The sequence below is a fragment of the Marmoricola sp. RAF53 genome, from assembly GCF_052114005.1.
Classification (GTDB): Bacteria; Actinomycetota; Actinomycetes; order Propionibacteriales; family Nocardioidaceae; genus Marmoricola.
The window spans coordinates 1-111,714 of the sequence record NZ_JBFRDX010000011.1; the positions used below are offsets into that span (position 1 = coordinate 1).

The window sequence follows — 111,714 nt, forward strand, 5'->3', positions numbered from 1 at the left end:
TTCAACGTCACGCCATGCTCACGGCGTCGGGCGACGTTCACGACGTCGTCACGGAACTCCTTGGGGAACGGCTTCGGCACGGGGCACATCCTTCCAGCGGCACCGCTCGGCACCACAGATCAGATGTCACCTATCCGTGCAGCAGACCCAACGGCTCGAGATCTCCGACCTACGCCGGAAGCTCGCCCCGGCAATGCGGCGCACCGAGGCGGCCCTCGCCGTGCGGACGACCGCAGAGCTGACGCATCGGGCGCTGGCAGACCTGGTCGCCTGCTCGACCACGACGGACCCGCTGCCGTTGTTCGACCAGGTCGTCGGACAAGCGACGGCTCAGTTCTTCTTCGGACCCAACAGCCAACACTTCGCCCAGGCAACAGACGGGCTCTTCACAGCCCTGGCCCACACGATCGGCAATCCGTGGGCTGGACCATCCTGGGTGCCGACTCGGGCACGTCGCGAGATCAATGCGCGCCACCGAGACCTGCAAAACCAGATCACCGCGCACTTGCGGACCACCGCCACTTCCCAGCCACCACGCGGAGCGGCTGATTCCTTCTGGACCAAGTGCCGTGCCGACTTGGGACCGAAGGCGCGGCGAGACGTGGTGGCCGACGCCCTGATCGGGTCCATGCTCGCGAGCTACCGGATTCCCGCTGCGCAAGCTTCCTCGGTCCTGTTGGTGCTGGCAGACAACCCGGGGCTGCAGGCCGAACTACGCGGGGAAGCGACTGCCTTCGGATCCTCCCTCGCGACCTCCACGCGTCCCATGGACGCGCGCCAATATCCGCTCACGATGCAGGTCGTTCTCGAGGCATTGCGCCTCTACCCGAGCACATGGCTGATCCGGCGAACCTGCGCACGCACGACGACCATCGGCACCTATACCGTGCCGGCTGGCCACCAGCTCTGGATCAGCCCCTACGTGATCGGCCGCGACCCCACCCTCTACGACGAGCCCGAGGCATTCCGGCCCGAACGCTGGAATTCGAACCGCCGCACGCCTGCACTTCTGTCCTTCGGCCACGGAACCCGGCGTTGCCCGGGCAACCACCTCGCGCTCGGGTTACTGGTCGCGACGACATTGAGCGCTCTCGGTCTAGGAACCGTCTACCGCGACAGCACGCCGATCACCGTGGATGCGCGCATCAACCTGGTCCCTCGCGGGCTCGCCATCGGGCTCGAGACATCAACCCAGGTCGCCAAGAGCGGCCCTTCACCTACGCCGTGACGTTCGACTTCCGAGCCGGCGATGCCTCGCTGAAACGCTCCCAAGCAGCCTGGCGCGAAACCCCGAGAGCCTTGCCGATCTCGGCCCACGAGATACCGCGCGCACGGATGAGCGCGACCCAGTCGCGAAGGAACTTGCCCACTTGGTCCGAGGTCATCGAGATGAGAGGGAGCCGGCTCAGCATCTCCGTGTCGCTCATGGTCTCCCACACCGGAACGCGGATCTCCTCGACTGACTCCTCCGAACTGAAAACCTGGTGGTAGTAGTCCAGGCAATCGCGACACATCATCGCGCCGAGCCCGCCGGCGAAGCGCGTGTCCTTGTCGCCGATGAGACCGCAGAAGGAACAGACCTTGCCCACCGACGTGAACTCCATGGCTACCCCTCGGTTTCGCAGATGCGCGCGTGCTCGACAAACCCAGTCTGCACCATCGACCTACGTTGACTTGGGGGACTCCGCCGGGCTATCTGCCTCGTCCGGCTCCGTGCCGTGGAACCGTTCCCAGGCCGCCTGGCGGGTCACGCCGAGCGCCTCACCGATCTCAGACCATGGCACTCTGCGTCGGCGCAGGCCCGCGACCCAGGCAGTCAACAGCGCATCGGTCTGATCGGAGGCGCGCGCGATCGCGGGCACCATCGCAAGCAGATCCCGATCAGTTGCATCCGGTCCCAGCTGCTGGACAGATGGTCGCTCGACTCCCGACGCGAACTGGTCCAACGACTGTTCGGCGCAACGCCGACATACAACGGCGGCGATCCCCCGCACGAAGTCGCGCCGAACGGGAAGCGGTGACCCGCAGAGGCAGCAGACCAGATCCCCCTCCCTCCGATCCACTCTGGCTCACCCTTCCCTGACTTCCTCGTCGTCTGTCATGGTTACCTTGACACATCGACGAGAGCCCGACGTTCGAACCTGTGCAGGCCGACGTCAAGGAAGAGAGACCGCATGGTTGCCCCCAACACCTCCTCGACTGCCCAGACCTACGTTGCAGTCCTCAAGGCAAAGCAAGGCGAGCTGCTGGCGATCCATTCGACTCCTCCGCACGAGTTCATTCCTCTGCTCGAGGTGGCGCAGCCAGGCAAGGTCGAGGCCATCGCGCGTAGCTGGCCGCACCCGAAGGACGTCGCGTGGGTCCAGCCGATCGACCTTGATGGCGCCGACGCCGATGCTTGGGCACTGGCGGTCGCCGACCTGTTTTCGGGTCTCCGCGACAGGGGGGCTGCGGCTGTGCCGACTGTGACCCTCGACGAGACACCTCAGACGTACGACGCCGTGCGCTCGGTCGTCGCGGCCGACGGCAGGGGGCTGGTGCTGCGGATCGATTGCGAAGACGCACTTGAGGACACGCCGGCGGCGCTCGAGTCCGCTATCCGGGCGGTACTGGTCCACGTCGGTGTCGATCCGCACCAGGTCGACCTGGTGCTGGACGCCGGCCTGGTTTCTGGATCCGCGGTTGTGCAGTCCAGCGCAGCGAGTGCAGCGCTTGCAGCCCTTCCGTTCCTCAACTCCTGGCGCAACCTGACCGTGGCGTTCTCGGGCTTCCCCGAGCTGGTCAGCAGCCATGTCCCGGTCTCAAGCGTGGGCGCACTTCCCCGCACGGACGCTGCTGCATTCGCCCAGCTGTCGAGCAGGTTCGCGGCGCGCGACCTCACGTACGCCGACTACGGCGTCGGTGTTCCCACGTATGCCGACGTGAGCTGGAGCCCGATCCCCAACATCCGGTACGCAGTCGATGGGGAATGGATCATTCACAGAGCAGCGACCAGAACCAATCCAAGCCCGCAGTACATCGAGCTTGCTCGCAACATTGCCGCTGCTCCCTACTTCGCCGGTCCCGCGTTCAGCGCCGGCGACGAGTACATCGACTCTGTGGCTAGCGGACTCGCCGGGCCAGGAAACGCGATGTCGTACCTGAAAGCTGCGATGTCGCGGCACTTTCGGGTCGTCCTGAGCTCGCTCGCCACCCGCGGCGTGCCCTGAGCCGATCCCGGACCTCGGCCCGCAGCTGATCGACCTCGAGGTGGGTGGCGAGGCGGTCCCACAGTGCGTGGCGCGGCAGGCTCCTGACTCCGCGATCCAGGCCGAACTTGGTCAGGGCAGCGAGTGCTTCTTCTCGCCAGAGCAGTTGGGCGAGCGAAGCGGGTTGGATCGCGGGGTTCAGCCGCGCCTTCCGCTGATGACCTACTTGGACGCCGTCGGGACCTTGAGTCGCGACCAGGATGCCCCACCAGGAGGGGAGCATCTGCCGCGCCTTGACCAGGTGCGAGTCCGCTACGACGAGCACTGCGTAGTCAAGAACCTGGCCGTACGCCTCCACCTGGTTCGGCAATCGATCGAGTCGGTCGCGCGCACTCTTCACCTCGTAGCCCGTAAAGGATCCGTTGACGACCGCCAAGTCGACGCGGCCCTGCCCACACACACCCAACTCGTCGACGAGGAGCGTCTCGCCTTCGGGGGCGGATGCGTGCTCCTCCAGGAGCCGCGCACGCAAGGCCTCGCGCACGTCGTGGTCACGCATGCTCGAACGTTACCGCGCGCAGGCGCCAACCGCTTTGCTACGCCTCGGGGAGCGGCGGCAGCCAGTCCGGGCGCGGGGGTTGGCGGCTGCGCCTCCGAGCGCACACGCGCAACGCAGCTGCCGGCGCGGTTCTTCTCGAAGACGTCGTCGGAATGGACCGCGGTCAAGTTCACTCCTCGGCAGGCCTCCGTGTTCAGCAACCGGGGACGCAGCGACCTCTACCGATCAGCCGAGTCCGGGTCAATGCTCATCGCCGATCGACGGCCCAGATCTCCAGCGACAACCTCTTCGACCGCCTCGATCAGGTCCCCTTGCTGCTTCACAATGCCGACCGGCTCTACGGAGGCGCGAGCGACGCCTACCGCGAAACTCTCAACAGCGCAGTCTTCAAATTCTTTGAGATCGACTGCGTCATGCGCGACGGGCTCCACGCCCCGATGGTCGTCCAGGCACCGCTCACAGGCCCAGTCGCCGCAGTAACTCGGCAAAAGGAAAGGACCCTCGGGGAGCGTTCGCTCCCCGAGGGTTCCAACCTGTCTCATCTGGCGGTGACGGAGGGATTTGAACCCTCGGTGGACTTGCGCCCACAAACGCTTTCGAGGCGTTCTCCTTAGGCCGCTCGGACACGTCACCGCCGACGAGGTTACCGGAGGGGAGCCGCGGTCCCGAAATCGGGTCGAGCCGGGCGCGTGCAACGTGCATGCAACGTCGTACGGCGCACGCTCGCGGGACCCGACCTTCGACCCTGGCGTGCTCACCCATGACCCTGTCTACTGGATCCATGACACCCGGTGCTCCCGGAGCACAGATGCGGGCCGAGGTCGCCGACTCCTGGCACCTCTCGGCCGCTGCCGGCGTGTCCACGGAGGACGTCGAGGCGCCGATCACCCTGGCCGAGGACGATCTCCAGGACCACCGTGCCGCCCATCCGCTGGCGCAGGTGTTCCCCCTCCTGGACGACGTCCTCGGTCAGGCGGCGCGCGACTGCGACGCGATCATGGCGGTCTCCGACCACGAGGGCCAGCTGCTCTGGGTCTGCGGCACCCCGGCCACGCTGCGGCGGGCCGAGTCGATCGGGTTCGTCGAGGGCAGCAACTGGGACGAGCGCCTGGCCGGAACCAACGCTCCCGGCCTCGCGCTGCGGCTCGACCGGCCGACCCAGGTACGCCGCGCCGAGCACTTCCGCCGCTCGGTGCAGCAGTGGTCCTGCGCGGCCACCCCGATCCACGACCCGGCGTCGACCAGCCTGCTGGGCGTCCTCGACATCACCGGGAACGACGACATCGCGGTGCCGCAGACCCTGGCGATGGTGCGCGCGGCCGCCAGGATGGCCGAGTCCGAGCTGGCCCGGGAGAAGCTGGTCCGGGCGACCCCGGCCGAGACCGCGCCGAACGGGATGCACCTGGTGATCGAGTCACTGGGCCGCACCGATTCGCTGCTCACGATCAACGACGGCCGCGGGCACCGGCACCAGCTCCGGCTCTCGCCGCGGCACAGCGAGATCCTGCTGCTCCTCGCCTCCGCCCCGCGCGGGCTGTCCGGCGACGAGCTCGCGGTGCTGGTCTACGAGGACGACGGCGCCTCCTCGACGTTGCGCGCCGAGCTCAACCGGCTCCGCGGCCTGCTCGGCGACGACGTGCTCGCCTCCCGGCCGTACCGGCTCGCCGGCTCGGTCACCGCGGACTGGCTCGCCCTGGAGGCCCAGCTCGCCGCCGGCGACCTGCGCTCGGCGATGCGCGGCTACCGCGGCCCGATCCTGCCGCGCTCCTCGGCCCCCGGGGTCGTCCGGCTGCGGGAGCAGCTGCACATGAGCCTGCGCGAAGCCGTCCGGCGCAGCCGTCAGCCCGACCTGATGTCCACCTGGACCCGGTCGAGCTGGGGCAGCGACGACTACGACATGTGGCAGGCCCAGCGGGCCGCCGTCGGCCCCGGCTCGCCGATGCTGCCGCTGATCGACGGCCAGCTCAGCCGGCTGGACCGGGAGCTCGGCTGAAGAGGCAGCCAGCGACTACCAGGTCTTGTACTCGTCGAAACGTGCCTCGGACTCCCGCAGAACCGCATCCCAGTCCTCGCGCACAGGCTCGACCTCCGGGAGGTTCTCGATCGCCCACCGCACCATCGATTCGAAGCTGACGCGAGGCGATGGGATCGGCGACCGCTCGAGAAAGACCCCCGATGGCGCGAGAGCAAGACTCCCCACGTGCCAGTGCGGCTCGATGTGATGGCTCCTGCCGCTCGGGTGCCAGTGCGCGGCGATCCACTCACGGCGCGAGTCGTCCAACACGGCGTACATGTATCCGCTGGTCGAGACTCGGAACCGCTCTCGACCTGCCGACTGCCCGAGATCCTGGATCTCGAAGTGCATCTGAGCGCTCAACCGGAACTTCGCACCGATGGGAACCGGCGTCCCCTCGTTCAGGGACCACATGTGGGTACTGCCGACCTCTGTCGACCTCGGACTCAGCGTGAAATGCGCTGTGCCGAGGCAGGCCATCGCCCCTCGGAGGGGGTCGAGGAAAGCCTGCACCGCCTCGTACGGACTGCCTCCCGGCACAGGTCAGCGGACGTACGGAAGCAAGAATTCGATGGCCTGAACGTCTTGGTCCGGCCAGTCCGGGGGAAGATCTTCCGAGTCGAAGGCCTCCAGGAAGCGCGCGGCACTCACGTCAAGGCGCTGACGGCAGGCGCGCTCGAAGAGCTCCCGGCCCTCTACCTCGGACAGTTCGTGGACTGTCACCTCAGGAACGGCGCCGTTGAGTGTCGTCATGTCGATCTCCTCGCGTCCGATCTCAAATGTACCCGGCGCCATCGTCGCCGTGCACCGCAAACCTAGACGTCTCCTCCGACAGGAGGTCGGGTCCGGACCTCGGCAACGTCCCTGCAACGTCGCCGTTCCTAGCGTGTGAGCCACACCACAACCTCACTGCTAGGAGCCCGACGATGACTGTCTACGCACCCCCCGGAACCGCCGACTCACTGGTCGCCGTCAAGCCGCGCTACGACCACTTCATCGGGGGCGAGTGGGTCGCCCCGGCCACCGGCGAGTACTTCGAGAACATCAGCCCGGTCAACGGCAAGCCCTTCACCGAGATCGCCCGCGGCACCGAGGCGGACATCGAGAAGGCGCTCGACGCCGCGCACGCCGCCGCACCCGCCTGGGGGAAGACCTCGCCGGCCGAGCGGGCGATCATCCTCAACAAGATCGCCGACCGGATCGAGGAGAACCTCGAGCTCCTCGCGGTCGCCGAGACCTGGGACAACGGCAAGCCGGTCCGCGAGACGAAGGCCGCGGACCTGCCGCTCGCCGTCGACCACTTCCGCTACTTCGCCGGCGCGGTCCGGGCCCAGGAGGGCGGGATCAGCGAGATCGACTCCGACACCTACGCGTACCACTTCCACGAGCCGCTCGGCGTGGTCGCCCAGATCATCCCGTGGAACTTCCCGATCCTGATGGCCACCTGGAAGCTCGCCCCCGCGCTCGCCGCCGGCAACGCCGTGGTGATCAAGCCGGCCGAGCAGACGCCGTGGTCGATCCTGGTGCTCCTCGAGCTGATCGGCGACCTGCTCCCCGCCGGCGTCCTCAACGTCGTCAACGGGTTCGGCGTCGAGGCCGGCAAGCCGCTCGCCTCCAGCAACCGGATCGCGAAGGTCGCCTTCACCGGCGAGACCACCACCGGGCGGCTGATCATGCAGTACGCCAGCCAGAACCTGATCCCGGTGACCCTCGAGCTCGGCGGCAAGAGTCCCAACATCTTCTTCGACGACGTCGCCCGCGAGAACGACGCCTTCTACGACAAGGCGCTCGAGGGCTTCGCGATGTTCGCCCTCAACCAGGGCGAGGTCTGCACCTGCCCGTCCCGGGCGCTGGTCCAGGACGGGATCTACGCCGACTTCGTCCACGACGCCGTCACCCGGGTCGAGAAGATCGTCCAGGGCAACCCGCTCGACGACAACACGATGATCGGCGCGCAGGCCTCCAACGACCAGCTGGAGAAGATCCTGTCCTACCTCGACATCGGCAAGCAGGAGGGTGCCCGCGTCCTCACCGGCGGCGAGCGCAACGTCCTCGAGGGCGACCTCGCCGAGGGCTACTACGTCCGCCCGACCATCTTCGAGGGCAACAACGCGATGCGGATCTTCCAGGAGGAGATCTTCGGCCCGGTGGTCGCGCTGACCTCGTTCGGCTCCGAGGCGGACGCCCTGAAGATCGCCAACGACACCCTGTACGGCCTCGGCGCCGGGGTCTGGTCCCGCGACGCCGCGCTCTCCTTCCGGATGGGCCGGGGCATCCAGGCCGGCCGGGTCTGGACGAACTGCTACCACGCCTACCCCGCGCACGCCGCGTTCGGCGGCTACAAGCAGTCCGGCATCGGCCGGGAGAACCACAAGATGATGCTCGACCACTACCAGCAGACGAAGAACCTGCTGGTGTCGTACAGCCCGGACGCGCTCGGGTTCTTCTGATGCCCGACCGGGTCGGACTGACCGGTGAGGCGGCGGAGCTCCTCCGCCGCCTCACCACCCGGCACGGTCCGCTGATGTTCCACCAGTCCGGCGGCTGCTGCGACGGGTCCTCGCCGATGTGCTTCCCCGACGGCGACTTCCTCACCAGCGACGCCGACGTGCACCTCGGCGACCTCGACATCGGCCTGGCCCGGCCGGTGCCGTTCTGGATGTCGGCGTCCCAGTTCGCCTACTGGTCGCACACCCACCTGACCGTCGACGTGGTCCCCGGCCGCGGCTCCGGCTTCTCCGTCGAGGCGCCCGAGGGCGTGCGGTTCCTGATCCGCTCGCGCCTCTTCACCGACGCGGAGGCCGAAGCGCTTCAGCCGCGCTGACCGGCGAAGAACTCCTCGAGGAGCGCGGTCGAATACGCGGCGAGGACACCGGAGACGACCTCGGGCCGGTGGTTCAGCCGGCGGTCCCGTACGACGTCCCACAGCGAACCGACCGCGCCGGCCTTCTCGTCGTACGCGCCGAAGACGAGGCGTTCGACGCGCGCGAGCACGATCGCGCCGGCGCACATCGTGCACGGCTCCAGGGTCACCACCAGGGTGCAGCCGGCGAGCCGCCACTCACCGACCCGGGCGGCGGCCGCGCGCAGGGCGACCACCTCCGCGTGGCCGGTCGGGTCGTGGTCGCGCTCGCGGACGTTGGCGCCGGCCCCGATCACGGTGCCCTCGGGATCGATCACCACCGCACCGATCGGGACGTCGCCGCTGGCGCGCGCGGTCTCGGCGACGTCGAGGGCGAGCCGCATCGCCGCGGACCAGTCGGTCATCGCGCTCTCAGTCGGCCAGGCCGACGAGGGCGTCGAACTCGGCGCCGAAGCCGAGCTGGTCGGCGATCTCGCTGAGCACGTCCTCGGGGAGCAGGTCCCAGTCATCGAGCAGCTCGCCCATCTCGGCGGCCGCGAACCCCATGTCGGCGACTATGCCGAGGTCCCCGGCGGGCACCTGGTCCTCGTCGTCGAGGTCGACGTGCACTCCCAGGTGGTCGACCGCGGAGCGGGCGATCGGCCAGTCGGTCGCGGCGGAGGCGTCGGAGATCAGCACCCGGACCGTGGAGCCCTGGGCCCGGATCAGCAGCACGAAGTCCTCGTCGACGGCGACCAGGGCCAGCGCCCCGGTCTCGCCCGGGTAGCGGCGCAGCTCACGGCAGATCGTGTCGACGTCGTCCAGCGACCGCTCGGGCAGGTCGGCGACGTGCCAGTCGCCCTCGTCGAGGTACGCCACGACGGCCAGGTCGATCGCCTCGACCTCGGCATCGGTCACGTCGGTCATGGTGCGCACCTTCCCCGACTCCTGGCCCCGACTCATCGGCTGCTCCTTGAGATGGTGGCAGAACACGGAGGCCGCGCCAACTGCGTAACCTGACCTTCATGCGCCTGCACGTCGTCGATCACCCGCTGGTCTCCCACAAGCTGACCACGCTCCGCGACCAGAACACCGCGTCGCCCGAGTTCCGCCGCCTCACCGAGGAGCTGGTCACGCTGCTCGCCTACGAGGCCACCCGCGAGGTCCGGGTCGAGGAAGTGACCGTGCAGACGCCGGTCGCTCCCGCCCACGGGCTCGCGCTGAGCCGGCCGCGGCCGCTCGTCGTACCGATCCTGCGCGCCGGCCTGGGCATGCTCGAGGGCATGATGCGGCTCGTTCCCACCGCGGAGGTGGGGTTCCTGGGCATGATCCGCAACGAGGAGACCCTGCAGGCGGAGACGTACGCCGAGCGCCTGCCGGTCGACCTGTCCGGCCGGCAGTGCTACGTCCTCGACCCGATGCTCGCCACCGGCGGCACCCTCGCCGCGGCGCTGAAGTTCCTCACCGACCGGGGAGCGGACCACATCACCGCGATCTGCCTGCTTGCCGCGCCGGAGGGTGTCGCCAACCTGGAGGCGGGCGTCGCTGGTCTGGACATCCCGATCACCGTCGTCACGGCGGCACTGGACCAGAAGCTCAACGAGAAGGGCTACATCGTGCCCGGGCTCGGCGACGCCGGTGACCGGCTCTACGGCCTGGCCCAGTAGCTCAGTAGGTCGAGAAGATCATGATCCGGCCGGTCGCCACCGCGACCATCACCAGGACCACGACCGCACCGAGGATCAGGTAGCCGTACTCGCGGTCGTGCCGGTCCCGGTCCCTCTCGGGCGCGGCGTAGCGGTAGCCGTCGGTCGGGCTGATCTTGAAGTCATCGGTGCGCATGACGATCGCCTCCACGGCTCAGGCTACGCCGCCACCGGACCGGATTGAAGGGAGCAGGAGGCCGGATTCAACGGCTTCAGTCGAGCTGCTGCCCGACCAGGTCCCCGATCAGGTAGGTGACGAGCATGGCGAGCAGGCCGCCGGTCACGTTGCGGAGCATCGCACGGCGTACGTCGGCCTCGGCGAACCGGGCGGAGGCGAAGCCGGTGAGCATCAACGCGAGCACCACCGCGATCACGGTGCCCACCACGCGGGCGTTCTCGGGGAGCAGGGTGATGGTGAGCAGCGGCAGCGCCGCACCGAGGGTGAACGCGATCATCGAGGCCAGCGCCGCCTGCGCCGGGCTGGTCAGCTGGTCGGGGTCGATGTTGAGCTCGGCGTCGGCGTGCGCGGCCAGGGCGTCGTGCGCGGTCAGCTCCTCGGCCACCTGCCTGGCCAGCTGCTCGGAGAGTCCCTTGTCGCGGTAGATGCCGGCGAGCTCGGCGAGCTCCTCCTCCGGCTCCTCGGCCAGCTCGCGACGCTCCTTGGCGATCAGCGCCGCCTCGGTGTCGCGCTGGGTGCTCACCGAGACGTACTCCCCGGCGGCCATGCTCAGCGCCCCGGAGATCAGGCCGGCGAACCCGGCGAGGAAGATCGTCTGCCGGTCGCTGGTCCCACCGGCGACACCCATCACCAGGCCGGCGACCGAGACGATGCCGTCGTTCGCGCCGAGGACCGCCGCGCGCAGCCAGTTGAGCAGCCCGGAGACGCTCCGGTGGTGCGGTTCGTCGTCGTGCGGGCCGAGCTCGGCGTCCGCAGGCAGCTCTGCTTCGGCGGTCATGCGCCCAATCCACCATGCGACCGGGACCGGTCGCAACGAAGGCAAGCCTGGGTTGGCAGAGGGGCTAGGCGCGCGCCGCGTGCAGCGCGATGACCTCGTCGACCCAGGCCGGCACCAGCGCGGTCGCCGCGCCCTGGCGGGACTCGTGGAAGTCGCTGTTCGCGGCCCGCTCCAGGTTGAGCTCGAGGGTCCGGCTGCCGCCGGCGTGCGCGTAGTCGACGAAGCCTGCCGCCGGGTAGACGACGCCGGAGGTGCCGATCGAGACGAAGAGGTCGCAGCTGAACAGCGCGCGGTGGATGTCGTCCATCCCGTAGGGCATCTCACCGAACCAGACGACGTCGGGCCGGAGCGCCGCGGTGCCGCAGGACGGGCAGTCCGGCTCGTCGATGAGCGTCCCGCCCCACGTCGTACGCCGGTCGCAGGCCACGCACCAGGCGACGCCGAGCTCGCCGTGCATGTGGTGGACCCGGCGCGAGCCGCCGCGCTCGTGCAGGTCGTCGATGTTCTGGGTGACCAGGAACAGGTCGTCGCCGAGCGTCTCCTCGAGCCGGGCGAGGGCGACGTGGGCGGCGTTCGGTGCGACCCGGCCCAGGCCGGCGCGGCGCTCGTCGTAGAAGCGCTGCACCAGGCTCCGGTCGGCGGCGAACGCCTCCGGCGTGGCGACGTCCTCGGGGTGGTGTCCCTCCCAGAGCCCGTCGGCGTCGCGGAAGGTGGCCAGCCCGGACTCGGCGGAGATACCGGCACCGGTGAGCACGACGACCTTCACGCGGTGCAGGGTATCCCCGCCGACCTGGCCCGGGGCGGGCGGCTCAGCCGGCGACGGTGAACCGGGTCCGGACGTGGGCCGGGTTCTCGATCTCGTCGACGAGGGCCAGGGCGTAGTCCGCGATGCTGATCCGGTCGCCGACCGGCGACTCGGTGCCGAGCGTGTAGCTGCCGGTGCGCTCGCCGGGCGCGATCACCGGGGCCGGCGACAGGTAGGTCCAGTCGACGTCGGCCGGGGCGTCGCGCAGGATCTCGAGCGAGGCCGCACCCTTGAGCGCCTCGGCCTTGTAGAGCTCCGGGAACTCCGGGGTGTCGACGAGGCGGACACCGTCGACGGTGAGGCTGCCCGCGCCGCCGACCACCACGAGCCGGCGGTCGCCGAGGGTGGCGGCCAGGTTCGCGATCGTGTCGGGGAAGCGGGTGCCGTCGTCCTCGGTCCGGCTGGGACCGACGGCGGAGACGACCACGTCGTGCTTCTCGGCGACGGCGGTCGCGAACTCCGGGTCGTGGGCGTCCCCGGTGACGTCGGACCCGCCGCGACGGCTGATCCCGGTGACGTCGTGGCCGCGGCTGGCGGCCTCGCTGACGATGGCGCTGCCGATCGCGCCGGTGGCGCCGTACACGGCGATCTTCATGACTGCTCCTCAGTGGTTGGGGGTTCAACTTCCCTTCCACGGTATGCATTGGATACTGAGTACTTCAACGTGCTATAGATACCTTATGGAAACCATGAACCTGCCCCCGGACGCGTTCGCACGGGACTGCGCCTCGCGCGTGGTCCTGGACCGGATCGGCGACCGCTGGACGGTCCTCGTCGTCGTCGCGCTCGCCGACGGCAGGTTGCGCTTCTCCGAGCTTCGCCACCGGATCGAGGGCATCACCCCGAAAGTCCTGACCCAGACGCTCCGCGCACTCGAGCGCGACGGGATCCTGCTCCGGGAGGTGTTCGCCGAGGTCCCTCCCCGGGTCGAGTACGAGCTCACCGACCTCGGCCGCGACCTGCTCGCCCCGATCGACGCGGTCCGGATCTGGGCCGAGGAGCATGCCGCCCGGATCGTCCGGAACCGCGAGGCGCACGACGCCGACTGACCCAATTGTCCGATTCGGGACCCGTGCGGCCGTCTCCGCGGTTAGCGTCTGCGCATGACTGATCTCGGGCCGCTGACCCCTGCCCCGGCATCGGCGGGGCGCGCGCACGAGCACGACATCCCGATGTGGGTCATCTGGACGGCCGTCGTGCTGCTCGTCTGCGGCGCCGGCATGGTCGCCTTCGCGTTCCTCGCCCAGCAGCGGGCCAAGGCCGACGGACCCGACTACCCGGCCAGCTGGGACCCGCGGGTGCTGCCGTACGTGCAGGCCGCGCAGGACCAGCGCGACCTGACCTTCCTGCACCCGGTCACCGTCCGCTTCCTCTCCGACGCCGAGTTCGACAAGACCGTCAGCGCCGACGAGTCGAAGCTGACGAAGGAGGACCGCGCCGAGATCGAGCGGTCCACCGGACTCATGCGCGCGCTCGGCCTGATCCACGGCGACGTCGACCTGTTCAGCGCGTTCAACGACGTGCACACCTCGGGCACGCTCGCCTACTACTCCTTCGAGGACCAGCGGATCACCGTCCGCGGCCAGCAGCTGGCGCTCGCGTCGCACGCCACCCTGGTCCACGAGCTCACCCACGCCCTGCAGGACCAGCACTTCGGCATCGGCAAGCGGTTCCGTGCCCTGGCGAAGGAAGCGAAGGACGAGAAGGCCGGCACCACGCAGAGCGACGTGCTGCGCGCCCTCGTCGAGGGCGACGCGGACCGCACCGAGGACCTCTACCGGAAGGCGCTCCCGGTGAAGCAGCGCAAGCGTCTGGTGGCAGCCGAGAAGGCGAACGAGAAGAAGGCGATGGCGAAGGTCCCGGACGTGCCGAAGGTCGTGCTCGCCTACATCGGCGCGCCGTACGCGCTCGGCCGCGGGATGGTCGACGTCGTCGCCCAGGAGAACGGCGGCAGCCGCGGGATCAACGCGCTGTACGGCGACACCCCCGCCCACGACGCCGCCCTGCTCGACCCGTTCACCCTCGTCACCGGCCGCAGCCGTCCCGCGATGCCCGACCGGCCGGACCTGGCGAAGGGCGAGAAGAAGTTCGACGCCGGCGAGTTCGGCGCCCTCACCTGGTACCTGATGCTCGGCGAGAGACTCCCCCTCCGCGACGCGCTGGCCGCGGTGGACGGCTGGCACGGCGACGCCTACGTCGCGTTCGAACGGGACGGCAAGAGCTGCGCCCGGGCGACCTACGCCGGCGCGAGCACGGCCGGCGCGCAGGCGATGTACACCGCCCTCGTCCGCTGGACCCAGGCCGTGCCCGGGCACCGGGCGACCTCCGCGATCGACGGCAAGCGGGTCTCGTTCGAGACCTGCGACCCCGGAACCAAGGTCGGCAGCGGCAAGGGCCACGCCACCGACGCGCTCGGCTTCGCCCTCAGCCGGACCGCGCTCAGTCTCGAGTTCGCGAAGCTGGGGATGCCCGCCAAGGCCGCCCGCTGCTCCGGCGGTCGGCTGCTCCAGGAGTTCAGCGTCGCCCAGCTCAACGACCGCGGCTTCCTCACCAGCGCGGCGAACCAGGCGAGGCTGCGGCAGGTCGTCACCGGCTGCCGCTGAGGCGGTCGGCCTCGGAAAGTCCGCCGTGCGCGGACAGGCGGGATCAGCATGGGCGACCAGCGAGGAGTCTGGACCCTTCCCAGTAGCAACGCCGACCGATTGTGCTGTTCACCGTCGGCGACAGCCCGATGTACGACAACGACAGCACCTGGCGTTGGCGCGTGACCTGAGCTGCGGCCGGGTGCGACGTCGTGACTGTCCAGCAAGCTCTCGGACACTCGTCGCGACAACCACCCTGAACACCTACAGCCACCCTCGGCCGACGGCGGAGGATCGGACGCGCGCTGCGGCCAGCAGCCTGATGCGAGACGCGATGACCGGTCCAGCCCGGTGTCGATCCCTGCTAGTCGCGCGACAGGATGGAGATGACTTCTTCGCAGGCAAACATCCGGCCGTAACTGCTCCCGGTCACCTCGCGGAGAATCCCGTGCTCGACCAGCTTGGCGATGGCCGAGTTCGCTGGGGGGTAGGTCACGCCGTACTGCTTTGCCGCTTCCGTCGGCGTGATGATCGGAAACGCCCACAGATCTTCAGCAATCTTGAGCGCCACCCCTCGGACCTTGGCGTCATGCAACTCGTTCGCGATACGCGTGCGGAACTCCAGGAGCTCCTCGATCCGGCGGCTCCCGTCTGCGGCCTGGGCTTGAATCGCCTCACTGAAGAACACGAGCCACTCGTCGAAGTCCCCCGTCTTGCTGACTCGGAGCAGCTGGTCCTTGTACTCGTCCTTCCGAGCCTCGAGCCACGGAGACAGGTTCAGCACTGGATAGGTCAGCGCTCCCTCCGCTACCAGTTGGAGAGTCGCTACGAGGCGGCCGAGGCGCCCGTTGCCGTCGCTGAACGGGTGGAGCGTCTCGAACTGATAGTGCGCGAGCGCGAGGTTGATGATCAGCGGCACATCATCAGCCGTGTTGACCCACTTCTCCCACTCGGCCATGCCATCACCGACGACGTTGTCCGGCGGCGGAACAAAGCGGGATGCCTCGATTCCTCGGTGCCGCTCGACGATGTACACCGGGCCAGCTCGAAGGCGCCCACGATCGGCGTTGTCGCCGCGGGTTCCCTTCACCAAGATGGCCTGGAGCTCGCAGAGCATCGTGATGCAGATGGGCTTGACCTTGATCAGTTCCAGAGCACGCTCAACTGCCCGGATGTAGTTGCGAACCTCCCGCACCTCCGCGCTCAAGGAAGCTTCGTCGGCGAAGTCGGACTCGAGGATCTCACCGAACGTCGCCTAGGTGCCCTCCAGCGCTGAGGTGCTCTGCGCCTCTCGACGCAGAGCGGGCCTGACCATCAGGGCCGGGTTCGGTAGGCGGCGAACCGCGAAGTCCAATCGCCCGATCGCGAGCGCAGCATCCGCGGCTGCCTTGTGGGTGCTCAGCTTGAGGATGGGCTCGTAGGGCAACGGGTGTGGCACGTACGCGAAGTGGGAGTAGTCGCGCTTGAGGTAGTGATCGTGCCCGGAGATGGGGACAAGGTTCCCCTTCGCCTCAGGCAAGAACTCGTCTACCTGCACTTTTATACCTCTCTGCGACTCGCCATGATTCAACAGCCAACTTTGTTAGCGGACCTGAGGTCCCAGGCATGGATTCATAGGATCCGCCAAGATCCCTTAATTTCATCACTGAGATTCATAGGTCCAGCAACCAGCGGCACCCAAGCCCAAGCGAGGGGGGTCGCTGGGTCTCGGCAGTCGGCGGACTTTCTGCGGACCAGACGCGGACTCGAGGGTCGAACCGCCGCCTGACCTGCGCAAACGCCGCAGATCAGTAGTACCAGGGGTACGGCGACCAGTCCGGGTCGCGCTTCTCCAGGAACTGGTCGCGGCCCTCCTGGGCCTCGTCGGTCATGTACGCCAGGCGGGTGGTCTCGCCGGCGAAGAGCTGCTGGCCGACCAGGCCGTCGTCGATCAGGTTGAACGAGTACTTGAGCATCCGCTGCGCCGTCGGGCTCTTGCCGTTGATGAGCCGGCCCCACTCCAGGCCGGTCGCCTCCAGCTCGGCGTGCGGGACGGCCTTGTTGACGGTGCCCATCCGGACGCCGTCCTCGGCGGAGTACTCCTGGCCGAGGAAGAAGATCTCGCGGGCGAACTTCTGGCCGACCTGCCGGGCCAGGTACGCCGAGCCGAAGCCGCCGTCGAAGGACCCGACGTCGGCGTCGGTCTGCTTGAACCGGCCGTGCTCGATGCTCGCCAGGGTGAGGTCGCTGACCACGTGCAGCGAGTGCCCGCCGCCCGCGGCCCAGCCGTTGACCAGGGAGATCACGACCTTCGGCATGAACCGGATCAGCCGCTGGCACTCCAGGATGTGCAGCCGGGCCAGCCTGGCCTTGTCGATCGCGCTCGGCTCCTCGGCACCGGTGTCGTCGGCGCCGATCGTCTTGTCCTCGTACTGGTAGCCGGCCCGCCCGCGGATCCGCTGGTCGCCGCCGGTGCAGAACGCCCACTTGCCGTTCTTCTCGCTCGGGCCGTTGCCGGTCAGCAGGACGCAACCGACGTCGCCGGAGCTGCGGGCGTGCTCCAGGGTGCGCAGCAGCTCGTCGACGGTGTGCGGGCGGAAGGCGTTGAGCACGTCGGGCCGGTCGAACGCGATCCGGACGGTGCCGTGCGCCTTGGCGCGGTGGTAGGTGATGTCGGTCAGGTCCTCGAAGCCGGGGACGACGTCCCACGCGGAGGGGTCGAAGATCTGGCTGACTCCGTCGATCGCACTCATGGAGGGGAGGCTATCGGCCGGGAATGCGCAGCCGGTCCACGGGCATTCACCCGGTATGACATTGCAAGGTGAGTACGTCCCCAGCAAGGCGGGGTGGGTCCGGGACCAGGTGGCCGCGTTCGAGGCGTCCGACGGCGCCGAGGCGAACACGCTGCGCGACACCGGTGACCCGATCGTGGTGATCACCTCGGTCGGCGCGAAGTCGGGCAACCTCCGCAAGAACCCGGTGATGCGGGTCGAGCGCGACGGCAAGTACGTCGCGGTCGCGTCCAAGGGCGGTTCCCCCGACCAGCCGGAGTGGTACTTCAACTTCCTGGCCCACCCCGAGGTCGAGCTGCAGGACGGCGCGGTCCGGAAGACCTACACCGCCCGCCTGCTCAGCGGCGACGAGCGCGCCGACTGGTGGGCGCACGCGGCCAGCACCTGGCCGACGTACGCGTCGTACCAGAAGAAGACGGAGCGCGAGATCCCGGTCTTCCTGCTGGAGCCCACGGCCTGATTCAGGCGTTGCGCCGCAAGGAGGCGGCCATCGCGACCAGGTGGGCGAGCCGGGCGATCTCGGAGTCGAGGAACTGGGGGCCGCCGCGGCGGCCCACCACGACGAGCTCGTCGGCGTTGAGCGGGGAGCCGGCCACGACGAGGTCCTCCCACTCGGCCGGTACGTCGATCCGCTGCGCCTTCTCGACGTTCGCCGGCCAGGCGACACCGTCCGGGACCTTCTCCGGCGCGGCGCCGGTCCCGTGCACGATGAGTGCGTGGTCGCCGTCGCGGCGCAGGTGCACACCCCAGTCGACGCGGAAGACCTGCGTGACGACGTCGACCAGCCGCTCGACCGCGCCCGCCGGGTTCTGGGTCATCGACTCGACCGCCTCCAGGTCGAGGAAGAGGTTGCCTCCGGCGGCGTACCGGGAGATCCACAGCACCCGGACGCCCTCGAGCGACGTGCACGCCGAGACGATGCTGTCCGGCATCACCCCCGGGTCCGGCGCGATGAACACGTCGTCGATGGCGACGTTCGCGGCGTTGTCGCGCCCCACGATCTCGATCGCGTCGATGTTCGCGCCGGCATCACCGATCGCGCTCGCGAGCCGCCCCAGCGAACCCGGGACGTCGGGGAGCTGGACGCGCAGCAGGTAGGACATGTCTGCGACCCTAACGAACCCTGGTTACCTGGCGATTTCGCAGCCGCGCGCCGGGACGGCGCGCCCACCGGCCGGCCTCAGCGGATCAGCTTGAGGTTGAAGTCCGCGGTTCCCAGCGTCCCCATCAGCCGCACCCACAGCGGCAGCCACATCTCCAGCCCGCGGGCCGCGTCCAGCGAGGTGAACTCGACGACGTCGCTCCAGCCGAGCTCGCCGAGCAGCGTGCGGACGACCCCGCGGGCGCCCTCGTCGTCCCCGGCCACGAAGATCGTCGTCTCCGCGCCGAGCCGCGCCGGGTCGACCATCACCGCGCCGTTCACGGTGTTGAGCGCCTTGACCACGCGGGCCTCCGGGTGGGCGCGCTGGATCTGCTCGGCGAGGCTGTCGGTGTCCTTCACGCTGAGCGTGGGCGGGAAGCCCGCCGAGAAGTCCAGCGGGTTCGCGACGTCGAGCAGCACCTTGCCGACCAGGTCGACCTCGGCGAGCGCGTCCAGGCTGACCATCCCGCCGGTCGCGTTGACCACCAGGTCGGCTCCGGTCCCGGCGTCGGCGAGCGCCACCAGGCTGTCGCCGTGCTCGGCCCACTCCGGGCGGCCCCGGGTCTCCTCCGGGTCTCGGGTCCCGGTCACCACGTCGTGCCCGATCCGGCGGAACCCGTCGGCCAGGGCGCGTCCCGCGGAACCCGTCCCGATCACTGCGACTCTCATCGGATCAGCCTCATGGGGCGAGCCTAGGGCCGCGTGCCAGGGTGGGGCCATGACCTCGGTGCTCTGGTTCCGACGCGACCTCCGCCTGGCCGACCACCCGGCGCTGACCGCGGCTGCCGCCGAGGGCGAGGTGGTCGGGCTCTTCGTCGTCGACCCGGCTCTGTGGGACCGAGCCGGCGCCGCCCGCCGGGCCTGGGTCGCCGCCTCGGTGCGGAGTCTCGCCGAGAGCACCGGCGGCGCACTCACCCTCCGGGTCGGCGCGCCGGAGGAGGTCGTGCCCGACGTCGTCCGCCAGGTCGGCGCCCGGACCGTGCACGTCACCGCCGAGCCGACGCCGTACGGGCGGGCGCGGGACGCCCGGGTGGCCGCCGCCCTGGTCGAGGTGGGGGCGCTCGGCCGGCCGGCCGGGTCGCCGTACGCCGTGGACCCGGGGACCGTGCGCACCGGCAAGGGCGAGCCGTACCAGGTGTTCACCCCGTTCGCCCGGTCCTGGCGCGAGCAGGGCCGGCCGGCACCGCTGCCCGCACCGGCGGTCTCCTGGCGGCACCTGCGCAACGAGGCCGACGCCACCGGCCGGATCGAGGCGGCGCTGCGGGACGCCCCCGCCGGGATGCCCGAGGCCGGTGAGGCCGCCGCGCACGCCCGCTGGCGCGCGTTCGTCGCCGGCCCCCTGGCGGCGTACGACACCGCGCGCGACCTGCCCGGCACCGACGGCACCTCGCGGATGTCGCCCTACCTCAAGGTCGGCGCGGTGCACCCGCGCCAGCTGCTCGCCGGCCTGCCCGAAGGCTCCGCGGCCGAGCGGTACGCCACCGAGCTCGCCTGGCGCGACTTCTACGCCGACGTGCTCTGGCACCGGCCGGACTCGGCCTGGTCCGACCTCCGCCCGCTCGGCATCGGGTACGACGACCCCGGGGACGCCCTCGAGGCGTGGCGGAACGGCCGCACCGGCTTCCCGGTCGTCGACGCCGGGATGCGCCAGCTGCGGCACGAGGGCTGGATGCACAACCGGGTCCGGATGATCACCGCGAGCTTCCTCACCAAGGACCTGCACGCCTGGTGGCCGGTCGGCGCTCGGCACTTCCTCGACCTGCTGGTCGACGGCGACGTGGCGTCGAACAACCACGGCTGGCAGTGGGTCGCCGGCACCGGCACCGACGCCGCGCCGTACTTCCGGGTGTTCAACCCGGTCACCCAGGGACGGAAGTTCGACCCCGACGGCGACTACGTGCGGCGCTGGGTGCCGGAGCTCGCACACCTCCCCGGGCCGGCGGCGCACGAGCCGTGGAAGCACCCGGACGGCCACGCGCACGGGTACCCGCTGCCGGTGGTCGACCACGCGGTCGAGCGCCAGGAGGCGCTGGCGCGCTACCAGGACAGGGTCAGGCAGGACCGGGTCAGGCAGGACCGGGTCAGGCAGGACCGGGTCAGGACGTGAGGTCGAACGGGACCACGAACTCGGCCGCGGCGTTGCCGCCGACCGCCTCGACGTCGACCTGGCGGTAGCGGACCAGGAGGCGCAGGCCGGCCGGGTTCCCGCCGATCCCGGCGGCGACCCCGGCAACGACCCCGTGCCAGGTGCGGGCGGTGTCGGCGGGCAGGTTCTTGTTCCCCTCGGCGCCGAGCGTGTTCGCGGTCGAGCAGCCGGCGCCGTCGGCCCGCGGAGCGAGCTCGACCGTGCGGCTCGCGTCGTCGTAGTCCAGGACCGCGGCCCGCACGCTGCCGTTCGGTCCGAGGTTCGCGGCGAAACCGACGTCGGGAACCGGCGAGGAGTGGTGCGACAGGTTCTCGACCCGGACGTCGAAGCGGGCGTTCACCCGGCCGGCCCCCGGCGCCGGGAAGCACCCGCCGGCGGACGGGGCGTCCGAGGTCCGGTCCGCCGGGGTCACGGTGATCCGGTAGCTGTGCCCGGCGGCGGTCCGCCAGTCGGTGCCGTACGTCGGCAGCGGCGGGCCGGTCGGGGCCGCCGTCGCCGCCTCGCTGCCCGGGTCCGAGGACCACGGTGACCAGACCAGCACCCCGAGCAGCACCCCGAGGACGACGAGGGCGACGGCCAGCCGGATCCCGGTCCGGCCGTGGTGCACCGCGACCTCGCGGTGCGCGTGCTTGCCGGTGTCGGTTCCGCCGGGTGAGCTCATGACCTGCCTCTGGTGAGATGGGCGTGGAGACGGGCGTGGAGATGGCCGATCGGGGCCGCCCCGAAGGACGGCCCCGATCGTCGTGCTTCCGTGCGTTTCCCGATCAGCCGCCGTAGTACGCCGCGCCGGGCGACGTACCGGTGAAGACCGTCAGGAAGGGACCGCCCAGGACCAGCGTGCCACCGGTGGTCCGGCTGATCGAGCGCACCGGGCCGTTCGGCTGCGGGTCGAACGCGGTGGCCGCGTCGTCGTCGCCCTTCAGAGCGGCCGCGTTGCGCCGCGGCTGGCCGCCGGCGTTGGCGAAGTCGCCGCCGACGAACACCGAGTTGCCGAACAGGAGCAGGGCGTTGACGTCGCCGTCGACCCCCGGGTTCCAGCCGGTGTCCAGCGCTCCGGTGCCGGCGTCGACCCGGGCGAGGTGCGCCCGGCCCTGGCCACCGACCTGGGTGAAGGAACCACCCAGGTAGGCACCGGCGATGTTGACCGCGATCGCCTTGACCGGACCGTTCGTGCCCGGGTCGAAGGCGGTCACCGAGCCGGAGCCGTCCACTGCCGCCGTGTTGGCGCGGGGCTGCCCGCCGACGGTGGTGAAGGCACCACCGACGTAGACGTTGCCGCCGTCCAGCGCGAGCGCGTTGACGGTCCCGTTCGCGCCGGGGTTCCAGCCGGTCACCGCGCCGGAGGCGTCGACCGCGGCGAGGTTCGCCCGGGCCTGACCGCCGACGTTGGTGAACGCGCCACCGAGGTAGACGGTGCCGTTGGCGGCGATCGCCTTGACCGAGCCGGTGACCCCCGGGTTCCAGGAGGTCGCCGCCCCGGAGCCGTCGACCGCGGCCAGGCCGGCGCGGGTCGAGCCGCCGGTCCCGATCTTGGTGAACGCACCCGCGGCGTAGACCGTGGTCCCGTCGACCGCCAGGGCCGAGACGGCGCCGTCGGGGTTCGGGGCCCAGCCGGTGACCGCCTTGGTCGCCGGGTTCACCTCGGCGAGGTTGGCCCGGTTCTCGCCACCGACGACGGTGAAGGCACCGCCGACGAGCAGCTTGCTGCCGTCGTAGAACACCGAGCGGACCTCACGGCCGGCGTTGGCGTCCCAGGCGGCGTCGACCACGGGAAGGGTCGTGCTCGACGCACCCGACATGTTCACGCGGGCCAGGCGGTGCCGGACCAGCGTGGTCGGGCTGGCGGCCGCACCGGTGTTGATCGTGGTGAAGTCACCGCCGACGAACAGCGGACCCGCCGCCGAGCCGTTGAACGACAGCGAGTTGACCACGCCGTTCGGGCTCGGCACCCAGGTCGTCATCGGGGCACCGGCGTTGGTGTTGGTGTTGGTGTTGGTCAGGAACGACTTCGTCACGTCCGTCGGGCTGTAGGCGTTGTACGCGACGCCGGTCTCGGCCAGCCGCGGGATCGCGACGTTGTTGACCTTGTCGAAGTCACCGCCGATGTAGACCGCCACGACGCCGGCACCGGTGAGGATGTTCGACAGCGTGAACGGTCCCGGGACCACCGTGTTGATCGTGCCGCCGGTCGGGCCCGCCGAGGTCTTCGGGTCCCAGCCGTACAGCGTGGGGGTGGCGCCGGCGTCCGCGACGACCAGGCCGTTCCCGCGGAGAGCCGCGGACAGGGCACCGGTGGTCCGGAAGGTGACGTCGAAGCGACCGACCACGAAGAGCGTCGAGCTGGCGCTGTTCCAGAACAGGCCCTTGACCTTCGCGGCTGCGTCACCGCAGGTCGCCGAGGCTCCGGCGACCGTGCCGGTGCAGACGCCCTGGGCCCACGCGTCACGGGCGATGCCGCTGATCGTGGTGCCGCTGGCCGTGACGGTCACCGCCGCGAGGCGGGCCGCGTTGGCGCCGTCGACGTTCCCGAACTCACCACCGAGGAAGATCCGGTTGGAGCTGTTGCTGGCCAGGGCCAGCACCGCACCGTTCGGGTCGCCGTTCGGCAGGTAGCGCGGGGTCACCGCACCGGTCGCCGGGGTGTCGAGCACCAGGAAGTTCTGGTGCCCGTCGTAGGAGAAGTCGCCACCCACACCGAGGGCGTTGGAGCCTCCGCTGTTCCGGGTGAGCGCCTTCACCGTGCCGGTCGAGCCGGGGAGGCAGTAGCGGCTGTCCAGCGTGCCGTCGGACCTGACGTGCGCCAGGCGCGGGCAGTCGGCGTTGAGCACCTGGGTGAAGGAACCACCGAGGTAGTAGCCGTTGCTGCCGTCGGCGATGACCACGTTGACGGCGCCGTTGGCCGACCCGATCGCCCCCGAGGGGAGCGTCATGGTCTTGCCGTTGGCACCGGCGACGACGGCCGCACCACCGGTCGGCGCACCGACGGTGTCGAAGACACCGCCGAGGAACGTCGTACCGGAGGAGCCGGCGGCGGTGGCGTTGACCTGGCCGTCGGCGACCGGGACACCCGTCTTGGCGATCAGGTCGTTGAGCGTGACCACACCGGTGGTGCCGGTGGTGACCGTGGTGCTGCCGTTGGTGCCGACACCGGTCACCTGGACCCGCAGGGTCGAGCCCACGTCACCGTCGCGGACGACGTACTCGAACTGCTTGTTCGCCGCCGACGGGTTGGTGAAGTCGGCGCAGTTCGCGCCGGCGCCGTCGCACAGCTGCCACTGGTAGGTGAAGCTGTTCGCGTCCTTCCAGTCACCGGTGCTGGTGCTGGCAACGAGCTTGTCACCGGTCTGCACGGCCTGGCCGACGGCCGAGACGGGGCCGTTCTTCAGCTTCGGCGCGACATTGTTCACCGGGTCGTTCGGGATGTACGCCGCGGCGCTGTACGCCGGGGCGCTGGGGCCGCCGAGGTTCGTCGCGATGACCCGCGACCGCAGGTAGGTGCCCTTGTCGGTCGTGGTCAGCGTGTACGAGCTGGTGGTCGCACCCGGGATCAGCTGGCAGGCCGGGATCGACACGAGGGTGTCGGCCGAGCAGCGCAGCCACTGGTAGGCGTACGAGCTGACGCCGTTGTTCCAGGTTCCGTTGGTGGTGGTCGTCGCCGTGCCGACCGCGCGGTTCGCGCTGAGCGTCGGCACAGTGGCGTTGACCGGCGCCGGCGGCAGCTCGATGAGCGAGCTGACGTCGGAGGTGGCGCTGGCCGTGCCGTCCAGGTTGGTGCCGACCACGGCGACCTTGAACCGCTTGTGCCAGTCGGTCGGCTCGGCCGGGTAGCTGCCGTACTGCGGCGTGAACGTGCTCGCCGTCGCACCTGGGATCGTCTGGCAGTTGGCGCCCGCGGCGTCGCAGCGGGACCACTGGTAGGTGAAGGTCGGCTTGTTCGGCGCCGGCGGGAGCCAGGCGTCGGTGTTCGCCGTCAGCGGGGCCTGCACGTAGAACTGCCCGGTGATGGTCGGCTTCGCCGCGATCGGCGGCAGGAAGCAGATCACCGGCTGCAGGTTCGCCTGGTAGATCAGCGCCGAGACCTGGGCGACCAGGCCCGTGGGGCAGGTGATGGTGCCGGACTTGGAGTCCGGGACCGGCTGCTGGAGGGTCGGGATGTGGTACGTCGCGACCCGGTTGTCCGACTTGAAGCCGGACGGCAGGGTCAGGACCGGTGCGCCGGTCAGGTTCAGCGTCGAGCCGCCGGTGAGGCAGCCGTCGACCGTGTCGTCGCCGGTGTCCACCGCGAGCCGGCCGGAGCCGACGCCCGTGCCGCCCTTGACGGCGCTGGCGAAGAACTTCGTGGTGTCGCTGACCCGGACCACCGAGTTGATCGAGCCGACCGCCGAGCAGTCCGCGGAGTTCGTGCCGCTCAGGATCACGTCCTGGTCGTACGACGTCGGCGTGGAGGCGGTGAAGCCGGTCGAGTACTTGTCACCGGCGATCGAGTTCGGCGAGCAGGTGCCGTCGCTGATCGAGAGGCACGAGGTCGCGGCGGTCGGAGCGGAGAACGTCCGGGCCGGAGTCGTGCCGACGGCCGGGCGGTCCTTGCCGACGACGGTGCCGAGGCTCAGCGTGCTCACGCCGAACGTGTGGCTGTAGGAGTCGGACGTCGACGGCGCCGAGTAGTTGACCTTCACACCGGCCGAGGCGAGCGGGCCGTCCACGTGGGTGCTGGCCGGGACGTTCTCGAAGCGGTCGCGGATGGCGAGCGTCGCGCAGGAGCTGATGCAGATCTCCTGGGTGACGATCGGCTTGGGGGCCGGCTTCAGCAGCGGCGGCACGGTGATGTCGATCCCGTCGCCGTCGTTGGTGACGAGGTCGAGCGAGGACAGCGCGAGCGGCGGGATGGTCAGGTTGGTCCCGCGGTGCACGGCGTAGTTGTTGTCGACGTTGAGGTTCGAGCCGTCCAGCGTCGCCGAGGTCGTGTAGACGACCGGGACGGTCGACTCACGGGTGTCGTAGCCGAAGTTCAGGACGTTCAGCAGGCCGCCGCCGATCTGGACCGGCAGGACCGCCTTGGCCAGCGGCATCTTGGTCAGCGACTGGGTGAACTTGATGCCCGAGATCGACGTACCGGAACCGGTCAGCGCGAAGCTGGTGGTGCCGCACAGGTCGAAGAGACCGTCGTGGTCGACGTCGATCGGCGTCGGGACGTTCATCAGCGCCTTCGTCGTGGTGACGATCGGCGTCGACGAGCCCGGCGGGGTGTAGCTGGAGGTCCAGTTGTACTTCAGCAGGGTGAGCAGCGCGCCGGCGATCGGGCCGACGTTCGGGATGTTGTTCACCGACGCCAGCGTGTTGTCGTAGAGCTGGGAGTAGGTGTCGCGGAGGAGCTGGTTCGTGGCGACGTCGGTCTGCTGGATGATCGGCGCCGCGGCGGTGTACAGGTTCGTGGTGTCCACGCCGACGCCCGGGATGAGGCTGGTCGGGATCGCGGTCAGGGAGCAGACCGGGGTGACGATGTCCTGGGCGACCTGGAGGCCGGTGGTCAGCGCGAGCGGGAGCAGGCCGGCGACCTCGGACAGGGCCTGGCCCTGGAGGTCGGTGAGGATGCCTGCGGTCTCCTCCTGCGCACCCGCCGGGTCGAGCGCGGCAGCGTCCGCGGCCGTCGCCTGGAGGCGCGCCTGGAGGTTCTCGATCGCCGTCTGCGCGGCCTCGGTGGCGTGCGCCTGCACGACCGGGGCGGCGACGGCGGCGCCGTCCTTCAGCCCCGAGAGGAGCTGGGTCAGCGTCGTGGTGGTCTGGGTCAGACCGCCGGTGAGGTTGGTGAGCCCGAGGATCCCCTCGAGCGTCGGGTTCACGCCGCTCAGGTCGAGGTTCACGTCCGGCGTGGTGTCGGTGTCGCTGGTCGGGTCGCCCGCGATGGTGATCGGGGTCGGCGCCGGGTTCAGCAGCGGGATCGCCGGGAGGGTGATGCCCAGAAGGGCCTGGGCCGGGGCGGCGAGCCCCAGCGTGCCGGCGACCACGCCGGCGACGAGTACGGTGCGGAACCGCTTGCGGTTCGGCCCTGATGAGCGCTTGGACATTGTTGAACTCCCGGGGGTGCAAGGGACACAGCCGTCCCCACGACGGCATCGCGGAGCCTCTCGCCGCCGGAGACCCACCGTCAACGGAATCCGTTAGATCCGATTTGCTCCCGCGGGCCTTTTCAGATGGCCGGGGCCGCCGGGGCGGCTTTGCACGCGTGTGACCGCAGTCACGACCTGGGAGCCCTGTGGTTATGGGGTTTCCGGAGTGGTCCAGACAGGCCTATTTCTTGCTCAACGGCACCGCTCGGAGCCGAAATTCCTCGATCACCTCGTAGTGCGGCCGCTTCCGCGGACCCTCGCCGAGGTGCGAGGCGACCAGGCTGACGGTGTCGAGACCCCAGGCCGGGCCGGCGTACGTCTCGCCGACGCGCAGCCACCGGGTCGCCTCCTGCGGGTGCCGCGAGCGCGCCAGGGTCAGGTGCGGGCGGAAACGGTCGCCGCCGACGTCGATCCCGGCGCGGGAGGCCGCCGCCCGGCAGCCCGTCGCCAGCCGGCGCAGCTCCTCGGCGTCCTCGACCGCGCACCCGGCCCAGAGCACCTTCGCCCGGCCGGCATCAGGGAACGCCCCGGCACCGGTGAGGTGCGCGGTCATCGGGCGCCGCTTGGCCGCGGCCCGGGCCAGCCGCTCGACCAGGTCGTCGTACGCACGGTCGGGGACCTCGGCCAGGAACGCCAGGGTCAGGTGCCACTGCTCCGGCAGCGTCCACCGCCAGGCCGCGGCCTCCGCCGCGCTCTCCCGGCGTACCGACCAGAACTCGTCGAGGTGCTCGACCACCCCGGCCGGCGGGACCACCGCCACGAACATGCGCATCGCCCCCGACGATACGGGCGCGAACGCAGCCCCCCACCTAATATCCGGGCGTGACCTCGACTGAATCTCCCGACGACCGGATCGCGGCCGCTGTGGCCGACCGCCTGGAAGCGGCCTCCGTGGAGCGCCGGATCGCCACCGCCCAGGCCCATCTGACCAGCGCCGAGCAGACCCTCGCGGAACGCCGGCAGGCGCTGGCCGAGGACGAGAAGGACCTGCACCGGCTCGAGCACCTGTCCTGGTCCAGGATCCTCGTCGCGCTGCGCGGACAGCACGCCACCGCCGTGGAGCGCGAGCGCGCCGAGCGCGACGCCGCCGCCTACGCGGCCCGCGAGGCCGAGTCCCGCGCGGCCGTCGCCCTGGCCGAGCTCACCGCCGCCCGGAACCGTCTCCTCGCGCTCGGCGACACCGAGGCGGCGTACGCCGCGGCGATCGACGCGAAGGAGACCTGGGCAGCCGAGCACGACCCGCGGACCACGGCCCTGCTCACGGCTCTCGCCGAACGCCGGGGCGCCCTGGCCGAGGAGGAACGCGAGCTCCGGGAGGCGCACGACGCCGGCGTGACCGCGCACCAGGCGCTCGCCGACGCGGCCTCGATGCTGAGCAGCGCGCACTCGTGGTCGGCCTGGGACACGTTCATGGGCGGCGGTCTCGTCACCGACCTGATCAAGCACGACCGGCTCGACACCGTCGGGCAGGACCTGGCCCGCGCCAACGTCGCGCTCCGCCGGTTCAGCGACGAGCTCGACGACCTGGGCACCTCAGGGGTCCAGGGCGTCGACCTGAGCCCGCTGCTGACCGCGTTCGACGTCTGGTTCGACAACATCTTCAGCGACTGGGCGGTGCTCAACCGGATCGAGGACGCCCGCGGCCGGGTGGGCGATGCGGCGACGAAGGTGCGCGAGCTGGTGCGCGGCCTGCGCGGACGCCGTCAGGCGGTCGCCGACGAGCTCACCCGGCTGGTCGCCGAACGCGAACGGCTGCTCACCGGCTGATCGCAGCCGGGGAGCAGCCGTGCGGGTGTGCTCGCGGAAGGTGCTCAGAAGCCGAGGTCGCGGCCGATGAGCTCCTTCATGATCTCGTTGGAACCGGCCCAGATCTTGGTGACCCGGGCGTCGCGCCAGGCCCGGGCGACCCGGTACTCGTTCATGTAGCCGTAGCCGCCGTGCAGCTGGACGCAGTGGTCGATGACCTCGTTCTGCACCTGCGAGGTCCAGTACTTCGCCTTGGCGGCGTCGGTCGCGGTCAGCTTGCCCTTCGTGTGCGCGAGCACGCACTGGTCGAGCCAGGCCTCGGTGACCTCGATCTTGGTGACCTGCTCGGCGATGAGGAACTTGTTCCACTGGAAGTTGCCGATGGACTGGCCGAACGCCTTGCGGTCGTGGGCGTACTGGACCGTCTCGGCGAGGATCTGCTTGGCGTGCGCGACGTTCGCGATCGCGCAGTTCAACCGCTCCTGCGGCAGGAACTGCATCATCGAGATGAAGCCCGTGTCCAGCGGCCCGATCAGGTCGTCGTTGCTGACCCGGACGTCGGTGAAGGAGAGCTCGGCGGTGTCCGACTCGGGCTGGCCGACCTTGTCCAGCTTGCGGCCGAGCGAGAAGCCCTCCTTGCTGGTGTCGACGCCGAACAGCGAGATGCCCTTGGCCTTCTTCTCCGGCGCCGTGCGGGCCGCGACCACGACCAGGTCGGCGCTGAAGCCGTTGGTGATGAAGGTCTTGGACCCGTTGATGACCCAGTCGTCGCCGTCGCGGACGGCGGTGGTCTTCAGGTTGGCGAGGTCGGAGCCGACGCTCGGCTCGGTCATGCCGATGGCGCCGAGGATCTCGCCACTGGCGTAGCCGGGGAGCCAGCGCTTGCGCTGCTCGTCGTTGGTCAGGTGCACCAGGTACGGCGCCACGATGTCGGCGTGGATGCCGACGCACGAGGCGAGCGCCATGTTGACCTTGGCCATCTCCTCGGTGAGGACGGCGTTGAACCGGTAGTCACCGGCCTCCGAACCGCCGAACTCCTCGGGGATCTCCAGGCCGAGGAAACCCTGCTTGCCGGCGGCGAGCCAGAAGTCCCGCGGGATCCGGTGGGCTTCGGCGTACTCCTCGACCTGCGGGATCACCTCGCGGTCCAGGAATTCCTTCACCGAGGCGCGGAAGGCCTCGTGGTCGTCTTCGTAGATGGTGCGCTCCATGCGCCCGATCGTATGACGACTTCCTACTCGCGAGTAGGACCAGTGTCACAAGGGCTAATCTCGGAATTGTGCGCACCTGTCTGGCGGCCCTGCTGGCGACGCTCCTCCTGACCGGGTGCGGGGCGGCGACGACGCCGCCCGAGACGCTGCCCTCCCTCGGCGCGCCCAGCACGGCGCCGAGCACGCCGACACCCAGCGTCGAGCCGTCCCCGGGGACGTCCCCACCCGGGTGGCTCGGCACCCGGCCGCTGCCCACCACCAGCGCCGGCCTCGGCGTCCGCAGCCCGACCCCGCCCGCGCTGCGCGACCGGCGGTTCACTCTCCCCGACACCGTGCCACCGCTCCCGGGCACCGGCTTCGAGTCGGTCGTCGTCGACCCCGCGCCGGAGGACGTGATCGCCCGCTCGACCTGGGCGCCCGGCTGCCCGGTGCCGGCGACCGACCTCGCCTGGGTCCGGCTGACGTTCTGGGGCTTCGACGACCAGCGGCACACCGGCGAGCTGCTGGTGAACCGGAGCGTCGCCCAGGACGTGGTCACGGCCTTCCGGCACCTGTACGACTCCCGCTTCCCGATCGAGGAGATGCGGATCACGACCAAGGCCGAGCAGACCGCCGCGCCGACCGGCGACGGCGACGACACCGGCTCGTTCAACTGCCGTCCGGTCCGCGGCGCCACGACGTTCAGCCAGCACGCCTACGGCCTCGCCGTCGACGTGAACCCGTTCCAGAACCCTTACGTCAAGGGCGATGTGGTCCTCCCCGAGCTCGCCGGCGCCTACACCGACCGGAGCTGGCGGCGGCCCGGGATGATCTTCGCGCTCGGCCCGGTGGTGCAGGCGTTCGCCGACATCGGCTGGACCTGGGGCGGGACCTGGAGGTCGCTGAAGGACCTCCAGCACTTCAGCCAGAACGGTCGCTAGGCCGAGGCGATCCGCCGCGCCAGCCCGCTGGCCCGCTGCACCCGCAGCCCGATCGCGGCCCGCACGGACTCCGGGGTGCCGACGACGGTCACCTGCTGCCGGGCCCGGGTGACCGCGGTGTAGAAGAGCTCCCGGGTCAGCAGCGCGGACGCGCCGTCGGGCAGCACGACCGTCACCGCGCGGGCCTCGGAACCCTGGCTCTTGTGCACGGTCATCGCGTAGACGGTCTCGATCCCGCTGAGCCGGGTCGGCGCGAGCAGGCGGGTCTCCGTGCCGGTGCGGATCACCACCCGCAGCCGGTGGTCGGGCATCCGGACGACGACGCCGATGTCGCCGTTGGACAGGCCGAGCCCGCGGTCGTTCGCGGTCACCAGGACCTGGCGCCCGGGGTACCAGTCGTCGTACGCGTTCACGCCGGTGCGGTCGGCGACGAGCTGCTCGACCTGGCGGTTCCAGCTCCCGACCCCGAAGGGGCCTTCGCGGTGCGCGCAGAGCAGCCGGTGCTCGTCGAGCAGCGCGGTGACCGGGTCCCGGTCCTCGGGATCGGTGAAGGCCAGCGCCCGGCCGGTCACCGCGACGGCCGCATCGGCGACCTCGGACCGGACCGCGGCGAGCGCGTCGGGGTCCGTCGGGTCGACTAGCCGGAGCCCCGGCGCCCCGCCCTGCAGCAGGTCCAGCACCTCGTCGGCGTCGCCGCGGCGCAACGCGTCCGCGAGCGCGTCCAGCGCGACGCCGGCGGTGCCGTCGGCGTTCTTGGTGCGGTGGGTCTCGGTGAGCCGCTCGACCGGGGAGTCGGCGCGGCCCTCGAAGCCGGCCACCAGGTCGGCGAGCACGGCGCCCGCCTCGACCGAGGCGAGCTGGTCCGGGTCGCCGACGAGGACGAGCCGGGTGGTCGGCCGCAGCGCCTCGAGCAGCCGGGCCATCTGGGACAGCGAGACCATCGAGACCTCGTCGACCACGACGACGTCGTACGGGAGCGGGTTGCCGCGGTGGTGGCGGAACCGGGTGCCGCTGTCCGGGCGCCACCCGAGCAGCCGGTGCACGGTCACCGCCCGCAGGCCGTCCAGCCGGGCGCGGTCGACCGGGTCGAGCCCGACCGCCTCGCGGGCGACCGACTCCTGCAGCCGGGCGGACGCCTTGCCGGTCGGCGCGGCCAACGCGATCCGGGGCACCCTGCCGCCGTCCTGCTCGATCTGCTCGGCCATCAGAGCCACCATGCGCGCCACCGACGCCGTCTTGCCGGTGCCGGGACCGCCGGTGAGCACCGTGGTCCACTGCCGGGCGGCGGCGACCGCGGCGGCCCGCTGCTGCTCCCAGCCCTCGCCGAAGAGCCGCTCCACCGCCGCGGCCAGGACGCCCTCGTCCACCTCGGGCACGCGGCGGGCGAGCCGGGCGAACAGGTCGTCGCAGACCTGGCGCTCCTCGCGCCAGTGCCGGTCGAGGTAGAGCAGCGAGCCCTCCAGCCGGAGCACCCCGGCCGCGGTGAGCGGGCTCGCCGCGACGGCCTCGCGCCAGCGGCCGGGGTCGGGCCACGCGAGCTCCACCTCGAGGGCGTCCGGCCCGGCGACCGGTTCGGTCACCGGCAGGTCGGCGATGGTGTCGAGGTCGACGCAGACCGCGCCGGAGCGGGCCGCCCGGACCGCGAGCGCGACGGCCAGGGCGACGACGTCGTCGGTGTCCTCGCCGAGGACGCCGAGGCGCGTCGCCACGTGCACGTCGGCCGCCTCGAGCACCCCGGCCAGGTTGAACTCGGCGAGCAGGCCGGTGGCGCGGTGCGCGACCCGGCGGTCGGTCATGACTCCTCCTCGGCGCCGTCGAGGATCGCCGAGAGCCGCTCGATCAGCGCCACCGGCGGCCGCCAGGAGAACACCCCGCACGGGATCCCGTCGACGACCGGGGTCGCCGGCCCGACCATGCCGCGCAGGTAGAGGTAGAGGACCCCGCCGAGGTGGCGCTCCGGGTCGTAGTCCGCGAGCCGCCAGCGCAGGAACCGGTGCAGCACCACCGAGTACAGCAGCGCCTGCAGCGGGTAGTGCGAGTGCAGCATCGCCTCGGTCACCTTGGCCGGCGTGTAGTCCAGCGCGGTGAGCGGGCGACCGGGCTCGCCGAGGCTGTTGGTCTTGTAGTCGACGACCACGTACCGGTCCGCCGCGGAGTCACCGGCCGCACCGCGGACCCGGAGGACCACGTCGATCGACCCGCTGAGGTAGCCGCGGAGCGCCTGCTCGCCGAGCGACGGGTTGTCCAGCCTGTCGGCGTACGGGCGCACGGGGTCGTCGGCCGGCAGGCACTCCCGCAGCGCGGTGGCGAAGGCGGCCAGCGTCCGGGCCGCCCCTGATCCGGCCCCGTCGCCGCCGCCCATCGGGAACTCGAAGTCGAGCTCGCAGAGCCGGTCCTCGCGTCCGATCTCGGCGAGCGTGAGCCCGTCGGCGAGCGGTCCGAGCGGGCTGTGCTGCATCGGCAGCAGCGCGTCGGCCAGCTCCTCGCTGGTTGCCGGGACCGACCACCACCGGCGCTCCTCCTCGACCCGGGCGAGCAGCTCGGCGCGCAGGTCGGGCGCCTTCGGGTCGGCGTGCTCGAGGACGCCGTGGACCAGCGAGCCGAAGGTCGCACCCGCGGTCAGGCCGTCCATCGGCGAGACCAGGTCGGGGTCCACCTCACCGGCGGTCACGGCGGTGGCGACGGACTCCTCCTCCACCTCGGCCTCGTCGTCGGTGCCGCGGGTCTCCGGCTCGCTCTGGGCGGCCGGGCCGACGGCCTCCTCGGCCCGGATCAGCCCGCTGTACGACGTCCGCCGCCAGGTCGTGTCGACCTCGCGGCCGAAGACCCGCGCGACCAGGTCGGGCACCGGCTCGGCCAGCTCGGCCCGGCCCGCGACCGGAGTGCTCGGCTCGAGCCGGAAGGCGCCCAGCCCGGCCCACCTGCCGAGCACCTCGTCGACCTCGTCGTCGGTTGCCCCGAAGGCGGCCCGGTCGGCGACCACCGGGTCCCCGGCTCCGCGGCCGAAGAGCAGCCGGGTCAGGGCGCCGTTCGGGGCGTTGTAGGTCGGCGCCCACCACGCGGTGACCTGCGCGCGCGCCCGGGTGAGGGCGACGTATGCGAGCCGCAGCTCCTCCTGGGCCTCTTCCTGGCGCGACGCGGTCCGCGCTGCCGGGGTGTCGGCGACGTCGAGGCAGCGGACGATCCCGTCGGGCCCCTCCTCGTGGTACGCGTGCACGGTCGGCCAGTCCTTGACCTGGCGGTCGAAGAGCTGCGGCAGGTAGACGACCGGGTACTCCAGGCCCTTGGCGCCGTGGATGGTGACGAACTGGACCGCCTTGGCGTCCACGTCCAGGCGCCGGCGACGGGCGTCGTTGCGGTTGCCCTCGGCGATCGCCTCGCGCAGCCAGACCGCCAGCCCTGCGACGCCGAGGCGGTGCTCGACGCCCGCGCGGTGCAGCAGCTGGCCGACGTGGTTGAGGTCGGTGAGCAGCCGCTCACCGCCGTCGGTGGCGAGCGCCCGGGCGGCCATCCCGCCGGCCAGCGCAGCGCTGTGCACCGCCGCGACGCCCCGCGAGCGGAGCAGGTCCAGCCAGCTGCGGACGCGCTCGGCGAGCTCGTCGGTCAGGTCGTCGCCGCCGGTGAGCAGGTCGTCCGCGGTCGCGGCGAAGAACGGCGTGAGCGCCGCCGCGCGGACCCGCCCCGGCAGCTGCGGCTTCTCCATCGCGGCGAGCAGGCGCTGCCAGTGCCCGGCGGCCCGGCTGGTCATCACCGACTCCGCCGCGTTCACCACCGACGGGATCCCGCGCCGGCTCAGCTCGGCCCGGATCCGGGGCGCGTCGTCCTTCACCGAGTGCAGCAGGATCGCGATGTCGCCCGGGTCGAGCGGGCGGCCGTCGAGGAGCACGCCCTCCTCCAGCTGCCGGGCGACGTCCGCGGCGAGGTCGCGGGCGATGTGGTCGCGGACCGCGCCGATGTTGATCGTGCCCGACTTGGTGAGCCGGAACCCGTCGCGGCGCACCTGCCGGAGCCGGACCCCGCCGCCGACCGAGAGCGAGGAGGCGGCGTGCCCGGGAGCCGCGCCGACCGCGTGGACCTGGATCCGCTCGTGCCCGAGCTCGGCGTTGCGGGTCAGCACCTGGAGCGCGTCGACGACGGGGGCGTCACTGCGCCAGTTGGTGTCCAGCGTCCAGGTCGGCCGGTCCCGGACCGCCTCCAGGTACGTCGGGGTGTCGCCGCCGCGGAAGGCGTAGATCGCCTGCTTCGGGTCGCCGATCAGGATCAGCCGCCGGGTCGCGGCGAACGCCCGGTCGAGCACCTCCCACTGCACCGGGTCGGTGTCCTGGAACTCGTCGACCAGGACCACTTCCCAGCGCGCCCGCATCCGCTGGGCCGCCGCCGATCCGTCCGGACGCACCTGGTCGCGCAGCCGCGACAGCATGTCGTCGAAGGTGAAGACGCGGGCCCGCTTCTTGCGCAGGTCGATCTCCGCGCGCACGGCCTCGACGAAGTCGACCATCGCCGCGGCGGCGGGCTCGGCGCTGCCGGCCGGGCGCAGGTGCGCGTGCCGGTTCTCGACCGCCTGCCGGGAGGCGTTGCGGGCGGCCCGGTACTCGATCGGCGGGTCGGTGGCGAGGTCGGCGAACCGGGCCAGGTACTGGTCGTCGACGACCTCGTCGCGCAGGTCCGCGATGTCCTCGCGGAGCGCCTCGCCGGAGTCGGAGTCACCGGCGACGCCGAGCGAGCGGAGCACCGCGTTGCAGAACTCGTGGGTGGTGGCGATCGTCGCGGCGTCGAAGTCCGCGATCGCGTCCAGCAGCCGGCGGCGGCGGACCTCGATCGCCGCGTCGTCCAGCGGCTCCCCGTCGGCGTCCCGGGTCAGCACCGCGAGGTGCGCCGCCGCCGCGCGGGCGTGGTCGGGGTCCGCCAGCGCCTCGGCCGCGTCCACGAACGCTTTGCGGACGCGGTCGCGCAGCTCCTGGGTGGCGGCCCGGCTGAAGGTGATGACGAGCAGCTGGTCGAGGTCGGCGACGCCTTCGGCGACGTACCGGGTGGCGAGCGCGGCGACGGTGTGGGTCTTGCCGGTGCCGGCGCTGGCCTCCAGGACCGTGGTCCCGGTGCCCGGCAGCGGGCCGGCGATGTCGAAGGGCTGCATCACTCGACCTCCGCCTGCAGCGCGGGCGCCCAGAGCCGGACGGCGAGCTCGCCGAGGAGGTGCTCGGACCCGGACCCGGTCGGCGGCTCGGCGGTGACCTCGGCCCAGGTCGGCTTGCTCCCCCAGGCGGTGACCATCTCGATGCCGCCGCTGTCCTTGCGCCACTGGTCCTGCAGGTCCCGGTCGAGCATCCACCGCGGCCGCGACGAGCCCGCGGTGCGGGCGTGCAGCCGGGCGGTCTCGGCACCGAACGGGAGCACCCGGGAGAGCGCCTCGTCGTGCAGCGCCACCAGGTCCTGGAGGACCGGGAGGGGTTCGGCGACCGTGCCGTAGGTGCCGCGCGCGACCTCGTCGCCCTGCGCTCCACGACCGATCACCCGTGCGACCCAGCTGCCCGGCGCCTGCGCGCTCAGCGCGACCAGGCTGATCCAGGCCTCCAGCCGCTGCCGGGCGCCGAGCCGCGAGAAGCCGACCCGGACGAGCCGGTTGCCGTGCAGCCCGGTGACGGTGCCGACCAGCCGCCGGCCGTCGCCGAGCGGGACGTCGAGGTCGCGGGCCTTCGCCTCGATGCCCTGCGTGGAGGCGGCGTACAGGTCGCTGAGCGGGCCGGCGGCCGCGACCACCTCCCCGGTACGACGCCAGCCGAACCGGCCCGGCGGCATCGTGCCGCGCCGCCACTCCAGCTGCATCGCGTCGGCGGGGCTCCGGCCGTCGTTCAGCTCGCGCAGCATCCGCTCGCCGACCTGCCAGCGGGCCAGCCCGCCCAGCTCGACCGGCATCGTGTCCAGGATCTCGTCCTCCTCCCGCGGCAGCTCGATCTCGAGCCGGTGGCGGAGGAACCCGGCGACGGGGTTGGAGAGGACGGCGACCAGGTCGGCCAGGTCGACGTCGCCGGCCGGGGCCGGACCGGGCCGGAGGTCGGCGAGCCGGGTCTCGGCGGGCCGCTGCCCGGAAGCCGGGCGGGCGGCCCGTGCCGCGGCGACCGCGTCCGGGTCGAAGGAGAACGGCGGCTTCTCCCCGGCGACGAGGTAGTCGGCGTGGAACGCCTGCGACCGGTGCTCGCGGACGACGGTGTCGGCGCTGGTGCCGTCGGCCACGTCGAGGAACTCGCGCAGCGGCACCGAGGGCGGGCGGACCTGCCCGCTGGCCTCGCTGAAGCCGGTGTAGGTGATCACCAGGTGGTCGGTCGCGGCCATCACCGCGTCCAGGAAGAGCTGACGGTCCTCGCTGCGCACGTCCCGCTCCCCGACCCGGGGCCGGCGGGCGAGCACGTCGTCGCCGTCGAGGGCACCGCCGCGCGGGAACACCCCGTCGTCCAGGCCGAGCAGGCAGACCACCCGGTGCGGCACGGACCGCATCGGGGTCATGGTGCATACGGTCAGGGTGCCGGTCCGGAAGCTGGCCCGGCTCGGGCGCCCGGCGAGCTGCTTGTGGAGCAGCGCCCGGACGTCGGGCAGGCGGAGCGCCAGGTCGTCGCCGGCGCTGCGGCCGAGGACGACGAGCTCGCGGCGGACCTGGGCGAGCTGCCACTCCTCGCCGCGCGGCACGTCGGCGACCTGCTCGATCCCGTCGGCGAGGAGGTCCAGCCAGTGGCCGACGTCGTGGGTCCCGCGCAACTGGTCGGTGAGCGCCTGCAGCCGGTCGATCGCCTCGGCGAACCGGCCGGCGAGTCCGATGTCGGTGCTGGACACGTCGTCGAGCGGCAGCGTCGGCCCCAGGTAGAGCCCGGAGTCGTCGGACAGCGCGACCCCGGCGAGGATCCGGTCCAGGCCGAAGCGCCAGGTGTTCTGCGGGAACGCCTCCAGGCCGTAGCGGGCGCGCCCGGAGGCGTCCCAGGCCCAGCGGATCCCCGCGGACGCGACCCACGCGGTCATCGTCTCCAGGTCGGACTCGGTGAAGCCGAACCGGCGGCGGACGTGCTCGGTGGCGAGCAGGTCGAGCACCCGGCTCGCCTCCGCCCGGCCGTCGGCGAGGTCGAGCAGCGCGGACAGGACACCGAGGAGCGGGTTCGTCTGCGTCGGCGACCGGTCCGCGAGCATCACCTTGAGCTGGTGGCCCGGGTGGCTTCCGGCGACGGCGTCGCCGAGGCCGAAGGCGCCGCTGATCAGCGGGGCGTACTCCTCGATGTCCGGGCACATCACCAGCACGTCGCGCGGCTGCAGGGTCGGGTCGTCGGCGAGCAGGCCGAGCAGCACCTCGCGGAGGACCTCGACCTGACGCGCCGGGCCGTGACAGGCGTGCACCTGGACGGAGTCGTCGACGAGCCCGCTCTGCTGCGGGACCCGGTCGGCGGCGATGTCGGCCTGGACCCGGCCGAGCACGGTGTCCGGGCGCGCCGGCGCGGGGAGCACGTGCGCGTCCGCGGCCCCTGCCGCGAGCAGGATCGCCTCGCCCTCACGGACGTCACGGCCCATCGAGGCGAGCAGCGGGTGCGTGACCTCGGCGTGGCTGCGGTCGTCGCTGCGCCACCCGCCTGCGGTCGGGCCTTCCCCGGTCGGGTCGGTCCGGTCGCGCAGATCGCGCCAGAGCGCGTCGGAGGGGTGCGGGAGCCACAGGTGGACGTCGCGGTGCTCGCCGAGCGCGGCGAGCAGCTCGGCCTCGGTGCTGCTGATCCGGGTGTGGCCGAACAGCGAGATCCGCGGCGGCAGGTCGACCTCGAGCGAACCGGCGCGCAGGCCGGCGACGACCGCGGCGTGCCGGCTGCCCGGCGTCGGTACGCCGACCGCGACGACGGTCCGGCGCCAGAGCTCCGGCTGCCAGGCGAGGTCGTCGGGAAGGACCTCGTCGCCGGCTCCCAGACCGGATCCACCGGCCTCCCAGTCGGCGAGGAGCGCAGGCCGCTGGACCGCGTACGACGCGAACAGGCCGGCCAGCCGGCGGGCGACGGCGAGCCGGCGACCACGCCGCAGCTCGCCCTCCTCGCCCTCGAGGCCGTGCCCGAGGTGTGCCGCGAGCACGGCCGCCCACGGCTCTCCGACGGCCTCGTCGATGCTGCGCAGCAGCGGCCACATCAGCGTCTCCGGTGCCCACGGGTCGTCCTCGCGGGTGCCGAGGACCTGGGCCAGCAGCGAGGCGGGAGAGGCGAAGTCGACCCCCGCGCACACCCCGTCCTCGCGGCCCGGCCCGTTGCCGAGCCGGTGCGAGAGCCGCTGGGAGAGCCAGCGCTCGACCCCCCGCGCCGGAACGATCACCAGCTCCCGCGCGAACGGGTCGGGCAGCGGAGTCCGCAGCAGGTCGGCGAGCCCCTCGACCAACAGGTCGGCCCGCTCGGCCCGGTGCACCTCGAACGCCACGTGCGGAGCCTAAGGGGTCGGTCCGACAGGGCGGCTCCTGGTCGTCAGCCGACGCGCGTAAGCATCCGTCCCTTTTCGAGGTCTTGAAGTTGAGACGACCAAAGGAGACCAGATGAGGATCGGCACCTTGACCGTCGCGTCACTTGCGATGAGCGCCGCGGCAGCAATCACACTCCCGGCGCCCGCTGGCGCCGCCACCGACACAGTTCACTTCACCTTCGAGGTGAGGAACACGAACGGCCGGGTCATCGGGAATGCCGACTGGGTCTCGGCGACCGCAGTCCGCTTCAACGATGTCTACGTGTACGACTACTGCCCGGCCGACTCCCACGGCGAAGGTGCGTACGCCGAGCTGACGTCGTCCAACGGCCAGTCCTTCGGTCGCAACTGGATCAACTCAGCGGGATGCGACACCTCGAAGCACTGGGAGAACGTGACCCTGTCGCGGACGTCCGCGATCACCTCTCTCCGCGTAGCGCTGTGCGCGTCGGACGGGACCGAGCTGACCAGCGACTGCAACATCTCGTTCGTGCACAACAATCCGTACGCTTAGGGTGCCTGCGTGTCAATCCAAGCCCGGCACCGACTGCTCTTCACCCTCTGCGCCCTCACCCTGCTCACCTCCGGCTGCGGCAGCCCGACCACCGACCCCCGGACTCGCTTCGTCCCGGGCGACGGATCGGTGACCGTGCTTCCGCCGGCCGAGCGCCAGGTCGCCGGGCCGGTCAGCGGCACCACGCTCCAGGGCGATCACGTCGACCTCGCCGACTACCGGGGCACGATCGTGGTGGTCAACGCGTGGGCGCACTGGTGCGGTCCGTGCCGGGGGGAGGCACCCGACCTGGCCGAGGCGGCGCGCCGGCTCCGGCCCGAGGGCGTGGTCTTCCTCGGCATCAACACCCGGGACGAGAGCGCGGACGCCGCGCGGGCCTTCGAGAAGAAGCACCGTCCCGGGTACCCGTCGATCGCGGATCCGGGCGGACGCACGCTACTCGCGTTCCGGGGTGCGCTGCTCCCGAGCGCGTTGCCGAGCACGCTGGTGGTCGATGCGGAGGGCCGGGTGGCTGCCGTCGTCCTCGGCGAGATCGGGAGCGCCAGCACCCTGGTCGGGCTGGTCCACGACGTCGCCGAGGACGAGGGCTGAAATCAGCCGTTCAGCAGCCAACGCGCGGTCAGCCGTTGAGCAGGTCCTCGAAGTCGCCCATCGCGGCGAGGTCGCGGTCGAACTGGTCCTGCTTCTCGGTGTGCGGGCGTGCGGCGACCAGCGCGGCGAGCTCGCCGGCGGCGCGGTCGACGCGGCGGCGCAGGGCCCCGTCGGCACCTCCGTCGGCACCGGCTGCGCCCCAGTCCTCGCTGGCGGCGAAGACGCCGGTCGGAACCACGACCGCGTGCAGGTAGGAGAACAGCGGTCGCAGGGCGTGCTCCAGGACCAGGCTGTGCCGGGCGGTCCCGGCGGTCGCGGCGACGAGCACCGGGGTCCCGTCGAGGGCGCCCTGCTCGAGGACGTCGAAGAACGTCTTGAACAGGCCGCTGTAGGACCCGCTGAACACCGGGGTCACCGCGATCACGGCGTCCGCGGTGGCGACCGTGGTGAGGGCGGCCTCCAGGTCGCCGGTCGCGAACCCGGTGAGCAGGTGGTCGGTGAGTGCGTGCGCCAGCGGCCGGAGCTCGACGACCTCGACGCGGACCTGCTCGCCGCGCTGGGTCAGCGCGGTGCCGGTCGCGGCGGCGAGCAGATCGGCGAGCAGCCGGGTCGACGACGGGTCGGAGAGGCCGGCGGTGACGACGGCGATGGTGCGGTTCATGTCAGTGCCTTTCTCAGGCCGTCTCGACAGGCTCGACGACCGGGGTCGCGGGCTTGTCGTGCTTGCGGAGCTCGGCGACGACCTCGCCGAGCAGGTCGAGCTGGTGCAGGACCTTGTCGAGCGGGAGCCCGGCGTGGTCGACGAGGAACAGCTGGCGCTGGTAGTCGCCGGCGTACTCCTTGAAGGAGAGCGTCCGCTCGACCACCTGCTGCGGGGATCCGACGGTCAGCGGGGTCTGCTCCATGAAGTCCTCCAGCGACGGCCCGTGGCCGTAGACCGGGGCGGAGTCGAAGTACGGGCGGAACTCCTTGACGGCGTCCTGGCTGTTCCTGGCCATGTAGACCTGGCCGCCGAGGCCGACGATGGCGTCCTCCGCCTTGCCGTGGCCGTAGTGCTCGAACCGCTGACGGTAGAGCGCGACCATCCGGGCGGTGTGCGAGGCGGGCCAGAAGATGTGGTTGGAGAAGAACCCGTCGCCGTAGTACGCCGCCTGCTCGGCGATCTCGGGGCTCCGGATCGATCCGTGCCAGACGAACGGCGGCTTGTCGTCGAGCGGGCGCGGCGTCGAGGTGAAGCCCTGCAGCGGCGTGCGGAACTTGCCCTGCCAGTCGACGTTCTCCTCGCGCCACAGCCGGTGCAGCAGCGCGTAGTTCTCGACGGCGAGCGGGATGCCCTCGCGGATGTCCTTGCCGAACCACGGGTAGACCGGGCCGGTGTTGCCGCGGCCGAGCATGAGGTCCATCCGGCCGTCGGCGAGGTGCTGCAGGTAGGCGTAGTCCTGCGCGATCCGGACCGGGTCGTTGGTGGTGATCAGGGTCGTGGAGGTGGAGAGCTTGATCCGCTCGGTCTTCGCGGCGATGTGCGCGAGCAGGACCGGCGGGTTGGCGGGCGCGGCGAACGGCGGGTTGTGGTGCTCGCCGGTGGCGAAGACGTCGAGGCCGACCTCCTCGGCCTTGACCGCGATCGCGACGGTGGCCTTGATCCGCTCGTTCTCGGTCGGCGTGATCCCCGTGGTCGGGTCCGTGGTGACGTCGCCGACGGTGAAGATGCCGTACTCCATGAGGTGCCTCCGTTGCTAGGTAGTTGATCTCTCAACAACCTGGGCCGGAGGTCCATTCCCGGGCGTCAGCCCCGCGCGAGCTCGGTCCGGAGAGCGTTCGTGAGCGCGGGAACCAGGGTCATCGCGCCCCGGTAGCTCAGGTGCGAGCCGTTCTCGTACACCCAGAAACTACCCCGGTTGGTGGCGCAGACCCCGTCGGGGCACAGCTGCGGGCGGACGTCGATCTGCGGGATGCCGAGGTTCGACGCGGCCCGGTCCATCGCGGTCATGGCCCCGGCCTCGTCCTTGTCGGCGGTCGCGAGCGACATGGTCTCGCCGCACGCCGTCGGGTCGCGGACGATGTCGACCAGCCGGCACCCGGCGGGCGTCCAGTCGAAGTGCGGCACCATCCGGATCTGCACCACCCGGTGCCCCATCGCCTCGACCTTGCCGTAGACCCGGGTCATCGCGGCGGCCGACAGCGCCGACTTCTCCGCCCGGGTGTCGGCCTGGGTGCCCGCAGGGTCCTTCAGCGCGACGTCGGCGTTGTCCACCTGGCCACCACCCGAGGCGACCACGACGTACGACGGCTTCTGCTTCGCCAGCCACCTCAGCGTCGAGTCGGTGTACGGGCTGCACTTCTGCACGAACCCGGTCTGCTTGGTGACCGGGTCGAGGTCGGTCAGCGGGCAGCCGGGGACCGTGGCGATGGTCACCGGCCGGTTCAGCCGGCGCGCGACCTCGACCATGGCGTCGGCGTACACGCCCGCGTTCGAGTCGCCGACCAGGATGATCCCCTCGCCCTTCGACGTCGGCGACGACACCGTGCAGCCCGTCATGTCCCGGTCCCCGACCTTGGTGAGCGACTGGCAGTCGGCCTGGTACTTCCACGGCGTGTGGCTGACCCCGTCGGCCAGCAGCTTCACGTCCTGGCTCCACCAGCTCGCCCGGGCGCCGGTGATCGTGACCGCGGCGAGCAGGAGCGGGAAGACCATCAGCCCCGCGGCCAGCCGCCAGGTCGGCACGGTGCTGAACCAGGTCCGGTGCCGGATCGGCTGCTCCAGGTAGGTGTAGCTGACGACGGCCAGCCCCAGGCCGACGAGCGCGGCGAGCACGCGGACCACGACCGGGGTGTGACCGGGATCGAAGAACGTCCCGGCGAAGACGATCACCGGCCAGTGGTAGAGGTACCAGCCGTAGGACCGGTCACCGAGGTAGGTCATCGGGCCCTTCGCGAGGACGTCGGCGACCCGGCCGCCGGCGACGGCACTCCAGATGAGCAGGCCGGCGGCGGTGACCGGGAGGGCCGCGACCGCTCCCGGGAACAGCGCCGGGTTGGTCAGGAGCACCAGGCTCGCCACGAGCAGCACCACCCCGGCCACGCCGAGGGCGTCCGCCGTACGACGGCCGTGCACCTTCCCGGCGTACGCCGCGAGCGCGATCAGGGCCCCCACCCCGAACTCCCAGGCCCGCGTGAACGGCGCGTAGAACGCGAAGGTCGGACCGATCGGCACCGGGAGCGAGGCGTAGGTGAGGAACGCGCTCATCGCGAACGAGCCCAGCGAGACGAGCACCACCAGCCACACGGTGGTGCGCACCCGCGAGACGCCGCGGCGACGGGCGAACCAGAACGCGCCCGCGAGCAGCACGGGGAAGACGAGGTAAAACTGCTCCTCGACCGCCAGCGACCAGGTGTGCAGCAGCGGGTTGGCCTCGGCCGCCGGGTTGAAGTACCCGAAGGTGGTGACCATCAGGGTGGCGTTGGAGAACCAGAAGGTCGCCGACACCGCGGTTCCGGCGACGATCGGCTGGGAGAGCACCGGCGACATCAGCGGGATGCTCAGGAAGAGGACGAGGACCAGCATCGCCGCCGACGCCGGCAGCAGCCGCCGGATCCGGCCGGCCCAGAAGGTGCGGAAGCTGATCTTTCGCCGCTTCTCGGTGGCGTTGAAGAGCATCCGGGTGATCACGAAGCCGGAGATCACGAAGAAGACGTCGACGCCGACGTAGCCCGAACCGATCGGCAGCCCGGCGTGGTACGCGACCACGAGGAGCACGGCGATCGCGCGCAGGCCCTGGATCCCGGGGATGATCCGGGAACGGGTGGCGGTCGGAGCGGCGACGCCCGCTTCACGGGGACCGCCGTCCCGCTGGCTCGAGCGGTGCTTCGGCGGCGCTGCAGTCTGGGTCATCGGTTTCCTACATCTAGCCCGGTTTCGCACCTCCCCAGGGCGTTGGCCGGATCATGCGGGATAACGCCCGAGCCGGTCGAAGGATACGGTCGGACCCCGCCCCGGCCCGTCAGCCGATGCCGACGGGCTCCCGCGCGGGCGCCTCGGCCGCCGCCGGGGCATCGGTCTCCCGGATTCCGTACCGCTCCCAGAACCGCTGCAGCGGCGCGGGCGCGTACCAGTTCCACCGGCCGAGCAGCTTCATCGTCGCCGGGACCAGCAGTGCCCGGACCACGGTCGCGTCGATGAGCAGCGCCACCAGCATGCCGACGCCGATCATCTTCATGAAGACGATGCCGCTGGTGGAGAAGCCGCCGATCACGACGGCGAGCAGGAGCGCCGCCGAGGTGATGATCCGGCCGGTCTTCTGCACGCCGACCGCGACCGCGTGGGTGTTCCGCTCGGTGGGGTCGGCGATCAGGTCGGTGGTCCGGTCCCACTCCTCGCGGACGCGGCTGAGCAGGAAGACCTCGTAGTCCATCGAGAGCCCGACCAGGATCGCGAGCATGAAGATCGGCTGGGTCGCGTCCAGGAAGCCGGTGGAGGTGTAGCCGAGCAGGCCCTCCAGGCGGCCGTCGGCGAAGATCCAGGTGATCACGCCGAAGGAGGCGGTGATCGACAGGACGTTCATCAGGACGGCCTTCACCGGCAGCACCACCGACCCGAAGGCCAGGAAGAGCAGCATCAGCATCACCGCGACGATGATCGCGGCCATCCAGGGCAGGTGCGCCTTGATGGAGGCGAGCAGGTCCACGGTGTCGGCGCTCAGCCCGCCGACCAGCACGTGCTCGCCGTCCGGGCCGGGCACGGCACGGATCTCCTTCACGACCTCCCGGGACGCGTCGGCCTGGCTGTTGCCGCCCCAGGTGGCGCGCAGCAGCGTGGTGCCGTCCTTCGCGTCGACCGGGCGGACGTCCAGGACGCCGTCGACCCGCTGCACCCGGGCGACGTACGCCGCCACCTCGGTCCGGTCCCCGGTCTCCAGCAGGATGTTCGCGGTCGACTTCTCCTCGCCGAACTGCTGGTTGAGCTTGACCGCGGCGACGTGCGCCGGGTGGTCCGGCGGCAGCACCCGGTAGTCGACCGAGCCCCACTTCACGCCGAGGAACGGCGAGGCCAGGAAGAGCAGCGCCCCGACGATCACGACCATCACCACCACGGGACGGCGCATCACCGCGTGCGCGAGCCGGGCCCAGGCGCCGTGCTCGGTGTCGACCGCGACCGGCTTGCCGCGCCGCCAGGGCAGCCGGCCGGCGTCGATCCGGCGGCCGAGCAGGAGCAGCACGGCGGGGAGGACGGTGAGCGCCGTGGCGGCCGCGATCACGACGGCCGCGATGCCGCCGTACCCGAGGCTGCGCAGGAAGTTCTGCGGGAAGACCAGCAGGGCCGACATCGCGGCGGCGACGGTGAGGCCGGAGATCAGGACCGTGCGCCCCGCCGTGCCGAGGGTGACGCGCATCGCCTCGCGCGGCGCCGTCGGGTCGTCCTCGGGGCGCAGCGCGAGCTCCTCGCGGTACCGGCTGATCACGAACAGGGCGTAGTCGATCGCCAACCCCATCCCGAGCAGGGAGATCACGTTGATGGAGAAGATCGAGACCTCGGTGAAGTTGGTGATCAGCCGGACGATCGCGAGCGCACCCACGACGGAGATCGCGCCGACCATCACGGGCATCGCGGCGGCCACCAGGCTGCCGAAGATCAGCAGCGACAGGATCAGCACGATCGGCAGCGTGATCAGCTCGGCGCGGGCGAGGTCCTCGCTGACCGTCTCGTTGACGCCCTTGTAGACCGCCCACGGCCCGGCGATGTCGGTCTCGAGGTCGCCGGACTCCAGCGCCGGGGCGAGCAGGTCGTTGTTGTCGGCCTGCTCGGCCTGGGTGTCGCCGGCCACGGAGATGAGCACCTGGACCGCGTGGCCGTCGGTGGACCTCATCCCGGGGTCCTGGGTGTCCCAGTAGGTCAGCACCGAGGTGGTGGTGCCGCGCGGGATGCCGTCCAGGGTGTGCTCGACCTCGGCCTTGAACGCGGGGTCGTCGGCGCTCAGGTCCTTGCTCCGGTAGAGCACGATCACGTCGACGTTCTTGTTGCCGTAGACCGCCTGCTCCCGGGCGAGCTCTTTGGCCGCGTCGCTCTTCGGGTCGTCGAACCCGCCCTTGCCGAGCGAGTCGAAGACCCCGAACCCGTACGCCGCCGCGGCGACGGTCGCGACGATCCCCAGGGCGAGGACGAGCCTGGTGCGGCGGAGCAGGAACTGGGTCCAACGGTTCAGCATGACGACTCCCGGCTGCGGTTCGAAGACAGTGTTTACACCGTTTACGGTGAACGGTGTAAACTAAACGGTGTAAACCCCGTGCTTGTCAAGCAGTTAGAGTGCAGCCAGCCATGACCACCGTGCAGAGCTCGACACCCGCCCCCGGTCCGACCACCCGGGAGCAGACCCACGCCGCCACCAAGGCGCGGATCGTCGCCGCTGCCCGCACGCTGCTGGTCAACCGCGGCGAGGTCACCCTGCGGGCGATCGCGCGCGAGCTCGGCATGACCGCGCCCGCGCTCTACCGGTACGCCCCCAGCCACGAAGAGCTCGTCCGGACGGTCGCGATCGCGATCGACGCCGACGTGGCCGAGCGGATCACCCGGGCCTCCGACGCTCAGCCCGCCGAGGACCCCGCGGCGCGGCTGATCGCGGCGACGGTCGAGTTCCGGCAGTGGGCACTGACCAACCGCGAGGAGTTCGCGCTGGTCTTCACCAACGTCGACGTCGACTGCATCGACGAACTCACCGCCTCCGCCTCGACCGGGATGAAGTTCTCCGAGCTGCTGTTCACGCTCTGGGCCGCGAAGCCGTTCCCGGTCCCCGCGCTCGACGAGCTCGACCCCGGGCTCGCCGAGATCCTCCGCGACCCCGCCGTGCCGGCCGACCTGACCGCCGTACCGGACGAGCTCCGCGGCCTGGTCTGGGTCCTCGAGCGCGCCTGGTCGCGGCTCTACGGCACCGTGACCCTGGAGGTCTTCCGGCACATCGACCCGCGCATCGTCGAGCAGGCGCACCTGTTCCGCGCGATGGTCGAGGACCAGGCCGAGCCGCTCGGGCTGGTCGACGACCTGCCGCGGCTGCGGGTCCTGATCAGCGAGCTCCTCGCCACCGGTGGTTGAGGAAGGCGCGCAGCGCCTGTCTCGAAACCCTCGGCTCAGCGGGTCTGCCAGAGCCCCATCAGGTTGCCCTCGACGTCCTTGAAGTACGCCGCCCAGCCCATGTCGCCGACGTCCTGGCGACCGAGCACGGTCATGCCGCCGAGGGACTCGATCTTCGCCAGCGCCTCGTCGATGTCGTCGACGTCGATCGTGATCACCGGGCGGTCGGTGGGCGACTCGCGCTTCAGCATCCCGCCACCGATGTAGCCGGGCTCGGCCGGGAACCCGCCGTCGCCGGCCGGGCCGGTCTGGACGATCGAGTAGTGCATCTCGGGGATCTCGGCGATCCGCCAGCCGAAGGCGTCGGCGTAGAACTTGCGGGCCCGGTCCCCGTCGTCGAAGGGGATCTCGAAGTGCACGACACGTCCGCTCATGGGAGGCAGCCTAGCGGGGCCGCCCTCAGCCGATCGCGGCCGCGGCCGCCCGGCCGGCGACCCGCCCGGAGAAGATGCAGCCGCCGAGGAAGGTGCCCTCCAGGGCGTTGTACCCGTGCACGCCGCCGCCGCCGAAGCCGGCCACCTCGCCCGCGGCGTACACGCCCGGGAGCGGGGTGCCGTCCGGCTGCAGCACCCGGGCGTCGAGGTCGGTGTGCAGGCCGCCGAGGGTCTTGCGGGTGAGGATGTTGAGCCGCACCGCGATCAGCGGGCCGTTCTTCGCGTCGAGGAACTTGTGCGGCGAGGCGGTCCGGATCAGCTTGTCGCCGCGGTAGCTGCGGTGGCCGCGGACGTAGGTCAGCTGGATGTCCTTCGTGAACGGGTTGTCGAGCTCGCGGTCGCGCTCGGTGATGGTCCTGGTGAGCGAGTCGACGGTGATCAGGTCGCTGCCCGCGACCCGGTTCATCCCGGCGACCAGGTCGGCCACGTCGTCGGCGACGACGAAGTCCTCGCCGTGCTGCTTGAACGCCTCCACCGGACCCGGCGCGCCCGGGCGCACCCGGGAGAGCAGCAGCTTGACGTCCTTGCCGGTGAGGTCGGGGTTCTGCTCGGAGCCGGAGAGCGCGAACTCCTTCTCGATCACCTTCTGGGTGAGGACGAACCAGGAGTAGTCGTAGCCGGTGCGCATGATCGCGCCGAGGGTGCCGAGGGTGTCGAAGCCCGGCAGGTACGGGGCACCGAAGCGCTCGCCGGTGGCCGAGAGCCACAGCGACGACGGGCCGGGCAGGATCCGGATGCCGTGGTTCTCCCAGATCGGGTCCCAGTTCCGCAGGCCCTCGGTGTAGTGCCACATCCGGTCCGGGTTGATGATCTCGGCGCCCGCGGACTCGGTGATCGCCTGCATCCGGCCGTCGACGTGCGCCGGGACGCCCGCCACCATGAACTTCGGCGGCTCGCCGAGGCGGTCGACCGGCCACTGCTTGCGGACCTGGTCGTGGTTGCCGCCGATGCCGCCGGAGGTCACGACCACCGCCTGGCAGGAGTACTCGAAGTCGCCGATCTCGTCGCGGTTCGACGCCTTGCCGCGGTCCATGCCGTCGTCGGCGAGCAGCGCGCCGCGGACGCCTGTGACGACCCCCTCGGTCTTCACCAGGTCGTCGACCCGGTGCCGGAAGCAGAGCTCGACGCGGCCCTGCGCGACGGCCTCGCGGACCCGGCGCTCGAACGGCGCCACCACGCCGGGACCGGTGCCCCAGGTGAGGTGGAACCGCGGCACCGAGTTGCCGTGCCCGCCGGCGAGGCCGCCGCCGCGCTCGGCCCAGCCGACGACCGGGAAGAACCGCAGGCCCTGGTCGTGGAGCCACTGCCGCTTCTCGCCGGCCGCGAAGTCGACGTACGCCTCGGCCCACTTCCGCGGCCAGTGGTCGGACTCGCGGTCGAACTGCGCGCTGCCCAGCCAGTCCTGGAGGGCGAGCTCGCGGGAGTCCTTGATGCCCATCCGGCGCTGCTCCGGGGAGTCGACCAGGAAGAGGCCGCCGAGCGACCAGAACGCCTGGCCGCCGAGGCTCTGGGCCGGCTCCTGGTCCAGCAGCAGCACCTTCTTGCCCGCGTCCGCGAGCTCTGCGGTGGCGACCAGGCCGGCCAGGCCGGCACCCACGACGACGACGTCAGCATCCATGACCCGAGGGTGACACATCGTCCAGATGTCCCACAAGGTGACACATCGCACCTGTGTACCGAGGGTGGCTACAGTGCCTCCATGGCCAGTCCCGAGGACGCGTACGCCGCGGCCACCCGCAGCTACCTGGCCGGCCGCCGCGTCGACATGCGCGAGCTGGCCGGCGAGATCGGCGTCTCCCGCAACACCCTCTACCGCTGGACCGGTGGCCGCGACCGGCTGCTGCAGGACGTGATCTGGGCGCTCAGCGAACGCGCCCTCGACGACATCTGGGCCGCCACCGCCCGGCGCCGCGGCGCGAGCCGGCTCCGCGAGGCGCTCCGCCGCTACCTCGAGATCGTGATCGCCTCGGAGCCGCTGCACGCCTTCCTGCGCAACGAGACCTCGGTCGCCCTGCGCCTGCTGACCGCCCGCGGGCCGTTCCAGGACCGGCTGGTCGCCCGGACCGTCGCGCAGCTCGACGAGGAGGCCGCCCGCGGCACCTGGACCCCGCGCGCCGACACCGCCCTGCTCGGCTACGCGGTGGTCCGGCTGATCGAGGGCTTCGTCTACAACGACGCGATCATCCAGAGCCGGCCGGCCGTCGACGACGCGGTCGCGGTGATCGACCTGCTCCTGGGGTGAGGCGGCGCCACCTAGGCTGGAGCCATGGCTGACTCGGCACCGGTCCTGCGCGATCCGGCGAACCTCGTCTCCCCCAGGGCCAGGCTGCGCTGGCGGATCGGCGCGGGCATCCTCGTGCTGGTCGGCGTCGGCGTCCTCGTCGGCGTGACCGTCGCGACCGACGCGGCCGGCTGGTGGCTCTGGTGGCCGGCGTACCTGGTGCTCGCCGGCGCCTACCTGGTCCTGATGCCGCGGCTGCGCTACGCGACCCACCGCTGGGAGACCACGCCGACGGCGATCTACACCCAGACCGGCTGGATCGGCCGCACCCGGGAGATCGCCCCGATGTCGCGGGTGCAGACCGTCGAGTTCCACCAGGGCGTCATCGACCGGATGCTCGGGCTCGCCACGGTCAGTGTCAGCACCGCCTCCGACGAGGACCTCACCATCGAGCTGCTCGACCGCGCGGTCGCCGAGGAGCTCACCGCCCGGCTGACCGCCGCCGCCGAGGCCGAGGTCGGGGACGCCACGTGACCGCGTCGGACGCCGGCCCGCTCGCCGTCCCCGAGGTGGACTGGCGCCGGCTCGACCCCAAGATGCTGCTCGTCTACCCGGTCGGCGAGGTCGCCCGGCTCGCGGTCCCGCTGCTCGCCCTGCTCTTCCTCGGGTCCGGCGGACCCGACGTCTGGCACCTGCTCGTCGTGGCCATCCCGGTCGCGCTCGGGATCTGGCGCTACGCCACCACCGCGTTCCGGATCACCCACGAGCACGTCGAGCTGCGGCACGGGCTGATCAGCAACCACGTCACCCGGGCCCGGCTCGACAAGGTCCGCACGGTCGCGCTGGACGCGAGCCCGATCCACCGCGTGCTCGCGCTGGCCAAGGTCCGGATCGGCACCGGCGACGACGCCGGCCTCGAGCTCAACGCGCTGCCGACCGCGCAGGCCCGCGCGCTGCGGGCCGCGCTGCTGCACGCGGGCACGGCGGCGCAGGTTCCGGCCTCGGGCGTCGCTCCGGTGGTCCCGGACCTGGCCGGCCCGCAGCCCGACGACGACGTCCTGCTCCGCTTCGACCCGAGCTGGTTGCTGCTCGCCCCCTTCACCGGCACCGGGCTGTTCATCGCGGCCGGTGCGCTCGCGGCCGCGTCCGGGCCGTTCCAGGAACCGGCGAGCCGGGTCCTGGAGAAGCTCGACCGGAGCACGAACGGCATCCCGGTCGTCGCCCTGGTCGCGGGCGGGGCGCTGCTGGTCGGGATCACCCTGGTGGTGCTCTCCGTCGCCGGGTACGCGCTGACCAACTGGGGCTTCACCTTCTCCCGCGACCGGGCCGGCCGGTCCTGGCACATCCGCAAGGGCCTGCTCTCCACCAAGGAGACCAGCATCGACGTCTCCCGGGTGCGCGGCGTCACCGTCTGCCGCCCGGCCGGGCTGCGGCTGGTCGGCGGCGGTTCGGCCCGGGCGCTGGTGACCGGCCTGAAGGAGGACGACTCGAAGAGCTCGGCGCAGGTCGTGCCGGCGGCGCCGTACCGGGTGGTCGACGCGTTCTGCCGGGAGGCCTTCGGCGACGTCGAAGCACTGGAGGTGCCGCTGCTCCCGCACGGCCCCCGCGCCCGACGACGCCAGCTGCTCCGTCCGCTGCGCGGGGTGCTCGGCCTCTGCCTCGTCGCCGCCGTCGTCGCGATCTCGGCCGACCTGCCGTGGTGGGTCGTGCTGCTCCCGCTGGTGCTGGTGCCGTTCGCCGTGCTGATCGGGCTGGACCGCTACCGGGCCCTCGGCCACGCGCTCACCGCGCACCACCTCGTCGCCGGGGCTCCGAAGGTCAACCGGCACCGGCACCTGCTGCTCCGCCACGGCATCATCGGCTGGCAGGTCCACCAGAACTGGTTCCAGCGGCGCGCCGGCGTGGTCACCCTCGTCGCCACCACCGCGGCCGGCGACAAGAAGTACGCCGTCGTGGACGTGCCCGAGGAGGTCGGGACCGCGCTGGCCCACCAGGCCCTCCCGGGGCTGGTGGCGCAGTTCTGCGCGTGACCCGCTAGATCAGCTTCTTGAACACCGGCATCGGCGCGTGCTTCATGACCATCCCGAGGGGAGCCCAGGGCAGCGCCGGGACCGCCGCGGAGGCCTTCTCCTTCTCGATGGCGTCGACCATCGCCCGGACGCCCTTCTCGGTGCTCGCCATCAGCGGGGTGGACTGCGCGACCTTGTCGTTCATCTCCGAGGCGATGTAGCCCGGGTAGAGCACGGTCACCTTGATCGGCTTGCCGTACAGCTCGGCGCGCAGGCCCTCGGCGAGGTGGGCGACCCCGGCCTTGGTGGCGGCGTACGTGGTCAGGTTCTTCGGCATCCCGCGGACCGCCGACATCGAGCTGATCATCACGAAGTGGCCGGCGTTCTGGGCCCGGAAGATCTCCATCGCCGCCTCGGACTGGGCCAGGGCGGCGACGAAGTTGGTCATCGCGGTCTGCTTGTTGGCGTCGTACCGGCCGGTGCCGAGCGGGGCGCCCTTGCCGAGCCCGGCGTTGATGACGATCCGCTCGACCGTGCCGAAGTCGGCCTGGAACGCGCGGAAGACCTCGAAGACCTGGTCGTCGTCGGTGACGTCGAGCGCACGGACCTCGACCCGGCGCGCCGGGTCGGCGGCGAGGATCTCCGCCCTGAGCTCGTCCAGCTTGTCGGTACGACGCGCGCACAGCGCCAGGTCGTAGCCCTTCGCGGCGAACTGCCGCGCCATCTCAGCTCCGAGCCCGCTGCTCGCTCCGGTGATCAAGATCGTCTTCGGCATGAGCCGATCCTGTCAGACGGCGTCCGGCCCAGGCGTAGTAGACGGCCGCGGTGACGGCCAGCCCGACCAGCCAGGAGATGTCCGCGCCGCCGAGCAGCTCGGTGACCGGCCCGGTGTAGAGCTTCTGCGCCAGGAACGGGACCTGCACCACCACCCCGATCCCGTACGACGCCAGCGCGACGCCGTTCCAGCGCCCGTACCGCCCGTCGGGGTCGTAGAGGGCGGGCACGTCGATCCGCTCCTTCGAGATCAGGTAGTAGTCGACCAGGTTGATCGCGCTCCACGGCGTGAACACCATCAGCAGCACGAGCACGAAGTTCTTGAAGTTGGCCAGGAAGTCCGCGGACGAGAACAGCCCGATCCCCACGGAGACCGCGAGGAAGCCGCCGATGACCAGGGCTCGCGCGGCCGGCGAGACGCTGGTGCGCCGGGTGAACCCCGACACCGCGGTGAGCACGGTCATGAAGCCGCCGTAGGCGTTGAGGCAGTTGACCGCGAGCTTGCCGCAGACGATCACCAGGAACACCGCCGTGGCCGCCGCGCCGCCGCCGGCGAGCTCGCCGAGGTACCCGACCTGGTCGCCGAGGAAGCCCGCCTCCCCGGCGGTGACCGGGAGCGAGGCGACCAGCACGCCGAGGGTCATCGACGCCTGCGAGCCGAGCACAGTGCCGGCGTAGGTGGCGCCGAAGGTCGCCCGGGTCGAGGTGTCCCGCGGCAGGTAGCGGCTGTAGTCCGCGACGTACGGACCGAAGGTGAGCTGCCAGCCGGCGCCGAGCGCGACGGCGAGGAGGAAGGTCGGGAACGCGAACCGCGCGCCGCCCAGGATCGAGCCGAGGGGATGCTCGGCGAGGATCCGGACGGTCAGGTAGCCGAAGGCGAGGATGCCGGCGACGGTCGAGACCCGGCCGATCCAGTGGATCGCCCGGTAGCCGAGGAAGGCGAGCACGGCGGTGGCCAGGCCGAACAGGACGATGCCGGTCCGCGGGCTGTCGAGCCCGAGTCCGTTGCTGAGCGCCTGGCCGGCGAGGACGCTGCCGGTGGCCCCGAAGCCGAGGTACATGAGGACCACGAGGACGAGCGGGACGGCTGCGCCGTACACGCCGAACTGCGCCCGGCTGGAGATCATCTGCGGCAGCCCCAGCCGCGGGCCCTGGGCGGCGTGCAGCGCCATCACCGCGCCGCCGAGGAGGTTGCCGATCAGCAGCCCGACGATCGCCCAGAGCGCGTCGGCGCCGAAGACGACCGCCAGGGCACCGTCCACGATCGCGGTGATCTGCAGGTTCGCGCCCACCCACAGGGTGAACTGGCTCGACGGGCTCCCGTGCCGCTCGTCGTCGGGGACCACGTCGATGGTCCGCCGCTCCACTCGTCCGGTCGTCGCTCCCACGACTCGCCCCTTCCGACGGGGGCCGGTGGTCAGCCCGTCATCAGGGAGGACTCCCGGAAGGTGCCGTCGAGTACGCGGGTCGGGAAACTTTGTGGAAGCTCAGCGGTAGGTGACGGCGCCGGGGACGCCCTCGAGGTGCGACTGGTCGTTGTAGCTGAGCAGGTTCAGCCCGCGGCGGCCGGTGACCAACCGGGTGAGTGCGGCGTTGACCGCCATCCGGTTGAGCCGGGTCCAGAGGTCGGCGTCACCGCCCGGGGAGAGGACCTCGGCGACCGCCCAGCCGACGGGTCCGCCGGAGGTGAAGACGGCGACGGTGCGGCCGCCCGCGGCCAGCTCCGTCGTGCGCGCGAGCGCGTCGGAGACGCGGGCGGTGAAGCCGGCGAAGGACTCCGCACCTCCGCCGGTAGCGCCGCCGATCCACGCCGCCGTCGCCTCCTCGAACCAGCGCTGGAACTCCGCCTTGGTCGGCTCGCCCTCGTGGGTCGGCGGGTGCGCGGCCAGCACGGAGAGGAAGTCGAACTCGTCCCAGCCGGGGTCGACCGTGGGCGGGAGGTCCCAGCCCGCCGCCGCGGCGCAGGCCTCGGCCGTCTCCCGGTGCCGGCGCATGGTGCCGTGCACGACGGCGTCGACCGCGATGCCCCGGGCCGCGAGCGCGGTGCCGAGGAGCTTGCCCTGCTCGAAGCCGAGCGAGGAGAGGGCGTCGTAGTCCTCGGCGCCGAAGGAGGCCTGGCCGTGCCGGACCAGCAGGATCTGGCCCATCAGCGTTCGGCGCGGGTCGGGTCAGGGCTTGTTGAAGACGTCACCCGCAAAGGATGCCTGCTGGCGGTCGCCGGCGTAACCGAGGTACGGCAAACCGAACAGGTCCTCGACCGTGCGCAGCCACGAGTAGTGGTTGTACGGCTTCGTCGAGGTCGTGCCCGGAGCGACCCAGCGCGGTGCCACCACCAGCGCCCCGATCCGGCCGCCACCGAGGCCGAGCAGCCCCGGGAGCAGGGCGTTCGGGGTCGAACCCTGGCCGCAGCAGGCGCCGGCGGATCCCGGGCTGATCTCGCCCTCGTCGGCGGTGATGACGAGCATGCCGTCGGCCTGGAAGGCCGGCGAGGCCAGGATCCGCGGCACCCAGGTGCGCAGGAACTCGTCGAAGCTGGTCAGGCCGCCGGGCCGGCCGTCGGCGCACGGCGCGTCGTGACCGTCCTCGCACAGTCCCGGCGTGATGAAGGTGAGGTTCCGCGTCGTGCTGACGCTCGCGAGGTCGGCGGGCAGCTGGCCGAGGTCGACGACGTGCTCGCGGCAGGAAGCGGCGTCGTCGATGATCGAGTGGAAGTACATGAACGGGTTGTGCCGGGTCGCGTAGTTGTCGCCGACCTTCGCCTTCTGGGTGTCGTCGACACCGTTCAGCTGCGGGTGCCGGCACGGCGTGCCCATCTCCTGCATGTAGCCGCGCCAGGTGCGACCGGCGGCGGTCAGCTGGTCCGCCACGGTCTTGACGTCGGCCGGGTAGACGCAGCCGGTCCCGACGGCCTGACCCGGCGCGACGGTGAACAGCCGCAGGAACTCGGTGTAGACCTGGCAGTCGGCCTGGGTCTGCAGGTTCGGACCCTGGCCGGAGATCATCGACACGTAGTTGTCCAGCGACGCGTGACCGGTGCCGTAGTACTGCTCGAGCAGCACGCCCTGGTCGCGCAGCGTGTTGGCCAGGTACGGCGCCGCGCCCTGGCGGTCCCAGGTGCTGGTGGCGTCCTCGTTCTCGTACACGATCATGAAGACGTGCCCCACCGGCGGCCCCACCGGCGGCCCCACCGGGGTCGCGCCGGACGCGGTCGAGGTGGAGACGCCGGGGAGGACGGCGAGTCCGAGGACGGTGGCGAGCGCGAGGGCGCCACGGAGGAGCAGCTTCATGCGGGAGGACCTCCAGGTCGGGTGCGCGCGCAGACTATTGGCGCGGGCCGCGCTGCGCCAGACCCCCCGGGAGATCGGCCGGTGATCAGCCGATGACGCGCAGGCACCGGTCCTCGTAGTAGTGCACCGCCTGGCCGAACGCGGCGTACACCTCGTTGGTGGTCTGGCCGTGGAAGTAGCGGTAGTAGATCTGCTGGGCGATCACGGCGAACCGGAAGAGCCCGTAGACCTCGTAGAACTTCCACTCCTCCGGGGTCACCGAACTGCGCCCGATGATGTCGGCCATCCGCTCGCAGTAGTACTCCACGAACTCGGCGCGGGTGAACATCCCCGGCACGTTGCTCGGCTGCCGCCGGACGAGCTGGAACCCCTCGTCGTCGTCGGCCTGCACCCAGTAGGAGAGCGTGCTGCCGAGGTCCATCAGCGGGTCGCCGAGGGTGGCCATCTCCCAGTCCAGGACACCGATGATCCGGCTGGGGTCGCTCCTGTCGAGCACGACGTTGTCGAACCGGTAGTCGTTGTGGATGACGCAGTTGGCGACGTCGGCGGGCATCCGCTCGACGAGCCAGGCCGTCACCCGCTCGAAGGCGGGGGCGTCGTCGGTCATCGCGTTGCGGTAGCGGCCGGTCCAGCCGGTGATCTGGCGCTCGACGTACCCGGAGCCCTTGCCCATCGCGGCGATGTCCGGGCGGCTGGTGTCGACCCGGTGGAGCTGGATCAGGGTGTCGACGAAGGTCCGGCACAGGTCGCGGGCGCCGGCCTCGTCGAGGTCGAGGCCCGCGGGCAGGTCGCGCCGCGGGATCAGGCCGTCGAGGCGCTGCATCACGTAGAAGTCCGAGCCGATCACCGACTCGTCGTCGCAGAACGCGACCATCTCCGGCACCAGGCCGAACGGCTCCTGGAGCGCCGACTGCACCCGGAACTCGCGGCCCATGTCGTGGGCGCCGGCCGCCTTCTTGCCGGCCGGCGGCCGGCGCAGGATCAGGTCCGCCTCGGCAGTCCGGAGCGAGTAGGTGAGGTTCGAGGCGCCGCCGCCGAACTGCTGCACCTCGACGTCACCGACGAGCTCGGTCCCCTGCGCGGCCAGCCAGGAGCGCACCGCCTCCAGGTCGAACGCGTCCTCCTCGCGGACCTTGCTCGCACCTTCAATGGTGTCGGTCACTGCTGCTCCCCTTCCCTCGTGTTCAGCCCATCGCGTTGAGCCGGGCGGCCTGCTTGCGCATCACCTGGTCGTACGTCGCCCGGTCGCCGACCTTCAATCCGTACGCCGCCCGCGCGGCCTCGTCCGGCAGGATCAGCTCCTCGCCGCGGTCGAGCGCCTCCAGGATCTCGGCGGCGATCTCGTCGGGACCGAGCGGCGCCTCGGCGACCAGGACGCCGATGACCGCGCCGACGGCCGTGTCGGTGCCCTGCATGTTCTCGACCAGCGGCGTGCGGAAGTAGGACGGGCAGACGACCGCGGTCCGGATGCCGTGCTCGGCGAGCTCGTGGCCCATCGTCTCGGTGAAGGCGACGACGGCGGCCTTGACCGCGTTGTAGGAGCCCATCCCGGCCGGGTGCACCAGGCCGGCGAGCGAGGCGGTGTTGACGATCAGCCCGCTGCCGGCCGCCTTCATCATCGGCACGAACGCCTTGGTGCCGCGGACGACGCCGAAGAGGTTGATCTCGGTGATCCACTGCCACTCGTCGAGGCCGGCCACGTCGATCCGGCCGCCCCCGGCGACGCCGGCGTTGTTGTGGAGCACGTCGAGCCCGCCCCAGTGCTGCTCGACCCAGGCGACCGCGGCTGCCCAGTCGTCGTCGGAGCGGACGTCGAGGTGGAGGTGCTCGACGCCCTCGACCGGCTCGGCCGGCGGGTTCAGGTCGGCGCTGACCACCTGGTCGCCGCGCGCGACCAGCGCCCGGCAGAGCGCGGCGCCGAGGCCGGAGGAGCCTCCGGTGACGAGGATGCGAGACGGGTTTCGAGACGGGCGCTGCGCGCCCTCCTCAACCACCGGGGAGGTCATAGGTGCTTGCCGATCTCGAGCCGCGCCACGACGCCGCGGTGCACCTCGTCGGGGCCGTCGGCGAGCCGGAGCGCGCGGGCGTTGGTCCACATCGCCGCGAGCGGGAAGTCCTGCGACATCCCGCCGCCGCCGTGCATCTGCATCGCCATGTCGATGACCTGCTGCGCCATGTTCGGGACGATGACCTTGATCTGACTGACCTCGGAGAGCGCGTTCAGCGGGCCGCCGACGTCGAGCTTCCAGGCGGCGTTGAGGACGAGCAGCCGGGCCTGGTCGATCGCGATCCGGGCGTCGGCGATCCGCTCGGGGTTGCCGCCGAGCTTGACCAGCGGCTTGCCGAACGCGGTCCGCGACAGCCCACGCTTGATCGCGAGCTCCAGCGCCACCTCGGCCTGGCCGATCAGCCGCATGCAGTGGTGGACGCGGCCGGGACCGAGCCGGCCCTGGGCGATCTCGAAGGCACGGCCCTCGCCGAGCAGGATGTTGCCCTTCGGCACCCGGACCTCGTCGAAGACGACCTCGCCGTGACCGACGGGCTCGTCGAGCACGTTCATCGTCGACAGCATCCGCTCGACCTTCACCCCGGGCGCGTCCATCGGGACGAGCACCATCGTGTGCATGCGGTGCCGGTCGGCCTCGGGGTCGGCCCCCGCCGGATGGCGCAGCCCCATGAAGATGGCGACCTGGCAGTCCGGGTGGCCGACCCCGGAGCTGAACCACTTCCTGCCGTTGATCACGACCTCGTCACCGTCGACGATCGCCGTCGCCGCCATGTTGGTGGCGTCCGACGACGCCACCCCCGGCTCGGTCATGCAGAACGCGGACCGGATCCGGCCGTCCAGCAGCGGGTCGAGCCACTCCGCCTGCTGCTCGGGGGTGCCGTACTTGAGCAGCACCTCCATGTTGCCGGTGTCCGGAGCGTTGCAGTTGAACACGTACGGCGCCAGGAAGGTCGCCCGGCCCATCAGCTCGGCGAGCGGCGCGTAGTCGGCGTTGCTCAGGCCGGCGCCGCCGCGGGTGCCGTACTTCTCCGCCCAGGGCTGGTCGTGCCCGGCCGGGAGGAAGAGGTTCCAGAGCCCCTGGGCCCGGGCCTTCGCCCGCAGCTCACCGAGGATCGGCGACTCCGCCCACGTCCCCGAGGCGGCCGCCGCGGCGACGTCGCGGTGGTAGGCGTCCTGGACCGGTTCGATCTCGTCGGCCACGAAGGCCCCGACGAGGGCGGCGAGCTCCGCCGCCCGGGGAGAGGGGGAGAAATCCATGACCGTGACAGTAGCCCTGTCACGGTCCCGGGCGCATCGCTGGGTCCACAGGGTCCGCCGATCAGCAGGCGGAGGAGATCTTCACGCCGTTCGGCGCCGGCACCATCCCCGGCGTGGTCGAGAACCGGCCGTCGCCGTCCTGCCCGCGGGCGGTGCGGATGTCGGCGGTGATGTTGACCTGCTGGCCCGGCTTCAACGACACCGGCAGCAGCGCCACCTGGCGGCCGTGGTGCTCGTCGGCGGTGACCGAGTGCGGCTGGCCGTCGACGCGCAGGGCCGTGATCTCGCCGCCGTACGGGCCGTAGACACGCAGGTTCAGCGCGATCGTGCCGCGCGGTACGTACCGCCCGTCGCCGAGGATCCAGGACGAGATGCCGGCGATGTCCGTCGGCACCGTCGAGGTCAGCGCGACGGTGGCCCGCAGGTCCTGCGAGCCGTCCTGGCGGCAGTCCACCGCGGCCGCCGAGCTGCGCATCTGCAGGTAGTAGTCGACCTTCCCGGCGACGCTGTCGTTGAGGTAGACGCCGATCTCCGGCGAGGTCCCGCTGTTCCGGCCGAGCTCGCCGGCGATCGCGGTGCCGGAGAGCCTGGCCTGCTCGTCGTCGCGGGCCGACCAGAGCAGCACCCGGTGCTGGGACGCCCCCGTCGCCAGGCCCTTGACCGCCTGCTCCTGGCTGCCCTGCCCGGCCATCACGGCGTCGAAGACCTTCCGGGCGACGGTCTCGAAGAAGTCGTCCTGGGAGAGCTGGTCCGGGAGCAGCTGGTAGCTCTTGTTGAGCAGCGTCGGGACGACGTTGCCCGCGGTCAGGGTGATGCCGTGGCCGGCCTGGACCGGACCGGTGCCGGCCATCAGGCCGCTCAGCGCCACCGGGTCGATCGAGACCACGCCGTCGACGCGGATCTTCTGGGCGCGCTCGAGCATGGCCCGGGCGATCTGGGCGGCCTCCGGGAAGTCCGGGGTGAAGTTGGTGTCCCGGAAGTCGGTGGCGACGGTCCGGCCGTACTGCTGCTCGGTGTCCGCCGGGAGCTTGACCACCGGAGCGGTGAACCCGTTGACCTTCCCCGCCGAGCCCTGCCAGGTCATCGTGACCTTGCCCTGGTCGGCGTGCAGCACGGCGAGCGAGCCGGGCAGGCCGCCGGTCGACCGCAGCTCCGCGGGGTTCTGGATCATCAGCAGGTAGTCGCGCGGGCCGTCCTTGCCGAGCATCGCCGGCAGCAGCGTGAACGCCGCCGACGTGGCCGAGGCCGCGGACCGGGCCTCCTCGACCTGGGTCTGCAGGTCGCCGACGAGGTCGTTGAACGGGAAGACCAGGTCGCCCGTGCGGACCTCGTCGAGGTCGTCGGCCGCCTTCTCGATCGAGTCGGCCGCCTTGCCGACCGCCGGCGCGAGCTTCTCCACCGCGGCGATGTCGATCCGGCCGTCGACCGGACGGAACCGGCCCTCCTGGAGCGCCTCGCTCAGCTGGAGCGCGACCGGCGCGTTGCCCCGGGTGGCCGTGTCGAGGACTTCCGCGGCGGTCTGCACCGCGCCGATGTTCGCGCCGACGAACGGCACGTGCCGGCCGACGTCCCAGAGCAGGCCGTCGGTGGCGTCGTGCGCCCGGGCCGTCTGCTTCCCGAGCCGGTCCAGGGACCGGGTGGCGTCGTCGAAGTCGCCCGCCCGGACCTGGGTCCGGACCTGCTCCGCCTGCTCGCGGGCGTCCAGCAGCGAGCGCGACGCGGAGACCGCCTGCCAGACGAAGACCCCGAAGGCCACGCCGGCGAGCACGATCAGCGCGTACGCGATCCTGCGCTTGTTCGACCCGAGCGTCGTTCCTTCACCACCCACGTAGGGCAGTCTCAGGCCTGACCGAGCAGAAGTTCACCGTTTTCGGCACGACGACGCGCGACGACGACGGCGCCCGCGCCGGTGATGAGCAGCGCCACACCCGCGGCGAGGAACCAGAAGCTCGGGCCGCCGGTGTTCGGCAGGTCCGCACCACCCGGGGTGGCGACGGCGCTGGCCGGCGGGAGGACGGTGATGACGATGGTCCGGCTCCAGGTGGCTCCGGCGGCCGCGGCCCGGGCGTTCGCGCGGGCCGTCGGGGCGGCGTACGAGCAGGTGCCGTGCAGCGGGATCTTGGTGACGCGGGTCACGTCCGGTGCGGTGAAGGTGGTCCGGAACAGGGTGGTGGCCGCGCTTCCGCGGGTCACGCCGTTCCACTCCAGGTTCCAGGTGCAGGCCACGTCGGAGGTGGCGGTCGCGGTGAACTGCTCACCGCCGTACAGGGTCTGACGGTTCACCGAGAGGTCGATGGTGACGTCGGGGTACGCCGACGCGGACGGCGCCAGCCCGACGGTGGCCAGCAGCGCCAGGAGCGCAACGGCAAAAGCGGACGCGAACTTCTTCATAGTCGATCTCTCTCCCAGAAACGTCGACTGAGGTGCCTGTGGGCCACCCCGAGATCCCTTGCAGGGCAAAGTCCTCAACGACGCCGGAGGTGATGCGTTACGCAGAACCACGAAAAACAACTCCTGGGGTTCCTGGGAGTCGACCTAATTCATGCGGTTCACAGGTGGATGAGGCAGGCTTGCCCGGGAGTCCGCGCCAACCGCGGACCTGGAACACGACGGAGATCTCATGAAGAAGGCAGTTCTGGCTGCCCTGGCGGTCGTGCTCACGCTGTCGGTGGCGGCGTGCGGCTCGGACAGCAAGGAAACCCCCAAGCTCGGCGCCGAGGAGAAGAAGGTCGCGGCCAACATCTCGAAGACCTTCAGCAACGAGTCCTCAGGTGCGCTGACCGCGAAGGAGGCCGACTGCTTCGCCGACGGCTTCGTCGAGAAGGTCGGCGTCAAGAAGCTCAAGGCCGCCAAGCTCATCAACGAGAAGGGCGAGCTGAACCAGACGGGCGCCAAGTTCGACGACGAGATCTCCGGCAAGTTCGCCGACGCGTTCCTGGGCTGCGTGGACTACCAGAAGCGCCAGGCCGAGGAGATCGCGAAGGCCGACAAGAAGGTCGACGCCGTCAAGCTGCAGGCCTGCCTGGAGAAGGAGATGCCGGAGAGCTACGTCAAGAAGCTCATCGTCGCCTCGCAGACCCAGTCCGCCGACGGCGCCAAGCTGGTCGAGGAGAGCACCAAGAAGCTCAGCGGCTGCAAGACGCAGGCGACCGCGAAGTAGTCAGCCCGATCCGCAGCACCGGGGCCCGGGTCAGGTCGCCACGACGGCGACGACCCGGGCTCTGGTCTGCGGGTCGGCCCAGGCACGCGACGTACGGACCAGGCGCCAGCCGGACCAGCACAGGAACGGCACCGCCAGCAGCAGCGGCACCCGCCAGTCCTCGGCGTAGGACGTCGCCGAGAACACCAGTCCGAGCAGCGTCGTGACGATCGCCAGCCGGGCGCTGTAGCCGGCCATCACCACCGGCGGCGCCGGCGTCGCCCGGGCGCTCCGCATGTCGACGGCGTACGGCCGCGCGACCGACCAGCGCAGCGAGCGCGCGACGACGTACACCGAGACCACGACAGTGGCGGAGACGATCGAGGTCGCCTGCGCGGGCGTCGGTACGCCGGCCCGCAGCGCCGCGATCCCGACGGTGAGCGCGGCGGCGACCAGCAGCACCTCCAGCAGCACCATCGCCTTCGCGGCGAAGCCGATCCGCGGGTCCACCGGCAGGCTGTCGCGCCAGAGCGCACCGCGGCCCTCCAGGCACCAGGTGTTCACCCCGAAGAGCAGCGCCCCGCCGGACGCGACCAGGCCGGGGAGCACGGTGACGAGGTCCCAGGTGAGGTCACCGGCCAGGGCGACCGCGCCCGGCATCACGCCGAGGACCAGCAGCCCGCGGCGGATCGGGACCGCCCGCCAGATCGAGCTGCGGTCGACCCGGACCATCGCGGCGAGGTCGCCGCGCGGGTTCGGGCGGGCCTCCCGGACCCCGGACTCGAGGCGGAGCTCCTCGCGCTGCGGCCGGGTCAGCGCCCAGCGGGACGGCAGCAGGCCGAGGAGGACCGCGCCGACGAGCATCGCGAGCAGCGCGGCGGCATCGATCCCGAACCGGGTCCAGTTGCCCCCGGGCGCGCTCGCGCTGCCGAGGTAGATCTCCACCGTCGGGCTGCTGTCCAGGACCGCGGTGAACCGGCCGGTGATCACCAGCAGGGCGACGCCGGCGGCGGCCAGCGCGGCGATCACCCGGACCAGCGCCACGCCGTGCCGGTGGCTGCGCCGGATCCCCTCGAACGCCCAGCCGGCCGCCTGGCCGGCCGCGGTGCACACCGCGATCCAGAGCAGGACCGGGACCACCGACAGGCCGAGCCAGCGCGGTCCCAGCAGGTACGCCGTCGTGCCGAGCAGCGCCCACGCCTGGATCAGCCAGGCGGTGTTGAGCGGGGCGAGCAGCAGCGCGCCCAGGTGCTCGGTGACGGTCGAGACCGGGTACGCCACCGCCTGGTCGCGCGGAACGATCTCGCGACCACCGCCCGAGGTGACCGAGGAGACCGTGGTCAGCACCAGGAAGGCGAGCAGCAGGGTCGGCATCAGGGCGACCAGCTCGCCGCGGTGCGGGTCCTCGACGGCGTCGCGCGCGTACGCCGGGACCACCACGACGGCGACGCTCAGCAGCAGGATCGCGGCGAGGCCGAGCCGGAGCCGGGTCCGCGCCCGCGGCGTCATCGCGGCTCCCCGGAACGCCAGCAGCGCCCGCAGGTCGCCGGCACCGCGGCGGAGCTCAGTCCAGGAGTGCTCGGTACGCACGTGCCCCGTCCTCCCCGACCAGCTCCTCGGCGTCCATCGCGGCGACCGCGGCCCCGCCGCGGAGCACCAGGGCGTCCTCGCAGGCGTGCACGGCGAGGTCGCGCAGGTGGGTGGAGACCAGGACGGCGGCGCCGCGCGCCTTCGCGTCCGCGATGACCTGCTGGGTGGCCTCGACGCCGAGCGGGTCGACCCCGTCGAACGGTTCGTCGAGCAGCAGCACCTCGGGCTCGTGGAACGACGCCAGCACCACCGAGAGCCGCCGGTTCATGCCGTGGCTGAACCCGCCGGTGACCCGGTGCGCGACGGCGCCGAGGTCGAAGCGCTCCAGCATGTCGTGGGCGCGCAGCTCCCAGCCGTCCATCCGCCGCAGCCGCGCGGCGAGCTGGAGGTGCTCCCACGGCGTCGAGCGCGGCACCAGGCCGCCGACGTCGGGGCAGTAGCCGAGGGCACGCTTGGCGGCCAGCGGGTCGCGGCGCACGTCGATGCCGGCGACCAGCACCTCCCCCTCGGTCGGCGGGATGACCCCGGCCAGGACGCGCATGGTGGTGGACTTCCCGGCGCCGTTGCGGCCGAGCAGCGCGGTCGCGCGGCCGGCGTACGCCGAGACGTCGATCCCGCGGACCGCGTCCACGGCACCGAACCGCACCCAGAGGCCCCGGATCCGGATGCGCTCGGAGGTGTCCACCTCGGCATTCTCCTCGCCCTCCGGCGATCCGGGAACGAAATGTCCTGAATTGTTCGAGCGCAGCGAGAAGGTTGAGGAAGGCCGTCTAGGCCTGTCTCGAAACACCGGAGCCCCCGACCAGACCAGTCGGGGGCTCCGGAACGTGCGGTGCGGATCAGGCGGGGAAGGTCCCGCCCTTCTCGGCGACCTCGACCAGGCTGGCCGGGGGCGTGAACCGGTCGCCGTACTTGGCGGCGAGCTCGCGGGCGCGGGCGACGAAGCCGGCCGGGCCACGCCCGGTCTTGCCCTCGAAGCCGTTGATGTACTGGATCGCGCCACCGTGGACGGCCGGGAAGCCGATGCCGAAGATCGAGCCGATGTTGGCCTCGGCGGCGGAGTGCAGCACACCCTCGTCGAAGCACTTCACGGTCTCGATGGCCTCGACGACCAGCTGCCGGTCCTGGATGTCCTCGAACGGGATCTGCTCCTCCGCGACCGGGAAGACCTCGGTGAGGCCGTCCCACAGACCGGTGCGGTTGCCGTTCTCGTCGTAGGAGTAGAAGCCCTTGCCGACCAGCTTGCTGGACCGGCCGAGCTCGATCATCTTGTCGATGACGACCTCGGAGGGGTGCACCACCCAGGTGCCGCCGTCGCGCTCGGTCGCCTCGATCGACGCCTTGCGGATCTTGTACATCAGCTCCATGTTCAGCTCGTCGCTGATCTGGAGCGGACCGACCGGGTAGCCGGCCATCGTGGTCGCGCGGTCGATGCTCATCGGGTGCACGCCCTCGGCGAGCATCGAGATGCCCTCGTTGATCTGGGTGCCGATGACCCGCGAGGTGTAGAAGCCGCGGCTGTCGCTGACGACGATCGGGGTCTTCTTGATGAGCTGGACGATGTCGATCGCCTTGGCGGTGGTCTCGTCGGAGGTCTCCGCGCCGCGGATGATCTCCACCAGCGGCATCTTGTCGACCGGCGAGAAGAAGTGCAGGCCGATGAAGTCCTTCGGCCGGTCCACGCCGGTGGCGAGCTCGGTGATCGGCAGCGTCGAGGTGTTCGAGCAGAGCAGCGCGTCGGCGTTGATGTGCTCGGCGATCTCGGCGAAGACCTTGTGCTTCAGCGACGGGTCCTCGAAGACGGCCTCGATGACCAGGTCGCAGCCCTTGGCGTCGGCCGGGTTGTCGGTCGGCAGGATCCGGTTGAGCAGCGCGTCGGACTTCTCCTGGGTGAGCTTGCCGCGCGAGACGGCCTTCTCGTTGATCTTCTGCGAGTACGCCTTGCCGCGCTCGGCCGCCTCCAGGGAGACGTCCTTGAGTACGACCTCCAGGCCCGCTCGGGCACAGACGTAGGCGATGCCCGCGCCCATCATGCCGGCGCCGAGGACGACGACCTTGGTGGGCTGGAACTTCTCGACACCCTGCGGCCGCAGCGCGCCGGAGTTGATCTGCTGCAGGTCGAAGAAGAACGCCTGGATCATGTTCTTCGCGGTCTGGCCGGTGGCCAGCGACGCGAAGTAGCGCGACTCGATCTTCTCCGCGTTCGCGAAGTCGACCTGGGCGCCCTCGACGGCCGCGGCCATGATCGCCTCGGGAGCCGGCATCCGGACGCCCTTGAGCTGCTTGCGCAGGGTGGCCGGGAACGCCGGCAGCATGCCCGCCAGCGCCGGGTGCGACGGGGTCCCGCCGGGCATCTTGTAGCCCTTCTGGTCCCACGGCTGCGCCTTGGCGGCGTCGTTGTCCTTGTTGTCCAGGACCCACTTCTTCGCCGCGGCGAGGAGCTCGTCGGCCGGGACGATCTCGTCGATCAGGCCCTTGGCCTTGGCCGCGGCCGGCTGGTAGCGCTGGCCCTGGAGCAGGACCTCCAGCAGGGCGGTCTGGATGCCGAGGAGGCGGACCGTGCGGGTGACGCCGCCGCCGCCCGGCAGCAGGCCGAGGGTCGCCTCGGGCAGGCCGATCTCCAGGCGCGCGTCGGCCGCGATCCGGTGGCGGAACGCCAGCGCGATCTCGAGGCCGCCGCCGAGCGCGGCGCCGTTGATGGCGGCCACGGTCGGGACGCCGAGGAGCTCGATCCGGCGCAGCTGCGCCTTCACGGCCTGGCTCTGGTCGAAGATCTCCTGGGCCTGGTCCGGCTGCACCTGCTGCAGCTTGTTCAGGTTGCCGCCGGCGAAGAAGGTCTTCTTCGCCGAGGTGATCACGACACCGGTGATCGAGTCCTTCTCGGACTCCAGGCGGGCGACCGCCTCCTCCATCGAACGGCCGTAGAGCTCGTTCATGGTGTTCGCGCTGGCGGTCGGGTCGTCCAGCGTGAGGACGACGATCCCGTCGGCGTCCTTCTCGTAGCGCACCGCGCTCTGCTCAGTCATGTGCTTCGAATTCCTTTGGTCGTGGTCCGGCGCGTCAGACGCGCTCGACGATGGTCGCGATACCCATGCCGCCGCCGACGCAGAGCGTGGCGAGGCCGCGCTTGAGGTCGCGGCGCTCGAGCTCGTCGATGAGCGTGCCGAGGATCATCGCGCCGGTGGCACCCAGCGGGTGGCCCATCGCGATCGCACCACCGTTGACGTTGGTGATCTCGTCGGAGATGCCCATGTCGCGCATGAACCGCATCGCGACGGCGGCGAAGGCCTCGTTGATCTCGAAGAGGTCGATGTCCTTGACGTCGAGCCCCGCCTTGGCGAGCGCCTTGCGGGCGGCCGGGGCCGGACCGGTCAGCATGATCGTCGGGTCGGCGCCGGAGACGGCGGCCGAGATGATCTTGGCGCGCGGGGTCAGGCCGAGGTCCTTGCCGACCTGCTCGGTGCCCAGCGCCACCAGCGAGGCGCCGTCGACGATGCCCGAGCTGTTGCCGGCGTGGTGGACGTGGTTGATCTTCTCGACCCAGTGGTACTTCTGCAGCGCGACGTCGTCGAAGCCGAGGTCGCCGTGCATCTGGAAGGACGGCTTCAGGCCGGAGAGCGACTCGACCGTGGTGCCGGGACGGATGAACTCGTCCTTGTCCAGGACGGTCAGGCCGTTGAGGTCCTTGACCGGGACGACCGAGCGGTCGAAGTAGCCGTTGGCCTGGGCCTTGGAAGCACGGGCCTGCGACTCGGCGGCGAAGGCGTCGACGTCCTCGCGGCTCCAGCCCTCGAGGGTGGCGATCAGGTCGGCGCCGATGCCCTGCGGGACGAAGGAGGTCTGGAAGGCGGTGTGCGGGTCGGACGCCCAGGCGCCGCCGTCGGAACCCATCGGGACGCGCGACATCGACTCGACGCCGCCGGCGAGGATCAGGTCCTCGAAGCCGGAGCGGACGCGGCCGGCGGCCTGGTTGACGGCCTCGAGGCCGGAGGCGCAGAAGCGGTTGAGCTGGACGCCGGCGACGGTGTCGGGCAGGCCGGCGGCGAGCGCGGCGGTCTTGGCGATGTCGCCACCCTGGTCACCGATCGGGGAGACGACACCGAGGACGACGTCGTCGATCCGGTTCGGGTCCAGGTTCGGGTTCCGCTCCTGGATCGCGTCGATCAGACCGACGACGAGGTCGACGGGCTTCGTCCCGTGGAGCGAACCGTCCTTCTTGCCCTTGCCGCGCGGCGTGCGGATGGCGTCGTACACAAAAGCTTCGGGTTGTGCCATGACCGTCCCTACTGACTCGGTTGTTGCGTGGAGGCGACGGGAGGGACCCGGCGCCTGGCCCATTGTGACAGTAGGACTGTCAACGTCAATGGGCAGCAGGGTGCGGTGTGGCTCACGTCACTCCCGGGTCACTCCCGGGTCCCTCCCGGGTCACGGCCTTGGTCCCGCCCCCGAGACTGGGGCCGTGACGACGACGGCGAAGCTGACCACCCGCGGCTGGGTCGCCCTCGGGGTGGCCGTGGCGGTGCTGGTCGCCGGGACTGTCGCGGTCCTCGCCTACCGGATCTTCGGCGGGCACGCCTGCGAGGTGACCGCCGCCGGCCGCACCGTCTCCCTGGACCGGGACGAGGCCGTCCGGGTCACGACCGCGGTCGCCGAGGCCCAGCGGCGGCGGCCCGGGCAGGCGGGCGCGGTCGTCGCGGTCGCCCGCACCCTCGATCTCTCCGCCGCCGACACCCGGGCGGTGGCCGCGGCCACCGGCGGGCAGGCCCGCGCCGCGCTGACCTGCCACGGCGGCGGGGCCGACGACACCGCGTCCGACCGGCTCGGCGCCGACGGCCTCACCGCCCGCGCCGAACGGGTACGCCGCGACCTCGGGCGGCGCTTCGGCGACGTCCCCCTCGGCGGGTTCGCCCCAGGCGGGGTCCGCACCGGCCACATGCCCGGGTCCGCGCACTACGAGGGCCGGGCGATCGACGTGTTCTTCCGGCCGATCAGCGCGCGGAGCAAGACCCGCGGCTGGGCGCTGGCGCACTACCTGGTCGCGAACGCCGAACGGCTCGAGATCGACACCGTCATCTACGACGGCAGGATCTGGACCGCCCGGCGCTCCTTCCAGGGCTGGCGCGACTACCACGTCTCGCACGCCGGCCGCAGCGCCGCGACCGTCCGGATCCTCGAGCACCGCGACCACGTGCACGTCGACGTCGCCGACTGACCGGCCGACTGACCGGACATCACAACTGACCGGGGGCCCTTCGGCACCCGCGACCGGGTCGAACGACCCGTTCCCCCGGCCCGGCGCGGGCACTAGCGTGGAATCGACGGAAGGAACCGCCCATGAACGCGCAGATCGCCCAGCTGATCGCCGGACTCACCGAGGACGAGCCGGTCCGCGAGCTCGGCGCCCAGGACTGCTGGGAGCTGTTGCGGGACCACGAGCTCGGCCGGGTGGCCTTCCACCTGGGTCCGGAGGTCCACCTCGTCCCCGTGAACTACGCGGTCGACGGCAACGTGCTGCTGTTCCGGACCACCGCCGGCAGCAAGCTCGTCGGGGTGCTGATGAACCCGGACGTGGTCTTCGAGATCGACGACCACGACGGGTCCGGCGCGGTCAGCGTGATCGTCCGCGGCCAGGCCCGGCGGCTGGAGGAGGACCAGGCCCACCGGGCCGACGCTGTCGGGCTGCGCCCGTGGGTGCCGACCCGCAAGGACGAGGTCGTCGAGATCCGGCCCACCGAGGTCACCGGCCGGGCGTTCTGGCTCGAGCGCTCGGACGCCTGAGGCCGCTCAGGCGACCGCGTCGGCCAGCTCGCGCTGCTTCTCGTCCGCCTTGCGCCGGCGCATCTGCTTGTCGCGCGCCTCGATCGCCCGGCGTACCTTCGGCCCACCGGTCGTCATCTTCCAGAGCTTGGTCAGCTGCTCCGGCGCGTTCTTCACGGTGGTGTCGTCGAGCCAGCCGTTCGGCAGCGAGAGGCGCACGATCTTGTGCCAGGCCGAGTAGACCTGCTTCGGCAGCGGCGCGGTCACGTAGGTGAGGCCGTACCGGTCGAAGATCTCCTGCACCTGGGGCGCGATCTCGGCGTACCGGTTGGACGGCAGGTCGGGGTAGAGGTGGTGCTCGATCTGGAAGCTCAGGTTGCCGGTCATCAGGTGCATCGCGGCGCTGCCGGAGATGTTGGCCGAGCCGAGCATCTGACGCAGGTACCAGTCGCCGCGGGTCTCGCCCTCGATCGAGGACTTCTCGAAGGTCTCGACGCCCTCGGGGAAGTGGCCGCACATGATCACCGAGTGCGTCCACAGGTTGCGGACCAGGTTGGCGGTGAAGTTCGCGGTCAGCGTCGGCAGGAACGACCCGGTCGGGATCGAGAGGGCCGGGTGGACCAGGTAGTCCTTGGTCGCCTGCTTGCGGATCTTGCGCAGCGTCTGCCGGGCGCGGTCCTTGAAGTCCTGGGTCCGCTTCTCCTTCGGGATCGCCAGGTTCTTGCCGAGCTCCAGGTCGTAGGCGGCGATGCCGTACTCGAAGAAGCAGGCGTTGATGAAGTTCCACAGCGGCTGGGCCAGGTAGAACGGCATCCAGCGCTGGTCCTCGTCGACGCGCATGATCCCGTAACCGAGGTCGTTGTCCTTGCCGACGACGTTCGTGTACGTGTGGTGCAGCTCGTTGTGCGAGTGCTTCCACTGCTCCGACGGGCTGGCGTTGTCCCACTCCCAGGTCGTCGAGTGGATCTTCGGGTCACGCATCCAGTCCCACTGGCCGTGCATGATGTTGTGCCCGATCTCCATGTTCTCCAAGATCTTGGCGACGCTCAGGCCCGCGGTGCCGAGCAGCCAGGCCGGCGGGAGCACCGAGAAGAGCAGCACCGCACGGCTGCCGGCCTCCAGGCCGCGCTGCACCTTGATGACCTTGCGGATGTACGCCGCGTCGCTGGCGCCCCGGGAGTCCAGGACCTCCTGGCGGATCGCGTCGAGCTCGATGCCGAGCATCGCGATGTCGTCCTCCGACAGGTGCGCGGTCGGGTTGACGTCCTTCTTCTGCAGCACGGTCATGGGGTGTCTCCGTTCTCGGTGGTTGAGGAGGTCGCGCAGCGACCGTCTCGAAACCTTCAGCGGTCGAGGTGGCAGGCGCCGGCGGCGGCGCTGATGCAGGTCTGGATCGGGACTCCGCCGGCGGCGGAGCTGATCGGGTCGACGGTGGTGATGGCGCCGTTGCGCAGGTCCCGGACCGCGCCCTCCTTCAGGGGCAGCACGCAGCCGAAGCAGACGCCCATCCGGCAGCCGCTCGGCATCAGCACGCCGGCGGCCTCGGCGACGTCGAGGAGCGGGGTGGCGCCGTCGGCCTCGACGGTGGTGCCGTCGGCGAAGGTGAGCGTGCCGCCCTCGCCCGCCTCCACGAACCCGGCTCGGAACTGCTCGGTGAACAGGCTGAGGCCGGCGCGCTGGTGGTGGGCCTCGAGCGCGTCGAGGAGACCGCTCGGCCCGCACGCGTACGTCGTCCGCTCGGCCAGGTCCGGCACCAGGGCGGCGAGCCCGTGCTCGGGGTGGTCGACGTCGAGGACGCCGTGCTCGTCGTCGTACCGGGCGAGGAGGCGGATCGCGCCGGCCTCGGCGAGCGCGGCGAGGTCGGCGGCGAAGATCGAGTCCGGCGCGGACGGCGCGACGTGGACCACGACGATGTCGAGGTCGCGGCTGCGCTCGGGTCGGACGACGCCGGAGTCGGTGACCGGGAAGAGGTTGCGGAGCATCCCGACGACCGGCGTGACCCCGGAGCCTGCGGTGACGAAGAGGAGCTTCGCGGCGCCGCCGCGGGCCACGGTCTCGTCGAGGACGAAGTCACCCGCCGCCTGCTCCAGGTGGACCAGGGTCCCGGGGGCGCAGTCGTGGACGAGGTGGCGGCTCACCTTGCCGTCGGGGACGGCCTTCACGGTGATCGAGATGCGGCCGTCGCGGCGCGGGCCGTGGGTCAGCGAGTAGGCGCGCCACTCGCGCACGCCGTCGACGTCGATGCCGATCCGGACGTACTGGCCGGGCACGTGGCCGGCCCAGTCGGCGCCGGGCTTGAGGACGATCGTCGCGGCGTCCCGGGTCTCGGGCTCGACCGAGACGACGCGGGCGCGCAAGGCGGTGCCGGGGCGCAGCGGGGCGACCAGGTCGAGGTAGTCGGCCGGCAGCAGCGGCGTGGTCGCGGCCTCGGCGAGCCGGACCAGCCGGTCGCGCAGCCGGCGTCCCTGGTCGCCCTGGGCGAGCGCGGCCGTGATCCCCGGGGGGGCGACGGTGTCGGTCATGGCTCAAGCCTGCCGGGGACCGTGGGTTAAAGTCATGACCAGGACACGTGAATCGACGGCCCTGTTTTGTTCGATACGAACAAAGAAGGTGTGATGACCAGCCCCCGCTCCGAGATGGCGCTCCGGCTCCCCGCGGACGTCACCGCGCTCATGCGCATCGACATCGCCCGGGTCGCCGAGCAGGTCATCGCCGCGGTGATCGGCGAGGTGCCCAGCTACCGCGACCCGTTCCGGGGCCGGATGGGCCGCAACATCGAGATCGCGGTGCGGACCGCGCTCGACGGATTCCTCGACCTCGCCGCCCGCAGCGAGGGCATCGACGCCGGCGAGCAGATCGAGGCCGTCCTGGACGCCGCGTACGCGCTCGGCCGCGGCGAGGCGCGCAGCGGCAGGACGATGGACGCCCTCGCCCAGGCCTACCGCGTCGGCGCCCGGGTGGCCTGGCGCGAGATGAGCACCTCCGCGGTCGCCGCGGGGCTCTCGGCCACCGACCTCGCCCGGCTGGCCGAGCTCGTCTTCGCCTACATCGACGAGCTCTCCGACGCCAGCGTCAGCGGCCACGCCGACGAGCTCACCACCTCCGGCCGGCTGCGCCAGCGGCGCCTCGACCGGCTCGCCGCCCGGCTCCTCGAAGGCGCCCCGGAGTCCGAGCTGACCCCGGCCGCCGAGCGCGCCGACTGGGACCCGCCCGCCGCGCTCACCGCGGTCGTGCTCCCCGAGTCGAAGGTGCGCGGCGTCCGGGCCCAGCTGGACGGCCGGACCCTGCACGTCGCGGAGGACGCCGCGCTCGGCGCCGACTCCGGGCTCGCCCTGCTGCTCGTCGCCTCCGCCGCCGACCGCGGTCGCGCCGCGTTGCTGCGGGTGCTGGCCGACGCGGACGCGCTGGTCGGCCCGGCCCGGCCGTGGACCCGGGTGCGGGCGTCGTACGTGCGGGTGCTGCAGGCACACCGCCTCGGCCTGGCCGGCGACACCGACGCCCACCTGGCCGAGCTCGTCGTCGGCGCGGACCCCGACACCCTCGCCGACCTGCGGTCGCGGGTGCTCGCCCCGCTCGACGCGGTCGGCGCCGCCGCCCGCACCAAGCTCACCGACACGCTCCGCGCCTGGCTGCTGCACCAGGGCCGTCGCGACGACATCGCCGCGGCGCTCTTCGTGCACCCGCAGACGGTGCGCTACCGGATGGGCCAGCTCCGCGACCTGTACGGCGACCGCCTCACCGACCCGGACTTCGTGCGGGACGCGACCATCGCGCTCGGCTGAGGCCTGGGCGGGTCCGGCTGCTCAGGAGACCGTCGCGCAGATCGCGTAGGCCACCAGGTCGTGCGACGCCGCCGAGTCGTTCACGGCGCTCACCGACCACGCGTTGGCATTGGCGCTGTTCACGAACAGCGGCGTCCCGTTGCCGTCGACGGCATCCGGCATGCTGCTGGTGAGCGCGGTGTTCGCCAGCGATCCGCCGGCGAGGTACCCGCCGCCGGAGATCACCCGCCGCCCATCCGGGCAGATCGCCCGCGAGACGCCGGAGTCAGCGGCCGGGATCGTGGTGACGCCGGACGCCTGCACCAGGGTGTAGTTGCTCATCCCGGGCGCGCCCGGTGAGCCCGGGGTTCCAGGAGTTCCGGGAGTCCCCGGGATGCCCTGGATACCCGGCACGCCCTGGATCCCCTGGATGCCCTGGGTGCCCTGCAGTCCGGTCGGGCCGCGCAGCGCGGCCCGGGTCCCGGCGGCGAAGTCCCGCGCCTGGAGGCTGGCGTCCTTGACGTCGATGCTCGTCACGGTGCCGTTCTTGATCTGGGCGCCGGTGATCAGGGTGGCGGCGCCGGCGGAGGTCGCCGCCACGACCACGACGAGGGCGGTGAGGCCGAGGGTCAGGGACAGCGTCGTACGGGAGGGAGTTCGCATGCGCCAGACCGTAGGGGCGTTCCGGTACCCGGGCCGATAGGGATTCGACGTAAACGTGCTGGGTTCCGGTGCCATCATCGAAGCCATGGCGTACGACGAGGACCTCGCCCACCGCATCCGTGCGATCGTCGCCGACGAGCCCGGACTGAGCGAGAAGCGGATGTTCGGCGGGTTGGCGTTCCTGGTCGGCGGGAACATGGCCGTCGCCGCCAGCGGGCAGGGCGGGCTGCTGGTGCGGATCGACCCGGCGGACGCCGACGAGCTCGTCGACGACCTCGCGGTCACCCGGATGGAGATGCGCGGCAAGGAGATGGACGGCTGGCTGCGGGTCACGACCGAGGCGGTCGCGACCGACACCGCGCTCACGGCGTACGTCGACCGCGGTGTCCGGTACGCCGCGTCGCTGCCGCCGAAGTAGCCGGGGCGCTACTTCCGCTTGAACCGGTAGGTCGCCGGGGTGGCGTCGACGTTGCCCGCCGCGTCCTTCGCGCGCACCGAGAACACGTGGGTGCCCTTCTTCACCGCGAACGTCCGCGGGGTCGCGCAGGCTCGCCAGGCGCCGCGGTCGAGCTTGCACACGTACGTCGACCCCGCCTCGGACGAGGCGAACCGGAACGTCACCCGGCGGGTGCTCACCGTCTTCGCCGGCTTCTTCACCCACCGCGTGCCCGGCGCGACGGTGTCGACCCGGAAGGTGCGCGTCGCCGGCGTGGCGTCGGTGTTGGCGGCCGCGTCGGTCGCCCGGACCCGGAAGGTGTGCGTGCCGTTGGTCAGTGCCGCCGTCGTGAACGGGCTGGCGCAGGCGGCGAACGCGCCGGCGTCCAGAGCGCAGGAGAAGGTGGCGCCCGCCTCGCTGCTGAACGTGAAGGTCGGCGTGGTGTCCCTGGTCGCGGCCGGCGGGCCGCCGAGCAGCGCGGTCTGCGGGGCCACCAGGTCGGCGTACTCGTAGGCGCCGATGTCGCGGACGAGGTTGCGGACCCGCGGGTTGCCGTCGCGGTCGGTCGCCGGACCACCCGCGGCCGGGTCGCCCTTGTCGACCAGCGGGGAGTCGACGGCGAGGTGGTAGTCGCCGGCGCCGGCGAAGCCCGGGGCGACGTTCAGGTTGCCGGCCCCGGGGGTGACCCCGCCGGTGCCGTTGGCGCCGATCGTGCCGCCGGTGTTCTCGTAGTCCGAGTAGCTGACGGCGACGGCCGCGCTGCTCGAGCCGCCCTGGGATCCGTTGTTGCTGGCGTCGGCGGCGAGGGAGACCGTCTGGCCGCGGACGATCGAGTTCGCCACCGTGATCGTGCTGGTCTGCAGCGCGCCGGGCGTGGCGGCGTAGGCCCAGGCCCCCTTGGAGCTGCCGCTGCCCCCGACGATCGTCACGTGGTTGGCGGTGACCGACCGCAGGGCCGTGCTGTTGTTGAAGTTCGCGGCCTGCAGACCGACTGCGCCGGTGCTGCCGAGGTCGATGACCGAGTCGTCGATCTCGACCGAGCCGACGTCGGTCGAGACGCCGGTGCTGCCCGCCAGCAGGGTCACGCGGGAGAGCACGTCGGGGGTCCCGCTGCCGGAGTGCACGAAGGTGTTGGGAGCCTCCAGGACGCTGTCGGTGATCGTCGCGGCACCCGAGCCGTAGACCGCCCGCGAGCCCGCGCCGAGGATCTGCACGCTGAGGCCGGAGAGAGTGGCCTGCCCGGTCTGGATCGCGGTGGCGTTGGCGGCGTTCGAGCCGTCGACGTCGACGCTCTGGACCACCGCGCCGTTGTAGGCGCTGAGCGCGGTGTCGTTGTCGGCGGTCGTGGCGGTCATGGTGATCCGGAGGTTGCGGACTCCTGCCGCGTTCGCCGAGAGGTAGGTCTGCGACGGACCGGCGGGCATGGTGAGCACCGTGGACGGCCCGGAGCCCTGGAGGGTGACCTGGTGGCTGTTGCCGTTCAGCGTCCACGGCCCGTCGGAGTAGAGGCCCGGAGCCACCCGGATCGTGTCGTCGACGCTGTTGGCACCGGCGGCCGTGATCGCCGCCTGGATCGTGGCGACGGTGTCGTCGCACGAGACTCCGGCCGGTGCGCCGACGCAGATCACGTGGTCGACCGCCGACGCGGGTGCCGCGACGAGGACCGCGGCGGCAGGGGCGAGCAGGGCAGCGAGGATCAACGAGAATTTCCGCACGCAACGGAAAATAGCGAGTTCCGCTCCTGGATCGGCTTTACGAAACTCGCCGGTCCAGACAATTGGCCCGGGTCGGTCGGCCGTCAGTCGGCCGTCAGTCGGCCGTCAGTCGGCCTGGACGGCCGCGCCGCTCTCGATCAGCTCGTCGGCGTTCTTCACGCCCCAGGCGAGCAGCCCCTCGCGGGTCTGCGCTCCCGCCTTGGCGGCCGGCGGCAGGCCGAGGGTCGCCCCGGTGCGGGAGAACCGCGGCGCCGGGGCGGGCTGGACGTAGCCGTGGTGCTCGACGAACACCTCGCGGCTCTTCATGTGCGGGTGGTCGAACGCCTCCGACATCGGGATGATCGGCGCGACGCAGGCGTCGGTGCCGTCGAAGACCGCGCACCACTCGGCCTGCGTCTTCTCCTTGAACCGGGCGGTGAAGACCGCGCGCAGCTCGTCGACCTTGTCGAAGTCCCAGCGGTCCGGAGCGGTGTCGCGGACCTCCAGGAGGTCGAGCAGGATCTCGTAGAACTGCGGCTCCAGGGAGCCGACCGACATGTGCTTGCCGTCGGCGGTCTCGTAGATGTCGTAGTACGGCGCACCGCCGTCGAGCAGGTTCGCGGCCCGCTCCTCCCGGTAGGTGCCGCCGGCGAGGAAGGCCGCGGTCATCGCGTTGAGGTTCGCGGTGCCGTCCACGATGGCGGCATCCACGACCTGTCCCTTGCCGCTGACCTTCGACTCCAGCAGCGCGGCCAGGATGCCGACGACCAGGTACATCGAGCCGCCGCCGAAGTCGCCGACCAGGTTGGTCGGGAACTGCGGCTTGCCCTTGTCCTGGCCGAGGCCGAAGAGGGTGCCGGTGATGGCGATGTAGTTCATGTCGTGGCCGGCCGCGTGCGCCCAGGCACCGGTCTGGCCCCAGCCGGTCATCCGGCCGTAGACGAGCTTCGGGTTGCGGGCGAAACAGTCGTCGGGACCGATGCCCATCCGCTCGGTGACGCCCGGGCGCATGCCCTCGACGAGCACGTCGGCGCCCTCGACCAGCTGCAGCACGGTCTCGACCGCGGCCGGGTCCTTGAGGTTCAGCGCGACGCTCGGTCGACCGCGGTTGAGCAGGTCGTGATCCCCGCCGGTGAGCATCTGGCCACCGGGGCGCTCGATCCGGATCACGTCCGCGCCGAGGTCGGCCAGGATCATGCAGGCGTGCGGGCTCGGCCCGATGCCCGCGATCTCGATGACCTTGATGCCCTGGAGCGGACCGGTTCCCTGACCGAGTTCGATAGTCATGCGGCCGATGATGACAGATCTACTGTCACGGTCGCTGCTCGTCTTGCGAACGAGCCGAGCCGGCCTGCCCCTAGCATCCTCGCGTGACCGAACCGCTCCAGCCGCCCGGCCCCCCGGTGCCCTCGTCCTCCGGTACGCCGACCCCCGCGGCGTGGCAGCCGCCGGCGCCCTTCCCGCCGATGCCGCCGTCCGGCACCAACGGCTTCGCGATCGCCGCGCTCGTGCTGGGGATCATCGGCTTCGTCGCCCTCGCGATCGTCTTCGGCGTCCTCGGCCTGCTCCAGACCAAGCGCCGCGGCCAGCGCGGCGCCGGCCTCGCCATTGCCGGACTGGTGCTGGCGGGGTTGTGGGCACCGGTCGTGCTGTTCGTAGGCGGGACCTTCACCGCCGGGGCCGTCGAGGGGTTCCGCGAGGGTTTCTCCGAGGCCGCCGACGAGCTCGCCGCCGACGACGGCCCGGAACGCAACGAGGTCGGCTCGATCACCGGCGGGGGGCAGATCTGGCTCGAGGACCTCACCGTCGGCGACTGCGTCGCGACCTACCCCGACGAGGACGTCACGACCCTGCCGGCGGTCCCCTGCGCCGACCCGCACGAGGACGAGGTCTATCTCGTGCAGGACCTCGACTACGGGGACGACGCCGCGTTCCCGGGCGACGACGCGCGAGAAGGAAGCGGACAAGCTCTGCACCGACGAGCTCGCGTCGCTCTCCTCCTCCGACGGCCGGGACTACGAGGACGACGGCTACGTGGTGACCTGGGTCCAGCCGTCGGAGGAGACCTGGACCGAGGACGGCGACCGCGCGGTGATCTGCTTCGCCGAGACCGACGACCGGCGGACCGGCGCGATGCGGTCCTGAGCCCTCAGAGCACGCGGCGCAGGAACTGCCGGGTCCGCTCCTCGCGGGGGTCGCCGAGCACCTGCTCCGGCGGGCCCTGCTCCAGGATCCGGCCCTCGTGCAGGAAGCAGACCCGGGAGGCGACCTCGCGGGCGAAGCCCATCTCGTGGGTGGCCAGGATCATCGTCATCCCGGCCTCCGCCTCGGCGCGGACGATCTCCAGGACCTCGCCGACCAGCTCGGGGTCGAGGGCCGCGGTGATCTCGTCGAGCAGCAGCACGTCCGGCTGGGTGCAGAGCGCGCGCACCAGGGCAGCCCGCTGCTGCTGGCCACCGGAGAGCTGGTCGGGGTGCGCGGTCGCCTTGTCGGCCAGGCCGAACCGGGCGAGCAACGCCTGCGCCCGCTCCTCCGCCTCGGCCTTCGGCACACCGCCGACCCGGACCGGGGCCAGGGTGCAGTTGGCGAGCACCGACAGGTGCGGGAAGAGGTTGTAGGCCTGGAAGACCATGCCGACCCGGCGGCGGACGGCGCGGACGTCGACCCGCGGGTCGGAGATCTCCTCGCCGTCGAGCACGATGGTGCCGTCCTGGATCTCCTCCAGCAGGTTCAGGCAGCGGAGCAGCGTGGACTTGCCGGAGCCGGACGAGCCGATCAGGCAGATCACGTCGTGCCGGTCGACGTCGAGGTCGATCCCGTCGAGGACCACCTTGTCGCCGTACGCCTTCCGCAGTCCGCGGACCTCCAGCAGGCTCATCGGCCACGCTCCCGGATCAGGGCCCGGTGACCGAGGTAGTCGGTGAACCGGGCGAGCGGGATGGTGATGGCGAGGAAGAACAGACCGGTGACCAGCAGCGGGGTGTAGTTGAAGTTGAAGTTGCCGTAGTCGTTGGCGGCGAGCAGGGCTTCGAAGACACCCACCGACGCGACCAACGAGGTGTCCTTCTGCAGCGAGACGAAGTCGTTGAGCAGCGGCGGTGCGACCCGCCGGATCGCCTGCGGAAGGACGACGTGCCGGGTGGTCTGCGCGCGGCTCAGGCCGAGCGCCTCGGCGCTGGCGACCTGGCTGGGGTGGATCGAGTCGATGCCCGCCCGGATCACCTCGGCGACGTAGGCGCCGTAGCAGAGGACCAGGGCGAAGGTGCCGAGCACGACCAGGTTCGTTGGGACCCCGGTGAGCCCGAGCGCCGGTATCCCGATACAGGCGATGAAGACCACCAGCAGCGTCGGCAGGCCGCGGAAGACGTCGGTGTAGAGGACGGCGAGGATCCGGGCCGGTGTGAGCCACGGGCTGACCGAGTTACGGGTCAGCGCAACCAGGATCCCGACTGCCAGGATGATCGGCTCGGCGACCAGGAACATCTTCACGTTGATCCAGAAGCCCTTCGCGATTGCCGGGAACGCCGCCTTCGCGTCGTCCCAGCTCAGGAAGGTTTCCTGGACCCGGTGCCAGCCCGGGGAGGTGGTCACGATCAGGACCAGAGCGGTCATCGCGACCACGGTGATGCCGACGGCGATCAGCACCCCGCGCCGGTGCAGCGCGCGGCGGACGGCACGACGCTCGGCCTCCCGCGGACTGGGTTCCCAGCTCACTGCAGCACGGGGACCGAGACCGTCTCGGAGAGCCACTGCTTCTCCAGGTCGGCCAGCGTCCCGTCGTCCTTCATCTTGCCGAGGGCCTCGTTCACGCACGGGGTGAGCGCGCTGCCCTTCTGCAGCAGCAGGCCGAACTCCTCCTGGGTACCGGTCGTCGGCTGGAACTGGCCGAGGATCGAGGAGCCCTCGATCTCGGCGGCGGTGATGTAGAACGCGGTCGGCAGGTCGGCGACGATCGCGTCGACCTGGCCGTTCAGGAGCGCCTGCTTGGCGACGTTGGTGTTGGTGAAGACGACCGGGTCCTGGGTCGGCTTGATCTGCTCCCGGATCGCGGTGAGGCTCGTGGTGCCGGTCTGGGCGCCGAGCTTCAGGTCCTTGAGGTCGTCCAGCGAGCCCGCCTCGACGTTGTCCTTGTCGAGCACGATCACGGCCTGGGCGGCGGAGTAGTAGCCGTCGGAGAAGTCGACGACCTTCGCCCGCTCCGGGGTGATCGAGATCTGGTTGATGTCGAAGTCGAACTTCTTCGGGCCCGGCGCGTAGGAGTTGTTGAACGGCACCTTGGTCCAGACGACGTTCGACTTGTCGAAGCCGAGCTTGTCGGCGACGGCGTACGCGACGGCCGACTCGAAGCCCTTGCCGTTGGACGGGTCGTTGTCGACGAACCACGGCTCGTACGCCGGCGAGTCGGTCGCCACGGTGAGCTTGCCCTTCGTCAGCAGCGGCAGCTTGGCGACGTCGCAGGCGGTGTCGGTGGTGTCGCCCTTGGTCGTGGCGGTCTTGTCGTCCTTCGGCGAGCAGCCGGTGGCGACGACGAGCGCGAGGGGCAGGGCGAGGAGAGCGGTGGTACGCAAGGGCAGACGCATGGGGTGGATCGTAAACGGTGGGTGCCTCCGGGAGCGAATGTCGACCAGTTCGCTGGACATCGCCGTGATCGAGGCCACTATGCAACTAGTTGCATAGTAGCGGGTTCCGGGGCATGGTTTCTTCCGTGGCCCTCGAACACGCCCTCCTGGTCTCGCTCAGCGAGCGCCCCGCCGCCGGTCTGGAGCTGGCGCGGCGCTTCGAGCGCTCGATCGGGTTCTTCTGGAGCGCCACCCACCAGCAGATCTACAAGGTCCTGCGCCGGATGGAGACCGACGGCTGGGTGACCGCCGAGACGCAGGCCCAGACCGGCGCTCCCGACAAGCGCGTCTACACCGTCACCGACGCCGGCCGGACCGCCCTCGCCGACTGGATCGCGACCACCACGCCCCGCGCCGGGTTCCGCAGCGAGATCGCGGTGAAGATGCGCGCCGCGTCGTACGGCGACCGCGACGCCCTGCACGCCAACCTCCGCGAGCTGCTCCAGGACCACCGCACCCGGCTCGCGCACTACGAGGGCCTCGCGGCCCGCGACTACCCCGACCCCGCCGCGCTCACCGACCAGGACCTCGACACCTACCTGGTCCTGCGCGGCGGCATCCTCCAGGAGACCTTCTGGATCGCCTGGATCACCGAGTACCTCCAAGCCCACGAGAGGCACACCCCATGACGACCTACGACACCAACCCTTTCGAGAAGCTGCTCTCCCCGCTCACCATCGGCGATCTCACCCTGCGCAACCGCGCGGTGATGGGCTCGATGCACACCGGGCTCGAGGACTTCGTCTGGGACCTGCCCAAGCTCGCGGCGTACTACGCCGAGCGTGCGGCCGGCGGCGTGGGCCTGATCGTCACCGGCGGGTACGCCCCCAACAAGCGCGGCTGGCTCAAGCCGTTCGCCAGCGAGATGACCAACCGGCTGCAGGCGCAGCGGCACGTCGAGGTAACCGACGCGGTCCACCAGGCCGGCGGCGCGATCGCGCTGCAGATCCTGCACGCCGGCCGCTACGGCTACACGCCGTTCTCCGTGTCGGCCTCGGCGAAGAAGGCGCCGATCAACCCGTTCAAGCCGAGCGCGCTGTCGACCAAGGGCGTCGACCAGACCGTCTCCGACTTCGCCCGGGCCGCCGGCCTGGCCAAGAAGGCCGGGTACGACGCCGTCGAGATCATGGGTTCCGAGGGCTACCTGATCAACCAGTTCCTCGCCGAGCGCACCAACGAGCGCACCGACGCCTGGGGCGGGACCGCAGCCCGCCGGATGCGGTTCCCTGTCGAGATCGTCCGCCGCACCCGGGAGGCCGTCGGCGACGGCTTCCCGATCATCTACCGGATCTCGCTGCTCGACCTGGTCGAGGGCGGCCAGACCTGGGACGAGGTCCTCGAGCTCGCGTTCCTGATCGAGGACGCCGGCGCGACCGTCCTCAACACCGGCATCGGTTGGCACGAGGCCCGGGTGCCGACGATCATCACCCAGGTGCCGCGCGGCGCCTGGACCTGGGCCACCGAGCGGCTGAAGAAGGAGGTCGCGATCCCGGTCTGCGCGTCGAACCGGATCAACACCCCCGAGCTCGCCGAGGAGGTGCTCGCCGCCGGCCAGGCCGACCTGGTCTCGATGGCCCGCCCGCTGCTCGCCGACCCCGAGTTCATGAACAAGGTGGCCGCCGCGCGCGCCGACGAGATCAACACCTGCATCGCCTGCAACCAGGCCTGCCTGGACCACGTCTTCGCGAACAAGAAGGCCTCCTGCCTGGTCAACCCGCGTGCCTGCCACGAGACCGAGATCGTGCTGACCCCGGTGGTCCGCCCGCGCGAGGTCGCCGTCGTCGGCGCCGGACCGGCCGGCCTGTCCGCGGCCGTCTCCCTCGCCGAGACCGGCAACAAGGTGACCCTCTTCGAGAAGAACCCGCACCTGGGCGGCCAGTTCCGGCTCGCGATGCAGGTCCCCGGCAAGGAGGACTTCGCCGAGACGCTGCGTTACTTCACCCGTCGGCTGGAGGTGCTCGGCGTCGACGTCCGGCTCGGCACGACCGCGTCCGCCGAGACGCTCGCCGGGTACGACGAGGTGGTCGTCGCCACCGGCGTCGCGCCCCGGGTGCCGGCCATCCCCGGCATCGAGCACCCGAAGGCGGTCCTCTACTCGCAGGTGCTCGACGGGTCCGTGGTGCCGGGCGACCGGGTCGCCGTCATCGGCGCCGGCGGCATCGGGGTGGACGTGTCGGTCTTCCTGACGCACACCGAGGAGAACCTCGACGAGTGGCTCGCCCACTGGGGCGTCGGCGACCCGGACCTGCCTGCTTCCTCGGGCAACCGCGGCGGACTGACCGACCCGGTCGACCGCAAGCCGGCCCGCGAGGTGACGCTGATCCAGCGGAAGCAGTCGATGATCGGCAAGGACCTCGGCAAGACCTCCGGCTGGGCGCACCGGGCCGTGCTCAAGCAGTCCGGCGTCAAGCAGATCAGCGGGGCGACGTACGACCGGATCGACGACCGCGGCCTGCACGTCACCGTGGACGGCGTGCCGCAGGTGCTCGAGGTCGACCACGTGGTGATCTGCGCCGGCCAGGAGTCCGTCCGCGACCTGTACGACGACCTGCTCGCCGCCGGCCGCACGGCCTCGATCATCGGCGGCGCCGACGTGGCCGCCGAGCTCGACGCCAAGCGGGCGATCGAGCAGGGCGTCCGGCTGGCCGCTCGCTAGACGAGGCCGCGGATGCGGGTCACCAGCACCGAGCCGAGGATGCTCACCGCGGCGAGGACGTAGAGCTCGGAGTAGCCGAGCCCGGCGCCGAGCACGGCGGCGGCGACGACCGGGGCCAGGACCTGCGGCAGCGCGTTCGCGATGTTGATGACCCCGAGGTCCTTGGCGCGGTCGAAGGCGGCCGGCAGGACCTGGGTGATCATCGCGAAGTCGACCGCGGTGTAGGCGCCGAAGCCGATCCCGAGCACGACCGCGCCGACGATCGCGCCCGCCCAGGTCGGCACGAACGCGAGCACGAGCAGCGCGACCGCCGCGATCAGGCCGGACCAGATCACGAACGGCTTGCGGCGCCCGAGCCGGTCGGACCAGATCCCGCCGACGACCGCGGTGACGACGGTGACCAGGCCGTACAGCCCGGTGAGCAGGAAGACCGCGTCCTCGCCCTCCTGGTCGGTCAGCCCGACCGCGTCCTTGAGGTAGTAGAGCAGGTAGAGGATCACCAGCGCGTTGCCCAAGTTCATCAGGAACCGGGTCAGCCAGGCCCAGGCGAAGTCCGGGTGCTCGCGCGGCGAGACCCAGAGCGAGCCCAGCAGCCGGCGGGCGCTGAACGGCGACCGCGACTCCGCCGGCAGCACCGGGTCGCGCGCGTCGAAGCAGTACGGCAGCGAGGTCACCACCAGGACGACCGCCAGCGTCAGGTAGCCGGCCGCGATGCTCCCGGTCGCCGCCGCGATCCCCGAACCGGCCACGACGCCGAGGGTCTGGGCGATCGCGAGCACCCCGCCGACGCCGCCGCGCTGGCCCACCGGGACCTGGTCCGGCACCGTCGCGGTGATCGCGGCCAGCATCGCGTTCAGCGCCGCCTGGGCGAGCGCCCACGCCAGGACCAGCTCCCAGACCGCGTCGGCCGCGGCCAGCAGCACCATCGCGACGACCCCGCCGACGAGGCCGGCCAGGACCCAGGGGAGCCGGCGCCCGAGCCGCGAGACGGTGCGGTCCGAGAAGGCGCCCCACACCGGGTTGAGCACCGTCGACACCGCGGCGCCGACCCCGGTCACCAGGGAGAGCACGGCCTCCTTGTGGTGCGGCGAGAACGCCTCCGCCTGCTGGGCGAGCAGCACCTGGATCGGCCCGAAGAAGCCGGACCAGATCCCGATGCTGATCAGGCTGATCCACAGCACCCAGACCTTCGCGGCCGGGCGGGTGGGTTCCTCGAGCGCCGAGACCCGGGCGGGTGCCACCGGGTTCACCGGCAGGCGCGGATCGTCTCGGCGTACCAGTCGAAGGAGCGCTTCGGCGTCCTCACCAGCGTGTCGTAGTCGACGTGCACCAGGCCGAACCGCTGGGTGTAGCCCTCGGCCCACTCGAAGTTGTCCATCAGCGACCAGCAGTAGTAGGCCCGGACGTCGACGCCCTGCTCGATCGCGTCGGCGACCGCGCGCAGGTGCGCGTCCAGGTAGTCGATCCGGGCCTGGTCGTCGACGACGCCGTGCTCGTCCGGGCCGGTGTTGTAGGAGCAGCCGCTCTCGGTGATCCGCACCGGCGGCATCCCCGGGTACGTCGCCCGCAGGTGCAGCAGCAGCTCGGTGAGGCCCTCGGGAACGACCGGCCAGCCGAAGTCGGTGGTCGGGTAGCCGGTGACCTCGCCGTACACGAAGGGCACCTCGGCGCCCTCCGGCGCGGCGGCCACGCCCATCGGGTTGTAGTAGTTGACGCCGTAGAAGTCGAGCGGCGCCGAGATGACCGCGAGGTCCTCGGCGACCGGGCCCGGCATCGCCTCCCCCAAGCTGCTGCCGTCCATGGCCGGGTAGCGGCCGAGCAGGACCGGGTCCGCGAACATGCCGTTCCAGAGGGCGTCGAAGAGGTCGGCGGCCGCCCGGTCGGCGTCGGTGTCGTTCGCCGGCCGGATCGGGGCGTGGTTGTTGGCCGTGCCGATCGAGGTCGCCCCCGCGGCCCGCAGCGCCTGGACGGCGAGCCCGTGGCCGAGCAGCGCGTGGTGCGCTGCCGGGAGGGCGTCGAAGAGCAGCGCCTTGCCGGGGGCGTGCATGCCCATCGCGTAGCCGAGCAGGCTGACCACGTTCGGCTCGTTCACCGGCACCCAGTGCGCCACCCGGTCACCGATCCGCTCGGCCACGACCGCGGCGTACTCGGCGAACCGGAGGGCGGTCTCCCGGTTCAGCCAGCCACCCGCCCCACCGTCGGACGCGGTTTCGAGGGCCTGCGGCAGGTCCCAGTGGTAGAGCGTCGCCATCGGCGCGATCCCGTTCGCGACGAGCTCGTCGACGAGCCGGTCGTAGAAGTCCAGTCCCGCCGGGTTCACCGGACCGGACCCCGTCGGGAACACCCGCGGCCAGGACACCGAGAACCGGTAGCCGTCCGCGCCGAGCCGCTTCATCAGCGCGACGTCCTCGCCGACCCGGTGGTAGTGGTCGCAGGCGACCGCGCCGCTGCTGCCGTCGATGATCCGACCGGGCTCGGCGGTGAAGGTGTCCCAGATGCTGGGGCCCTTGCCGTCCTCGGTCGCCGCCCCCTCGATCTGGTACGCCGCCGTGCTGGTCCCGAACTCGAAGCCTGCGGGCAGGTTGATACGGCCCGTGGTGCGTCCCTCTCCCATGCGCGGATCCTGTCCGAGCGCGGACCGGGTGTCTAGGGGGGCCTAGGGGTGTTCGGTGTCGTGCTCGTGGTCGCGGTGCGACGCGGGCTCGACCTGGAAGGTGGCGTGGTCGATACCGAAGTGCGTGGCCGCGCAGCCGGTCAGGTCGTCGAGCACCCGGCCGACCCCGCGCTCGGCCAGGCAGGCGTCGGTGACGGTGACGTGCGCCGAGAGCGCCGGCATCCCGCTGGTGATCGTCCAGGCGTGCAGGTCGTGCACGTCGACCACGCCGTCGACGCCGCAGAGATGGGCGCGGACGCCGTCGAGGTCGAGGTCCGGCGGCGCGGACTCGAGCAGCACGCCACCGGCCTCGCGGAGCAGGGACGCCGCCCGGGGCAGCACCAGGGCCGCGATCAGCAGCGAGGCGATCGAGTCGGCCCGGTCGAACCCGGTCGCCAGCACGATCAGGCCGGCCACGATCGCGGCGACCGAGCCGAGGGTGTCGCTGAGCACCTCCAGGTAGGCGCCGCGCATGTTCAACGAGCTGTCCCGGCGGTCGACGAGCAGGACCAGCGAGACCAGGTTCGCGACCAGGCCGACCGCGGCGAAGGCGAGCATCTGGCCGGCGTCGACCTCGGTCGGGTCGAAGAGACGGGTGGTGCCGGCGTACAGGAGGTAGGCGCAGACGCCGAGGAGCACGACCGCGTTGACGACGGCGGCCAGGATCTCGACGCGGTGGTAGCCGAAGGTGCGCCTCGGGTTGGCCGGACGGGTCGCGATCAGCGACGCGGAGAGCGCGATCAGCAGCCCGGCCGCGTCGGTGAGCATGTGGCCGGCGTCGGCCAGCAGCGCCAGCGAACCGCTCAGCCAGGCACCGACGGCCTCGACGACGACCACCGTCGCGGTGACGAGCAGGACCAGGACCAGCCGGCGCCGGTCCTGGGCGCGGCCGTGCGCGTGACTGTGCCCAGCCCCGTGGTCGTGTCCCATGGCGGCCAGCGTATTCAGTGCCCGGATCCCGCGGTCGCGTCCGGGGGCGCGCGGCAGCCGGTCGAGGGATTAACGTGCGGTCGTGGACCCCGTGACCGTCCCCCACCCGGCGACGCCGGAATTCGGGCTGCCGTTCAGCGCCCTGGTGGTCCCCGTGCGCGAGGCGGAGTCGCTGGTCCGGCAGCGCGCCCTGCAGGTCCACCCCGACCTGGTCGCGGTGGACCGCAGCACGGTCGCGCACGTGACGCTGCTGGCGCCGTTCTACCCGCCGGACCGGATCGACGACGCCGTGGTCCACCACCTCGCCCGGTTCTGCGCCGAGGTGGTTCCGTTCGCCTTCGAGCTGACCGAGGTCTGCGAGTTCCCCTCCGGGGCGACGTACCTGGCTCCGGAGCCGGCCGCGGCCTTCCGGCACCTGACCTCCGAGCTGCGCCGGGAGTTCCCCGAGTTCCCGCCGTACGGCGGCGCGTTCGACGACATCGTCCCGCACCTGACCGTGCCGCTGCCCGACGGCGAGGACACCGAGGCGCTGCGCACCGCGCTGCACCGCACCCTGCCGCTACGCGCGCACGCCGTGGAGGCCACCCTGGTGCACGTGGAGGCCGGGAACACGCACGTGATCGCGACGCTGCCGTTCGGGGTCACGGCGGCATGACCGTCGAGCTCCGCCGCGGGACGGACCGATTCCGCACCCGGGCCGAGGGCCGGGACACGTTGCACTCGTTCTCGTTCGGATCGTTCTACGACCCGGCGAACCTCGGCTTCGCGGCGATGGTCGCGCACAACGACGAGAACCTGCCCCCGGGCACCGGGTACGACGACCACCGGCACGCCGACGTCGAGATCGTCACCTGGGTGCTCGACGGCGCGCTCCGGCACACCGACTCGACCGGCCGCACGACGGTCCTGGAGCCGGGCGAGGTGCTGCGCACCAGTGCCGGGTCGGGGATCGTGCACGCCGAGGTGAGTGCGTCGGCGGGTCCGACCCGGTTCCTGCAGACGTGGCTGCGCCCGGACGAGCCGGGCGTGGTGCCGTCGTTCGCGTCGACCGCCGTGGGGACGGGCCCCGACCTGGTCGAGGTCGTCGGCCCGGCGGGTGCGGTGGACATCGGCGCCGGGGGCGCCCGCCTCTTCGTCGGGTCCCCCGGGCCCGGGACGCTGGTGCTGCCGGAGGCGCCCCGGTTGCACGTCTTCGTCGTGTCCGGCGACGTCGCGGTGGGCGAGCGCGCGCTCTGCCCGGGCGACGCGGCCCGGCTCACCGACGAGGGCGGCCGAGCACTGACCGTCGGCTCCGAGGCCGTCGTGGCGGTCTGGGCCTTCGGCTGACGGGTCGTCCGCTGGTCAGGGGATGAGCACGCCCGGGTTGAGCACCCCGGTCGGGTCCAGCCGCTCCTTGACCGCGCGCAGGATCTCCACGCCCACCGGGCCGATCTCCTCGGCCAGCCACGGCTTGTGGTCCTGGCCGACCGCGTGGTGGTGGGTGATCGAGGCGCCGTTGTGGACCATCGCGTCCGAGGCCGCGGCCTTGGCTGCGAGCCACTGCGGCAGCGGCTCGTCGGCGGCCTTGGTGGCGACGGTGAAGTAGAGCGAGGCGCCGGTCTCGTAGACGTGCGAGATGTGGCAGAGCACCAGGGTCGCTTCGCCGAGCGCGCCGACCAGGGCGTCCTTCACGGACGTGTAGACGTGGTCGAGGTTGGACCAGAAGGTGACGGTCTCCATCGTCTCGACGAGCACGCCGACGTCGAGCAGCGAGTCGCGCAGGTAGGGCCCGTGGAACCGGCCGTCGGCCCAGGCCTGGCCGCTGTCCGGTCCGAGGTTCTGTCCACCGAGCCCGGCGAGCAGCGCGGTGACGGCCGCGCGCTTCGCCTCGACCGCCGCCGGCGTTCCCTCGTAGCCGGTGACCATCAGGCAGCCCCCTGAGGTGGACTCGGCACTCTCGCTGCCGACCTCGCTGGGCTTGGCCAGGTTGATCGCGGTCTCGTTCTCGTCGGAGAGCCGCAGCACGGTCGGCAGCATCCCGGCCTGGGCGAGCGTGCGCATCGCGGCCGCTCCCTCGGTGAAGGACGCCCAGCGCCACGCCTCGTAGCTGCGCACCTCGGGCAGCGGGCGGACCCGGACCCTGACGGCGGTGACGACACCGAACGCGCCCTCGGAACCCATCACCAGCTCGCGCAGGTCGGGCCCGGCGGCGTTCGACGGCGAGCTGCCGAGCTCGAGGGTGCCCTGCGGGGTGGCGACCGTGAGGCCGACGACGAGGGCGTCGAAGCGGCCGTAGCCGGCGGACGACTGGCCCGAGGAGCGGGTGACCGCGAAGCCGCCGATCGAGGCGTACTGGAAGGACTGCGGGAAGTGTCCGAGGGTGAGCCCTTCGGCAGCGAGGAGCGCCTCGGCCTGCGGGCCGCGCAGCCCGGGCTCGAGGACCGCGGTCATCGAGGTCCGGTCGACCTCGACGAGCTTGTCGAAGCGGAGCAGGTCGAGGCTGATCACGCCCGCGAACCCGTCGCGGCGGGCGGCGAGACCCCCGACGACCGAGGTGCCGCCGCCGAAGGGGACGACGGCCACGTGCCGCCGCACGGCCCACGCGATGAGCGCCTCGACCTCGTCGTGGTCGCCGGGCCGGACGACCGCGTCCGGGGAGTCGCTGCCGTCGCCGGCGCGGAGCTTGAGCAGGTCCGGCGTCGACTTGCCGCGGGTGCGGTGCAGCCGGGTCTCGTGGTCGGTGAGGACGTGCTCGGCGCCGACGATCGCGGCGAGCTCGGCGACCAGGGCGGCGTCCAGCGGCTCGCTGAGGCGGACGTCGGCCGGGTCGACCGCCGGTGTGTCGGTGGTGCCGATGAAGGTGTCGACGAGCGCGAAGGCGCTCTCGGCGAGCGGACCGGCGTGGGCCGGGTCGCCCCAGCGGGACCAGTGCATCTCGGGCGAGGTCGGGTCGGAGATAGGGCTGGGGTGAGCGCTCATGTGTTACAGTGTTACACGTGAAGTCACTTCGTAACAACCCCGAGGTTGCGCGGTCCAGCGAAGACCTCGCCCTCGACGCGGCCCGGGAGGCGATCCTCGCCGTCGGCTGGTCCCGTACGACGCTGACCGACATCGCCCGCCGCGCCGGACTCAGCCGGATGACGCTCTACCGCCGCTGGCCCGAGATGAGCGCCCTCCTCGGCGACCTGATGACTCGCGAGTGGGACGGCCTGGTCACCCTCCCGGCCGGCACCGACGCCCGCGCCGCCCTGGTCGACGGCGTGGTCGCCACCGTCGGCGCGCTCCGCGACAACGAACTCTTCGCACGCATCGTCGAGCTCGACCCGCAGATGCTGCTCCCCTACCTGCTGGAGCGGACCGGCCGCTCGCAGGACCACGTCCTCGACCTCCTCGTCGCCGGCGTCACCGCCGGCCAGCAGGACGGTTCGGTCCGCGCCGGCGACCCCGGCACGATGGCGAGGGCGGTCGTGCTCACCGCGCACGGCTTCACGCTGTCGGCCCAGACCATGACCAGCGGGCGGACCAGCACCGCCGACCTCGACCGCGAGCTCGCGGCCCTCCTGGAGAGCTACCTGCGCCCATGAGCCACACCGCCAGCACTCCGCTCGCCGGCTCCGAGTCCCGGATCACCGCCGGCACCGCCGGCCTCCCCGAGCGCACCGACGTCCTCGTCGTCGGCCTCGGCGTCACCGGCGCCGGCGTCGCGCTCGACGCCGCCAGCCGCGGTCTCGACGTGGTCGCGGTCGACATGTTCGACGTCGCCTGGGGCACCTCGCGGTGGAGCTCGAAGCTCGTCCACGGGGGCCTGCGCTACCTGGCCAAGGGCCAGCTCGGCGTCGCCCGGGAGAGCGCCGTCGAGCGCGGCATCCTGATGGAGCGGACCGCGCCGCACCTGGTGCACCCGCTGCCGATGCTGATCCCGCTCACCCCGGAGGTCAGCGGCCCGCAGGCCTGGCTCGCCCGTCGCGGCGTCGGCGCCGGCGACCTGCTCCGGCTGCTCGCCCGCACCAGCCGCGAGACGCTGCCCAAGCCGCGCCGGATCTCCGCCACCGAGACGCGCACGCTCGCCGCGGTCACCCGGCACGACGTCCGCGGCGGCATCCTCTCCTGGGACGGCCAGCTCGAGGACGACGCCCGGCTGGTGCTCGGCCTGGCGCGCACCGCGGCGTCGTACGGGGCGCGGGTGCACACCCGGACCCGGGTGCTCGAGCTCACCGGCACCGGCGCCCTGGTCCGCGACGAGCTGACCGGCGAGGAGCGCCGGATCGAGGCCCGCACCGTGATCAGCGCCGCCGGGGTCTGGGCCGGCACCCTGGTCCCCGGAATCACCCTCAAGCCCAGCCGCGGCACCCACCTGGTGGTCCGCAAGAGCGCGCTGCCCGGCGTCCGCTGCGCGATCATGGCGCCGGTCCCGGGGTCGTCGAACCGGTTCGTGTTCGCGCTCCCCCAGCCCGACGACACCTTCTACGTCGGCCTGACCGACGACGAGGTCGACGGCGAGATCCCGGACGTCCCCGAAGTACCGGACGCCGACATCGACTTCCTCCTCGACGTGCTCGGCCGTGCGCTCGAGACCCCGCTGACCCGCGACCACGTCGTCGGCGCGTACGCCGGCCTGCGCCCCCTGCTCGACAGCGACGGGTCGACGGCGGACCTGTCCCGCAAGCACGCGGTCCTCGTCTCGGAGACCGGCGTGGTCACGGTCGTCGGCGGCAAGCTGACCACCTACCGGCAGATGGCGCAGGAGGCGGTCGACCGGGCCCTGGCGCACGCCGGGATGAGCGCCGGCCCGTGCCGGACGACGAACCTGCCGATCCTCGGTGCCGCCGACCGCGCCGCCCTGGCGACGCTGGACGCTCCGGCCCGCCTGGTTCGCCGCTTCGGCACCGAGGCCGCGCTGGTGCTCGCGAACGCGCTCGAGCACGGCCTGACCGCGGAGGAGGCGCTCGCCCCGGTCTCGGCGACGATCCCGGTGACGCTGGCCGAGCTGGTCTTCGGCGTCACCCACGAGGGCGCCTGCGACGTGGGCGACCTGCTGGACCGGCGTACCCGGGTCGGGCTCATCCCCGAGGACCGTGAGGTCGCCGTCCCGCTCGCCGAGCGCGCGCTCTCCCTCGTCTCCCGTTGAATCCGGCCTCGTGGTCGTTCGACACGGGCTGATTCAACGGGTGCCCGGGACCACCAGACCGCTGTCGTAGGCGTACACGATCGCGGCGGGCCGGTCGCGCAGGTCGAGCTTGGTGAAGATCCGGCCGATGTGGCTCTTCACGGTGAGCTCGGAGATGAACAGGTCGGCGGCGATCTCGGCGTTCGAGCGGCCGGCGGCCATCGCGCAGAGCACCTCGAGCTCGCGCCCGGTGAGCACCTCGTGGTCGGCGACGGTCCCGGTCCCCGGAGCCGGCGCCCGGCGGTAGCTGGACAGCACCCGCCCGGTGACGGCGGGGTCGAGCCACGAGTCGCCCGCGGCCACCGTCCGGACCGCCCGGATCAGGTCGTCGGCCGAGGAGTCCTTGAGCAGGAACCCGGCCGCGCCCGCGCGCAGCGCCCCGGAGAGCATCTCGTCGTCGTCGAAGGTGGTCAGCACCAGCACCGGCGGCGCGTCCGGGCGGTCGGCGAGCGCGCGGGTCGCGCTGATCCCGTCGACGCCGCGCATCCGCAGGTCCATCACCACGACGTCGACGTCAGGGTGCGCGTCGAGGGCCGCCGGGAGCTCACCGCCGTCGCCGCACTCGGCGACGATCTCGAACCCGTCGCGGCGACGCAGGATCCGGCGCAACCCCGAGCGCACCAGCTCCTGGTCGTCGACCAGCACCACCCGGGTCTCGGCAGCCGGCCCCGTCCCGGCGCTCACCAGGCCATCCGCCGGACCAGGCGCGGGCACCAGAGCATGCCGTCGCGCTCGCGGAGCGGGACCCGGAGGTCGACGAGCCAGTCCGCGCCGTCCGGGCCGGCGTCGAGCTCGGCGCCGAGCTGGTCGGCCCGCGCGCGCATCCCCGCGAGCCCCGAGCCGGCACCCGTGCCCCTGCTCGCTCCCGGGCGTTCGGACCGCGGGTTCCGCACCACCAGGCGCGCCCGCGTCGAGGTCACCGTCAGCGCGACCTCGGCCGCGGCCGACGGTGCGTGCTTGGCGATGTTGGCCAGCGACTCCTGGGCGATCCGGTAGACACCGAGCCCGGTCGCCTGCGCCAGCCGCGCGGGATCGCCGACCTCGTCGTACCGGACCGAGAGCCCGGCGCGCTCCATCTGGGCGACCAGCTCGCCGATGTCGGCAGCGCCGGGCAGCGCGTGCGTGTCGGCCGGCCCGTCGGCGAGCGAGCTCACCGTCCGCCGGATGTCGGCCATCGCCTGCCGGCCGACCCGCTCGGCGTCCGCGAGCGCCTCGTCGACCTCGGCGACCGCCGTCCGGACGTCGTCGGCCCTCTCCCCGTCGCTGTCGCCCGCGATGTCGCCCAGGGCGTGCCGGGCGCCCGTGATCTGCAGCAGCGTCACGCTGAGCGAGTGCGCGACCAGGTCGTGGATCTCCCGGGCGATCCGCTCGCGCTCGGCAAGGGTCGCCCGGGCCCGCTCGCCCTCCCGCGCGCTGCGCTCGGCGATCAGCGCCCGCATCTGCCAGAGCAGCATGTAGCCGACGACGAAGCCGAGGACCACGTCCACCAGGTGCACCGGCACGCCGTTCAGGCCGTACTGCTCGGCCGCGAAGACGATGAGGGCCGCGCTCGCGCCCGCGGTGACGAGCCCGTTGCGGACGCCGTCGCGGGCCACGACCTCCGCCGTGAGCAGGGCGAGCAGCGCCGGCGCTGGGTCGAACGCGCCCGCCCCCGGCACCGGGTTCGCGAGCAGGATCGCGGCGGCGGCGAAGACCCCCAGCGTCTCGATCACGTGCGAGAAGTGCCGCCCGACGATCACCTGGATGATCCCGGGCACCGTCACCAGGCCGACGGTGAGCAGCAGCATCCCCGGCGGCCAGAGCAGGTCGCGCCGTTCCAGCGACACGACGGCGCAGGCGGTCAGGCCGACGCCGCTGATCACCGGGATCCACCACGGGTACACCAGCCCGTGGTCGGCGATGTTCTCCTCGATCCGGGCGCGCAGGAGCTGCGGCGCGGCCAGGAGGCGGCCGGCCACCGAGGAGCTCCGCGGGGCGTACATGGTGACCAGGGTAGGGAGGATCCGGCCCTCCCGGCATCCGTCCGCGGAAGCGCACCGGCTCCTACCAGGGTCGCAGCCGCGATGGGTACCCGCGCGCGATGGACGACGGCCGGCCGCTCCGTAGGTTCGGAGCATGACCTGGTCCGAGACCCACCGCCGCTGGCGGGCGATGCAGGAGATCGAGACGCTCGTCAACGCGAGCGCGTCCGGCGAGCTCCCCTGGAACGACGAGTACGCCGCGCTCTTCGGCGACCGCGACGGCCTGCTGGCCGCCCTCCGCTACCGCTGGGAGCTCTCCGTCAGCGCCCAGCTGGACACCCACCTCAGCGAGGACGCCCTCGCCGACCAGCGACGTCGGCTGCTGGAGCGGAACTCGGGGGTGCTGCGCCTGATCCGGAGGACGCCGGTCCCGGCGTGACCTGCGTCGGACCCGGATCAGCCGGATCCGGGCCGTCCGGGCCCGCGACCGGCAGCACCACCGAGCGGTCCGCGACGTGGTCGGCCGAGCTGATCGTGACCCGGACGTCCACCGGGACGCCGGCGACGGTCACGTCGAAGGAGAGCGCCCGCGACCGGTCCGGGTGCTCGATCAACCGGCAGTGCAGGACCGGTCCGTCGGACTCGCAGCGCCAGTCCCCGTAGGCCTGCTCGGTGTGCACGACCGTCGTGACCGCCCCCTCGACCCGGATCGTCGCGGACGGCCCCTGGGCGGTGCCGGCGACGGGGAGGTCCAGGTGGTACCGCCCGGGCGGGTCACCCGGCAGACTCCTCGCCTCCAGCAGGCCGGGGAGGACCGTCCCGCTCCCGGAGCCGGCCGAGGGCACGGCCGACGGCTGCGGAGGTGCCGGCGACGACGCCGGCGGGGACGGCGACGCCCTCGGTGTCTTCCCGGGGCTGGTGGGCGGCGCCGGCGGCGCCACCCGGTTCGGGGCCGGCCGCGTGGGCCGGGGCGCGGACGGGCGCGACCTGGCCGGCTCCGGCCCGGGTGCCCGGCTCGGCGCGACCGCGCGCGACGACGGGAGCGCGGGCACCTCGGACGGCATCTCCCCTCCGGGCACCACCACGGCGACGGCGACGGCGGCCGCGACCGCCGTGGCGACCAGAGCTCCGACTCCGGCGGCAGCGGCACCGCCGAGCCCGCCCGCACCGGTCGACGACGCTCCGGCCAGGCCTGCGACGACGCCCGGTCCGACGAGCCCGGCGAGCAGGAGGGCGGGGACCAGCAGGGCTCGGAGGTCGCTGTTGAGGGCGGCCAGCTCGGCGACGGCCAGCGCGCAGGAAGCGCACGAGTCGATGTGGGCGTCGACCTGCTTCGCCGACCTGACCCGCAGCGAGCCGCGGACGTAGCGCGGCACCAGCTCCAGCACGCCGGCGCAGTCCGCCGTGCGGTTGTCGGCGAGCGCCACGTGCTGCGCCAGGTACGCCGACCGCAACGCCTCGCGGGCCCGGAAGCTGAGCGCGGCGACCGAGTTGCGGTTCATCCCCAGACGCGCGGCCGCCTCGTCGAGCGGCAGCTCGTCCACCTCGGTCAACCACAGGACGGTCCGCCAGCGGTCCGGGAGCGACCGGAACGCGTCCGCCACCACCACGGCTTCGTTCCGCGCCTCGACGCCGTCACCGAGGAGCGGTTCGAAGGGCGACTCCGTGAAGTCGTCGACGAGCACCTCGTTGCTCCGACGACGCGCCTGGTCGAGATGGATCGTCCGGATGGTGGCGAACAGGTAGGCCCGGAAGGACTGGTCCGGCCCGGTCCCGCGGCCGAACATGGCCAGGATCTTGGTGAACGCCTCCGAGACGAGCTCGTTGCCGGCCGACGCGGGCGCGAGCGTCGCCGCGAACCGGCGCGCGGCCTCGCGGTGGCGCGCGAACAGCTCACCGACGGCCTCACGGTCGCCGGCCCTCGCCGCGGCCATCAGGTCGCGGTCCTTGGGAACGCGTGGCTTGTCCATCCCCCGAGTACTCACCCGATCTCGCCCTCGTCCGGTGGCCGGGTGGATCCAGGACCCGGCCGTGTTACCTGCAAGACCTGGGCCGGACCCGCGCGCTTACGCAGGTCGCGTAACAAATTCCCGCGAGCCGCGTCCGGCCCGAGGAAGCTCGGGAAATCCGCCGACCCTGCGTGATCGAACGGCCTCCGCCGACGTCGTACCCGGTGACAGCAGCAGGGGGAAGGACGGAGGAACCGATGGAATCCGAGGACTGGGACCGCTTCTGGGACCGCTCCCGGGGCGGCACCCACTGGGTCGTCGCCTACGAGAGGCTGTGCCGCGCGCTGACCGCTGACGCCGCGGACGATCTGGGGCGGCCGCACATCGTGCTCTGCCGCGACGACGAGACCGGGACGGTCGTCTACTCCGGACCGTTCCCCGACGGGATCACCGCGCTGACCTACGCCGACGCGGCGAACGCGGTCGAGCCTCCCGCCGCGGAGCTCTCGATCTCGTTCTCGGTCGCAGCCCTGCTGCCCGTGACCGCGTGAAGGCGCGAGCCGCCGCGGCGGTGCTGCTCGCCCTGGTCGTGCTGACCGGCGCCTGCGCCGCCCCGGGTACGCCGCCCGCCGCGCGCACGTCCCGGCCACCGTCCGCGGCGGAACCGACCGGCCCCGGGACCGGCCCCGCGACCGGGAGCACGGTCCTGCCGCCCGCGGAGCCCGACCTCGGCGGCACCGGTCCGCGGGGGTGGACGCTGGTCGCGACCGAGAACTTCACCGGACCGCTCGACCGCCACCGCTGGACGCCGTACGACGGGAAGCCGGGCTGCTGCCCCGACACGGTCTGGCGCCCGGCCCGGGCCCGGATCAGCAACGGCACCCTGCTGCTGGAGAACCGGCGGAGCGCCGACGGCCGGTGGACCAGCGGCGGGGTCGGGTCCTGGACCTGGCCGGTCGCGAACCGGCTCCACGGCCGCGTCGACGTCCGGCTCCGGGCGGACCGGGCTCCGGGCATCTCGATGGCGGCGCTGCTCTGGCCGGACCGCGGCTGGCCGCCCGAGATCGACTTCTTCGAGACGTTCCCCGAGTGGCCGGACCGGCGGCGGATGCGGGTGACCAGCCACTTCGGCGCCCGCGACCTGGTCCGGCAGGCCGAGGCGGCCGGGGACTTCACCCGGTGGCACGTGATCAGCCTGCGTTGGGACCCCGACCGGGTGCGGGTCCTGGTCGACGGCAGGCAGGTCGCCGACTTCCGCGACCCGCGCGCGGTTCCGCAGCAGCGGATGTGGATCGCGTTCCAGACCCACGTGCACCGGGACCGCAGCGGCGCGCTCCCGACGATGCCGGCCGGCCGCACCCAGGTCGGGCTGGCCGTGGACTGGGTGCGGATCTACCGGCGGTCCCGGTAGGCGGCCCGGTAGGCGGCCCGGTAGGCGGCCCGGTAGGCGGCCCGGTAGTCGGCCCGGTAGTCGGCCCGGTAGACACCCGGGCCGAGCAGGTGCGCGACCAGTCGGTCGGCGAGGGCGCCGTCCGCGGCGGTGAGCCCGGGATCGAACTCGGCGTGCCGGACGGCCATCTCCAGGGCGTACCCGGCGACCACCAGGTCGGGGCGGGCGACGTGCCGGGCCAGGAGCCGGCGTGCGGAGGTCAGCGCCCTGCCGACCGACCGGTGCCGTTGACCGTGCGCCACGGTGAAGGCCCAGTTGGCCCGGTCCAGGCCGAGGGGAGCGCTCAGCTGCGCGTACTCCAGGTCCCACGACCACCACTGCCCGTCGGGGGTGCGGGCGACGTTCCACGGCGACCAGTCGCCGTGGCGGAAGCCGAGGTCGCCGCCGTGGTCGCCGACCCGGTCGGCGAACCGGGCGGCGGCTTCGCGGATCGACTCGCCGAGAACACCCTCCACCCGGCCCGCTCGTGCGAGCAGGTCCCGCTGCCACCGGGATCCCGCCCAGGAGCGCCGCCGCGGACCCAGGCGCGCCACCACCCGGTCGAGTGCCGCGTGCGCGGCGGGCCAGTCGCGCCGGCCGACCCGCGCGACCGTGACCGGCATCGGCGCCACCCCGAGCAGCAGCCGACCCTCCCACGGCACCAGGAACAGCGGTGCGACGAAGCGGACCGCGGTGTCCGACGCCTGCAACCGGGTCAGGGCGGCGTGCTCCGCGCGGAGCCGGCCGACGAGGTCCGTCCCGACCCCGACCTTCACGAAGGCGCGAGCGGCGCCGCTGCGGTCGGTGACGAGCACCGTCTGCTTGGCGTGGCCGCCACCGGCGCGCATCCCGGCGGCGAGCATCAGGTCGCCGGGTGCCACGTCCAGGGCCGCGGCGACGGCGCCGAGCAGCGAGGGTCCCGGGGCGGCCCCCGACCGGCTGACCCGGACCGACCGCGTCGACCCGGCGCCCACCAGTCGGGCGCGCAGTGCGCTCGCGAGCAGCGACCGCTGCCAGCGCACGGCCGGAGGCCGCAGCCCGTTGAAGTCGTCCAGGGTGCGGGCCGCCGCGCGACCGCCGCCGGCCAGCGGGAGCAGGTAGCGCGGGTGGGTCACGTTCGGCACGGCGAGGTAGCGCTCGACGACGGCGTGCCCGGCCGGGACGGCGTCGTGCCCGAGAAGAAGCCGGGTCTCCTCCGGGTCGCCGACCTCCCACAGCGCCCGGCCGGCCGCCCGCAACGCCCTGCTCACTGCCACCGCCTCACTGCCACCACCTCACTGCCACCGCGGTGTCCGTCCGAGGAAGGCGGCCAGGGCTTCGTTGTGCGGCCGGTAGTAGTCGCGCAGCTCGGCGCGGGTGTCGGCCGGCATCGGCGAGGACCGGGTCAGGTTCTCGTGCCGGGCGGCCGTCCGCTGCGGGACGACGCCCAGGTGCTCGTGCACCTGGGCGACCACCGAGCCCGGGTCGGCGTACAGGTCCTCGCTGAGCAGCACCTGGACCTGGTCGGCTCCGAACGCGGCGTACCAGGGCTCGAGCTGGTCGAGGTAGCGGCCGCGCTCCCGGTAGCCGAACCAGTCGCGGAGCGTGCCCGGGTGGCGCGGGTCGGCCCGCATCCGGTCGAGCTCGCCGGACGTCCGGTACGGCTCGGCAGCCAGCGCGTCCGGGAAGGTGAGCCCTTCGACGCCCTGCTGCACCCGTTCCCGGTGGTGGGAGAAAGCGCGCTCGACCGGGTCCCGGAGCAGCACCACGACCCGCACCCCGGGCAGCAGCGCCCGCACCCGGGCCGGGACCCGCGGGTCGAACAGGTAGAGCGGACTGGCCTCGCCGCAGACGACCCGGGCCCCGCCGGCGTACCGGTGGCGCGCGGCCGCGGTCGGGAAGTGCCCGGCGTACCAGCGCGGCCCGCGGTGGTGGTGCGGGACGAAGTAGTCGCTGCTCTTCCGGTGCTGGGCGCGCGGCACCATCGGCATCACCTGCGGGTGCTCCAGCAGCATCCGCCACAACGTCGTCGTGCCGGCGCGCTTGGCCCCGACGATCAGGAAGTCCGGGAGCGGGCGCAGGTCGGCGCTCACCGTGCCGGCGGTGCGGATCGCGCCGGCGAGCAGGTCCTTCGCCGGCGCCGGGAGCACCGCCTTGGCCGCCGCGGCCAGCACGCCGTCGCCGTTCACGACGCACCTGCTCGCGCGAGCTGGAGCCGCGTGCGGAACAGCAGGACGAGGGCGGCGTACAGGGGGACGGCGACGAGCAGGTGGACCGCGAAGGCAGTCGCCCCGGTCAGGCCCAGCCCGAGGACCAGCGCCCCGGGCACGGCCCACCCGGCCAGCGCGACGCCGCCGGCCCGGAGCGCGGGCGAGACCGAGACCCGCGCCCCGAGCACGGACCCCGCCTGCCAGGTGCAGAGCGCGGAGTCGAGCAGCAGCGCCCCGCCCCAGGCGAGCGCCGCTCCGGCCAGGCCGATCCGCGGTACCAGCAGCAGGTTCAGCACTACGTTGACGGTCAGCGAGCAGAGGGTGTTGGTCGCGGTCCACCGGCTGCGCCCGGCCATGAGCAGCAGCGCGTTCACGTTGCCCAGCGCGGTGTAGCCGAGCATCAGCACGGCCATCACCCGCAGCGGCAGGGCGCCGTCGCCGAACCCGTCGCCGAGCAGCGACATCACCCAGGACGCGTGCCCGGCCAGGACGAGGAAGACCGGCCAGGCGAGGAGGACCAACCAGGAGGTCGAGTAGCCCAGGATCTCCCGGGCACGGTCGGGGTCGCGGCGCGCGAACGCCGCCGCGAGCTGCGGGGCCGTCGCCAGCCGCATCGCCTCCATCGCCATCGTGCCCGTCGTGACGAATCGGCTGGCGGCCGCGTAGACGCCCGCCGCCGCCGGGCCGATCAGCGCACCCACGACGAGGACGTCGACCCAGACGATGCCGGTCTCGAAGAGCGCGGCGAACCCGCGCGGCAGGCTGAACGACCAGAACTCCCGCGCCACCTCGCCGGTCGACCCGGCGGCGCCCCGCACCCGTACGCCGCCCCGGCGCAGCACCAGTACGACGGCCACCACGTCGACGACGAGCAGCGGCGCCACCCAGGCGACGACCAGCGCGACCACTCCGGGTTCCGGCGCGAGCAGCACCCCGGCTCCGCCGACGAGCAGCAGGCGCGCGGTCGGGAGCCAGAGCTGGTGGAGCAGGACGAAGGACCGCACCGAGCCGTAGCCCCGGGTCGCGTGCAGGCAGGCCTGACCCCACGCCGACACCGCAAGGACCGCGGCCAGGGCGCGCAGCGCGGTGACGGTCCCGGGATCGGTCGGCGCAAGATGGTGCGCCAACCGCGGCGCGGCCAGCCAGAGTCCCCCGGCCGCGACGGTCCCGGTGGCGAGGAGCACCGGCGCGGTCGCCCGCAGCAGCACCGGGAGCTCGTCGGCCCTGCCGAGAGCGAGTCGCTGGGCGGTGGCGCGGATCATCGCGGTGTCGGCGCCGGCGACCGCGCAGCCGAGCACCAGGGTGAAGACGGCGACGCCCTCGACGAAGAGTCCGGCCACGTGCGCGCCGTACAGCCGGCCGACGACGACGTACAGCCCGAACCCCGCGGCCCCCGCGTACGCCGCCCCGGCCATCCCGCCGACGCCCGAGCGCAGTGCCGAAGCCCGGGCCGATTCCCGGGCCGATTCCCGGGCCGATTCCCGGGCCGATTCCCGGGCCGATTCCCGGTCGGTCTCAGATGCCTCGACCACGCGCGTGCAGCACCCCCTGGATCCAGGACGCGCGGGCCAGCCCGAGCACCACGGCGAGGGTCAGCGCGATCCGGGGCTCCCGCGGGTTGTCGGCGAAGGCGGCGCGCACCGCGCGCAACGCCGTACGACGCCGCCCGCAGGCCGCCTCGGCGAACCCGATCTGGCCGAGCACCCGGGCCCGGCCGCGCGGTGACGCGGCGAACTCGGGGTACTTCGCGAGCAGGTAGCGGAGGGCGTCCGCGGTCATCCGCCAGCGCCCGAAGAAGAACGACTGTCCCTCCCAGGAGATGTCGGCGACCACCTCGTCGACGAGGACGACCCGGCCACGCCGGCTCAGCCGCAGCAGCAGGTCGTAGTCCTCCCCCTGGCTCCCCGGGATCCGCTCGTCCCAGCACCCCGCGGCGGCCACGGCGTCGCGGTTCAGCAGCAGCACGGACGGGTGCAGCTCCATCACCCGGTCCGCGAGGAGGTCGGCGAAGGTCACCTCCGTCAGCGGCGGACGCCGCACCGTGTAGGCGCCGCGACGGACGATGCGCAGGCCCGCGCCGATCGCGACCGGGGTCTCACCGGGACGCGCGAGGGCCGCGACCTGGCTGGAGAGCCGGTGCGGCAACCAGACGTCGTCGTCGTCGCAGGTCGCGAACCACGCCGTCTCCACCAGCCCGAAGGCGTAGTTGCGGACCCCCGACGATCCGGGCGTACCGGCGTTGCGCAGCACCGACAGGCGCTGCCGCTCCGGGTGCCGCGGCGCCGGCAGGTCGGGCTCGTCGGGGAGGTCGCTGTCGAAGACGACGACGAGGTGCAGGTCCCCGGTGTAGTCCTGGTCCCAGACCGAGTCCACGGCGCGGCGCAGCAGGTCCAGCCGGTCGCGCGTCGGGATGACGACCGTCAACGGCGGGCCCGCGGTCATCGGCGCTTCCGCCCAGGCTCGGCGCCGCGCTGGACGCGCGGTGCGCCGCACTCCAGCAGGTAGGCGAGGACGCACCCGAGGAGCAGGCCGGCGAGCGACGCGGCGACCACGCCGGCAGCGGGCGGGACCCCGGTGCGCGACGGAGGCTCAGGCAGGGCCACCACCCGGCCGGGGTCGAGCCGCGCCCCCTGGACGCTGCGCAGCTGCTGCTCGAGGTCGAGGACCTGGTCCGTCGAGGCCCGGGCTGGTTTCGGGGCGCCGTGGGCCATCGCTCGGGTCCGGGCCAGCAGGTCGGTCAAGCGCGCCACCTCGGCGTCCTGGTCCGCGGCCGGCCCGAGCCGGCGCTGCTCGAGAACCGCGTCCGCGACCGCGGCGGCACCGGCCGCGGCGGCCTTCGCCGACGGCCCGGTGAAGGTCACCCGGAGCAGGTCGGTGCCGGTCGGGTTCACGACCGCGAGCCGTTCGGTCACGGCGGCGGCGGGCAGATCCAGTCGCCGAGCGACGCGCGCGACCACCGGACCGCTCGTCGCGACCAGGGCCGCCGACGGGCCGTCGGCAGGCGCGGGCGCCGTCGTGCCGTCGACCAGGCCCGACCCGAGCTGGACCAGGGTCGCGGCCCGGTACGACGGCGACGTGTACGCCGCCCAGCCGACACCGGCGACGAGGCCGGCGAGGAGGCCCGCGACGGCGATCAGCCACCGGCCCCGGACGGCGACGAGGAAGCCGGCCGGTGGCCGGACGGGCGGGAGGGACTCGGTCATGCGGCGGTGCCTTTCGAGAGGGACGGGACAGGTCGGTCGGTCCTGGTGCGGGCCACGGACGCGCAGAGCAGGAAGACGCAGAGCGGGACCGGCAGCGCGTCGTAGAAGACGCTCTGCAGCAGCAGCACCGGCCCGGTGACGTGCAGCCACACGGCGGGACTGCGCGCGGGCGGCCAGGACCGCAGCACGGTGACCAGCAGCGCGGCCAGGTAGAGCGCGGCGCCGACGATTCCCTGGGACACCAGCACGGTCCACAGCTGGCCGTGGGTGCCGATCGAGACGTCGTTGCTGTCGTCGAGCCCGGCCGAGGACTGCGGTGCTCCGTAGCCGAAGACCGGGGACGCCCGCGCCAGCTGCCAGGAGGCGGCGTACAGGTTCGAGCGGGTGTGGGTGTTGCTGACCGCGAGGCGGTCGGAGACGACGGCACCGAGCGGGGTCAGCAGGAGCAGCCCGGCCACCGTCGCCGCCAGGGCGCCGACCACGAGGAAGGCTCCGGCCCGGCCGGCGAGAGTCTGCCGGGCCACGACGACGACGGCGGCGAGCACCAGGCTGAGCCAGCAGCCCCGGTTCACCGAGACCACGACGGGGACGAGCGAGAGCAGAAGCGTGCAGACGAGGAGGGCGCGCCGCGCGGCGGTCCTCGCGGTGATCGCGGCGTACACGGCGACCGGGGTGAGGATGCTGACCGCGGCGCCCCAGTCGTTGGTGTACGGGTAGAGCGCTGAGGGCCGCGGCACCCCGTAGAGGTCGTCGAGCTCGCTGAGCGCCGGGTGCGTGAGGGCCCGCAGGAACGGGATCTGGCCGAGCCCCTCGGGCAGCAGGCGCTCGGCGGGGCTGACCAGGCTCAGCCCGGGCAGCAGCACACCGAGGGTGCCGAGGAGCACGCTGGCCGCCCAGAGCAGGCACAGTGCGTCGACGACCGGCTGCGTCCGCGCACCCGCCCGGAGCGCGGTGTGCACGGCGAGCACCACCAGCAGGACCGACGCGTCCATGAGCAGCCGGTAGCCCCAGGCCGCCGCGTACCTGCCGTCGGTCAGCATCGTTCCCGACAGCACGATCCAGGCGAGCAGGACCAGCCACGCCAGGTGCACCGGGCCGAGACGGATCCGCCCCCGGTTGGCGAGCAGCCAGCCGGCGGCCGCGAGCCCGCACACCGGCCACAGCAGCCACTGGACGCCCAGCAACCAGGCGCACGGGTAGGCCAGGACGAGCAGGGCCAGCGCGCGGACCGGCTGGTCGGCCGCGCTCCTCATCGGCGCCTCCGCCGGGGTCGCGCCGAGAGGGCCGCCGTCCGGAGGGAGGCACGCCGACGCGGCGGCGCCGCGGCCAGCTCCTCGGCGACCCGGGCGACCCGGGCGACCGCGGCCGCGGTGCGGAGGTCCCCCTCCTCGGTCGCCGGCCGCGGGTCCCGGACCGCGTCCCGTCCGAGGGCGGCGAGCAGCGCCTCGCGGTCGTGGACCACGTCGACGACGTCGCGGGCGCGGAGGAAGTCGGCGAACCGGACCTGGTGGTCGTCCACGTGCTCGCCGCGGCCCGGGTCCCGCGGCACGCACACGGGCCGGTGTCCGGCACGGAGGGCGTCGAGGATCGTGCTCGGCCCGCCGTGCACGACGACGAGGTCGGCCTCGCGGAGCCGGTCGACGAGCTCGGCGTGCGCCACGAAGGCGGCGCCGCCGGCGCGCACCGGCGGGCGGGAGCTTCCGAACTGCACCCAGACCTCGGTACGCCGCCCGCCCAGACCGTCCCGGGCGATCTCGTCGAGCCACCCCACGAGCCGGTCGAACGGATGGTGGTCGGTCCCGACCGAGGCGACCAGCCGGAGCGCCGGCGGCCGGCCGGTCACAGGAACGTCCCCACGAGCGCGGCGTCCGGGTAGTGGTCGAGCTGGGCGTCCCACTGCACCACCCGCCGGCTCGTGAACGGCCGGCAGAGCCGCCCGGTCAACGTCGGTGAGTCCACCCGGTCGTAGACCTCGATGAACACGGTCGGGATCCGCAGCCACCAGGCCACAACGAAGAACGGCACCGCGAGCCCGGCTCCCGTGCTCACCAGCACCCGCGGCCGGCACCGCCGCAGGGTGGTCACGGCCAGGCGGAGGTTCCGGAGCAGGTTCGGCAGGTGCCGGGTCGTCGGGCCGAAGCTGGTCACCCGGGTCTCGTCGCCGAGGCGGTCGCGGACGTCCTCGGTGTCCGGGCAGACCCAGGTGCGGGTCCGCCGCGACCACCACGGCTCGAGTGCGAGCAGGTGCGTCAGGTGGCCGCCCTGGCTGGTGACGAGGACGACGTCGACCTGGCTGTCAGTACGCGCCATTGCGGGAGAGCACCACCTTGATCGTGCGGAGCAGGATGCGCAGGTCGCGCACCGGGGACCAGTTGTCGACGTAGTCGACGTCGACGTCGACGGACTCCTGCCAGGTCAGGTCGGAGCGCCCGCTCACCTGCCAGAGCCCGGTGAGGCCCGGCTTCGCGCGCAGGCGCCGGGCGGCACGGTCGTCGTACCGGGCCACCTCGCTGGGCAGGGCCGGCCGCGGCCCGACCAGGGACATGTCGCCGCGCAGCACGTTGAGCAGCTGGGGGAGCTCGTCGAGGCTGGTCCGGCGCAGCACCCGGCCGACCCGGGTGACACGCGGGTCGTCCTGGAGCTTGAAGAGCACGCCGTGGCCGTGCACGTTCGCCGCCCGGAGCCCGTCGAGGACCTTCTCGGCGTCGGTGCGCATCGTCCGGAACTTGAGCATCGTGAAGCACGCGCCGGGCGCCTTGACCCGTTGCTGGCGGAAGAGGGCCGGTCCGGGCGAGTCGAGCCGGACGAGCACGCCGATCAGCAGCAGCACCGGCGCGAGCAGCACGAGCAGCACGGCGGCGACCGCCAGATCGGTCACGCGGCGGGACAGGCGGACGACGGCCCGGGGTCGGCTCGGCATGATGTCGACCGCGGTGGCCGAGCCCACCTGGGTCGGCGTGATCCGGTGCGCGGCCATGCCGGGCACCGGGGCGAGGGCGAGCCGGACGCCGACGTCCTCCAGCGCCCAGGTCATCCGTTCGAGGTCGACGACGTGCGCGATCCCCGGGTGGGCGACCACCAGGTCGGCGCCGGCCCGGACCACCAGGTCGACGAGCTCGTCCTGGCCCCCGGCCCCGGCCGCCGACCAGGACGCCTCGGACCACGGAGCGACGAACCCGACGACATCGGCGCCGCTGCGCGCGAGCCGTTCGTCCAGCTCGGTCGCCGACGGAAGTGACGAGGCGACCACGACGACGCGCCGCGAGACGCGGACGTCCAGCCGTGCGCGCACGGTCGCGGACCGCAGCAGCACCCGGATCCCGACCGACAGCAGTGCACAGGCGGCGAGCGCCGCGACCTGCGTCCCGAGCCCGGCGCCGTGACCGGTGACGGCGGCGAGCACCGCCAGGCCGGCCAGGAGGAGGACCACCCGGCGACCGACCCGGCGGAGCGACAGCGCGCCGCGGCCGGCGTCGCCCACGCTGACGCAGACGGTCTCCAGCACGGCCCAGGCGACGGCGACGAGGGCGAGGTCGGGCCGGGCGCCGGCCACCGCGGTCGTCGCTCCGACCACGGTGGCCACCCAGCACGCGGCGACCACCGGGACCGCAGCGGGCACCCGGCGCCGGTCGCCGCGGTGACGGACCGCGAACCACGGATGGCGCTCCGCCGGGGAGCGGCGCCGGCCGCGGGTCGCGGCCCGGTGGGTCGGGGCCGACGGTGCCAGGCTCACCGGAAGGTGATCGTGTTCGTGTCGACGGACATCACCCGGTGACCGGCGGGGTCGGTCGCCTCGACCCGGTAGAAGACCGGGGTGCCGGAGCGCAACCCGCTGCCGGGGTCGGTCAGCGTGAAGGCCGTGCGGGGCCAGGGCAACGAGGTCCGGGTCACCGTGGCGACCGGGCTCGTCGTGTCGTGGTTGCGGAAGAGCCGGTAGGTGAGGTTCACGTCGTCGCGGTCGAAGGACGGCTGCACCGTCACCGAGACCGACCCGCAGAGCAGCAGGAAGCAGCTCTGCTTGGCGCTGCCCCACGGCCGGGACGGGGCGTCGTCGCCCGGGCGGAACCGCGCGAGGTTGGCCTGCGGGTGGCCGTCCATGGCGGTGAAACCGCCCCCCATCACCAGCTGGTCGCCGTCGGTGGCCAGGGCCCGCGAGTGCAGCAGGGTGTCGTTGACGCCGGCGATGCCGTCGGCCTGCGGGAACCAGGGCTTGACCGTGCCGTTGCTCGCGTTGAGCGCGCTGCCGGAGACGTACTGGCGTTCGCCCGCCGCCTCCGCGAGACCGCCGGAACCCTCGCAGTCGTGGGCGTGGTTCCCGACATAGATCTCGTTGCCCACCGGCTGGATCGCGAAGGTGTCGCCGAAGCAGCGCGTCCCCCAGCGCAGTGTTCCGGTCGCGGCGTCGATGGCGTAGACGCCCTCGGTCCGGTTGGGCGAGGACGTCGTTCCCGGCAGCGGGTCGGAACGCCCTCCCAGGTAGACGGTGCCTCCGGCGACGCGCACCACCGTGCCCCACGAGGTCGGCGAGTACAGGTAGTCGCCCCGGAAGGCCGGCAGCCGCGCGCCGGAGGTCGCGTCGAGGGCGGCGAAGCCCTGCGACGTGACGCCGTTGACGGTGCGGAACGGCCCGGCGACGAAGGCCTTGCTGCCGTCGGCCGCGACGGCGATCGACTCGGCGCGCAGGGTCTGGTTGCTGACCGGGTTGCCCAGCCGCGCGGTGAAGGGGGTGACGCTGCCGTCGGTCAGGTCGAACGCTGCGAGGTGCGCTCGGGGCTGCCAGTTCGCGGTGGTGAAGGTGCCGCCCGCGTACAGCGTGCGGCCGTCCGGCGAGATCGCCAGCGCACGCACCGAGCCGTTCACGCCACCGGCGCCCACCTGGCCGAGGAAGTCGCCGGTGGTGGTGTCGAACGCCGCCAGGTGCTCGGCGCGCTTGCCGTCGACGAGGTTGAAGTCACCGCCGACGTAGAGCGTCTTCCGGTCCGGCGACAGCGCGCTCGACATCACCGTCGCCAGACCGTTCGTGTAGTCGTTGGACAGCACGTGCGCGAAGCCGGTCCACGGCTCCCCGGTGACGGCGTCGAAGGCGGCGAGGTAGCCGATCCCGGTCTCCCCGGTGCCGGCGGCCGCGGCGGCCGGACGGGTGGACCTGAAGCGGCCGCCGGCGAAGATGTGACCCCCGGCGACCTGGACCGTGAGGACCGGCCCGTCGGTCTGTCCCATCGGCGAGTCACCCCCGGAGAACCGGGTGTGGCTGCCGGTGTCGAACGCGCCGGCCGGCGCGGCGGGGGCCGCCAGGGCCGCACCGGCGAGCAGGGCTGCTGCCAGGCGGATGGAACGGGACGAACGAGGTCGTCGGAAAAGCACGGGTCGCCTCCAAGGATTTCGGATCGGGTCACCTTGAAGACGAAGACGGGTGCACCGCCCTTACGGCCCGCGTTACGGACCTGAAGAATTTTGCTCCGCCGGGAGCGTGACCGCGGCAACGTTGTCGCCCGTGCTCGGGTCGCTCCCGTCGGTCGGCACCACCAGGATGCTGAGCCGCAACGGGGTGCTGGCGAGCTGGACGTCGATGCCGAGGTCGCGGCTGCGCGGGCCGTCCTCGGCGAGCGCGCAGGTGAGCGTGACGCCGGCGGAGTCCGGGGTCCCGTCCGGGCGGCAGACCCAGTCTCCGTACTCGGTCTGCCGGTGCACCTGGTAGCGGGTGACGCCGTCGATCCGGAGCGTCAGGGTGAGGTCGCCGGTGGCGGAGTCGATCGGGAAGACGACGTGCTGCCACCGGCCGTCGCTCCCGATCGGCTGCTGGGCCGGCGCGCCGAGGCGGACGTCGTACACGCGCGGCGCGGGCGGCGTCACGGCCGGTGCGGGGCGCGGGGTGGTGGGCTGCGGGCGCGGGCGCTCGGTCGGTACGCCGGGCGTCGGGGTCGGCGACGGGCTCGCGCTGGGCCGGCTCGTGGCCCGCGGGTGCAGCGGCGGGCGGGTGGGCTCGACCGGCTGCGCCGGCATCTCCACCGGCGGCAGGACCTCGGGGCGCGGCGGGTCTCCCCCTCCGAGCAGGAACGGGGTGACGACCGCCGCGGTCCCGGCGACCGCGAGGGCGGCGAGCTTGGCGGCCTTGGCGCTCCACCACGCGGGCGCGAACCCGCCGGCGACCTTGGCCCCCGCCACGGCCGGCACGAGCAGGGCCTTGAGGTTCGTGTTGATCATGTCGAGCTCGGTGACCGCGGTGCTGCAGCGCGGGCACGTCTCCAGGTGGGCGGCGACCTCGTCCCGACGCGCTCCACCGCGGACGAACCGCGGGAGCTGCGGCGCGATCCGCTCGCACGCCTCCGCCGACCAGGTGGCTGACATGTGCTGGGCCAGGTAGGCCTGCCGGAGGCCCTCGCGGGCCCGGAAGCTCAGCGCCGCCACCGAGTTGGGGTTCATCCCGAGCTTCTCCGCGACCACCTCCAGCGAGTCGCCCTCGACCGCCGTGTGCCACAGCACCGCGCGCCAGCGCTCCGGCAACGAGCTGAACGCCTGCAGTACGGTCTGCGCCTCGGCGCGGTCGTCGGTTCCGTCCCCGACGGCCTCGTCCAGGCTGCTGCCGGCGAAGTCCGGGGTCGGTGTCTCCCGGCTCCGGCGGTGCAGGTCGATGTTGAGGTTGCGGATCGTGGTGAACAGGTACGAGCGGAACGCCGTCTCCGGTCCCCGGCCCTCCCCGAGCTGGGCGAGCAGCTTGGTGAACGCCTCGGAGGCGAGGTCCTGTGCGCGGGCGTGGTCGGCGAACTGCGTCGCGTAGGCGACGGCGGCGGAGAAGTGCCGGGTGTGGAGCTCTCCGGCCGCCTCGAGATCGCCTTCGCGCACCGCCTCGATCAGCTCGAGGTCACTGCGGTCGGGCACGCTACTTCTCGCTCCCGGCGACCACGCGGGGCACGCAGGACAGGCCCTTCGCGTCCGAGGTGTAGAGGTCCTTGACCTCGATCGCGGTGCTGGCGCCCGGCTTCAGGTCCCGGGTCAGGGTCCTGCTGGCCAGGACCTCGGACGTCTTCGTCTTCACGACGCTGAACGTCACCAGGTAGGTGGCCGCGTCGGCGGTCGAGTTCGTGAGCTCGCCCGACGCCGCCCAGGTGCCGTCGGCGGCGGCCTTGCAGGAGGTCCTGCTCAGCGACCGGATCGCGCCCACCGGGTTCGCGAGGTTGCCGTTGTCGCCGCTCGGGACCGTCGAAGCGGCCGACGGACGCGCCTTCGGGTCCTGGGCGGCCCGGTCGGACCCGCCGCAGGCGGTGGCGGAGACGCCGATCGCCAGGAGGCACGCGCCGGCGAGCAGCCGGTTCGTCCGGCGGGACCGAGGGTGGGCGAGCAGGTTCAGCGTCATCTTCACTCCGTTGTCGTTGGTGTTGCGGTGGTCGGTCCGGGTCACCCGAGTCCGACTCACGAGCAAAAGACGCAACCTGGACCGGGTCTGTTACGGGCCGGTCCAGAGTTTTTGGCGCTCACCCCACCGGCCCCGTTGGTCCCACGAGCACGACTAGACGTCGTACGGCACCCGGGGTTTACGCGACTTCGCCCGGACTACGTGGGCGACTACGCGAACGCGTAGTGCATTCCGGTACCGGATTTCTTAGGTTCGTCTCACTTCTCGGGTGCCGCTCACGGAGGACAAGGAGGTGGAGACGGTGCCGTTCAAGAAGGTGCGATTCGATCCACCTGCCCACGCCGTCGGCGGCGTCGAGGTCACCACGCTGAAGCGGATCCGCGAGCGGATGTGCCCGCTCGAGCGCGACGCGATCCAGATGCCCGACTTCCACCTGCTGCTGCGCGTCGAGTCCGGACGGATCCGGCACATGGTCGACTTCCGCAGCTACGACCTCGCCCCGTACGACGTCCTCTGGGTCCGCGCCGGCCAGGTGCAGCGCTGGGGCTCGCTGGAGGACATCGAGGGCACCGCGATCCTGTTCGTGGACCACACCCTCGGCAGCGACGTGACCGCGACGCTGCGCGACATCACCGCCCGGAGCGGCAACCTGTGGGCCGGGGCGGCCCGCCCGGGGACGGCGATCTCGGCCGCGATCAACCAGGTCTGCCACTTCCAGGGGTCCGGCCCCGCGCCCACCCAGAGCGTGGACGGCCTGCTCGCCGCCTACGTGCTCCGGTCCCTGGTCCTCGGGCTGGTCGCCTCCGGACCCGGCGCCGACCCGCCACCGGGCGACGCTCTGTTCGAGCGGTTCCGCAACGCCGTCGACGAGAACTTCACCCGCTACCACCGGATCCAGGAGTACGCCGATCTGCTCGGCTACTCGTCGAAGACGCTGACCCGCCTGGTGAACCAGTACACCGGTACCTCGCCCAAGGAGTTCATCGACGACCGGGTGGTCCTGGAGGCCCGCCGGCTGCTGGTCCACGACGACAGGCCGGTCGCCGGCGTCGCGTTCGCGCTCGGGTTCGACGACCCGGCCAACTTCTCCCGGTTCTTCCGCCGCCGGACCGGTCAGTCGCCGGCCGAGTTCCGGCTGTCCGCCCGGCCGGCCGCCGTCGTCGTCTGACCGGTCAGGCGCTGGCCCGGTCGAGCAGCCCGAGGTACT

General features: G+C 72.2%; 104 protein-coding genes, 1 tRNA gene and 1 pseudogene (1 of these 106 only partly in view). 34 read left to right on the plus strand and 72 right to left on the minus strand.

Annotated features, from left to right (window positions below):
- Positions 1-136: 136 nt before the first annotated feature.
- Positions 137-1,228 (plus strand): cytochrome P450, encoded by a 1,092-nt coding sequence (locus AB4Y76_RS11535; RefSeq protein WP_441925317.1) that lies wholly within the window; start codon positions 137-139, stop codon positions 1,226-1,228.
- Here the strand turns inward: AB4Y76_RS11535 and AB4Y76_RS11540 are convergent.
- Complete coding sequence (locus AB4Y76_RS11540) at positions 1,218-1,604, minus strand: AsnC family protein (RefSeq protein ID WP_441925319.1); 387 nt, start codon at positions 1,602-1,604, stop codon at positions 1,218-1,220. The two genes, AB4Y76_RS11535 and AB4Y76_RS11540, sit on opposite strands and share 11 nt — an antisense overlap.
- 570 nt (positions 1,605-2,174) lie before the next feature.
- Between AB4Y76_RS11540 and AB4Y76_RS11545 the strand changes: the two genes are divergently transcribed.
- Positions 2,175-3,209, plus strand: coding sequence for a beta family protein (locus AB4Y76_RS11545; protein WP_441925321.1), 1,035 nt, complete (start codon positions 2,175-2,177; stop codon positions 3,207-3,209).
- Here AB4Y76_RS11545 and AB4Y76_RS11550 read toward each other — a convergent pair.
- The 3 genes from AB4Y76_RS11550 to AB4Y76_RS11560 all read right to left on the minus strand — a co-directional run bounded on the left by AB4Y76_RS11550 (position 3,103) and on the right by AB4Y76_RS11560 (position 4,380).
- Positions 3,103-3,747 carry a sce7726 family protein gene (locus tag AB4Y76_RS11550; protein WP_441925325.1) on the minus strand — a complete coding sequence of 215 codons (645 nt, stop codon included), beginning with the start codon at positions 3,745-3,747 and terminating at the stop codon, positions 3,103-3,105. The two genes, AB4Y76_RS11545 and AB4Y76_RS11550, sit on opposite strands and share 107 nt — an antisense overlap.
- A 218-nt stretch (positions 3,748-3,965) precedes the next feature.
- Positions 3,966-4,178, minus strand: coding sequence for a hypothetical protein (locus AB4Y76_RS11555; RefSeq protein WP_441925327.1), 213 nt, complete (start codon positions 4,176-4,178; stop codon positions 3,966-3,968).
- Positions 4,179-4,290: 112 nt separating this feature from the next.
- Positions 4,291-4,380 (minus strand) — tRNA-Ser (locus tag AB4Y76_RS11560).
- A 148-nt stretch (positions 4,381-4,528) separates the two neighbouring features.
- On the opposite strand from AB4Y76_RS11560, the gene AB4Y76_RS11565 reads away from it, so the two are divergent.
- Entirely contained in the window at positions 4,529-5,740 is a 1,212-nt protein-coding gene (locus AB4Y76_RS11565; protein WP_441925329.1) for a GAF domain-containing protein, read from the plus strand.
- A 15-nt stretch (positions 5,741-5,755) separates the two neighbouring features.
- Here the strand turns inward: AB4Y76_RS11565 and AB4Y76_RS11570 are convergent, their stop codons facing one another.
- Both AB4Y76_RS11570 and AB4Y76_RS11575 read right to left on the minus strand, forming a co-directional pair.
- Positions 5,756-6,112, minus strand: coding sequence for a hypothetical protein (locus AB4Y76_RS11570; RefSeq protein ID WP_441925331.1), 357 nt, complete (start codon positions 6,110-6,112; stop codon positions 5,756-5,758).
- A gap of 192 nt (positions 6,113-6,304) precedes the next feature.
- A complete protein-coding gene (locus tag AB4Y76_RS11575) occupies positions 6,305-6,514 on the minus strand; it encodes a hypothetical protein (protein WP_441925333.1) in 210 nt (69 codons plus the stop codon).
- A gap of 173 nt (positions 6,515-6,687) precedes the next feature.
- On the opposite strand from AB4Y76_RS11575, the gene adh reads away from it, so the two are divergent.
- The gene (gene adh / locus AB4Y76_RS11580) at positions 6,688-8,211 is read left to right on the plus strand and encodes an aldehyde dehydrogenase (protein WP_441925335.1); all 1,524 of its coding nucleotides are present in this window, start codon (positions 6,688-6,690) and stop codon (positions 8,209-8,211) included.
- Positions 8,211-8,585, plus strand: a complete 375-nt coding sequence (locus tag AB4Y76_RS11585; RefSeq protein WP_441925338.1) for a DUF779 domain-containing protein — start codon at positions 8,211-8,213, stop codon at positions 8,583-8,585. The genes adh and AB4Y76_RS11585 overlap by 1 nt, the downstream gene beginning before the upstream one ends.
- Here AB4Y76_RS11585 and tadA read toward each other — a convergent pair.
- On the minus strand, positions 8,573-9,028 hold the full coding sequence (tadA, locus tag AB4Y76_RS11590; RefSeq protein ID WP_441925340.1) for a tRNA adenosine(34) deaminase TadA: 456 nt from the start codon (positions 9,026-9,028) through the stop codon (positions 8,573-8,575). The two genes, AB4Y76_RS11585 and tadA, sit on opposite strands and share 13 nt — an antisense overlap.
- 7 nt (positions 9,029-9,035) lie before the next feature.
- The gene (locus tag AB4Y76_RS11595) at positions 9,036-9,566 is read right to left on the minus strand and encodes a tRNA adenosine deaminase-associated protein (protein ID WP_441925342.1); all 531 of its coding nucleotides are present in this window, start codon (positions 9,564-9,566) and stop codon (positions 9,036-9,038) included.
- 62 nt (positions 9,567-9,628) lie between these two features.
- Between AB4Y76_RS11595 and upp the strand changes: the two genes are divergently transcribed.
- Positions 9,629-10,270, plus strand: coding sequence for a uracil phosphoribosyltransferase (gene upp / locus AB4Y76_RS11600; RefSeq protein ID WP_441925343.1), 642 nt, complete (start codon positions 9,629-9,631; stop codon positions 10,268-10,270).
- Between the two features lies 1 nt (position 10,271).
- Here the strand turns inward: upp and AB4Y76_RS11605 are convergent, their stop codons facing one another.
- From AB4Y76_RS11605 to AB4Y76_RS11620, 4 genes are all read right to left on the minus strand, one after another.
- Entirely contained in the window at positions 10,272-10,445 is a 174-nt protein-coding gene (locus AB4Y76_RS11605; protein ID WP_441925345.1) for a hypothetical protein, read from the minus strand.
- A gap of 76 nt (positions 10,446-10,521) precedes the next feature.
- The gene (locus tag AB4Y76_RS11610; protein ID WP_441925347.1) at positions 10,522-11,265 is read right to left on the minus strand and encodes a VIT1/CCC1 transporter family protein; all 744 of its coding nucleotides are present in this window, start codon (positions 11,263-11,265) and stop codon (positions 10,522-10,524) included.
- A gap of 64 nt (positions 11,266-11,329) precedes the next feature.
- Complete coding sequence (locus AB4Y76_RS11615) at positions 11,330-12,031, minus strand: NAD-dependent deacylase (RefSeq protein ID WP_441925349.1); 702 nt, start codon at positions 12,029-12,031, stop codon at positions 11,330-11,332.
- A gap of 43 nt (positions 12,032-12,074) precedes the next feature.
- On the minus strand, positions 12,075-12,665 hold the full coding sequence (locus tag AB4Y76_RS11620) for an NAD(P)-dependent oxidoreductase (RefSeq protein ID WP_441925351.1): 591 nt from the start codon (positions 12,663-12,665) through the stop codon (positions 12,075-12,077).
- 94 nt (positions 12,666-12,759) lie between these two features.
- Between AB4Y76_RS11620 and AB4Y76_RS11625 the strand changes: the two genes are divergently transcribed.
- Positions 12,760-13,119, plus strand: coding sequence for a winged helix-turn-helix transcriptional regulator (locus AB4Y76_RS11625; protein ID WP_441925353.1), 360 nt, complete (start codon positions 12,760-12,762; stop codon positions 13,117-13,119).
- Between the two features lie 54 nt (positions 13,120-13,173).
- The gene (locus tag AB4Y76_RS11630) at positions 13,174-14,673 is read left to right on the plus strand and encodes a hypothetical protein (protein WP_441925355.1); all 1,500 of its coding nucleotides are present in this window, start codon (positions 13,174-13,176) and stop codon (positions 14,671-14,673) included.
- 343 nt (positions 14,674-15,016) lie between these two features.
- On the opposite strand, the gene AB4Y76_RS11635 is transcribed toward AB4Y76_RS11630, so the two are convergent.
- The 3 genes from AB4Y76_RS11635 to AB4Y76_RS11645 all read right to left on the minus strand — a co-directional run bounded on the left by AB4Y76_RS11635 (position 15,017) and on the right by AB4Y76_RS11645 (position 17,384).
- Positions 15,017-15,859 carry a Fic family protein gene (locus AB4Y76_RS11635; protein WP_441925357.1) on the minus strand — a complete coding sequence of 281 codons (843 nt, stop codon included), beginning with the start codon at positions 15,857-15,859 and terminating at the stop codon, positions 15,017-15,019.
- A 48-nt stretch (positions 15,860-15,907) separates the two neighbouring features.
- A complete protein-coding gene (locus AB4Y76_RS11640) occupies positions 15,908-16,189 on the minus strand; it encodes a Fic/DOC family N-terminal domain-containing protein (RefSeq protein ID WP_441925359.1) in 282 nt (93 codons plus the stop codon).
- Between the two features lie 250 nt (positions 16,190-16,439).
- A complete protein-coding gene (locus AB4Y76_RS11645; RefSeq protein ID WP_441925361.1) occupies positions 16,440-17,384 on the minus strand; it encodes a 1,4-dihydroxy-2-naphthoyl-CoA synthase in 945 nt (314 codons plus the stop codon).
- A 55-nt stretch (positions 17,385-17,439) separates the two neighbouring features.
- Here AB4Y76_RS11645 and AB4Y76_RS11650 point away from each other — a divergent pair, with 55 nt between their 5' ends.
- Complete coding sequence (locus tag AB4Y76_RS11650) at positions 17,440-17,883, plus strand: nitroreductase family deazaflavin-dependent oxidoreductase (RefSeq protein WP_441925363.1); 444 nt, start codon at positions 17,440-17,442, stop codon at positions 17,881-17,883.
- A 1-nt stretch (position 17,884) separates the two neighbouring features.
- On the opposite strand, the gene AB4Y76_RS11655 is transcribed toward AB4Y76_RS11650, so the two are convergent.
- Positions 17,885-18,526 (minus strand): ACT domain-containing protein, encoded by a 642-nt coding sequence (locus AB4Y76_RS11655; protein WP_441925365.1) that lies wholly within the window; start codon positions 18,524-18,526, stop codon positions 17,885-17,887.
- Positions 18,527-18,603: 77 nt separating this feature from the next.
- Complete coding sequence (locus tag AB4Y76_RS11660) at positions 18,604-19,233, minus strand: NADPH-dependent F420 reductase (RefSeq protein WP_441925367.1); 630 nt, start codon at positions 19,231-19,233, stop codon at positions 18,604-18,606.
- A 49-nt stretch (positions 19,234-19,282) separates the two neighbouring features.
- Here AB4Y76_RS11660 and AB4Y76_RS11665 point away from each other — a divergent pair, with 49 nt between their 5' ends.
- Positions 19,283-20,671 carry a cryptochrome/photolyase family protein gene (locus AB4Y76_RS11665; protein ID WP_441925369.1) on the plus strand — a complete coding sequence of 463 codons (1,389 nt, stop codon included), beginning with the start codon at positions 19,283-19,285 and terminating at the stop codon, positions 20,669-20,671.
- Here AB4Y76_RS11665 and AB4Y76_RS11670 read toward each other — a convergent pair.
- From AB4Y76_RS11670 to thpR, 3 genes are all read right to left on the minus strand, one after another.
- Positions 20,661-21,371, minus strand: a complete 711-nt coding sequence (locus AB4Y76_RS11670) for a hypothetical protein (protein WP_441925371.1) — start codon at positions 21,369-21,371, stop codon at positions 20,661-20,663. The two genes, AB4Y76_RS11665 and AB4Y76_RS11670, sit on opposite strands and share 11 nt — an antisense overlap.
- A 103-nt stretch (positions 21,372-21,474) precedes the next feature.
- On the minus strand, positions 21,475-26,775 hold the full coding sequence (locus AB4Y76_RS11675) for a beta strand repeat-containing protein (protein WP_441925373.1): 5,301 nt from the start codon (positions 26,773-26,775) through the stop codon (positions 21,475-21,477).
- Positions 26,776-26,998: 223 nt separating this feature from the next.
- Positions 26,999-27,589: an RNA 2',3'-cyclic phosphodiesterase gene (thpR, locus tag AB4Y76_RS11680; RefSeq protein ID WP_441925375.1), complete on the minus strand. Its 591-nt coding sequence runs from the start codon at positions 27,587-27,589 to the stop codon at positions 26,999-27,001.
- 50 nt (positions 27,590-27,639) lie between these two features.
- Here thpR and AB4Y76_RS11685 point away from each other — a divergent pair, with 50 nt between their 5' ends.
- Positions 27,640-28,584 carry a hypothetical protein gene (locus tag AB4Y76_RS11685; protein ID WP_441925377.1) on the plus strand — a complete coding sequence of 315 codons (945 nt, stop codon included), beginning with the start codon at positions 27,640-27,642 and terminating at the stop codon, positions 28,582-28,584.
- Positions 28,585-28,628: 44 nt separating this feature from the next.
- Here AB4Y76_RS11685 and AB4Y76_RS11690 read toward each other — a convergent pair whose 3' ends face one another.
- Positions 28,629-29,774, minus strand: coding sequence for an acyl-CoA dehydrogenase family protein (locus AB4Y76_RS11690; RefSeq protein WP_441925379.1), 1,146 nt, complete (start codon positions 29,772-29,774; stop codon positions 28,629-28,631).
- Positions 29,775-29,842: 68 nt separating this feature from the next.
- Here AB4Y76_RS11690 and AB4Y76_RS11695 point away from each other — a divergent pair, with 68 nt between their 5' ends.
- Positions 29,843-30,694, plus strand: coding sequence for a M15 family metallopeptidase (locus AB4Y76_RS11695; RefSeq protein ID WP_441925381.1), 852 nt, complete (start codon positions 29,843-29,845; stop codon positions 30,692-30,694).
- On the opposite strand, the gene recD is transcribed toward AB4Y76_RS11695, so the two are convergent.
- From recD to recC, 3 genes are read right to left on the minus strand one after another with little or no spacing between them, the layout of a single operon-like run.
- Positions 30,691-32,490, minus strand: coding sequence for an exodeoxyribonuclease V subunit alpha (recD, locus tag AB4Y76_RS11700; protein ID WP_441925383.1), 1,800 nt, complete (start codon positions 32,488-32,490; stop codon positions 30,691-30,693). The genes AB4Y76_RS11695 and recD overlap by 4 nt on opposite strands.
- Positions 32,487-35,828: a UvrD-helicase domain-containing protein gene (locus AB4Y76_RS11705; RefSeq protein WP_441925384.1), complete on the minus strand. Its 3,342-nt coding sequence runs from the start codon at positions 35,826-35,828 to the stop codon at positions 32,487-32,489. Before AB4Y76_RS11705 ends, recD begins: the two co-directional genes overlap by 4 nt.
- Complete coding sequence (recC, locus tag AB4Y76_RS11710) at positions 35,828-39,121, minus strand: exodeoxyribonuclease V subunit gamma (RefSeq protein ID WP_441925386.1); 3,294 nt, start codon at positions 39,119-39,121, stop codon at positions 35,828-35,830. Before recC ends, AB4Y76_RS11705 begins: the two co-directional genes overlap by 1 nt.
- A gap of 112 nt (positions 39,122-39,233) precedes the next feature.
- On the opposite strand from recC, the gene AB4Y76_RS11715 reads away from it, so the two are divergent.
- Positions 39,234-39,674 (plus strand): hypothetical protein, encoded by a 441-nt coding sequence (locus AB4Y76_RS11715; RefSeq protein ID WP_441925388.1) that lies wholly within the window; start codon positions 39,234-39,236, stop codon positions 39,672-39,674.
- Positions 39,675-39,683: 9 nt separating this feature from the next.
- Positions 39,684-40,265 (plus strand): TlpA disulfide reductase family protein, encoded by a 582-nt coding sequence (locus AB4Y76_RS11720; protein WP_441925390.1) that lies wholly within the window; start codon positions 39,684-39,686, stop codon positions 40,263-40,265.
- A 28-nt stretch (positions 40,266-40,293) separates the two neighbouring features.
- Here the strand turns inward: AB4Y76_RS11720 and AB4Y76_RS11725 are convergent, their stop codons facing one another.
- The 4 genes from AB4Y76_RS11725 to AB4Y76_RS11740 form a co-directional block, all read right to left on the minus strand.
- On the minus strand, positions 40,294-40,926 hold the full coding sequence (locus AB4Y76_RS11725) for a CE1759 family FMN reductase (protein ID WP_441925392.1): 633 nt from the start codon (positions 40,924-40,926) through the stop codon (positions 40,294-40,296).
- 13 nt (positions 40,927-40,939) lie between these two features.
- Entirely contained in the window at positions 40,940-41,986 is a 1,047-nt protein-coding gene (locus AB4Y76_RS11730) for a CE1758 family FMN-dependent luciferase-like monooxygenase (protein WP_441925394.1), read from the minus strand.
- 65 nt (positions 41,987-42,051) lie between these two features.
- The gene (locus AB4Y76_RS11735; RefSeq protein ID WP_441925396.1) at positions 42,052-44,157 is read right to left on the minus strand and encodes an acyltransferase family protein; all 2,106 of its coding nucleotides are present in this window, start codon (positions 44,155-44,157) and stop codon (positions 42,052-42,054) included.
- A 109-nt stretch (positions 44,158-44,266) separates the two neighbouring features.
- Complete coding sequence (locus tag AB4Y76_RS11740) at positions 44,267-46,468, minus strand: MMPL family transporter (protein ID WP_441925398.1); 2,202 nt, start codon at positions 46,466-46,468, stop codon at positions 44,267-44,269.
- Positions 46,469-46,578: 110 nt separating this feature from the next.
- Here AB4Y76_RS11740 and AB4Y76_RS11745 point away from each other — a divergent pair, with 110 nt between their 5' ends.
- Positions 46,579-47,349 (plus strand): TetR/AcrR family transcriptional regulator, encoded by a 771-nt coding sequence (locus tag AB4Y76_RS11745; protein WP_441925400.1) that lies wholly within the window; start codon positions 46,579-46,581, stop codon positions 47,347-47,349.
- A 35-nt stretch (positions 47,350-47,384) separates the two neighbouring features.
- Here AB4Y76_RS11745 and AB4Y76_RS11750 read toward each other — a convergent pair whose 3' ends face one another.
- Complete coding sequence (locus AB4Y76_RS11750; protein ID WP_441925401.1) at positions 47,385-47,762, minus strand: VOC family protein; 378 nt, start codon at positions 47,760-47,762, stop codon at positions 47,385-47,387.
- Positions 47,763-47,787: 25 nt separating this feature from the next.
- A complete protein-coding gene (locus AB4Y76_RS11755) occupies positions 47,788-49,440 on the minus strand; it encodes an FAD-binding dehydrogenase (RefSeq protein WP_441925403.1) in 1,653 nt (550 codons plus the stop codon).
- A gap of 81 nt (positions 49,441-49,521) precedes the next feature.
- On the opposite strand from AB4Y76_RS11755, the gene AB4Y76_RS11760 reads away from it, so the two are divergent.
- The 3 genes from AB4Y76_RS11760 to AB4Y76_RS11770 are packed head-to-tail and all read left to right on the plus strand — an operon-like array spanning position 49,522 to position 52,073.
- Positions 49,522-50,064, plus strand: coding sequence for a QsdR family transcriptional regulator (locus AB4Y76_RS11760; protein ID WP_441925405.1), 543 nt, complete (start codon positions 49,522-49,524; stop codon positions 50,062-50,064).
- A gap of 24 nt (positions 50,065-50,088) precedes the next feature.
- Complete coding sequence (locus AB4Y76_RS11765; RefSeq protein ID WP_441925407.1) at positions 50,089-50,577, plus strand: PH domain-containing protein; 489 nt, start codon at positions 50,089-50,091, stop codon at positions 50,575-50,577.
- Positions 50,574-52,073, plus strand: a complete 1,500-nt coding sequence (locus AB4Y76_RS11770; RefSeq protein WP_441925409.1) for a PH domain-containing protein — start codon at positions 50,574-50,576, stop codon at positions 52,071-52,073. The genes AB4Y76_RS11765 and AB4Y76_RS11770 overlap by 4 nt, the downstream gene beginning before the upstream one ends.
- Before the next feature lie 4 nt (positions 52,074-52,077).
- Here AB4Y76_RS11770 and AB4Y76_RS11775 read toward each other — a convergent pair whose 3' ends face one another.
- The 9 genes from AB4Y76_RS11775 to AB4Y76_RS11815 form a co-directional block, all read right to left on the minus strand.
- Positions 52,078-52,827, minus strand: a complete 750-nt coding sequence (locus AB4Y76_RS11775; RefSeq protein ID WP_441925411.1) for an SDR family oxidoreductase — start codon at positions 52,825-52,827, stop codon at positions 52,078-52,080.
- A complete protein-coding gene (locus tag AB4Y76_RS11780; protein WP_441925413.1) occupies positions 52,778-54,214 on the minus strand; it encodes a purine-cytosine permease family protein in 1,437 nt (478 codons plus the stop codon). Before AB4Y76_RS11780 ends, AB4Y76_RS11775 begins: the two co-directional genes overlap by 50 nt.
- A gap of 99 nt (positions 54,215-54,313) precedes the next feature.
- Positions 54,314-54,973 (minus strand): histidine phosphatase family protein, encoded by a 660-nt coding sequence (locus AB4Y76_RS11785; protein WP_441925415.1) that lies wholly within the window; start codon positions 54,971-54,973, stop codon positions 54,314-54,316.
- A 21-nt stretch (positions 54,974-54,994) separates the two neighbouring features.
- Positions 54,995-56,113, minus strand: a complete 1,119-nt coding sequence (locus tag AB4Y76_RS11790; protein WP_441925416.1) for an alkaline phosphatase family protein — start codon at positions 56,111-56,113, stop codon at positions 54,995-54,997.
- 85 nt (positions 56,114-56,198) lie between these two features.
- The gene (locus AB4Y76_RS11795) at positions 56,199-57,275 is read right to left on the minus strand and encodes a phosphotransferase family protein (protein ID WP_441925418.1); all 1,077 of its coding nucleotides are present in this window, start codon (positions 57,273-57,275) and stop codon (positions 56,199-56,201) included.
- A gap of 22 nt (positions 57,276-57,297) precedes the next feature.
- Positions 57,298-58,107 (minus strand): SDR family NAD(P)-dependent oxidoreductase, encoded by an 810-nt coding sequence (locus AB4Y76_RS11800; RefSeq protein ID WP_441925420.1) that lies wholly within the window; start codon positions 58,105-58,107, stop codon positions 57,298-57,300.
- Between the two features lie 8 nt (positions 58,108-58,115).
- Positions 58,116-59,378: an acyl-CoA dehydrogenase family protein gene (locus tag AB4Y76_RS11805; RefSeq protein WP_441925422.1), complete on the minus strand. Its 1,263-nt coding sequence runs from the start codon at positions 59,376-59,378 to the stop codon at positions 58,116-58,118.
- A gap of 61 nt (positions 59,379-59,439) precedes the next feature.
- Positions 59,440-61,206, minus strand: coding sequence for a DUF4012 domain-containing protein (locus AB4Y76_RS11810; RefSeq protein WP_441925424.1), 1,767 nt, complete (start codon positions 61,204-61,206; stop codon positions 59,440-59,442).
- 11 nt (positions 61,207-61,217) lie between these two features.
- Positions 61,218-61,769, minus strand: a complete 552-nt coding sequence (locus AB4Y76_RS11815; RefSeq protein WP_441925426.1) for an LPXTG cell wall anchor domain-containing protein — start codon at positions 61,767-61,769, stop codon at positions 61,218-61,220.
- A 229-nt stretch (positions 61,770-61,998) separates the two neighbouring features.
- On the opposite strand from AB4Y76_RS11815, the gene AB4Y76_RS11820 reads away from it, so the two are divergent.
- Positions 61,999-62,538 carry a hypothetical protein gene (locus AB4Y76_RS11820; protein ID WP_441925427.1) on the plus strand — a complete coding sequence of 180 codons (540 nt, stop codon included), beginning with the start codon at positions 61,999-62,001 and terminating at the stop codon, positions 62,536-62,538.
- A 30-nt stretch (positions 62,539-62,568) separates the two neighbouring features.
- Here the strand turns inward: AB4Y76_RS11820 and AB4Y76_RS11825 are convergent, their stop codons facing one another.
- From AB4Y76_RS11825 to AB4Y76_RS11840, 4 genes are all read right to left on the minus strand, one after another.
- Positions 62,569-64,107: a hypothetical protein gene (locus AB4Y76_RS11825; RefSeq protein WP_441925429.1), complete on the minus strand. Its 1,539-nt coding sequence runs from the start codon at positions 64,105-64,107 to the stop codon at positions 62,569-62,571.
- Complete coding sequence (locus tag AB4Y76_RS11830; protein WP_441925431.1) at positions 64,082-64,792, minus strand: ABC transporter ATP-binding protein; 711 nt, start codon at positions 64,790-64,792, stop codon at positions 64,082-64,084. Before AB4Y76_RS11830 ends, AB4Y76_RS11825 begins: the two co-directional genes overlap by 26 nt.
- 154 nt (positions 64,793-64,946) lie before the next feature.
- Positions 64,947-67,133 carry a 3-hydroxyacyl-CoA dehydrogenase NAD-binding domain-containing protein gene (locus tag AB4Y76_RS11835; protein WP_441925433.1) on the minus strand — a complete coding sequence of 729 codons (2,187 nt, stop codon included), beginning with the start codon at positions 67,131-67,133 and terminating at the stop codon, positions 64,947-64,949.
- A gap of 34 nt (positions 67,134-67,167) precedes the next feature.
- Positions 67,168-68,382 (minus strand): acetyl-CoA C-acetyltransferase, encoded by a 1,215-nt coding sequence (locus AB4Y76_RS11840; RefSeq protein ID WP_441925435.1) that lies wholly within the window; start codon positions 68,380-68,382, stop codon positions 67,168-67,170.
- A gap of 184 nt (positions 68,383-68,566) precedes the next feature.
- Between AB4Y76_RS11840 and AB4Y76_RS11845 the strand changes: the two genes are divergently transcribed.
- Both AB4Y76_RS11845 and AB4Y76_RS11850 read left to right on the plus strand, forming a co-directional pair.
- Positions 68,567-69,319, plus strand: coding sequence for a hypothetical protein (locus AB4Y76_RS11845; protein WP_441925436.1), 753 nt, complete (start codon positions 68,567-68,569; stop codon positions 69,317-69,319).
- Between the two features lie 122 nt (positions 69,320-69,441).
- The gene (locus tag AB4Y76_RS11850; protein ID WP_441925438.1) at positions 69,442-69,885 is read left to right on the plus strand and encodes a pyridoxamine 5'-phosphate oxidase family protein; all 444 of its coding nucleotides are present in this window, start codon (positions 69,442-69,444) and stop codon (positions 69,883-69,885) included.
- A gap of 6 nt (positions 69,886-69,891) precedes the next feature.
- Here the strand turns inward: AB4Y76_RS11850 and AB4Y76_RS11855 are convergent, their stop codons facing one another.
- Together AB4Y76_RS11855 and AB4Y76_RS11860 are read right to left on the minus strand one after the other, a co-directional pair.
- The gene (locus tag AB4Y76_RS11855) at positions 69,892-71,151 is read right to left on the minus strand and encodes a fatty acid desaturase family protein (RefSeq protein ID WP_441925440.1); all 1,260 of its coding nucleotides are present in this window, start codon (positions 71,149-71,151) and stop codon (positions 69,892-69,894) included.
- A 56-nt stretch (positions 71,152-71,207) separates the two neighbouring features.
- The gene (locus tag AB4Y76_RS11860; protein ID WP_441925442.1) at positions 71,208-72,386 is read right to left on the minus strand and encodes a ferredoxin reductase; all 1,179 of its coding nucleotides are present in this window, start codon (positions 72,384-72,386) and stop codon (positions 71,208-71,210) included.
- A 93-nt stretch (positions 72,387-72,479) separates the two neighbouring features.
- Between AB4Y76_RS11860 and AB4Y76_RS11865 the strand changes: the two genes are divergently transcribed.
- Complete coding sequence (locus AB4Y76_RS11865) at positions 72,480-73,646, plus strand: helix-turn-helix domain-containing protein (protein WP_441925444.1); 1,167 nt, start codon at positions 72,480-72,482, stop codon at positions 73,644-73,646.
- 21 nt (positions 73,647-73,667) lie between these two features.
- On the opposite strand, the gene AB4Y76_RS11870 is transcribed toward AB4Y76_RS11865, so the two are convergent.
- Positions 73,668-74,288 carry a hypothetical protein gene (locus AB4Y76_RS11870; RefSeq protein ID WP_441925446.1) on the minus strand — a complete coding sequence of 207 codons (621 nt, stop codon included), beginning with the start codon at positions 74,286-74,288 and terminating at the stop codon, positions 73,668-73,670.
- 85 nt (positions 74,289-74,373) lie between these two features.
- On the opposite strand from AB4Y76_RS11870, the gene AB4Y76_RS11875 reads away from it, so the two are divergent.
- A complete protein-coding gene (locus AB4Y76_RS11875) occupies positions 74,374-74,706 on the plus strand; it encodes a TfoX/Sxy family protein (RefSeq protein WP_441925448.1) in 333 nt (110 codons plus the stop codon).
- Between the two features lie 8 nt (positions 74,707-74,714).
- Here the strand turns inward: AB4Y76_RS11875 and AB4Y76_RS11880 are convergent, their stop codons facing one another.
- The 3 genes from AB4Y76_RS11880 to AB4Y76_RS11890 form a co-directional block, all read right to left on the minus strand.
- Positions 74,715-76,439, minus strand: coding sequence for an Ig-like domain-containing protein (locus AB4Y76_RS11880; RefSeq protein ID WP_441925450.1), 1,725 nt, complete (start codon positions 76,437-76,439; stop codon positions 74,715-74,717).
- Between the two features lie 105 nt (positions 76,440-76,544).
- Positions 76,545-77,705, minus strand: a complete 1,161-nt coding sequence (locus AB4Y76_RS11885) for a CaiB/BaiF CoA transferase family protein (protein WP_441925452.1) — start codon at positions 77,703-77,705, stop codon at positions 76,545-76,547.
- 70 nt (positions 77,706-77,775) lie between these two features.
- Positions 77,776-77,940 carry a hypothetical protein gene (locus AB4Y76_RS11890; RefSeq protein WP_441925454.1) on the minus strand — a complete coding sequence of 55 codons (165 nt, stop codon included), beginning with the start codon at positions 77,938-77,940 and terminating at the stop codon, positions 77,776-77,778.
- Between AB4Y76_RS11890 and AB4Y76_RS11895 the strand changes: the two are divergent.
- Positions 77,927-77,995: pseudogene (locus tag AB4Y76_RS11895) on the plus strand (hypothetical protein); the annotation flags it as partial. The gene AB4Y76_RS11890 and the pseudogene AB4Y76_RS11895 overlap by 14 nt on opposite strands.
- Positions 77,996-78,567: 572 nt before the next feature.
- Here the strand turns inward: AB4Y76_RS11895 and AB4Y76_RS11900 are convergent.
- Genes AB4Y76_RS11900 through AB4Y76_RS11910 form a run of 3 tightly spaced genes read right to left on the minus strand, consistent with a single transcriptional unit; the run spans position 78,568 to position 80,998 of the window.
- Positions 78,568-79,296: an amino acid ABC transporter ATP-binding protein gene (locus tag AB4Y76_RS11900; RefSeq protein ID WP_441925456.1), complete on the minus strand. Its 729-nt coding sequence runs from the start codon at positions 79,294-79,296 to the stop codon at positions 78,568-78,570.
- Positions 79,293-80,132: an amino acid ABC transporter permease gene (locus tag AB4Y76_RS11905; protein WP_441925458.1), complete on the minus strand. Its 840-nt coding sequence runs from the start codon at positions 80,130-80,132 to the stop codon at positions 79,293-79,295. The genes AB4Y76_RS11900 and AB4Y76_RS11905 overlap by 4 nt, the downstream gene beginning before the upstream one ends.
- On the minus strand, positions 80,129-80,998 hold the full coding sequence (locus AB4Y76_RS11910; RefSeq protein ID WP_441925460.1) for an ABC transporter substrate-binding protein: 870 nt from the start codon (positions 80,996-80,998) through the stop codon (positions 80,129-80,131). Before AB4Y76_RS11910 ends, AB4Y76_RS11905 begins: the two co-directional genes overlap by 4 nt.
- 125 nt (positions 80,999-81,123) lie before the next feature.
- On the opposite strand from AB4Y76_RS11910, the gene AB4Y76_RS11915 reads away from it, so the two are divergent.
- Together AB4Y76_RS11915 and AB4Y76_RS11920 are read left to right on the plus strand one after the other, a co-directional pair.
- Complete coding sequence (locus AB4Y76_RS11915) at positions 81,124-81,666, plus strand: PadR family transcriptional regulator (RefSeq protein ID WP_441925462.1); 543 nt, start codon at positions 81,124-81,126, stop codon at positions 81,664-81,666.
- Complete coding sequence (locus AB4Y76_RS11920) at positions 81,663-83,693, plus strand: FAD-dependent oxidoreductase (protein ID WP_441925464.1); 2,031 nt, start codon at positions 81,663-81,665, stop codon at positions 83,691-83,693. Before AB4Y76_RS11915 ends, AB4Y76_RS11920 begins: the two co-directional genes overlap by 4 nt.
- Here AB4Y76_RS11920 and AB4Y76_RS11925 read toward each other — a convergent pair.
- From AB4Y76_RS11925 to AB4Y76_RS11935, 3 genes are read right to left on the minus strand one after another with little or no spacing between them, the layout of a single operon-like run.
- A complete protein-coding gene (locus AB4Y76_RS11925; RefSeq protein ID WP_441925466.1) occupies positions 83,690-84,943 on the minus strand; it encodes an MFS transporter in 1,254 nt (417 codons plus the stop codon). The genes AB4Y76_RS11920 and AB4Y76_RS11925 overlap by 4 nt on opposite strands.
- A complete protein-coding gene (locus AB4Y76_RS11930) occupies positions 84,940-86,307 on the minus strand; it encodes a GH1 family beta-glucosidase (RefSeq protein ID WP_441925468.1) in 1,368 nt (455 codons plus the stop codon). Before AB4Y76_RS11930 ends, AB4Y76_RS11925 begins: the two co-directional genes overlap by 4 nt.
- 42 nt (positions 86,308-86,349) lie before the next feature.
- A complete protein-coding gene (locus AB4Y76_RS11935) occupies positions 86,350-87,276 on the minus strand; it encodes a cation diffusion facilitator family transporter (RefSeq protein ID WP_441925470.1) in 927 nt (308 codons plus the stop codon).
- A gap of 82 nt (positions 87,277-87,358) precedes the next feature.
- Here AB4Y76_RS11935 and AB4Y76_RS11940 point away from each other — a divergent pair, with 82 nt between their 5' ends.
- Complete coding sequence (locus AB4Y76_RS11940) at positions 87,359-87,931, plus strand: 2'-5' RNA ligase family protein (protein WP_441925472.1); 573 nt, start codon at positions 87,359-87,361, stop codon at positions 87,929-87,931.
- Positions 87,928-88,602, plus strand: a complete 675-nt coding sequence (locus AB4Y76_RS11945; RefSeq protein WP_441925474.1) for a pirin family protein — start codon at positions 87,928-87,930, stop codon at positions 88,600-88,602. The genes AB4Y76_RS11940 and AB4Y76_RS11945 overlap by 4 nt, the downstream gene beginning before the upstream one ends.
- A 15-nt stretch (positions 88,603-88,617) precedes the next feature.
- Here the strand turns inward: AB4Y76_RS11945 and AB4Y76_RS11950 are convergent, their stop codons facing one another.
- Entirely contained in the window at positions 88,618-90,234 is a 1,617-nt protein-coding gene (locus AB4Y76_RS11950) for an FAD-binding oxidoreductase (protein WP_441925476.1), read from the minus strand.
- Between the two features lie 17 nt (positions 90,235-90,251).
- Between AB4Y76_RS11950 and AB4Y76_RS11955 the strand changes: the two genes are divergently transcribed.
- Both AB4Y76_RS11955 and AB4Y76_RS11960 read left to right on the plus strand, forming a co-directional pair.
- Positions 90,252-90,839 carry a TetR/AcrR family transcriptional regulator gene (locus tag AB4Y76_RS11955; protein ID WP_441925478.1) on the plus strand — a complete coding sequence of 196 codons (588 nt, stop codon included), beginning with the start codon at positions 90,252-90,254 and terminating at the stop codon, positions 90,837-90,839.
- A complete protein-coding gene (locus AB4Y76_RS11960) occupies positions 90,836-92,383 on the plus strand; it encodes an FAD-dependent oxidoreductase (protein ID WP_441925480.1) in 1,548 nt (515 codons plus the stop codon). Before AB4Y76_RS11955 ends, AB4Y76_RS11960 begins: the two co-directional genes overlap by 4 nt.
- A 33-nt stretch (positions 92,384-92,416) precedes the next feature.
- Here AB4Y76_RS11960 and AB4Y76_RS11965 read toward each other — a convergent pair whose 3' ends face one another.
- Both AB4Y76_RS11965 and AB4Y76_RS11970 read right to left on the minus strand, forming a co-directional pair.
- Positions 92,417-93,106 carry a response regulator transcription factor gene (locus tag AB4Y76_RS11965; protein ID WP_441925482.1) on the minus strand — a complete coding sequence of 230 codons (690 nt, stop codon included), beginning with the start codon at positions 93,104-93,106 and terminating at the stop codon, positions 92,417-92,419.
- Positions 93,103-94,404 carry a sensor histidine kinase gene (locus AB4Y76_RS11970; RefSeq protein ID WP_441925484.1) on the minus strand — a complete coding sequence of 434 codons (1,302 nt, stop codon included), beginning with the start codon at positions 94,402-94,404 and terminating at the stop codon, positions 93,103-93,105. Before AB4Y76_RS11970 ends, AB4Y76_RS11965 begins: the two co-directional genes overlap by 4 nt.
- 133 nt (positions 94,405-94,537) lie before the next feature.
- On the opposite strand from AB4Y76_RS11970, the gene AB4Y76_RS11975 reads away from it, so the two are divergent.
- Positions 94,538-94,822, plus strand: a complete 285-nt coding sequence (locus AB4Y76_RS11975) for a hypothetical protein (protein WP_441925486.1) — start codon at positions 94,538-94,540, stop codon at positions 94,820-94,822.
- Here the strand turns inward: AB4Y76_RS11975 and AB4Y76_RS11980 are convergent.
- Positions 94,728-96,353 carry a sigma-70 family RNA polymerase sigma factor gene (locus AB4Y76_RS11980; RefSeq protein WP_441925488.1) on the minus strand — a complete coding sequence of 542 codons (1,626 nt, stop codon included), beginning with the start codon at positions 96,351-96,353 and terminating at the stop codon, positions 94,728-94,730. The two genes, AB4Y76_RS11975 and AB4Y76_RS11980, sit on opposite strands and share 95 nt — an antisense overlap.
- Before the next feature lie 236 nt (positions 96,354-96,589).
- Here AB4Y76_RS11980 and AB4Y76_RS11985 point away from each other — a divergent pair, with 236 nt between their 5' ends.
- Positions 96,590-96,883, plus strand: a complete 294-nt coding sequence (locus AB4Y76_RS11985) for a hypothetical protein (protein ID WP_441925490.1) — start codon at positions 96,590-96,592, stop codon at positions 96,881-96,883.
- Positions 96,880-97,743 (plus strand): glycoside hydrolase family 16 protein, encoded by an 864-nt coding sequence (locus AB4Y76_RS11990; RefSeq protein WP_441925492.1) that lies wholly within the window; start codon positions 96,880-96,882, stop codon positions 97,741-97,743. The genes AB4Y76_RS11985 and AB4Y76_RS11990 overlap by 4 nt, the downstream gene beginning before the upstream one ends.
- Here AB4Y76_RS11990 and AB4Y76_RS11995 read toward each other — a convergent pair.
- From AB4Y76_RS11995 to AB4Y76_RS12050, 12 genes are all read right to left on the minus strand, one after another.
- A complete protein-coding gene (locus AB4Y76_RS11995; RefSeq protein ID WP_441925494.1) occupies positions 97,725-99,011 on the minus strand; it encodes a hypothetical protein in 1,287 nt (428 codons plus the stop codon). The two genes, AB4Y76_RS11990 and AB4Y76_RS11995, sit on opposite strands and share 19 nt — an antisense overlap.
- 24 nt (positions 99,012-99,035) lie before the next feature.
- Positions 99,036-99,929: a sulfotransferase gene (locus AB4Y76_RS12000; protein WP_441925495.1), complete on the minus strand. Its 894-nt coding sequence runs from the start codon at positions 99,927-99,929 to the stop codon at positions 99,036-99,038.
- The gene (locus AB4Y76_RS12005; RefSeq protein ID WP_441925497.1) at positions 99,926-101,365 is read right to left on the minus strand and encodes a lipopolysaccharide biosynthesis protein; all 1,440 of its coding nucleotides are present in this window, start codon (positions 101,363-101,365) and stop codon (positions 99,926-99,928) included. The genes AB4Y76_RS12000 and AB4Y76_RS12005 overlap by 4 nt, the downstream gene beginning before the upstream one ends.
- Positions 101,366-101,465: 100 nt before the next feature.
- Positions 101,466-102,392, minus strand: a complete 927-nt coding sequence (locus AB4Y76_RS12010; protein ID WP_441925499.1) for a glycosyltransferase family A protein — start codon at positions 102,390-102,392, stop codon at positions 101,466-101,468.
- The gene (locus AB4Y76_RS12015) at positions 102,389-103,153 is read right to left on the minus strand and encodes a hypothetical protein (RefSeq protein ID WP_441925501.1); all 765 of its coding nucleotides are present in this window, start codon (positions 103,151-103,153) and stop codon (positions 102,389-102,391) included. Before AB4Y76_RS12015 ends, AB4Y76_RS12010 begins: the two co-directional genes overlap by 4 nt.
- Positions 103,150-104,406: an O-antigen ligase family protein gene (locus AB4Y76_RS12020; RefSeq protein ID WP_441925503.1), complete on the minus strand. Its 1,257-nt coding sequence runs from the start codon at positions 104,404-104,406 to the stop codon at positions 103,150-103,152. Before AB4Y76_RS12020 ends, AB4Y76_RS12015 begins: the two co-directional genes overlap by 4 nt.
- Positions 104,403-104,996 (minus strand): glycosyltransferase, encoded by a 594-nt coding sequence (locus AB4Y76_RS12025; RefSeq protein WP_441925505.1) that lies wholly within the window; start codon positions 104,994-104,996, stop codon positions 104,403-104,405. The genes AB4Y76_RS12020 and AB4Y76_RS12025 overlap by 4 nt, the downstream gene beginning before the upstream one ends.
- A complete protein-coding gene (locus tag AB4Y76_RS12030; RefSeq protein ID WP_441925507.1) occupies positions 104,993-105,463 on the minus strand; it encodes a UDP-N-acetylglucosamine--LPS N-acetylglucosamine transferase in 471 nt (156 codons plus the stop codon). The genes AB4Y76_RS12025 and AB4Y76_RS12030 overlap by 4 nt, the downstream gene beginning before the upstream one ends.
- Positions 105,450-106,886, minus strand: a complete 1,437-nt coding sequence (locus AB4Y76_RS12035; RefSeq protein WP_441925509.1) for an exopolysaccharide biosynthesis polyprenyl glycosylphosphotransferase — start codon at positions 106,884-106,886, stop codon at positions 105,450-105,452. The genes AB4Y76_RS12030 and AB4Y76_RS12035 overlap by 14 nt, the downstream gene beginning before the upstream one ends.
- The gene (locus tag AB4Y76_RS12040) at positions 106,883-108,517 is read right to left on the minus strand and encodes an outer membrane protein assembly factor BamB family protein (protein WP_441925511.1); all 1,635 of its coding nucleotides are present in this window, start codon (positions 108,515-108,517) and stop codon (positions 106,883-106,885) included. Before AB4Y76_RS12040 ends, AB4Y76_RS12035 begins: the two co-directional genes overlap by 4 nt.
- Positions 108,518-108,589: 72 nt before the next feature.
- The gene (locus AB4Y76_RS12045) at positions 108,590-110,032 is read right to left on the minus strand and encodes a sigma-70 family RNA polymerase sigma factor (RefSeq protein WP_441925513.1); all 1,443 of its coding nucleotides are present in this window, start codon (positions 110,030-110,032) and stop codon (positions 108,590-108,592) included.
- 1 nt (position 110,033) lies between these two features.
- Entirely contained in the window at positions 110,034-110,552 is a 519-nt protein-coding gene (locus AB4Y76_RS12050; RefSeq protein WP_441925515.1) for a hypothetical protein, read from the minus strand.
- Between the two features lie 223 nt (positions 110,553-110,775).
- Between AB4Y76_RS12050 and AB4Y76_RS12055 the strand changes: the two genes are divergently transcribed.
- Positions 110,776-111,675, plus strand: coding sequence for a helix-turn-helix domain-containing protein (locus tag AB4Y76_RS12055; protein WP_441925517.1), 900 nt, complete (start codon positions 110,776-110,778; stop codon positions 111,673-111,675).
- 4 nt (positions 111,676-111,679) lie between these two features.
- Here the strand turns inward: AB4Y76_RS12055 and AB4Y76_RS12060 are convergent, their stop codons facing one another.
- Positions 111,680-111,714, minus strand: partial view of an RNA polymerase sigma factor gene (locus AB4Y76_RS12060; RefSeq protein ID WP_441925519.1) — the final stretch only. Its footprint extends 580 nt past the window's final position; the window shows 35 of its 615 coding nt (coding positions 581-615); its start codon lies off the right edge, out of view — the gene reads right to left on this strand; it ends in the stop codon at positions 111,680-111,682.

Bases quoted from the DNA above. Each gene is read 5' to 3' on its own strand.
- AB4Y76_RS11790 (WP_441925416.1), bottom strand. From the start codon at position 56,113: ATGAAGCTGCTCCTCCGTGGCGCCCTCGCGCTCGCCACCGTCCTCGGA.
- AB4Y76_RS11550 (WP_441925325.1), bottom strand. From the start codon at position 3,747: ATGCGTGACCACGACGTGCGCGAGGCCTTGCGTGCGCGGCTCCTGGAG.
- AB4Y76_RS11960 (WP_441925480.1), top strand. From the start codon at position 90,836: ATGAGCCACACCGCCAGCACTCCGCTCGCCGGCTCCGAGTCCCGGATC.
- AB4Y76_RS11920 (WP_441925464.1), top strand. From the start codon at position 81,663: ATGACGACCTACGACACCAACCCTTTCGAGAAGCTGCTCTCCCCGCTC.
- AB4Y76_RS11755 (WP_441925403.1), bottom strand. From the start codon at position 49,440: ATGGATGCTGACGTCGTCGTCGTGGGTGCCGGCCTGGCCGGCCTGGTC.
- AB4Y76_RS11935 (WP_441925470.1), bottom strand. From the start codon at position 87,276: ATGGGACACGACCACGGGGCTGGGCACAGTCACGCGCACGGCCGCGCC.
- AB4Y76_RS11785 (WP_441925415.1), bottom strand. From the start codon at position 54,973: ATGGGCCAGATCCTGCTGGTCCGGCACGGCCAGGCCTCCTTCGGCGCC.
- AB4Y76_RS11765 (WP_441925407.1), top strand. From the start codon at position 50,089: ATGGCTGACTCGGCACCGGTCCTGCGCGATCCGGCGAACCTCGTCTCC.
- AB4Y76_RS12005 (WP_441925497.1), bottom strand. From the start codon at position 101,365: ATGGCCGGGGCGGCGTACGCGGGGGCCGCGGGGTTCGGGCTGTACGTC.
- AB4Y76_RS11945 (WP_441925474.1), top strand. From the start codon at position 87,928: ATGACCGTCGAGCTCCGCCGCGGGACGGACCGATTCCGCACCCGGGCC.
- AB4Y76_RS11975 (WP_441925486.1), top strand. From the start codon at position 94,538: ATGACCTGGTCCGAGACCCACCGCCGCTGGCGGGCGATGCAGGAGATC.
- AB4Y76_RS12010 (WP_441925499.1), bottom strand. From the start codon at position 102,392: ATGACCGCGGGCCCGCCGTTGACGGTCGTCATCCCGACGCGCGACCGG.
- AB4Y76_RS11585 (WP_441925338.1), top strand. From the start codon at position 8,211: ATGCCCGACCGGGTCGGACTGACCGGTGAGGCGGCGGAGCTCCTCCGC.
- AB4Y76_RS11775 (WP_441925411.1), bottom strand. From the start codon at position 52,827: ATGCCGAAGACGATCTTGATCACCGGAGCGAGCAGCGGGCTCGGAGCT.
- AB4Y76_RS11840 (WP_441925435.1), bottom strand. From the start codon at position 68,382: ATGGCACAACCCGAAGCTTTTGTGTACGACGCCATCCGCACGCCGCGC.
- AB4Y76_RS12020 (WP_441925503.1), bottom strand. From the start codon at position 104,406: ATGAGGAGCGCGGCCGACCAGCCGGTCCGCGCGCTGGCCCTGCTCGTC.
- AB4Y76_RS11820 (WP_441925427.1), top strand. From the start codon at position 61,999: ATGAAGAAGGCAGTTCTGGCTGCCCTGGCGGTCGTGCTCACGCTGTCG.
- AB4Y76_RS11855 (WP_441925440.1), bottom strand. From the start codon at position 71,151: ATGACCGTGCTGCAGAAGAAGGACGTCAACCCGACCGCGCACCTGTCG.
- AB4Y76_RS11875 (WP_441925448.1), top strand. From the start codon at position 74,374: ATGGCGTACGACGAGGACCTCGCCCACCGCATCCGTGCGATCGTCGCC.
- AB4Y76_RS11985 (WP_441925490.1), top strand. From the start codon at position 96,590: ATGGAATCCGAGGACTGGGACCGCTTCTGGGACCGCTCCCGGGGCGGC.
- AB4Y76_RS12030 (WP_441925507.1), bottom strand. From the start codon at position 105,463: ATGGCGCGTACTGACAGCCAGGTCGACGTCGTCCTCGTCACCAGCCAG.
- AB4Y76_RS11885 (WP_441925452.1), bottom strand. From the start codon at position 77,705: ATGACTATCGAACTCGGTCAGGGAACCGGTCCGCTCCAGGGCATCAAG.
- AB4Y76_RS11735 (WP_441925396.1), bottom strand. From the start codon at position 44,157: ATGACCCAGACTGCAGCGCCGCCGAAGCACCGCTCGAGCCAGCGGGAC.
- AB4Y76_RS11660 (WP_441925367.1), bottom strand. From the start codon at position 19,233: ATGAGAGTCGCAGTGATCGGGACGGGTTCCGCGGGACGCGCCCTGGCC.
- AB4Y76_RS11545 (WP_441925321.1), top strand. From the start codon at position 2,175: ATGGTTGCCCCCAACACCTCCTCGACTGCCCAGACCTACGTTGCAGTC.
- AB4Y76_RS11570 (WP_441925331.1), bottom strand. From the start codon at position 6,112: ATGCACTTCGAGATCCAGGATCTCGGGCAGTCGGCAGGTCGAGAGCGG.
- AB4Y76_RS11815 (WP_441925426.1), bottom strand. From the start codon at position 61,769: ATGAAGAAGTTCGCGTCCGCTTTTGCCGTTGCGCTCCTGGCGCTGCTG.
- AB4Y76_RS11655 (WP_441925365.1), bottom strand. From the start codon at position 18,526: ATGTCCTACCTGCTGCGCGTCCAGCTCCCCGACGTCCCGGGTTCGCTG.
- AB4Y76_RS11595 (WP_441925342.1), bottom strand. From the start codon at position 9,566: ATGAGTCGGGGCCAGGAGTCGGGGAAGGTGCGCACCATGACCGACGTG.
- AB4Y76_RS11725 (WP_441925392.1), bottom strand. From the start codon at position 40,926: ATGAACCGCACCATCGCCGTCGTCACCGCCGGCCTCTCCGACCCGTCG.
- AB4Y76_RS11980 (WP_441925488.1), bottom strand. From the start codon at position 96,353: ATGGACAAGCCACGCGTTCCCAAGGACCGCGACCTGATGGCCGCGGCG.
- upp (WP_441925343.1), top strand. From the start codon at position 9,629: ATGCGCCTGCACGTCGTCGATCACCCGCTGGTCTCCCACAAGCTGACC.
- AB4Y76_RS11715 (WP_441925388.1), top strand. From the start codon at position 39,234: ATGAGGATCGGCACCTTGACCGTCGCGTCACTTGCGATGAGCGCCGCG.
- AB4Y76_RS11690 (WP_441925379.1), bottom strand. From the start codon at position 29,774: ATGGAGCGCACCATCTACGAAGACGACCACGAGGCCTTCCGCGCCTCG.
- AB4Y76_RS11620 (WP_441925351.1), bottom strand. From the start codon at position 12,665: ATGAAGATCGCCGTGTACGGCGCCACCGGCGCGATCGGCAGCGCCATC.
- AB4Y76_RS11630 (WP_441925355.1), top strand. From the start codon at position 13,174: ATGACTGATCTCGGGCCGCTGACCCCTGCCCCGGCATCGGCGGGGCGC.
- AB4Y76_RS11865 (WP_441925444.1), top strand. From the start codon at position 72,480: ATGACCAGCCCCCGCTCCGAGATGGCGCTCCGGCTCCCCGCGGACGTC.
- AB4Y76_RS11805 (WP_441925422.1), bottom strand. From the start codon at position 59,378: ATGGATTTCTCCCCCTCTCCCCGGGCGGCGGAGCTCGCCGCCCTCGTC.
- AB4Y76_RS11970 (WP_441925484.1), bottom strand. From the start codon at position 94,404: ATGTACGCCCCGCGGAGCTCCTCGGTGGCCGGCCGCCTCCTGGCCGCG.
- AB4Y76_RS11740 (WP_441925398.1), bottom strand. From the start codon at position 46,468: ATGCTGAACCGTTGGACCCAGTTCCTGCTCCGCCGCACCAGGCTCGTC.
- adh (WP_441925335.1), top strand. From the start codon at position 6,688: ATGACTGTCTACGCACCCCCCGGAACCGCCGACTCACTGGTCGCCGTC.
- AB4Y76_RS11625 (WP_441925353.1), top strand. From the start codon at position 12,760: ATGAACCTGCCCCCGGACGCGTTCGCACGGGACTGCGCCTCGCGCGTG.
- AB4Y76_RS11750 (WP_441925401.1), bottom strand. From the start codon at position 47,762: ATGAGCGGACGTGTCGTGCACTTCGAGATCCCCTTCGACGACGGGGAC.
- AB4Y76_RS11890 (WP_441925454.1), bottom strand. From the start codon at position 77,940: ATGATCCCCAGCACGAGCGCGGCGATCGCGAAGCCGTTGGTGCCGGAC.
- AB4Y76_RS11860 (WP_441925442.1), bottom strand. From the start codon at position 72,386: ATGACCGACACCGTCGCCCCCCCGGGGATCACGGCCGCGCTCGCCCAG.
- AB4Y76_RS11675 (WP_441925373.1), bottom strand. From the start codon at position 26,775: ATGTCCAAGCGCTCATCAGGGCCGAACCGCAAGCGGTTCCGCACCGTA.
- AB4Y76_RS11900 (WP_441925456.1), bottom strand. From the start codon at position 79,296: ATGAGCCTGCTGGAGGTCCGCGGACTGCGGAAGGCGTACGGCGACAAG.
- recD (WP_441925383.1), bottom strand. From the start codon at position 32,490: ATGACCGACCGCCGGGTCGCGCACCGCGCCACCGGCCTGCTCGCCGAG.
- AB4Y76_RS11575 (WP_441925333.1), bottom strand. From the start codon at position 6,514: ATGACGACACTCAACGGCGCCGTTCCTGAGGTGACAGTCCACGAACTG.
- AB4Y76_RS11760 (WP_441925405.1), top strand. From the start codon at position 49,522: ATGGCCAGTCCCGAGGACGCGTACGCCGCGGCCACCCGCAGCTACCTG.
- AB4Y76_RS11835 (WP_441925433.1), bottom strand. From the start codon at position 67,133: ATGACTGAGCAGAGCGCGGTGCGCTACGAGAAGGACGCCGACGGGATC.
- AB4Y76_RS11910 (WP_441925460.1), bottom strand. From the start codon at position 80,998: ATGCGTCTGCCCTTGCGTACCACCGCTCTCCTCGCCCTGCCCCTCGCG.
- AB4Y76_RS11645 (WP_441925361.1), bottom strand. From the start codon at position 17,384: ATGAGTGCGATCGACGGAGTCAGCCAGATCTTCGACCCCTCCGCGTGG.
- AB4Y76_RS11605 (WP_441925345.1), bottom strand. From the start codon at position 10,445: ATGCGCACCGATGACTTCAAGATCAGCCCGACCGACGGCTACCGCTAC.
- AB4Y76_RS11565 (WP_441925329.1), top strand. From the start codon at position 4,529: ATGACACCCGGTGCTCCCGGAGCACAGATGCGGGCCGAGGTCGCCGAC.
- AB4Y76_RS11540 (WP_441925319.1), bottom strand. From the start codon at position 1,604: ATGGAGTTCACGTCGGTGGGCAAGGTCTGTTCCTTCTGCGGTCTCATC.
- AB4Y76_RS11745 (WP_441925400.1), top strand. From the start codon at position 46,579: ATGACCACCGTGCAGAGCTCGACACCCGCCCCCGGTCCGACCACCCGG.
- AB4Y76_RS11610 (WP_441925347.1), bottom strand. From the start codon at position 11,265: ATGACCGCCGAAGCAGAGCTGCCTGCGGACGCCGAGCTCGGCCCGCAC.
- AB4Y76_RS11850 (WP_441925438.1), top strand. From the start codon at position 69,442: ATGAACGCGCAGATCGCCCAGCTGATCGCCGGACTCACCGAGGACGAG.
- AB4Y76_RS11870 (WP_441925446.1), bottom strand. From the start codon at position 74,288: ATGCGAACTCCCTCCCGTACGACGCTGTCCCTGACCCTCGGCCTCACC.
- AB4Y76_RS11950 (WP_441925476.1), bottom strand. From the start codon at position 90,234: ATGAGCGCTCACCCCAGCCCTATCTCCGACCCGACCTCGCCCGAGATG.
- AB4Y76_RS12015 (WP_441925501.1), bottom strand. From the start codon at position 103,153: ATGACCGAGTCCCTCCCGCCCGTCCGGCCACCGGCCGGCTTCCTCGTC.
- AB4Y76_RS11930 (WP_441925468.1), bottom strand. From the start codon at position 86,307: ATGGGAGAGGGACGCACCACGGGCCGTATCAACCTGCCCGCAGGCTTC.
- AB4Y76_RS11730 (WP_441925394.1), bottom strand. From the start codon at position 41,986: ATGGAGTACGGCATCTTCACCGTCGGCGACGTCACCACGGACCCGACC.
- tadA (WP_441925340.1), bottom strand. From the start codon at position 9,028: ATGACCGACTGGTCCGCGGCGATGCGGCTCGCCCTCGACGTCGCCGAG.
- thpR (WP_441925375.1), bottom strand. From the start codon at position 27,589: ATGCGCATGTTCGTGGCGGTGGTCCCGCCGGCCGGGGTGGTCGAGCAC.
- AB4Y76_RS11650 (WP_441925363.1), top strand. From the start codon at position 17,440: ATGACATTGCAAGGTGAGTACGTCCCCAGCAAGGCGGGGTGGGTCCGG.
- AB4Y76_RS11670 (WP_441925371.1), bottom strand. From the start codon at position 21,371: ATGAGCTCACCCGGCGGAACCGACACCGGCAAGCACGCGCACCGCGAG.
- AB4Y76_RS11665 (WP_441925369.1), top strand. From the start codon at position 19,283: ATGACCTCGGTGCTCTGGTTCCGACGCGACCTCCGCCTGGCCGACCAC.
- AB4Y76_RS11705 (WP_441925384.1), bottom strand. From the start codon at position 35,828: ATGCAGCCCTTCGACATCGCCGGCCCGCTGCCGGGCACCGGGACCACG.